At 67.1% G+C, this 109,404-nt stretch carries 120 protein-coding genes, 1 tRNA gene, 1 other RNA gene and 1 pseudogene (1 of these 123 only partly in view); 38 read left to right on the top strand and 85 right to left on the bottom strand.

The features are described from left to right. Positions 1-72: 72 nt before the first annotated feature. Positions 73-1,356: a guanine deaminase gene (gene guaD / locus I6N89_RS10185; RefSeq protein ID WP_207018351.1), complete on the top strand. Its 1,284-nt coding sequence runs from the start codon at positions 73-75 to the stop codon at positions 1,354-1,356. Positions 1,357-1,622: 266 nt separating this feature from the next. Here the strand turns inward: guaD and I6N89_RS10190 are convergent, their stop codons facing one another. The 5 genes from I6N89_RS10190 to I6N89_RS10210 all read right to left on the bottom strand — a co-directional run bounded on the left by I6N89_RS10190 (position 1,623) and on the right by I6N89_RS10210 (position 5,389). After that, on the bottom strand, positions 1,623-2,162 hold the full coding sequence (locus tag I6N89_RS10190) for a CAP domain-containing protein (protein WP_328805870.1): 540 nt from the start codon (positions 2,160-2,162) through the stop codon (positions 1,623-1,625). Then, a complete protein-coding gene (locus tag I6N89_RS10195; RefSeq protein WP_236016541.1) occupies positions 2,159-2,623 on the bottom strand; it encodes a CAP domain-containing protein in 465 nt (154 codons plus the stop codon). The genes I6N89_RS10190 and I6N89_RS10195 overlap by 4 nt, the downstream gene beginning before the upstream one ends. 28 nt (positions 2,624-2,651) lie before the next feature. Beyond that, entirely contained in the window at positions 2,652-3,986 is a 1,335-nt protein-coding gene (locus I6N89_RS10200; protein WP_207018353.1) for an 8-oxoguanine deaminase, read from the bottom strand. 154 nt (positions 3,987-4,140) lie between these two features. Continuing rightward, positions 4,141-4,944 carry an inositol monophosphatase family protein gene (locus I6N89_RS10205; protein ID WP_207018354.1) on the bottom strand — a complete coding sequence of 268 codons (804 nt, stop codon included), beginning with the start codon at positions 4,942-4,944 and terminating at the stop codon, positions 4,141-4,143. Between the two features lie 55 nt (positions 4,945-4,999). Further along, a complete protein-coding gene (locus I6N89_RS10210) occupies positions 5,000-5,389 on the bottom strand; it encodes a helix-turn-helix domain-containing protein (protein ID WP_207018355.1) in 390 nt (129 codons plus the stop codon). A 300-nt stretch (positions 5,390-5,689) separates the two neighbouring features. Here I6N89_RS10210 and I6N89_RS10215 point away from each other — a divergent pair, with 300 nt between their 5' ends. Next, the gene (locus tag I6N89_RS10215) at positions 5,690-6,655 is read left to right on the top strand and encodes an NADPH:quinone oxidoreductase family protein (protein ID WP_207018356.1); all 966 of its coding nucleotides are present in this window, start codon (positions 5,690-5,692) and stop codon (positions 6,653-6,655) included. 15 nt (positions 6,656-6,670) lie between these two features. On the opposite strand, the gene I6N89_RS10220 is transcribed toward I6N89_RS10215, so the two are convergent. From I6N89_RS10220 to I6N89_RS10245, 6 genes are all read right to left on the bottom strand, one after another. Further along, the gene (locus tag I6N89_RS10220; protein ID WP_207018357.1) at positions 6,671-7,381 is read right to left on the bottom strand and encodes an alpha/beta fold hydrolase; all 711 of its coding nucleotides are present in this window, start codon (positions 7,379-7,381) and stop codon (positions 6,671-6,673) included. A gap of 140 nt (positions 7,382-7,521) precedes the next feature. Beyond that, positions 7,522-8,511 (bottom strand): ester cyclase, encoded by a 990-nt coding sequence (locus I6N89_RS10225; RefSeq protein WP_207018358.1) that lies wholly within the window; start codon positions 8,509-8,511, stop codon positions 7,522-7,524. Positions 8,512-8,579: 68 nt separating this feature from the next. Then, the gene (locus I6N89_RS10230) at positions 8,580-9,017 is read right to left on the bottom strand and encodes a VOC family protein (protein ID WP_207018359.1); all 438 of its coding nucleotides are present in this window, start codon (positions 9,015-9,017) and stop codon (positions 8,580-8,582) included. A 9-nt stretch (positions 9,018-9,026) separates the two neighbouring features. Then, on the bottom strand, positions 9,027-9,617 hold the full coding sequence (locus I6N89_RS10235) for a histidine phosphatase family protein (RefSeq protein ID WP_207018360.1): 591 nt from the start codon (positions 9,615-9,617) through the stop codon (positions 9,027-9,029). Then, on the bottom strand, positions 9,614-10,354 hold the full coding sequence (locus I6N89_RS10240) for an alpha/beta fold hydrolase (protein ID WP_207018361.1): 741 nt from the start codon (positions 10,352-10,354) through the stop codon (positions 9,614-9,616). The genes I6N89_RS10235 and I6N89_RS10240 overlap by 4 nt, the downstream gene beginning before the upstream one ends. A 153-nt stretch (positions 10,355-10,507) precedes the next feature. Continuing rightward, entirely contained in the window at positions 10,508-11,248 is a 741-nt protein-coding gene (locus I6N89_RS10245; RefSeq protein WP_076705403.1) for a YebC/PmpR family DNA-binding transcriptional regulator, read from the bottom strand. A 186-nt stretch (positions 11,249-11,434) separates the two neighbouring features. Here I6N89_RS10245 and I6N89_RS10250 point away from each other — a divergent pair, with 186 nt between their 5' ends. Continuing rightward, complete coding sequence (locus I6N89_RS10250) at positions 11,435-12,169, top strand: glutamine amidotransferase (RefSeq protein ID WP_207018362.1); 735 nt, start codon at positions 11,435-11,437, stop codon at positions 12,167-12,169. Between the two features lie 66 nt (positions 12,170-12,235). Here the strand turns inward: I6N89_RS10250 and I6N89_RS10255 are convergent, their stop codons facing one another. The 4 genes from I6N89_RS10255 to I6N89_RS10270 all read right to left on the bottom strand — a co-directional run bounded on the left by I6N89_RS10255 (position 12,236) and on the right by I6N89_RS10270 (position 16,103). Continuing rightward, positions 12,236-14,014, bottom strand: a complete 1,779-nt coding sequence (locus I6N89_RS10255) for an SLC13 family permease (protein WP_207018363.1) — start codon at positions 14,012-14,014, stop codon at positions 12,236-12,238. 144 nt (positions 14,015-14,158) lie between these two features. After that, positions 14,159-14,971: a TIGR00282 family metallophosphoesterase gene (locus I6N89_RS10260; RefSeq protein ID WP_207018364.1), complete on the bottom strand. Its 813-nt coding sequence runs from the start codon at positions 14,969-14,971 to the stop codon at positions 14,159-14,161. Positions 14,972-15,039: 68 nt separating this feature from the next. Then, positions 15,040-15,618, bottom strand: coding sequence for a VCBS repeat-containing protein (locus I6N89_RS10265; RefSeq protein WP_328805871.1), 579 nt, complete (start codon positions 15,616-15,618; stop codon positions 15,040-15,042). Between the two features lie 161 nt (positions 15,619-15,779). Next, on the bottom strand, positions 15,780-16,103 hold the full coding sequence (locus I6N89_RS10270) for a 2Fe-2S iron-sulfur cluster-binding protein (RefSeq protein WP_207018365.1): 324 nt from the start codon (positions 16,101-16,103) through the stop codon (positions 15,780-15,782). Positions 16,104-16,338: 235 nt separating this feature from the next. Here I6N89_RS10270 and I6N89_RS10275 point away from each other — a divergent pair, with 235 nt between their 5' ends. After that, positions 16,339-16,854 (top strand): peptidoglycan-binding domain-containing protein, encoded by a 516-nt coding sequence (locus tag I6N89_RS10275; RefSeq protein WP_207018366.1) that lies wholly within the window; start codon positions 16,339-16,341, stop codon positions 16,852-16,854. A 104-nt stretch (positions 16,855-16,958) separates the two neighbouring features. Here the strand turns inward: I6N89_RS10275 and I6N89_RS10280 are convergent, their stop codons facing one another. From I6N89_RS10280 to I6N89_RS10330, 11 genes are all read right to left on the bottom strand, one after another. After that, positions 16,959-17,150, bottom strand: coding sequence for a DUF2065 domain-containing protein (locus I6N89_RS10280; protein WP_207018367.1), 192 nt, complete (start codon positions 17,148-17,150; stop codon positions 16,959-16,961). Next, positions 17,147-18,031 carry a protease modulator HflC gene (gene hflC, locus I6N89_RS10285; protein ID WP_207018368.1) on the bottom strand — a complete coding sequence of 295 codons (885 nt, stop codon included), beginning with the start codon at positions 18,029-18,031 and terminating at the stop codon, positions 17,147-17,149. The genes I6N89_RS10280 and hflC overlap by 4 nt, the downstream gene beginning before the upstream one ends. A gap of 1 nt (position 18,032) precedes the next feature. Beyond that, positions 18,033-19,178 carry an FtsH protease activity modulator HflK gene (gene hflK, locus I6N89_RS10290; protein ID WP_207018369.1) on the bottom strand — a complete coding sequence of 382 codons (1,146 nt, stop codon included), beginning with the start codon at positions 19,176-19,178 and terminating at the stop codon, positions 18,033-18,035. Positions 19,179-19,248: 70 nt separating this feature from the next. Beyond that, positions 19,249-20,706, bottom strand: coding sequence for an FAD-dependent oxidoreductase (locus tag I6N89_RS10295; RefSeq protein WP_207018370.1), 1,458 nt, complete (start codon positions 20,704-20,706; stop codon positions 19,249-19,251). Positions 20,707-20,785: 79 nt separating this feature from the next. After that, complete coding sequence (locus I6N89_RS10300; RefSeq protein WP_207018371.1) at positions 20,786-21,265, bottom strand: lectin MOA-related protein; 480 nt, start codon at positions 21,263-21,265, stop codon at positions 20,786-20,788. A gap of 5 nt (positions 21,266-21,270) precedes the next feature. Next, positions 21,271-22,317 (bottom strand): hypothetical protein, encoded by a 1,047-nt coding sequence (locus tag I6N89_RS10305; RefSeq protein ID WP_207018372.1) that lies wholly within the window; start codon positions 22,315-22,317, stop codon positions 21,271-21,273. Between the two features lie 139 nt (positions 22,318-22,456). Then, complete coding sequence (locus I6N89_RS10310; protein WP_207018373.1) at positions 22,457-22,810, bottom strand: hypothetical protein; 354 nt, start codon at positions 22,808-22,810, stop codon at positions 22,457-22,459. Positions 22,811-22,940: 130 nt separating this feature from the next. Continuing rightward, a complete protein-coding gene (gene rpiA / locus I6N89_RS10315) occupies positions 22,941-23,723 on the bottom strand; it encodes a ribose-5-phosphate isomerase RpiA (RefSeq protein WP_207018374.1) in 783 nt (260 codons plus the stop codon). An 85-nt stretch (positions 23,724-23,808) separates the two neighbouring features. Then, a complete protein-coding gene (locus I6N89_RS10320; protein ID WP_207018375.1) occupies positions 23,809-24,246 on the bottom strand; it encodes a hypothetical protein in 438 nt (145 codons plus the stop codon). A 216-nt stretch (positions 24,247-24,462) separates the two neighbouring features. After that, a complete protein-coding gene (locus tag I6N89_RS10325) occupies positions 24,463-24,990 on the bottom strand; it encodes a GNAT family N-acetyltransferase (protein WP_207018376.1) in 528 nt (175 codons plus the stop codon). Continuing rightward, positions 24,987-25,541, bottom strand: coding sequence for a helix-turn-helix domain-containing protein (locus tag I6N89_RS10330; RefSeq protein WP_207018377.1), 555 nt, complete (start codon positions 25,539-25,541; stop codon positions 24,987-24,989). The genes I6N89_RS10325 and I6N89_RS10330 overlap by 4 nt, the downstream gene beginning before the upstream one ends. A 187-nt stretch (positions 25,542-25,728) precedes the next feature. On the opposite strand from I6N89_RS10330, the gene pdhA reads away from it, so the two are divergent. From pdhA to I6N89_RS10355, 5 genes are all read left to right on the top strand, one after another. Beyond that, positions 25,729-26,751, top strand: coding sequence for a pyruvate dehydrogenase (acetyl-transferring) E1 component subunit alpha (gene pdhA, locus I6N89_RS10335; protein WP_076705437.1), 1,023 nt, complete (start codon positions 25,729-25,731; stop codon positions 26,749-26,751). 19 nt (positions 26,752-26,770) lie between these two features. After that, positions 26,771-28,132 (top strand): pyruvate dehydrogenase complex E1 component subunit beta, encoded by a 1,362-nt coding sequence (locus I6N89_RS10340; protein ID WP_207018378.1) that lies wholly within the window; start codon positions 26,771-26,773, stop codon positions 28,130-28,132. Further along, on the top strand, positions 28,129-28,392 hold the full coding sequence (locus I6N89_RS10345) for a hypothetical protein (RefSeq protein ID WP_076705440.1): 264 nt from the start codon (positions 28,129-28,131) through the stop codon (positions 28,390-28,392). The genes I6N89_RS10340 and I6N89_RS10345 overlap by 4 nt, the downstream gene beginning before the upstream one ends. A 4-nt stretch (positions 28,393-28,396) precedes the next feature. After that, positions 28,397-29,737, top strand: a complete 1,341-nt coding sequence (locus I6N89_RS10350) for a pyruvate dehydrogenase complex dihydrolipoamide acetyltransferase (protein WP_207018379.1) — start codon at positions 28,397-28,399, stop codon at positions 29,735-29,737. Between the two features lie 214 nt (positions 29,738-29,951). Further along, positions 29,952-31,139, top strand: coding sequence for an MFS transporter (locus tag I6N89_RS10355; protein WP_207018380.1), 1,188 nt, complete (start codon positions 29,952-29,954; stop codon positions 31,137-31,139). Positions 31,140-31,212: 73 nt separating this feature from the next. Here the strand turns inward: I6N89_RS10355 and cysE are convergent, their stop codons facing one another. The 17 genes from cysE to I6N89_RS10440 all read right to left on the bottom strand — a co-directional run bounded on the left by cysE (position 31,213) and on the right by I6N89_RS10440 (position 44,604). Further along, a complete protein-coding gene (gene cysE, locus I6N89_RS10360) occupies positions 31,213-32,031 on the bottom strand; it encodes a serine O-acetyltransferase (RefSeq protein WP_207018381.1) in 819 nt (272 codons plus the stop codon). A 102-nt stretch (positions 32,032-32,133) separates the two neighbouring features. After that, positions 32,134-32,430, bottom strand: a complete 297-nt coding sequence (locus tag I6N89_RS10365; protein WP_207018382.1) for a hypothetical protein — start codon at positions 32,428-32,430, stop codon at positions 32,134-32,136. Continuing rightward, on the bottom strand, positions 32,427-36,326 hold the full coding sequence (locus tag I6N89_RS10370; RefSeq protein WP_207018383.1) for a baseplate multidomain protein megatron: 3,900 nt from the start codon (positions 36,324-36,326) through the stop codon (positions 32,427-32,429). Before I6N89_RS10370 ends, I6N89_RS10365 begins: the two co-directional genes overlap by 4 nt. Continuing rightward, on the bottom strand, positions 36,326-36,766 hold the full coding sequence (locus tag I6N89_RS10375; RefSeq protein ID WP_207018384.1) for a peptidase: 441 nt from the start codon (positions 36,764-36,766) through the stop codon (positions 36,326-36,328). Before I6N89_RS10375 ends, I6N89_RS10370 begins: the two co-directional genes overlap by 1 nt. Next, the gene (locus tag I6N89_RS10380; RefSeq protein WP_207018385.1) at positions 36,763-37,644 is read right to left on the bottom strand and encodes a DUF2163 domain-containing protein; all 882 of its coding nucleotides are present in this window, start codon (positions 37,642-37,644) and stop codon (positions 36,763-36,765) included. The genes I6N89_RS10375 and I6N89_RS10380 overlap by 4 nt, the downstream gene beginning before the upstream one ends. Next, positions 37,644-38,276 carry a DUF2460 domain-containing protein gene (locus I6N89_RS10385; protein ID WP_207018386.1) on the bottom strand — a complete coding sequence of 211 codons (633 nt, stop codon included), beginning with the start codon at positions 38,274-38,276 and terminating at the stop codon, positions 37,644-37,646. Before I6N89_RS10385 ends, I6N89_RS10380 begins: the two co-directional genes overlap by 1 nt. A 10-nt stretch (positions 38,277-38,286) precedes the next feature. Further along, a complete protein-coding gene (locus tag I6N89_RS10390; protein WP_207018387.1) occupies positions 38,287-38,952 on the bottom strand; it encodes a phage tail tape measure protein in 666 nt (221 codons plus the stop codon). Continuing rightward, complete coding sequence (locus I6N89_RS10395; RefSeq protein ID WP_207018388.1) at positions 38,949-39,152, bottom strand: rcc01693 family protein; 204 nt, start codon at positions 39,150-39,152, stop codon at positions 38,949-38,951. The genes I6N89_RS10390 and I6N89_RS10395 overlap by 4 nt, the downstream gene beginning before the upstream one ends. Beyond that, positions 39,149-39,472, bottom strand: a complete 324-nt coding sequence (locus I6N89_RS10400; RefSeq protein ID WP_207018389.1) for a gene transfer agent family protein — start codon at positions 39,470-39,472, stop codon at positions 39,149-39,151. Before I6N89_RS10400 ends, I6N89_RS10395 begins: the two co-directional genes overlap by 4 nt. Then, positions 39,472-39,894, bottom strand: a complete 423-nt coding sequence (locus I6N89_RS10405) for a phage major tail protein, TP901-1 family (protein WP_076705464.1) — start codon at positions 39,892-39,894, stop codon at positions 39,472-39,474. Before I6N89_RS10405 ends, I6N89_RS10400 begins: the two co-directional genes overlap by 1 nt. Positions 39,895-39,918: 24 nt before the next feature. After that, entirely contained in the window at positions 39,919-40,326 is a 408-nt protein-coding gene (locus tag I6N89_RS10410; RefSeq protein ID WP_207018390.1) for a DUF3168 domain-containing protein, read from the bottom strand. Then, the gene (locus I6N89_RS10415) at positions 40,323-40,661 is read right to left on the bottom strand and encodes a head-tail adaptor protein (protein ID WP_207018391.1); all 339 of its coding nucleotides are present in this window, start codon (positions 40,659-40,661) and stop codon (positions 40,323-40,325) included. Before I6N89_RS10415 ends, I6N89_RS10410 begins: the two co-directional genes overlap by 4 nt. After that, positions 40,658-41,251 carry a head-tail connector protein gene (locus tag I6N89_RS10420; RefSeq protein WP_207018392.1) on the bottom strand — a complete coding sequence of 198 codons (594 nt, stop codon included), beginning with the start codon at positions 41,249-41,251 and terminating at the stop codon, positions 40,658-40,660. The genes I6N89_RS10415 and I6N89_RS10420 overlap by 4 nt, the downstream gene beginning before the upstream one ends. A 161-nt stretch (positions 41,252-41,412) precedes the next feature. Beyond that, on the bottom strand, positions 41,413-42,597 hold the full coding sequence (locus I6N89_RS10425; RefSeq protein ID WP_207018393.1) for a phage major capsid protein: 1,185 nt from the start codon (positions 42,595-42,597) through the stop codon (positions 41,413-41,415). A gap of 30 nt (positions 42,598-42,627) precedes the next feature. Next, entirely contained in the window at positions 42,628-43,170 is a 543-nt protein-coding gene (locus I6N89_RS10430) for an HK97 family phage prohead protease (RefSeq protein ID WP_207018394.1), read from the bottom strand. A gap of 23 nt (positions 43,171-43,193) precedes the next feature. Further along, positions 43,194-43,421, bottom strand: a complete 228-nt coding sequence (locus I6N89_RS10435; protein WP_207018395.1) for a GTA head formation protein, RCAP_rcc01685 family — start codon at positions 43,419-43,421, stop codon at positions 43,194-43,196. Then, a complete protein-coding gene (locus I6N89_RS10440) occupies positions 43,414-44,604 on the bottom strand; it encodes a phage portal protein (protein WP_207018396.1) in 1,191 nt (396 codons plus the stop codon). The genes I6N89_RS10435 and I6N89_RS10440 overlap by 8 nt, the downstream gene beginning before the upstream one ends. Before the next feature lie 235 nt (positions 44,605-44,839). On the opposite strand from I6N89_RS10440, the gene I6N89_RS10445 reads away from it, so the two are divergent. Then, complete coding sequence (locus I6N89_RS10445) at positions 44,840-45,319, top strand: GNAT family N-acetyltransferase (RefSeq protein ID WP_207018397.1); 480 nt, start codon at positions 44,840-44,842, stop codon at positions 45,317-45,319. Between the two features lie 62 nt (positions 45,320-45,381). On the opposite strand, the pseudogene I6N89_RS10450 reads toward I6N89_RS10445, so the two are convergent. From I6N89_RS10450 to I6N89_RS10475, 6 genes and pseudogenes are all read right to left on the bottom strand, one after another. Next, a pseudogene (locus tag I6N89_RS10450) lies at positions 45,382-46,741 on the bottom strand (DNA-packaging protein). After that, complete coding sequence (locus tag I6N89_RS10455; RefSeq protein ID WP_236016542.1) at positions 46,677-46,991, bottom strand: hypothetical protein; 315 nt, start codon at positions 46,989-46,991, stop codon at positions 46,677-46,679. Before I6N89_RS10455 ends, I6N89_RS10450 begins: the two are co-directional and overlap by 65 nt. A 411-nt stretch (positions 46,992-47,402) precedes the next feature. Continuing rightward, positions 47,403-48,836 carry an NAD(P)(+) transhydrogenase (Re/Si-specific) subunit beta gene (locus I6N89_RS10460; RefSeq protein ID WP_207018398.1) on the bottom strand — a complete coding sequence of 478 codons (1,434 nt, stop codon included), beginning with the start codon at positions 48,834-48,836 and terminating at the stop codon, positions 47,403-47,405. A gap of 16 nt (positions 48,837-48,852) precedes the next feature. After that, a complete protein-coding gene (locus I6N89_RS10465) occupies positions 48,853-50,427 on the bottom strand; it encodes a Re/Si-specific NAD(P)(+) transhydrogenase subunit alpha (protein ID WP_207018399.1) in 1,575 nt (524 codons plus the stop codon). 134 nt (positions 50,428-50,561) lie between these two features. Further along, entirely contained in the window at positions 50,562-51,017 is a 456-nt protein-coding gene (locus I6N89_RS10470; RefSeq protein WP_207018400.1) for a methyltransferase family protein, read from the bottom strand. 75 nt (positions 51,018-51,092) lie between these two features. Continuing rightward, entirely contained in the window at positions 51,093-52,040 is a 948-nt protein-coding gene (locus I6N89_RS10475) for an MBL fold metallo-hydrolase (protein WP_207018401.1), read from the bottom strand. A gap of 134 nt (positions 52,041-52,174) precedes the next feature. Here I6N89_RS10475 and kynU point away from each other — a divergent pair, with 134 nt between their 5' ends. After that, the gene (gene kynU, locus I6N89_RS10480) at positions 52,175-53,368 is read left to right on the top strand and encodes a kynureninase (RefSeq protein ID WP_207018402.1); all 1,194 of its coding nucleotides are present in this window, start codon (positions 52,175-52,177) and stop codon (positions 53,366-53,368) included. Positions 53,369-53,396: 28 nt separating this feature from the next. Here kynU and I6N89_RS10485 read toward each other — a convergent pair whose 3' ends face one another. Then, the gene (locus I6N89_RS10485) at positions 53,397-54,722 is read right to left on the bottom strand and encodes a CoA transferase (protein ID WP_207018403.1); all 1,326 of its coding nucleotides are present in this window, start codon (positions 54,720-54,722) and stop codon (positions 53,397-53,399) included. A 57-nt stretch (positions 54,723-54,779) separates the two neighbouring features. Here I6N89_RS10485 and I6N89_RS10490 point away from each other — a divergent pair, with 57 nt between their 5' ends. The 4 genes from I6N89_RS10490 to I6N89_RS10505 all read left to right on the top strand — a co-directional run bounded on the left by I6N89_RS10490 (position 54,780) and on the right by I6N89_RS10505 (position 59,741). Continuing rightward, on the top strand, positions 54,780-55,931 hold the full coding sequence (locus I6N89_RS10490) for a citrate/2-methylcitrate synthase (protein ID WP_207018404.1): 1,152 nt from the start codon (positions 54,780-54,782) through the stop codon (positions 55,929-55,931). A gap of 167 nt (positions 55,932-56,098) precedes the next feature. Next, complete coding sequence (locus I6N89_RS10495) at positions 56,099-57,460, top strand: M16 family metallopeptidase (protein WP_207018405.1); 1,362 nt, start codon at positions 56,099-56,101, stop codon at positions 57,458-57,460. Then, entirely contained in the window at positions 57,457-58,770 is a 1,314-nt protein-coding gene (locus tag I6N89_RS10500; RefSeq protein ID WP_207018406.1) for a M16 family metallopeptidase, read from the top strand. Before I6N89_RS10495 ends, I6N89_RS10500 begins: the two co-directional genes overlap by 4 nt. Before the next feature lie 257 nt (positions 58,771-59,027). Continuing rightward, the gene (locus tag I6N89_RS10505) at positions 59,028-59,741 is read left to right on the top strand and encodes a DNA helicase (RefSeq protein ID WP_207018407.1); all 714 of its coding nucleotides are present in this window, start codon (positions 59,028-59,030) and stop codon (positions 59,739-59,741) included. A 97-nt stretch (positions 59,742-59,838) separates the two neighbouring features. Here I6N89_RS10505 and I6N89_RS10510 read toward each other — a convergent pair whose 3' ends face one another. Then, complete coding sequence (locus I6N89_RS10510; RefSeq protein ID WP_207018408.1) at positions 59,839-60,501, bottom strand: TetR/AcrR family transcriptional regulator; 663 nt, start codon at positions 60,499-60,501, stop codon at positions 59,839-59,841. Positions 60,502-60,639: 138 nt separating this feature from the next. Here I6N89_RS10510 and I6N89_RS10515 point away from each other — a divergent pair, with 138 nt between their 5' ends. From I6N89_RS10515 to I6N89_RS10535, 5 genes are all read left to right on the top strand, one after another. Continuing rightward, on the top strand, positions 60,640-61,536 hold the full coding sequence (locus tag I6N89_RS10515; protein ID WP_236016544.1) for a shikimate dehydrogenase: 897 nt from the start codon (positions 60,640-60,642) through the stop codon (positions 61,534-61,536). Positions 61,537-61,568: 32 nt separating this feature from the next. Further along, positions 61,569-62,579 carry a DctP family TRAP transporter solute-binding subunit gene (locus tag I6N89_RS10520; protein WP_207018410.1) on the top strand — a complete coding sequence of 337 codons (1,011 nt, stop codon included), beginning with the start codon at positions 61,569-61,571 and terminating at the stop codon, positions 62,577-62,579. 68 nt (positions 62,580-62,647) lie between these two features. Further along, the gene (locus I6N89_RS10525) at positions 62,648-63,175 is read left to right on the top strand and encodes a TRAP transporter small permease (protein WP_207018411.1); all 528 of its coding nucleotides are present in this window, start codon (positions 62,648-62,650) and stop codon (positions 63,173-63,175) included. Between the two features lie 3 nt (positions 63,176-63,178). Then, positions 63,179-64,453: a TRAP transporter large permease gene (locus tag I6N89_RS10530; protein WP_207018412.1), complete on the top strand. Its 1,275-nt coding sequence runs from the start codon at positions 63,179-63,181 to the stop codon at positions 64,451-64,453. A 10-nt stretch (positions 64,454-64,463) separates the two neighbouring features. Continuing rightward, the gene (locus tag I6N89_RS10535; protein ID WP_207018413.1) at positions 64,464-66,350 is read left to right on the top strand and encodes a bifunctional sugar phosphate isomerase/epimerase/4-hydroxyphenylpyruvate dioxygenase family protein; all 1,887 of its coding nucleotides are present in this window, start codon (positions 64,464-64,466) and stop codon (positions 66,348-66,350) included. 20 nt (positions 66,351-66,370) lie between these two features. On the opposite strand, the gene I6N89_RS10540 is transcribed toward I6N89_RS10535, so the two are convergent. The 3 genes from I6N89_RS10540 to I6N89_RS10550 form a co-directional block, all read right to left on the bottom strand. Next, positions 66,371-68,461: a hypothetical protein gene (locus tag I6N89_RS10540; protein ID WP_207018414.1), complete on the bottom strand. Its 2,091-nt coding sequence runs from the start codon at positions 68,459-68,461 to the stop codon at positions 66,371-66,373. A 343-nt stretch (positions 68,462-68,804) separates the two neighbouring features. Beyond that, a tRNA-Leu gene (locus I6N89_RS10545) sits at positions 68,805-68,889 on the bottom strand. A 148-nt stretch (positions 68,890-69,037) separates the two neighbouring features. Beyond that, positions 69,038-69,529 (bottom strand): Lrp/AsnC family transcriptional regulator, encoded by a 492-nt coding sequence (locus tag I6N89_RS10550; protein WP_207018415.1) that lies wholly within the window; start codon positions 69,527-69,529, stop codon positions 69,038-69,040. Positions 69,530-69,634: 105 nt separating this feature from the next. Here I6N89_RS10550 and putA point away from each other — a divergent pair, with 105 nt between their 5' ends. The 3 genes from putA to I6N89_RS10565 all read left to right on the top strand — a co-directional run bounded on the left by putA (position 69,635) and on the right by I6N89_RS10565 (position 74,255). Next, positions 69,635-73,069 (top strand): bifunctional proline dehydrogenase/L-glutamate gamma-semialdehyde dehydrogenase PutA, encoded by a 3,435-nt coding sequence (gene putA, locus I6N89_RS10555; protein ID WP_207018416.1) that lies wholly within the window; start codon positions 69,635-69,637, stop codon positions 73,067-73,069. A gap of 77 nt (positions 73,070-73,146) precedes the next feature. Continuing rightward, a complete protein-coding gene (locus I6N89_RS10560; protein ID WP_207018417.1) occupies positions 73,147-73,890 on the top strand; it encodes a rhomboid family intramembrane serine protease in 744 nt (247 codons plus the stop codon). Beyond that, positions 73,887-74,255, top strand: coding sequence for a GFA family protein (locus tag I6N89_RS10565; RefSeq protein ID WP_207018418.1), 369 nt, complete (start codon positions 73,887-73,889; stop codon positions 74,253-74,255). Before I6N89_RS10560 ends, I6N89_RS10565 begins: the two co-directional genes overlap by 4 nt. 133 nt (positions 74,256-74,388) lie before the next feature. Here the strand turns inward: I6N89_RS10565 and I6N89_RS10570 are convergent, their stop codons facing one another. From I6N89_RS10570 to I6N89_RS10585, 4 genes are all read right to left on the bottom strand, one after another. Continuing rightward, on the bottom strand, positions 74,389-75,180 hold the full coding sequence (locus I6N89_RS10570; protein ID WP_076702494.1) for an inositol monophosphatase family protein: 792 nt from the start codon (positions 75,178-75,180) through the stop codon (positions 74,389-74,391). Between the two features lie 79 nt (positions 75,181-75,259). Further along, positions 75,260-75,589, bottom strand: a complete 330-nt coding sequence (locus tag I6N89_RS10575; protein ID WP_207018419.1) for a hypothetical protein — start codon at positions 75,587-75,589, stop codon at positions 75,260-75,262. Positions 75,590-75,752: 163 nt separating this feature from the next. Beyond that, on the bottom strand, positions 75,753-76,154 hold the full coding sequence (locus I6N89_RS10580; RefSeq protein WP_207018420.1) for a hypothetical protein: 402 nt from the start codon (positions 76,152-76,154) through the stop codon (positions 75,753-75,755). 30 nt (positions 76,155-76,184) lie between these two features. Beyond that, on the bottom strand, positions 76,185-77,387 hold the full coding sequence (locus I6N89_RS10585; RefSeq protein ID WP_207018421.1) for a pyridoxal phosphate-dependent aminotransferase: 1,203 nt from the start codon (positions 77,385-77,387) through the stop codon (positions 76,185-76,187). Positions 77,388-77,495: 108 nt separating this feature from the next. Between I6N89_RS10585 and I6N89_RS10590 the strand changes: the two genes are divergently transcribed. The 3 genes from I6N89_RS10590 to I6N89_RS10600 all read left to right on the top strand — a co-directional run bounded on the left by I6N89_RS10590 (position 77,496) and on the right by I6N89_RS10600 (position 78,748). Then, on the top strand, positions 77,496-77,891 hold the full coding sequence (locus tag I6N89_RS10590; protein WP_076702480.1) for a helix-turn-helix domain-containing protein: 396 nt from the start codon (positions 77,496-77,498) through the stop codon (positions 77,889-77,891). Continuing rightward, positions 77,888-78,148 (top strand): succinate dehydrogenase assembly factor 2, encoded by a 261-nt coding sequence (locus I6N89_RS10595; RefSeq protein ID WP_207018422.1) that lies wholly within the window; start codon positions 77,888-77,890, stop codon positions 78,146-78,148. Before I6N89_RS10590 ends, I6N89_RS10595 begins: the two co-directional genes overlap by 4 nt. Positions 78,149-78,250: 102 nt before the next feature. Then, on the top strand, positions 78,251-78,748 hold the full coding sequence (locus I6N89_RS10600; protein ID WP_076702473.1) for a MarR family winged helix-turn-helix transcriptional regulator: 498 nt from the start codon (positions 78,251-78,253) through the stop codon (positions 78,746-78,748). 56 nt (positions 78,749-78,804) lie between these two features. On the opposite strand, the gene I6N89_RS10605 is transcribed toward I6N89_RS10600, so the two are convergent. The 10 genes from I6N89_RS10605 to ureC form a co-directional block, all read right to left on the bottom strand. After that, positions 78,805-78,963, bottom strand: a complete 159-nt coding sequence (locus tag I6N89_RS10605) for a hypothetical protein (protein WP_207018423.1) — start codon at positions 78,961-78,963, stop codon at positions 78,805-78,807. 130 nt (positions 78,964-79,093) lie between these two features. Further along, positions 79,094-79,744, bottom strand: a complete 651-nt coding sequence (locus I6N89_RS10610; RefSeq protein WP_207018510.1) for a DUF1194 domain-containing protein — start codon at positions 79,742-79,744, stop codon at positions 79,094-79,096. 44 nt (positions 79,745-79,788) lie between these two features. Continuing rightward, positions 79,789-80,223: a VOC family protein gene (locus I6N89_RS10615; protein ID WP_076702466.1), complete on the bottom strand. Its 435-nt coding sequence runs from the start codon at positions 80,221-80,223 to the stop codon at positions 79,789-79,791. A 116-nt stretch (positions 80,224-80,339) separates the two neighbouring features. Beyond that, complete coding sequence (gene thyX / locus I6N89_RS10620) at positions 80,340-81,254, bottom strand: FAD-dependent thymidylate synthase (RefSeq protein WP_076702462.1); 915 nt, start codon at positions 81,252-81,254, stop codon at positions 80,340-80,342. Positions 81,255-81,371: 117 nt separating this feature from the next. After that, on the bottom strand, positions 81,372-82,004 hold the full coding sequence (gene ureG / locus I6N89_RS10625) for an urease accessory protein UreG (RefSeq protein ID WP_207018424.1): 633 nt from the start codon (positions 82,002-82,004) through the stop codon (positions 81,372-81,374). Between the two features lie 19 nt (positions 82,005-82,023). Beyond that, positions 82,024-82,659 carry an urease accessory protein UreF gene (locus tag I6N89_RS10630; RefSeq protein ID WP_207018425.1) on the bottom strand — a complete coding sequence of 212 codons (636 nt, stop codon included), beginning with the start codon at positions 82,657-82,659 and terminating at the stop codon, positions 82,024-82,026. Continuing rightward, on the bottom strand, positions 82,649-83,203 hold the full coding sequence (locus I6N89_RS10635) for an urease accessory protein UreE (protein ID WP_207018426.1): 555 nt from the start codon (positions 83,201-83,203) through the stop codon (positions 82,649-82,651). Before I6N89_RS10635 ends, I6N89_RS10630 begins: the two co-directional genes overlap by 11 nt. A gap of 139 nt (positions 83,204-83,342) precedes the next feature. Next, positions 83,343-83,558, bottom strand: a complete 216-nt coding sequence (locus I6N89_RS10640) for a DUF1127 domain-containing protein (RefSeq protein WP_207018427.1) — start codon at positions 83,556-83,558, stop codon at positions 83,343-83,345. Between the two features lie 147 nt (positions 83,559-83,705). Continuing rightward, on the bottom strand, positions 83,706-84,293 hold the full coding sequence (locus I6N89_RS10645; protein ID WP_207018428.1) for a hypothetical protein: 588 nt from the start codon (positions 84,291-84,293) through the stop codon (positions 83,706-83,708). A 19-nt stretch (positions 84,294-84,312) separates the two neighbouring features. After that, positions 84,313-86,061, bottom strand: a complete 1,749-nt coding sequence (gene ureC / locus I6N89_RS10650; RefSeq protein ID WP_207018429.1) for an urease subunit alpha — start codon at positions 86,059-86,061, stop codon at positions 84,313-84,315. A gap of 150 nt (positions 86,062-86,211) precedes the next feature. On the opposite strand from ureC, the gene I6N89_RS25405 reads away from it, so the two are divergent. Together I6N89_RS25405 and I6N89_RS25410 are read left to right on the top strand one after the other, a co-directional pair. After that, entirely contained in the window at positions 86,212-86,679 is a 468-nt protein-coding gene (locus I6N89_RS25405) for a c-type cytochrome (protein WP_236016545.1), read from the top strand. Positions 86,680-86,682: 3 nt separating this feature from the next. Then, entirely contained in the window at positions 86,683-87,057 is a 375-nt protein-coding gene (locus I6N89_RS25410) for a c-type cytochrome (RefSeq protein WP_328805873.1), read from the top strand. A gap of 72 nt (positions 87,058-87,129) precedes the next feature. Here I6N89_RS25410 and I6N89_RS10660 read toward each other — a convergent pair whose 3' ends face one another. The 9 genes from I6N89_RS10660 to I6N89_RS10700 all read right to left on the bottom strand — a co-directional run bounded on the left by I6N89_RS10660 (position 87,130) and on the right by I6N89_RS10700 (position 91,868). Then, entirely contained in the window at positions 87,130-87,525 is a 396-nt protein-coding gene (locus tag I6N89_RS10660; protein WP_207018430.1) for a carboxymuconolactone decarboxylase family protein, read from the bottom strand. Between the two features lie 10 nt (positions 87,526-87,535). Beyond that, positions 87,536-87,871: a hypothetical protein gene (locus tag I6N89_RS10665; protein WP_207018431.1), complete on the bottom strand. Its 336-nt coding sequence runs from the start codon at positions 87,869-87,871 to the stop codon at positions 87,536-87,538. 19 nt (positions 87,872-87,890) lie between these two features. Beyond that, entirely contained in the window at positions 87,891-88,220 is a 330-nt protein-coding gene (locus tag I6N89_RS10670; protein ID WP_207018432.1) for an antifreeze protein, read from the bottom strand. A 54-nt stretch (positions 88,221-88,274) separates the two neighbouring features. Then, the gene (locus I6N89_RS10675) at positions 88,275-88,580 is read right to left on the bottom strand and encodes an urease subunit beta (protein WP_207018433.1); all 306 of its coding nucleotides are present in this window, start codon (positions 88,578-88,580) and stop codon (positions 88,275-88,277) included. A gap of 12 nt (positions 88,581-88,592) precedes the next feature. Further along, positions 88,593-89,165, bottom strand: coding sequence for a HupE/UreJ family protein (locus tag I6N89_RS10680; protein WP_207018434.1), 573 nt, complete (start codon positions 89,163-89,165; stop codon positions 88,593-88,595). 19 nt (positions 89,166-89,184) lie between these two features. Continuing rightward, positions 89,185-89,487 carry an urease subunit gamma gene (locus I6N89_RS10685; RefSeq protein ID WP_076702413.1) on the bottom strand — a complete coding sequence of 101 codons (303 nt, stop codon included), beginning with the start codon at positions 89,485-89,487 and terminating at the stop codon, positions 89,185-89,187. A 3-nt stretch (positions 89,488-89,490) separates the two neighbouring features. Continuing rightward, on the bottom strand, positions 89,491-90,306 hold the full coding sequence (locus I6N89_RS10690) for an urease accessory protein UreD (RefSeq protein ID WP_207018435.1): 816 nt from the start codon (positions 90,304-90,306) through the stop codon (positions 89,491-89,493). A 177-nt stretch (positions 90,307-90,483) separates the two neighbouring features. Then, positions 90,484-90,969 (bottom strand): tRNA (N6-threonylcarbamoyladenosine(37)-N6)-methyltransferase TrmO, encoded by a 486-nt coding sequence (gene tsaA / locus I6N89_RS10695; RefSeq protein ID WP_207018436.1) that lies wholly within the window; start codon positions 90,967-90,969, stop codon positions 90,484-90,486. Positions 90,970-91,043: 74 nt separating this feature from the next. Beyond that, complete coding sequence (locus tag I6N89_RS10700; protein WP_207018437.1) at positions 91,044-91,868, bottom strand: 2-dehydro-3-deoxygalactonokinase; 825 nt, start codon at positions 91,866-91,868, stop codon at positions 91,044-91,046. Between the two features lie 317 nt (positions 91,869-92,185). Between I6N89_RS10700 and ugpB the strand changes: the two genes are divergently transcribed. The 4 genes from ugpB (at position 92,186) to I6N89_RS10720 (ending at position 96,412) form a co-directional block, all read left to right on the top strand. Then, the gene (gene ugpB / locus I6N89_RS10705; protein ID WP_207018438.1) at positions 92,186-93,493 is read left to right on the top strand and encodes a sn-glycerol-3-phosphate ABC transporter substrate-binding protein UgpB; all 1,308 of its coding nucleotides are present in this window, start codon (positions 92,186-92,188) and stop codon (positions 93,491-93,493) included. Between the two features lie 119 nt (positions 93,494-93,612). Next, positions 93,613-94,494, top strand: a complete 882-nt coding sequence (ugpA, locus tag I6N89_RS10710; protein WP_076702395.1) for a sn-glycerol-3-phosphate ABC transporter permease UgpA — start codon at positions 93,613-93,615, stop codon at positions 94,492-94,494. A gap of 20 nt (positions 94,495-94,514) precedes the next feature. Next, positions 94,515-95,351 (top strand): sn-glycerol-3-phosphate ABC transporter permease UgpE, encoded by an 837-nt coding sequence (ugpE, locus tag I6N89_RS10715; RefSeq protein ID WP_207018511.1) that lies wholly within the window; start codon positions 94,515-94,517, stop codon positions 95,349-95,351. Between the two features lie 47 nt (positions 95,352-95,398). Beyond that, positions 95,399-96,412, top strand: a complete 1,014-nt coding sequence (locus I6N89_RS10720) for an ABC transporter ATP-binding protein (RefSeq protein ID WP_207018439.1) — start codon at positions 95,399-95,401, stop codon at positions 96,410-96,412. Positions 96,413-96,497: 85 nt separating this feature from the next. Here I6N89_RS10720 and I6N89_RS10725 read toward each other — a convergent pair whose 3' ends face one another. The 3 genes from I6N89_RS10725 to I6N89_RS25425 form a co-directional block, all read right to left on the bottom strand. Next, positions 96,498-97,262 carry a sulfite exporter TauE/SafE family protein gene (locus I6N89_RS10725; protein ID WP_207018440.1) on the bottom strand — a complete coding sequence of 255 codons (765 nt, stop codon included), beginning with the start codon at positions 97,260-97,262 and terminating at the stop codon, positions 96,498-96,500. A 63-nt stretch (positions 97,263-97,325) separates the two neighbouring features. After that, positions 97,326-97,721, bottom strand: coding sequence for a hypothetical protein (locus I6N89_RS25420; RefSeq protein ID WP_236016546.1), 396 nt, complete (start codon positions 97,719-97,721; stop codon positions 97,326-97,328). A 17-nt stretch (positions 97,722-97,738) separates the two neighbouring features. Continuing rightward, the gene (locus tag I6N89_RS25425) at positions 97,739-98,314 is read right to left on the bottom strand and encodes a hypothetical protein (protein WP_236016547.1); all 576 of its coding nucleotides are present in this window, start codon (positions 98,312-98,314) and stop codon (positions 97,739-97,741) included. Positions 98,315-98,457: 143 nt separating this feature from the next. On the opposite strand from I6N89_RS25425, the gene rnpB reads away from it, so the two are divergent. The 5 genes from rnpB to I6N89_RS10755 all read left to right on the top strand — a co-directional run bounded on the left by rnpB (position 98,458) and on the right by I6N89_RS10755 (position 101,513). Further along, positions 98,458-98,866: RNase P RNA component class A (rnpB, locus tag I6N89_RS10735), an RNA gene on the top strand. 103 nt (positions 98,867-98,969) lie between these two features. After that, positions 98,970-99,137: a 50S ribosomal protein L33 gene (rpmG, locus tag I6N89_RS10740; RefSeq protein WP_023852153.1), complete on the top strand. Its 168-nt coding sequence runs from the start codon at positions 98,970-98,972 to the stop codon at positions 99,135-99,137. A gap of 109 nt (positions 99,138-99,246) precedes the next feature. After that, complete coding sequence (locus tag I6N89_RS10745; protein ID WP_207018441.1) at positions 99,247-99,696, top strand: HIT family protein; 450 nt, start codon at positions 99,247-99,249, stop codon at positions 99,694-99,696. Positions 99,697-99,759: 63 nt separating this feature from the next. Further along, on the top strand, positions 99,760-100,914 hold the full coding sequence (locus tag I6N89_RS10750) for an aminodeoxychorismate synthase component I (RefSeq protein WP_207018442.1): 1,155 nt from the start codon (positions 99,760-99,762) through the stop codon (positions 100,912-100,914). A gap of 8 nt (positions 100,915-100,922) precedes the next feature. Beyond that, positions 100,923-101,513: an aminotransferase class IV gene (locus I6N89_RS10755; RefSeq protein WP_207018443.1), complete on the top strand. Its 591-nt coding sequence runs from the start codon at positions 100,923-100,925 to the stop codon at positions 101,511-101,513. Between the two features lie 333 nt (positions 101,514-101,846). On the opposite strand, the gene I6N89_RS10760 is transcribed toward I6N89_RS10755, so the two are convergent. Together I6N89_RS10760 and I6N89_RS10765 are read right to left on the bottom strand one after the other, a co-directional pair. After that, positions 101,847-102,584: a Bax inhibitor-1 family protein gene (locus I6N89_RS10760; RefSeq protein ID WP_207018444.1), complete on the bottom strand. Its 738-nt coding sequence runs from the start codon at positions 102,582-102,584 to the stop codon at positions 101,847-101,849. A gap of 131 nt (positions 102,585-102,715) precedes the next feature. After that, a complete protein-coding gene (locus I6N89_RS10765; protein ID WP_207018445.1) occupies positions 102,716-102,934 on the bottom strand; it encodes a DUF1127 domain-containing protein in 219 nt (72 codons plus the stop codon). 125 nt (positions 102,935-103,059) lie between these two features. Here I6N89_RS10765 and I6N89_RS10770 point away from each other — a divergent pair, with 125 nt between their 5' ends. Next, positions 103,060-103,932 (top strand): LysR family transcriptional regulator, encoded by an 873-nt coding sequence (locus I6N89_RS10770; protein ID WP_207018446.1) that lies wholly within the window; start codon positions 103,060-103,062, stop codon positions 103,930-103,932. Positions 103,933-103,951: 19 nt separating this feature from the next. Here the strand turns inward: I6N89_RS10770 and I6N89_RS10775 are convergent, their stop codons facing one another. The 3 genes in view from I6N89_RS10775 to I6N89_RS10785 are tightly spaced (at most 7 nt apart) and all read right to left on the bottom strand, a layout consistent with a single transcriptional unit that may run on beyond the window. Further along, complete coding sequence (locus I6N89_RS10775; protein ID WP_207018447.1) at positions 103,952-104,830, bottom strand: transglutaminase family protein; 879 nt, start codon at positions 104,828-104,830, stop codon at positions 103,952-103,954. A gap of 4 nt (positions 104,831-104,834) precedes the next feature. Next, the gene (locus I6N89_RS10780) at positions 104,835-107,240 is read right to left on the bottom strand and encodes a circularly permuted type 2 ATP-grasp protein (protein ID WP_236016548.1); all 2,406 of its coding nucleotides are present in this window, start codon (positions 107,238-107,240) and stop codon (positions 104,835-104,837) included. Between the two features lie 7 nt (positions 107,241-107,247). Beyond that, positions 107,248-109,404, bottom strand: the 3' portion of a protein-coding gene (locus I6N89_RS10785) for a DUF2126 domain-containing protein (RefSeq protein WP_207018448.1). The gene runs 1,263 nt beyond the window's last position; 2,157 of the gene's 3,420 nt are visible here — the last part of the coding sequence; its start codon lies off the right edge, out of view; it ends in the stop codon at positions 107,248-107,250.

Here is a 109,404-nt window from a genome sequence, read left to right on the forward strand (position 1 = left end):
GCCGAGCAACAGGGCGCATTGCGCTCGAGCGCAGCGCCCGCCACAGTGTCTTGCGCCGCATAAGGGGGACGCATGGCAACGCTGCATCTGGGACAGATCCTGAGCTTCGACGGCTCGCCCTTCGAAGACGGCCACGATGCCGTCTGGCACGAGCGCCATGGCGGCATGGTGGTCGAGGGCGGCAGGATCCTCGCGCTCGGGCCGGCGGAGGCGATGCGCGCCGCCCATCCCGGCGCCACGGTGGTGGATCATGGCGCGGGGCTGCTGCTGCCCGGCTTTGTCGATGCGCATGCGCATTACCCGCAGACCGGCATGATCGCGAGCTGGGGCAAGCGGCTGATCGACTGGCTGAACCATTACACCTTCCCCGAAGAGATGCGCTTTGCCGATCCCGCCTATGCGCGCGAGGTGGCGGGGCGCTATCTCGACCTGCTGCTGGCGCATGGCACCACCTCGGTCTGTTCCTATTGCACGATCCATCCCGGCTCGGTCGATGCGCTGTTCGAGGCCGCTGAGACGCGCGGCATGCGGGTCTTTGCCGGCAAGACCTGCATGGACCGCGACACCGCGCCCGAGGGGCTGCGCGACACGGCGCAATCGGCCTATGACGACAGCAAGGCGCTGCTTGCACGCTGGCACGGGGTTGGCCGCGCGTCATACGTGATCACGCCGCGGTTTTCGCCGACCTCCACCGTGGCGCAGCTCGAAGCGCTGGGGGCGCTCTGGGCGGAGCATCCGGATTGCCTGATGCAGACGCATCTCAGCGAGCAGACCGACGAAATCGCCTGGGTGAAATCGCTCTACCCGGAGGCGCGCGATTATCTCGACACCTATGAACGCTACGGGCTGCTGGGCGCCCGCGGGCTCTACGGCCACGCGATCCATCTGGAGCCGCGCGAGCGCGACCGGCTGCGCGAGACGGGCGCGGCGCTGGTGCATTGCCCGACCTCGAACACCTTCATCGGCTCGGGGCTCTTCGACATGGAGGGGCTGACGCGCGAGGGCCAGGTGGTGGGGCTCGCCACGGATACCGGCGGCGGGTCGAGCTTTTCCATGCTGCGCACCATGGCGGCGGCCTATGAGATCGCGCAGCTCCGCCACCGGCCTTTGCACGCCTCGGAACTCCTCTGGCTGGCCACGCAGGGCTCGGCCCGGGCGCTGCATGTCGCGGACCGGATCGGCAATCTGGCGCCCGGGATGGAGGCGGATTTCATCGTGCTCGATCTGGCGTCGACCCCGGCCATCGCGCAGCGCAGCGCCCGGGCCGGGGATATCTGGGAGGCGCTGTTTCCCACCATCATGATGGGCGACGACCGCGCCATCGCCGAGACCTGGGTGGCGGGAACGCGGGTGTGAATGCCGGGTTTTGACGGTGCGGTGGGCAGATTTGCCCTCTTTGCGGTAAGCCGCGCCATCGCCGGCCCGTGGGTTGGCGACCTGGCCGATGAGCCTCTCGATTTATCCCGGCCAAATCCGAAAGACCTCGACATGCGGCGTTGACGTCACCAAATCGCCAGCCCGGGGGACGGGCCGGCGATGGCGCGGCGGCGCGGTGCGCCTTGATTCCGCGCCGGCGCAACGCTCAACCGTAGGGTGGACAATCTGCCCACCGCATCCGCGCCCTATTTCCGGCGCGCCACCAGCAATACCCAATATTGCCCGGAGCGCCCGATGCCGTATTCGGTGACCTCGCGCAGGCGCAGCGTCTTGCGATGCGAAGGCGACTCGTCCCAGCCCTCCAGCACCGTGGCAAAGCCGCGCGCCGTCCAGCCGGCGTTTTCGGCCACCCGCGCCGCGTCATAGCCCTGCGCGCGCACCCGATCCAGGATCGAGCTGCCGTCGGAGCCGACATGCCCCACCGTGCCGCTCCGCGCCATGTCGCTTGCATGGGCTTTGGCAGCGGCAACAAGGCGCGGCGACCGCGACAGGCGCGGCAGCCCATGCGCCGCGCGATAGTCGTTGACCGCGCGGTCCGGATCGACCGGCGCGTCGGGCGTTCCGTCCGACATTCCGTATTTGTAATACAGCGGCGTGTCCGCCGTGGCGGCGGATGCCGCCGCCGGCGCCGCGCTTGCCTGCCCATCGTTGCGTACGTCGATCCCGGCACAGCCCGCGAGCCCCAAGCAGATCAGCGGCAGCAGGCACTTTCCCTCTGCCCTCACCGTGGCCGCCCCACGACCAGCGCCCAGTAATCACCAGACTGCGCCAGCCCGTATTGCGTCACATCCGGCAGCAGCATGTTCTTGCGGTGCGGTGCCGAAGCGATCCACAGCTCCATCACCCGGTCGGCGCCGCGCCCGGTCTCGGCGATATTCTCCGCCACCCGGCGAAAGCGGTAGCCCTGCTGCTTGACCCGATCGCCGACGCTGCTGCCGTCCGAGCCCGTATGGGTCATGTCGCCCATGCGCTCCATATCCCGCGCGTGTGACTCCGCCGCGCGCTGCAAGGCCGCAGACCGGCTCAGCCCGGACAGCCCGTTGGCGGCGCGATACGCGTTCAGCGACGGTGTCGCGGCCTGCGCGGCCGCACCCTGGCTCGCCACCGCCGGTGTCGGCGCCTGCTCCGGCACCGCCGACGCACAACCCGAGGCCAGCAGCGCGAGCCCGATCAATAGTCCTCGCATGGCTCTCATCCTCTTCACCATGTTCCCTTCAAACCACAAGCGCACGGGCCAGCGCCTCCTGCCGCGCCAGCGTCGCGCCCATATCAATCGCTGTAAGCTGCCCGTCGCGCACCACCTGCCGCCCCTCGACAAAGAGATGCCGCACCCTTTGCGGGCCGGCCAGCAGCAGCGCCGCCTTGTCCCAGCTGCCCGCACTCTCGACACCGGTCACGTCCCAGAGCGCCAGATCGGCGCGCTTGCCAAGCGCGATCTGGCCGCAATCGTGCCGGCCCAGCACCTCGGCGCCGCCCCGCGTCGCAAGCCGCAGCGCCTCGCGCGCACTCATCGCATCGGCGCCGCGCGTGACCCGCTGCAACAGCATCGCCTGCCGCGCCTCGGCCATCAGGTTCGAACTGTCATTGCTGGCAGAACCGTCGACACCCAGCCCCACCGGAACACCCGCATCCACCATCGCCCGAACCGGCGCGATGCCCGATCCGAGCCGGCAGTTCGAGCAGGGGCAATGCGCCACTCCGGTGCGGGATTTTGCAAAGAGATCAATCTCCTGTCCATCGAGCTTCACGCAGTGCGCGTGCCAGACATCGGGGCCGGTCCAGCCCAGCTCCTCGGCATATTGCCCGGGCCGGCAGCCGAACTGCGCCTGACTATAGGCGATATCCTCGTCGTTCTCAGCCAGATGGGTGTGCAGCATCACCCCCTTGTCGCGCGCCAGAAGCGCCGAGTCGCGCATCAGCTCGCGGCTCACGGAGAAGGGCGAACAGGGCGCGACGCCGACGCGGATCATGGCGCCCTCGGACGGGTCGTGAAAGGCGTCTATGACGCGGATACAATCCTCCAGGATCGCCGCCTCACCCTCCACCAGCGCGTCCGGCGGCAGGCCTCCGTCGCTCTCGCCAATGCTCATCGCACCGCGCGTGGCGTGAAAACGCAACCCGATCTCCAGCGCCGCGTCGATGGTGTCGTCGAGCCGCGCGCCGTTGGGGTAGAGGTAGAGATGATCCGAGGTCAGCGTACAGCCGCTGAGCGCCAGTTCCGCCAGCCCGGTCAGCGCCGAGATCCGCATCTCCTCCGGCCCGAACCGCGCCCAGATCGGATAGAGCGTCTGGAGCCAGCCGAAGAGCAGCGCATCCTGCCCGCCGGGCACCGCGCGGGTCAGGGTCTGGTAAAGATGGTGATGGGTGTTCACCAGCCCCGGCGTCACGACGCAGCCGCCCGCCTCGACGATCTCGCCCTGCGTCGTCAGCCCCTGCCCGATCTCGGCGATAACCCCGTCGCGCAGCCGCAGATCGGCGCCGACCAGTTCGTGGCCCGCATCGTCCATCGTCAGGATGCTATGAGCGTTGCGGATCAGCGTTTCCGTCATGGCGAAGGCTCCAAGGGTAACGACGTCAGCGTGACCGGTCGCGCAGCGAAAGAAAAGACCCGGCCAATGCGCGCGCCGGCGAAAATCCTCCCATTGCCCGGCAGGCGGCAATACCAGCGTAGGGTGGGCAATCCTGCCCACCGCCCGCTGCGCCTCAGGCGCCTGCCAGCACCGCCAGCGCATCTGCGTGTAGCTCGGCATTCGCCGCCGCCACTGCGCGCCCGCCCGCATGGACCGGGCCGCCCTCCCAATTGGTGACGATGCCGCCCGCCGCCTCGATCACCGCAATCGGCGCCTGGATGTCATAGGGGTGCAGCCCGGCCTCGATCACCAGATCGATCTGCCCCGCCGCGAGCAGCGCATAGGCATAGCAATCCATGCCGTAGCGCGTGAGCCGCGCGCGGTCTTTCACGCGCTCGAAGGCGAGCCGGTCGGCCTCGGTGCCGACCTCGGGAAAGGTGGTGAAAAGGATCGCCTGATCGAGCCCGCGCGGTGGGCGCGTGGCGAGCGCAGACGCGCCCAGCGGGCCCGTCATCTCGGCGCGCCCGAGCCCGCCGCAAAAGCGCTCGCCGGTATAGGGCTGGTCGATGATGCCGAGGCGCGGGCCGGTCTCGTCCGATAGCGCCGCCAGCACGCCCCAGGTGGGCGTACCGCTGAGAAAGCCACGGGTGCCGTCAATGGGATCGAGCACCCAGGTCAGCCCGGTGCTGCCGCTGCTGCTGCCGAGCTCTTCGCCAAGAATACCGTCCTGCGGCCGGCGCTCTGCAAGCACCGCGCGCATGGCAGCCTCGGCGGCGCGGTCGGCAACGGTGACCGGATCGAACCCGTCTTCTAGCTTGTTTTCAGCGTTCAGGGTGCGGGACCGGAAATGCGGCAGAATCGCCGCGCGCGCCGCATCCGTCAGCGCGTGCGCCGTGTCCCAAAGTTCGTTTGCCAGCCCCGTCGAAATCTCGGCCATTGCGCCCCCTCCACCTGTCGGTCCTGCGACCGCCTAGCGCAGCAGGGGCAAAGGCTCAAGCGACGTCGGAAAGAACCCGCGCCAGCTCGAACAGGCGGCGGCGCTGATTTTCGGGGATCGCGTAGTAGGAGCGCACCAGGTCGAGCGCCTCCTTGTCGCCGAGAATGTCGGCGGGCATCGCGGCGGCGGGTGCGGCGGGCGCATCCTCGACCGCGGCATCCTGCTCGTTTTCGAGCCCTTCGAAGAAGAAACTCACCGGCACGTCGAGCGCGTCGGCGATATCCCAGAGCCGGGAGGCGCTGACGCGGTTCGCGCCGGTTTCGTATTTCTGGATTTGCTGGAACTTGATCCCGACATGTTCGGCAAGCTGCTGCTGGGTCATGCCCACCAGCCATCGGCGGTGGCGGATGCGTTTGCCCACATGGACGTCGACGGGATGCGTCATCGGATGTTCCTTCTACCACACCCCGCGCAGGGGGCGACTATTTCTCCACGCGCCACGAAGCGCACCTTCTCCGAACGCGCGACCCACACGATCGAGAACCCGTTTTCCCGGCTGACGCGACGCTACATCGGGTTAACGAGCAAAATCAAGTATTTTGCGCCCCTAGCGATAAACAGGGTTAATTACATGCACCCCGCGGTTGCAAAGGTTAACAAATCGTTAGAAAATTTTGCCTTGACCGTGGGAATTGGTTCCATGCCGGAATAAAACCCAGCCGCTGCCGATTGCCGAGGAATAATGATGCGCGCCCTTCATCTAACATCGCATGAGTCGCCCCCCGCCTTCACAGATCTGCCGGAGGAAACGCCCGGGCCGGGTCAGATCGGCCTGCGCATTTCCGCCTGCGGACTGAACTTCGCCGACCTGCTGATGATGACGGGAAAGTACCAGGACACGCCCGCCCTGCCGTTCACGCTCGGACTGGAGGTGGCCGGCACGGTCGAAGTGCTCGGCGACGGCGTCACCGGGCTCGCGCCGGGCGACCGGGTGGCGGTCTATGGCGGTCATGGCGGGATCGCGGAATATGGGGTTTTCGACGCCACGCGCGCGGTCAGGATGCCCGCCAGCATGACGCCAGAGGACGCGGCGGCCTTTCAGATCGCCTATGGCACCAGCCATCTGGCACTCGGTCACCGGGCGCGGCTGCAACCGGGCGAGACGCTGCTGGTACTGGGTGCCGCCGGCGGGGTCGGGCTGACGGCGGTGGAGATCGGCAAGCTCATGGGCGCCACGGTGATCGCCTGCGCGCGCGGGCCGGAAAAGCTCGAGATCGCGCGGCAGGCCGGGGCCGATCATCTGATCGACGCCAAGACCGACGATATCCGCGCGGCGGTGAAGGCGCTCGGCGGCGCGGATGTGGTCTATGACGCGGTGGGCGGCGCGCAGTTCGAAGCCGCCTTCCGCGCCTGCAAGCCCGAGGCGCGGCTGCTGAGCATCGGCTTTGCCAGCGGCGATGTGCCGCAGATCAAGGCCAACCACCTGATGGTCAAGAACCTCACGGTGATGGGGCTTTACTGGGGCGGCTACCTGACCTTCGCCCCCGAGCTGCTGACAGGCTCGCTGGCAGAGCTCTTTACCTGGTACGAAGAGGGGCGGATCAAGCCCCATATCAGCCATGTGCTGCCGCTCGCGCGCGCCGAAGAGGGGCTGGAGCTGCTGCGCAGCCGCAAATCCACCGGCAAGGTGGTGATCCGCATTCCCGAATAGCCCGGCGCGCGCCGCTCAGCGCAGCAGAAGCGGCTCGGCCATCCAGGTCCGGATCGCGGCGCTCACCGCGTCCGGCGCCTCCAGCGGCGGTAGGTGCCCCGCCTCCTCGATCACAGCGAGCCGGGCGCCGGGGATGAGCTCGGCGAGAAAGGCCTGGCGCTTGACCGGGTAGAGCTGGTCATGGGCACCGCAGAGCACCGTCACCGGCACGCGCATTTTGCGCAGCGCGCTCTGCTGGTCGCGGCGTCGTTGCAGCACGCGGATCTGCCGCACGAACACCTCCAGCCCGAGCCCGTCGGCCATATCCGAGAGCATGGCGAGGATCTCGCCCCGGTAGGGCCCGGGCGCGAGGCTGTCGGATGGAAAGAGCGCGCGCACCGCCTCGTCGAGCCGCCCGGCCCGTGCCTTGATGATCAGCGGATCGCGCTCCGCCGCCTGCTGCGGCGTCTCGGCCAGTGGCGTGGTGTTCATCAGCATCAGCCGCAACACCCGATCCGGCGCCCGCCGTTGCAGCTCCATCGCGACGATGCCGCCAAGCCCCAGCCCGGCCAGCGCAAAACGCTGCGGCAGCACATCGAGCAGCCCCGAGGCCACTTCCTCGACCCGTTCGCCGCCGGAGACCGGCGCCACCATCACCGCCATCTCGCGCGACAGATCGGCGATCTGCGGGCCAAAAACCCGCGCGTCGCACATCAGATCGGGCAGCAGGACGAGCGGTTCAGCCATGCCGCCCCGCGATACCGTCTTCCCGCCCCAGTAAGGCGCCCGACATGTCCTGCCCCGTTTTTCTGCTCTGCCTTGCGCGGAATCCTATCAGAGCGCACGGCGAGGAAAAGCGGGAAAGCGCCGAGGGCTGTGGAGCGGCGTTACTCCGCCGCGACGGCCCGCGCGAGCGGGGCGGCGTGGCGCGGATCGTGGATCTGCATCCAGACCGCCGCCTCGTCATAGAGTGTCCATTCCCGGCGCAGGCCGGAGGGGCCGAATTCCGCGTGGCTGATCCCCATCACATGCACCTCCGCCCCTGTCGGGCGGCCAAAGGCGCCCCAGCCGCTGTGCCGCCCGCTCAGCGACCAGCGCAGCGCGGCGCGTGGCGGCAGAAGCCGGTCCTCGCGCCCGATGCGGTGATGGATGACGAAGCGCGCATCGGGAAAAGCCGCGCGCAGCCCGAACCAGAAGCGCTCCGCCCCGGCCGGCCCCTGCGCCGCCACGCCGCCGGGATAGGCAAGCCGCGCCGCCGGATCGTATTGCGCCGGGATCTCGGAGAAGCCAGCCGCCATGATCCGCTCGAGCAGCGCGGCAAAGGCCATGCCCCAGTGATTGCCGTTGCCCTGACCGGTATAGGGGCCGGGCTGGTCGATACCGGGATGGAACGGCCCGCCCTCGGGATCCAGCCAGGCGGCGCGCTCGCGCGCCCAGTCGGAGACGCGCAGCCCGAGCTGGCGCAGGATCGCGCCGCTGTCGCGCAATGCCCAGATCTCGCTGATCCGCCCATCCTTGGCATAGATATCGGCCATGGCGCGAAACCGCAGCCGCCGCCCGCTCGGCGCCCCGAAGGCGCCGGCACCGTCATGGCTGCCCTGCATCAGCAGCCGCTGCGATCCCAGCAAACCAATCCGCGGCGCGCCGGAGCAGATCGCATCCTCCGCCCGCACCGCGAGATCGGGCAGCGCCGCCAGCAGCTCCACCGCCTCGGCGCGGATCGCGCCGGCGCCAAAGCCCATGGCCTGTGCCTGCCGGTGAATGAGCTGCGGATGGCAGATGCCTACCAGCCCGGCATCGAGCGCCCGCTCGGTCCAGAGCGTCTCTGCCATGGCGCGCAGAAACGCCGGGTAGTCCTCACCGTGCTGTCCCTGCATCGCGCCCTCCTCCATGACTGGCGCGGTCAGTGTCATCCGGGAATGGTTAGCAAAGCGTTTCCGGCGCTCTAGGCCTCGCCGTAGCCGTTCCAGCGAAACGCTCCGTCCTCCTCGCGCAGCGGCGAAAACGGATTGTGGGCGATTTCCCAGATATGGCCCTCGGGATCGGCGAAATAACCGTGATAGCCGCCCCAGAAGACCTCCTGCGCCGGCTTCAGGATGCGCGCTCCCGCCGCCTCGGCGCGGCTCAGCAGCGCGTCGACCTCCTCGCGGCTGCGCAGATTGTGTGCCAGCGTCAGCGCGCCGTGGCCGAGCTCTTCGACTGGCACACCGATATCCTCCGCCAGCGCATGCAGCGGGTAGAGCCCCAGCGTCTGGCCCAGCAGGTCAAAGGCGATCACCCCGTCGGGGCTGTCAGCGCGGACCCAGCCCAGCGCCTCGTAAAACGCCGTCGCGCGCGCCATGTCGCGCGCGCCCAGCGTGATCAGGCTTACTCTCGGCTCCATTGCATCCTCCTAGCGTTCGTCCCACGCCACCTGTTCCATCGGCACCCAGCCCTCGACCAGCCGCCAGCCCGGCAGCGCAATACGCAGCACATTGCCGCCGCGCGCCCGCTGATCGTGAATGCGCGAGATTTCCGCCCCCAACAGATGTGCCCGCAGCAGCGCGCCGACCCCGCCATGGGCGATCACAGCGACATCGCCCTCGCGGTCCCGCTCGCGCGCCTCGATCTCGTGCAGCGCCGCAACTATGCGCGCTTGCGCATCCACCGCGCGCTCCCAGCCGCGCACACTTTCCTGCGGTCGGGCAAAGAACGCATCCGCCATCGCTTCGAATTCCGGCCCGGGTAGATAACCCGTGGCGGATCGGTCGTTTTCATGCAAAATTTCAATAACCTGCGGGGTGACTTCGATGCATTTCTCTAGAATATCGGCGCCGTCGCGCGCCTTGCGCTCGCCGCTGCAATAGATCGCCGTCACGCCCGTGCAACGCTCCGAAAACGCCTCGTGTCGCGCTCGGCCCTTGTCGGAGAGGCCCCAGTCCGGCACCGGCACGCCCGGGTCGATCTGCACCTCCGCATGGGAGATAAAAAGCAGCTCCTTCATCCGCCGATCTCCGCAATCGCCGCCTCGATCATCGCCAGATTGTCGGGCTCGGAAAAGCGGTGATCGGCGCCCTTCACGAAGCTCAGCCGCAGATCCGGGCTGTCGATATGATCGAAAAGCCGCAGCGCGGTCTCGCGGGTCACCGCCTCGTCGGCGCTGCCCTGCATCAGACGCACCGGGAAGGGCATGGGCAGCGGCGCGCGCAGCACCAGATTTTCACGCCCGTCCTCGATCAGCCGCCGCGTCACCGCATAGGGATCGCCATAGGCGGAGGGCAGATAGGTCACGCCCTCCTCCATCACCTTGCGGCGCTCCTCGTCCGAGAAGCCGGCCCAGAACCCGTCCTCGGTGAAATCCGGCGCCGCGGCAATGCCGACAAAGCCCGCGACGCGCCCGGCCAGCCGCTGCGTCAGCAGGCTGCCGATCCAGCCGCCCATGGAAGAGCCCACCAGCAGCAGCGGCCCCTCGGTCGCCGCCTCGATCACCGCCTGCGCATCCGCCGCCCAGTCGCCGATGCAGCCCTCTTCGAACACTCCGCCCGATTGCCCGTGGCCGGAATAATCCAGCCGCAGATAGGCCCGCGCGCGCGCCTTCGCCCAAGCTTCCAGATGCACCGCTTTGGTGCCCTCCATGTCGGATTTGTAGCCCGAGAGGAACACTACGGTCGGACCGTCTCCGGGCGTGTGGGCATAGGCGAGGCGGGCATTCGGCCCGTCGAGATAGGCGGTGTCGGCCATGGCGGAGGGCTCCTTCGTCGCTTGGCGCGACTGTGCCCCCGCACCGCCTAAAGATGCAACCGGGTTTCGCCGCCCCCCGCCACCGGCGACGCAAAACGGCCCGGGAGCGCGCGTCTCCCGGGCCGTCATGTCCGTGTCGTCACAAGCGCCCGCTCAGAGCTGCGCCATGACCTCGTCGGAGGCTTCGAAATTGGTGGTGACGCGCTGTACGTCATCGTCGTCCTCGAGCGCATCGACCAGTTTCATCAGCGTCTGCATGGCGTCGAGATCGAGCTCGGTGGTGGTACCCGGCTTCCAGATCAGCTTGGTGCTTTCGGATTCGCCGAGTTCGGCCTCGAGCGCGTTGGAGACCTCGTTCAGATCGGTATCGGCGCAATAGATGACATGGCCGTCCTCGGAGCTTTCCACATCCTCGGCACCGGCCTCGATCGCCGCCATCATGACGGTGTCGGCATCGCCCGCATCCGCCGGGTAGACGATCTCGCCCTTGCGCTCGAACATGAAGGCCACCGAGCCGGTCTCGCCGAGATTGCCGCCGTTCTTGGTGAAGGTCGAGCGCACGTTGGAGGCGGTGCGGTTGCGGTTGTCGGTCATCGCCTCGACGATCACCGCCACGCCATTGGGGCCATACCCCTCATAGCGGATCTCTTCGTAATTGTCGCCCTCGCCGCCGGACGCCTTCTTGATGGCGCGCTCGATATTGTCCTTGGGCATGGACTGGCTCTTGGCTTCCTTGATGGCAAGCCGCAGACGCGGGTTCTTGTCGGGATCGGGGTCGCCCATTTTGGCGGCGACGGTGATCTCCTTGGAGAATTTCGAGAAGAGCTTCGCCCGGACCGCGTCCTGACGGCCCTTGCGGTGCTGGATGTTTGCCCATTTGGAATGGCCGGCCATGGTGCCTCTTGCCTCGTCGGAAAACTTCGGAATATCGCACCGCGCTATAGCCCAGAGCGTGGCTCTGCCGCAAGCCCGTCCGGCCCCGCCGCGCCCGGCCTTTCATCTTTCCGGCAAATACTCCTGCCTGCGCGCGCCACGAGCGCCCCCTTCCCCGAGGCGCGCAACCGGGGTAAAGCCGCCTGCATGAGCCGTTTCCTGATCCTCCAGCTGCGCCCCGAGACCGAGGCCAGCGACGACGAATTCGCCGCCTTCCTGCGCAAGGGCGGGCTGAGCGCGGCACAGGTGCACCGCATCCGCCTCGATTGCGAGCCGCTGCCCAAAGGGCTCGACCCGCGCGATTATGCGGGCGTGATCGTCGGCGGCGGGCCAGGCTGCGTCTCGGACCCGCCGGAACGCAAATCCCCCGAAGAGGCGCGGATCGAGGCCGCCTGCCTGTCGCTGATGCCGGCGATCACCGGCGCGGATGTTCCCTTCCTTGGCTGCTGCTATGGCATCGGCATCCTCGCGCACCATCTCGGCGCCGAGGTCAGCAAGGCGCGCTATGGCGAGCCGGTGGGGCCGGTGCGCTGCGACAAGACCGAGGCGGGCGGGCGCGATCCGCTGCTCGACGGGCTGCCCGACGGGTTTGACGCCTTTGTCGGGCACAAGGAGGCGGTCCAGCACCTGCCCGCCGGCGCGGTGCATCTGTTGCGCTCGGCGCCCTGCCCCTTCCAGATGATCCGCCACGGGCAGAACGTCTATGCCACGCAGTTTCACCCCGAGGCAGACGCGGCTGGCTTTGAAACGCGCATCCGCATCTACCGGCACAAGGGCTATTTCGACCCGTCCGAAGCCGATGACCTGATCGCCATGTGCCGCGCCTCCGAGGTCACCTGGCCCGAGCGGATCCTGTGGAATTTCGTCCAGCGCTATGGCTGAGCCGCAAAAATTTTCATCCGAAAATTTTTCTCCCAAGATTTTTCGTACGAAAAATCTTGGGGCAGCTCACAAAGGCCAGATCAGCGGGATTACCAGCGCGGATAGCACCCCCACGCTCAGGTTCAGCGGCACGCCGACCTTCAGAAAATCCGAGAACCGATAGCCGCCCGGACCATAGACCAGCGTGTTCGTCTGATACCCGATTGGCGTCGCGAAACTGCAAGAGGCCGCCACCATCACCGCCACCACCAGCGGGCGCGGGTCGATCCCCAGCGCCTGCGCCAGCGAGATCGCGATGGGCGTGACCACCACCGCCACCGCATTGTTGCTCACCGCCTCGGTCAGCACAGAGGTCAGCAGGAACACCGCCCAGACCAGCAGCGGCGCCGGCAGCACCTCCATCAGCGGCGCCACGGCATTGACGATCAGCGCGACCGCGCCGGAGGCGTCCAGCGCCGCGCCGATGGCCAGCATGGCGAAGATCAGCGCCAGAAGCTGCCCCTCGACAAAGGAAAACGCCTCGTCCGCGTCGATGCAGCGCGCCAGCAGCACCACCGCCACCGCGACCACCGCCAGCGCCAGGATCGGCGCCACGCCGAGCGCCGCCAGCACCACGATCCCCGCCATGGCGCCGATGGCGATGGGCGCGTGTCCGCGACGGAAGGCCCGCGCCGAGGGATGCGACACATCCACCAGCTCCAGCTCGTCGGCGAGGCGCTTGATGTCCTCGGGCGAGCCCTCCAGCAGCAACGTATCGCCCACGCGCACCACCAGATCGTCGAGCTTGCGGCCGATATTCTGGTTCCGCCGATGCACCGCCAGCGGGTAGACCCCGTAGCGCCGGCGCAGGCGCAGCGCGCCGAGACTGCGCCCCACCATCTTGCAGCCGGGCGTGATCAGCACCTCGACCGTGGTGGTCTCGCGCGCCGAGATCTGGTCCACCCGCTTCAGCGACTTGTTGCGCTGAAGGCTGAGCAACTCGGTCATCTGCGTGCGCAACACCACCCGGTCGCCGACCTCGAGCACCACGTCCTGCAATTCGCGGCGCAGCGATTCATCGCCGCGCACCACATCGACCAGCCGAACCCCCTCGCGCTTGAAGAGCTGCACCCCCAGCACGTCGCGGCCGATGAGGTTCGATTCGGGCGGAATCACCGCCTCGGTGAAGAACTTCATCCGCGAACGATCCGAGAGCATGCCTGCCATGGAATGCCGCTCGGGCAGCAGGAACCGCCCCGCGACGACCAGATAGAACATCCCCCAGGCCACGAGGATCAGCGCCAGCGGCGTGACCTCGAAGATGGTGAATGGCTCCAGCCCCTGGCTGCGCGCCACGCCGTCGACAAGCAGGTTCGTCGAAGTGCCGATCAGCGTGGTGGTGCCGCCGAGGATCGCGGCATAAGAGAGAGGGATCAGCAGTTTCGAGGGCTGCACCCCCAACACCTGAGAGATCTGCACGAAGATCGGCAGCATCATCACCACGACGGGGGTGTTGTTCATAAAGGCCGAGGCGATCAGAACCACCACCATGATCACCGCGATGGCCCGTCGCGGACGCCGCGCCACCTCGCTCTGGGCAAAGGTCGCAAAGGCGTCGAGCGCCCCGGTGCGCACCAGCGCCCCCATCACGATGAACATTGCCGCGATGGTCCAGGGCGCCGGATTCGACAGCACATCGAGCGCAGCGTCGTAGGGCAGCGCCCCCAGCGCCAACAGCACCGCCACCCCGCCGATCGCCACAACCTCCGTTGGATAGCGCTCGCGGACGAATAGCACGAACATCGCGATCACGGTCGCAATGGTCACCCAGGCCTGCGCGGTCTGGCTCAATGCAATGAACTGCATATAGGAATAGCCTGTTTCTGCCCAACCCGGCGCATTCTGGCGACGCACCGCCGTTCTTGCAAGCGCGGCGAGGACGCAGGCCCGCGCCGCAAGCCCCTGAGCGATTTCGCGAGACGATCCGTGCAGATGCTCAGGAAACCGGCGTCAGGGCCCCGCCTGCTCCAGCCGACCGCCCTGGCGCACCATCTTCACGGTGACCGCCTTGCCGGTGCGGTCGTCGGTCTCGACGAAAACGCCGCAGAGCGTGGCCTCTCCCAGCGCCGGCTGATAGCGCCCCTTGCTCATGCCGGTGACGAACCGGCGCATCGGTTCGACCTTGTCCATGCCGATGACCGAATCGTAGTCGCCGCACATGCCCGCATCCGAGAGCAGCCCGGTGCCCCCGGGCAGGATCTGCGCGTCGCCGGTGGGCACATGGGTATGCGTACCGACGACAAAGCTCGCCCGGCCGTCGCAGAAATGGCCCATCGCCATCTTTTCCGAGGTCGCTTCGCAATGCATGTCGACGATGATCGCCTGCGCCATGCCGCCCAGCGGGTGACGGCGCAGCACATCGTCCATGGCCGAGAACGGATCGTCGAAGGGGCGCTTCATAAACACCTGTCCCAGCACCTGGGTCACCAGCACCTTGCGCCCGCGCCGGTCGGCGAAGAGCCCCAGCCCGCGCCCCGGCGCCTGTTTGGCATAGTTCACCGGGCGGATCACCCGGGGCTCGCTTTCGATGAAGCCCATCATGTCCTTCTGGTCGAAGGCATGATCGCCGAGTGTCACCACATCGGCGCCCGCCGCAAGCAGCAGCTTGGCATGCTCGCCGGTCAGTCCGGCGCCGTTCGAGGCGTTCTCGCCATTGACCACGACGAAATCGAGCTTCCACGCGTCACGCAGCCCCGGCAGCCTGTCTGAAATGGCGGCGCGCCCGGCGCGACCCACCACATCTCCTAGAAATAACAATCTCATGGATCAATCCGTAAGCGCGCGGGCGGCGAAAGCAAAGCCCGATTTGCGCGCGTCCCGTCCGGGCGGCCTTAGCGACAGTCCATCGCGGCGCGCAAAGCCACCGCGCCATAGGGGCCTATTGCGCGGGTCTCGACCTTTCCGCCGCTGAGGCGCGAGGCCATGAGCCGACGCCAGTCCGCATCCGCCGTGATCATCTCCGGCCCCTGCCCGCAATCGCGCAGACCGCCTTCGATATAGTCCCAGCCGATGCGGTGATTGGTCAGCCCCGGTCGTTCGGCAACGGCGCGCAGCGCGGCGTCGCCGGGAACATAGCGCCAGATGCGCAGGGTCTTGGCGAGGTGCGGCCGGTCGATATAGGCGAGCTCGATCCGCCCGTCACCATCCAGATCGCCCGCCCCCACCGGCGCCAGCCAGCGGTTGCGCCGGCCGATGAAGGGCGCGGCCGCAAGCAGCCCTTCCCCGGTATAGAGTGCCAGACGCGCGCCGCGCGAGAGATCGCTCTCGACCACCATCGCCGCCATGCTGCCGCCGAGATCGACAAGCCGGGGCGACACATCCTCGAAGACCCGGGTATGCGGCAGGCGGATCACCACATCGCGCCGCGTGCCATCCTCGGACAGCCGCAGCCGCAGCGCGCCCCATTCCACCGCATCGCCAAGAACGCCGTGATCGTAGCGCGTCGTGGGCTCCAGATACTCCGCCGCGATCAGCTGCGGCGCGGCTTCGGCGCCCTCAAAGGTCAGAAACAGCCCGAGCGCCAGCCCCGCGCCGCGCGCGAGGCCGGAGCGGAGAGACCGGGCAATGCGCCTCAGATCTGTTTCTCCGGCATCTGCACGACCAGACCGTCGAGCGCGTCGCTCACCTTGAGCTGACAGGTCAGGCGCGAGCGCTCGGGATCCGGCTCGAACGCGAAATCCAGCATGTCCTCTTCCATCTCCTCCTTGCCGGGCAGCTTGCCCACCCAGTCAGGATGCACATAGACGTGGCAGGTCGAGCAGGCGCAGGCGCCGCCGCAATCGGCTTCGATGCCCGGAATGCCGTTGTCGCGCGCGCCTTCCATCACGGTCAGCCCCGTGGGCACGTCCACCACATGTTCCGTGCCGTTGTGCTCGATATAGGTGATCTTCGCCATTGCCTCGTCGCTCCGTCGTCTCGTCGTCAGCCACCTACCTATGCAGCAAGAACGCGCCGCGCCAGTCCCTTCGCGGCCACTCGGGCGCCCGGATACGCGCTTTTCGCCAAAAATGCCGCAGACCGGCGCGGGCGGCCGCTCAAATCACGATCGCTTGCGCACATGGCTTTTCCCTCCCCAGCAAAGCCGCTACGCTGCGTCGAAAAGCCCCGCCCGGATACGAAGGCTCGAGCAGATGTACCGCACCCCCTGCCTGATCGCCGCGATGGCGCTCGCCCTTGCCGCGTGCGAGGCTCCGTCCGACGACAGCGCCGACTGGCCCGGCGAGGCGCCGCCGGCGCCGGAACAGCTGGCGGACGGCACCTGCTGGGCGCGTGAAGTGACACCGGCGATCTACGAGCATGTCATGGGCGAGATTCAGGTGGTGCAGGCGGAGATCGCCGAGGACGGCACGGTGATCCGCCCGCCGGTCTATCGCCGGGCGCCGGTGCCGCGCGTCGTCAAGCCGCGCGGAGAGCTGCGCTTCGAGACCCCCTGCCCCGATCAGACCACGCCCGAGCTCATCTCTTCGGTGCAGCGCGCTCTGGCGGCGCGTGGCTATTTCAGCAGCAGCGTCAGCGGGCGGATGGATGCGCCGACGCGGGCGGCGATCCGGAAATATCAGAAGGAGCGCGGGCTCGACAGCGCGCAGCTTTCGCTGGAAACCGCGCGCTCGCTGGGACTGATCGCAACGCCGCTGGACGAGCTTTGACGGACGGGATCCGCGAACGGTGGGCAAATTGCCCACCCTACATCTTCCGACGAACGGATTTCGGCACGCGGTGGGCAAATTGGCCCTAAGCCAGGCCGAACCCGCTAGCCGCGAAAGATCCAGAGCAATAACAGCCCCGTGACGATGGTCAGCAGGCCGAGAGTGCGCCGCGCTTCCAGCGGCATCATGCGCAGCGCCTCCAGCAGACGCTCCACAAGCGAAGGGGCCAGTGCATAGACCAGCCCCTCGATGATGAGGACCAGCGCGATCCCCGTTCCGATATCGGTCAGCGTCAATTCGCCCCCGGCGTGCCCTGGTTCTTGAAGTATTCGAAGAACTCGCTGTCCGGCGTCATCACCAGCGACGAGTTGCTGCCCTCGAGCGCCGTCTCATAGGCCTGAAGCGAGCGGTAGAAGGCAAAGAACTCCGGATCGGCGCCATAGGCCTCGGCAAAGATGCTGTTGCGCTCCGCATCCGCCTCGCCCCGGATCACGTTGGCGTCGCGGTCGGCCTCGGACTGGGTTTCCACCACCGTCCGGTCTGCCAGCGCACGCACCCGCTGCGCCGCCTCGTTGCCGCGCGCGATCTCGTCGGCGGCTTCGCGTTCGCGCTCGGCACGCATCCGGGCGAAGGTGGCTTCGAGGTTCTGCGACGGCAGGTTGGTCTGCTTGAGCCGCACATCTACCACGTCGAGCCCCAGCGACAGCGCCGAGGAGCGGGCATTGTCGCGGATGCGGTTGGAGAACTGCCGGCGGTCGGCCGAGAGGATCACGTCCGAGGTCACCTGATCGGCGCCCAGAACCTCGCGGATCTGCGCGTTCAGGATGCCGGAAAGACGATCCTCGGCGGTGCGCACACCGCCCACGCCGACGGCCTGGCGAAACTGCACCACATCGGCGATGCGGTAACGCGCGAAGGCGTCGACCACCAGGCGGCGGTCATCCGAGGGCGTTACCTCAATGGTCTCGGTGTCGAGCGACAGGATGCGGTCGTCGTATTTGACCACCTCCTGAATGAAGGGGATCTTGAAGGCGAGCCCCGGCTCTTCCTTGACCGATTTGATCTGGCCGAATTGCAGCACCAGCGCCTTTTCGCGCTCATCCACCACGAAGACGGAGGAGAGCACGATCACCAGCGCAATCACCAGCGCCGGGACGATAAAGGTTGTCTTGCGCATATCAGTTATCCCCCGTCGTCGTGCGGCTGCGGTTCAGCTCGTTGAGCGGCAGATAGGGCACAACACCGCCCTCGCCGCCGGTCAGGCTTTCGTCGAGGATGGTCTTGTCGACGCTGCCCAGCACGCGCTCCATAGTCTCCAGATAGAGACGGCGGCGGGTAACCTCGGGCGCCTTGGAATATTCCTCGCGCACGGCAGAGAAACGGCTGGCCTCACCGACCGCTTCGTTGACCACGCGGGCGCGGTAGCCCTCGGCCTCTTCGCGGATCTGCGCCGCCTGGCCGCGCGCCTCGGCCACCACACGGTTGGCATAGGCATCGGCCTGACGTTCCAGCCGGTCGCGCTCCTGCTCGGCGGCCTGCACCTCGCGGAAGGCGTCGATCACCTCGCGCGGCGGGTCGGCGGTATCGAGGTTGATCCGCACCACGCTGATGCCCGACTCGTATTCGTCGAGCGTCGCCTGGATCTGCTCCATCGCGGTATCGGCGATAATGCCCCGGTCGCGGTTGAGGATCGGCGCCAGGTTGCTGGCTGCGATGATCTCGCGCATGACCGCCTCGGACACCGCCTGAACCGTCAGCTGCGGATCGCGGATGTTAAACAGCAGCTTGGCCGGATCGTTGATGTTCCAGACCACCTGAAACTCGATATCGACGATATTGGCGTCGGTGGTCAGCATCAGCCCATCGGCGGAATTGCCGCGCCCGGCGCCGATGGTCTCGGTGCGCTCGGAGGTCACGTTCACTACCTCGGCGCTGACCAGCGGCCAGGGTGCAAAGTTCAGGCCCGGGTTGCCCGTCGCGCTGTACTTGCCGAGGAACAGTTCGACTGACTGCTCTTCGGGCTTCACGGTATAAAAGCTCATGTAGCCCCAGAGACCCAGCGCAACCAGCGCGGCGATGCCGATGGTGCCCTTGCTGAAGCCGGGCCCGCCCGAGCCGCCGCCCGAATTCGAGCCGCCGCCATTTTTGCCGCCGCGCCCGCCCATGAGCACGCGCAGACGCTCCTGGCCTTTTTTCACCAGCTCGTCGATCTCGGGGATCTGCGGTTCGTCGGGCCGGCGCCCACCGCCGCCGCCGCCATTGGGCGGCCGCTCGCCGCCCCTGTTACCACCGCCGCCCCAGGGGCCGCCGCTGTTTCCTGCCATGAAGCCTTTTCCCTTCCCGTAAAACGCTGTCGTCCTGTCCCGCTTTTACCTGTGCATTTTGCGCAGGGATTCAAGCGCTCCGAACCGGTTTGCGCATGGTCACGATCTCTTCCGACATGGTCGGATGCACCGCGACCGTGCGGTCGAAATCTTCCTTCGTGGCGCCCATCTTCACCGCGATGCCGGCAAGCTGGATCATCTCGCCCGCCCCCGGCGCGACGATATGACAGCCCAGCACCTTGCGCGTCTCCTTCGACACCACGAGCTTCATCATCACACGGTCCGAGCGTCCGGCAAAGGCCGTCTGCATCGGGCGGAAGGAGGTGGAGTAGATCTCCACCGGTTCCTGTTCGCGCGCCTCTTCCTCGCTGAGCCCCACCGTGCCGAATTCCGGCTGGGTGAAGACGGCGGAGGGGATCAGCTCGTGATCGACCGGCGTCGGGTTGCCCTTGAAGACGGTCTCGACAAAGGCCATGCCCTCGCGGATCGCCACGGGGGTGAGGTTCACCCGGTCGGTCACGTCGCCGATGGCATAGATCGACGGCACCGTGGTCTGGCTGTACTTGTCGACCTCGACCTCGCCCTTGCGGCCGAGCTTCACGCCGATCTCTTCCAGCCCCATATCCACGGTGTTGGGCGCCCGCCCGGTGGCAAAGAACACCGCGTCGAAGACCCGAGCACGGCCATTGGTGGCCTTGACCCAGATCGGCCCGCCGCGCTCGCCGCCCTCTGGGTGCATCGCGGGATCCTCGTGCATCGGGGTGCCCATGGGAATGCGCCCGTCCGGATGCCCTTCAAGATCCTCTTCGGTTGCGCAGCGCATCTCGACGATATCGGTGCCCAGATGCAGATCGATGCCGCGATCCTTCATGCTATCGGCGATCAGGCCGCGCGCCTCCTCGTCGAAACCGCGCAGGATCTGTGCGCCGCGATAGATCTGCGTCACCTCGACGCCCAGCCCGTTGAGAATACAGGCGAATTCGCAGGCGATATAGCCGCCGCCGACGATCAGAATGCTTTTCGGCAGCTCCGGCAGGTGGAAGATATCGTCGCTGACGATCCCCAGATCGGCATTCGGCAGATCGGGCCGCACCGGGCGCCCGCCGGTGGCCAAGAGGATATGCTTTGCGGTGAAGGTCTCGCCGGTCGAAAGCTCCACCGTGTGCGGATCCTTGACCGTGGCGCGGGCATCGAAACTGTCGACGCCGGAGTTTTTCAGCAGCGAGCGATAGACGCCTTCCAGCCGGTCGAGCTCGGTATTGAGACTGTCCTTGAAGCCCTTCCAGTCGAAGGCGCCTTCCTTGAGATCCCAGCCGTAATTGCGCGCGTCCTGCACCACCTCGCCATATTCACTGGCAAAGACCATCAGCTTCTTGGGCACGCAGCCGCGGATCACACAGGTGCCGCCATAGCGGTCTTCCTCGGCCAGCCCCACCTTGGCATCGGCCTCGCCCGCCGCGACCCGCGCCGCGCGCACGCCGCCGGAGCCGCCGCCGATGACGAAGAGATCGTAGTCGAAATCGCTCATAGCTCTTACCTCGCAATCATCGAGCGAGGTATTTCACATCGAAAAAAGGATGGCCAGCCGATCCGGGTCTGCGGCGCGCTCAAACCATGAGCAGATTGACCCGGTCGCCGCTCTTGGAATAGCGCCGCATGGCGTCGTCCAGCGGCTTGTCCCGCAGATCCTGCGGCTCGACCCAGTAGAGCTTTTCGTCATCGGCCAGGATCACCCAATTCAATGCATGATAGAGGTTCTGCCCGAAGGCCGCGAACCGCCCCCAGCCCAGCCCGAGCGCAAGCGGCAGATCGCGGCGACGCTCTGCGCGATACCAGTCGCAGACCAGCCCCTTGAAGATAAACGCGTAATCGTCGCAATCGAAGCGCCCGTCTTGACTGTACTCGTCGCCCCCCGGCATCCGGGGGCGCAGAAGATCGACGATCTCGGTGAACCTCTTCGCAGTCGGAAGCTCCATTTTGGGGTCGGAGGCCTGGACCAGCGTCTGCGCGAAGGGCGCGCCCGGCATCGGCCGCATGTGCAGCCGCGCATAGCGCGCCAGGTTGTCGCTGGTGATCGTCAGGGCCATGACGCTCAGCCCTCCTCCCGCGCACCCAAACCCGGGCTGTCGTCCTCCTCATCCGTGCCGTCGGCACCGGTCCGGCCGCCCACGGTGGTGAAGCCCGACAGATCCGGATCCGCGCTGACACCTTCCGCCTCGGCCTGCGCGCTGTCATAGGTGCTTCGGTATTCGGCCAGCGCGGTCAGAAAGGCGGTCTGCGCCTTGAGCAGCTCGGTCGAGGCGGTCAGCTCGTTCTTGCGCAGCCCCAGCAGCGCCTTGGTCGCATCGTTCACCCCGGTGAACACGGCGGTGACCACCGCCAGCGGCAGAAGCGCCGCAGCGGCCAGCTCCGAGGGTTTCTTTACATTGATCGATTGCGGCTGGCCATCGGAGAAGGTGATGATCGTGTCGCGCTTCACGAAGCTGGAGCGCTCGATATCGACGCCCGAGATCTGATGCGGATCGGGCACCTGCACCACGAATTCCGTCACATTGCCGCTGGTCCGGTCGCGAAAGCTGATCGTCGCCGTGGTCAGCGGGCGGTAGCAGAAGGTGTGGTTGCAGGCGTGAATGACGCCGACCGCGCGCGGCGCCGGCGATACGGAAAGATCCATGCGCCTGCCCAGCAGCCGCTGCGCCCGCGCCACGCTCTGCGGGTCGGTGGGATCGAGCCGCAGCGTGCTGACCACTGTGGTGGCGGTTTCCGCGCGTCCGCTGGCTCCCGGCGTGCCAAGAATGCCGGTGCCGCGCAGCCGGCCGATATGCCCCAGCGCCTGGGCGAGATCGATCAGCGCCTGGCCGCTCTGATCGTCGGTATTGACGGTGATCTGGCCGAGCAACTGATTGGCGACATTGATATCGACCGTATCGTTGGAAAAGCGCGACGGGACGTAATTCACCTCATAGCGGAATCCGGGATTGGGGTCGGGCATCAGAATCGCGCTATTGGCCTTCTGCTGAACGGCCAGAACCGACGAGCTGTTCATTGTGCTGCCTGAACCCAGAATTTCAAATCCGAGATACTTGCGCGGCAGCGAATAGCTGGCAACGATCTGTGTCACCTTGGGTTTGCCGTTCATATCCAAAAACGGCGCTCCCGCCCGATTGGACTCCAATACCGTACAGGCGGCCGCGCCAAATACAGTGCACAGCACCGCAAGCCGGACGGGTCTGGAAATGGCTTTGATCATGTTTCGTCCTCCTCCCCCGAAACGGAAATCATACATTGGAAATGGGTGGGCAATCCGGGTCGTCCCCGTCATCGTTCACCGCTCTGCGGCGCTTCTGCTCTTCGCCACCGATCAGATTGTCCTGCTGTGCCTCGCCCGCGGCGCCCGGCGCATCGTGAGGAAAGCCCTCGCCCCGGCTGCCGAACCAGAAACCGGCAATCCCGGCGGAAAGCGTCGCGAGCCCGTTGAAGATGCCGAGCGCCAGCTCGTATTCGCCACGGATAAAAAGAAGGGTCGAAAATCCGACCGCGCTGAGGCTGTAAACGAATACGACGAAATAGGTTACAACGATACGCACATTACTTTTGCGCATGCGCTGCAAGCTCTCGGGAGATTGATCCATGATCTTGCCGCAGGCTCTAAAAACTGAGGGAGCCTAACATGCATGACGGGCGCGACGTCGCTCAGCGCGAATAATTTCAGGGCTGTCGCAATTTGGTCACAAGCGAACCGGGCGCAATTGCGCCCGCCAGTCAGATATCCTGAAACAGGTTGTCGCTTTCGATGAAATCCACACGATCTTCGGAAACGGTGCCGGCGTTGATGTCACGGGTTTCCACCCGACCGTCGCCATAACCAATCACCACCTGATCGCAGATGTCGATAAAGAGACCGTTCTCGACCACGCCGGGGATCTGATTCAGCACCAGTGCCAGCTGGCGGGCATTGCCGATACGCGTGAGATGCAGATCGAGGATGTAATTGCCCTCATCGGTGATAAAGGCGCGGTCGCCGTTCATGCGCAGTGTGGTCTTGCGCCCCATCACATCCATCGAAACCAGCGCCTCTTCGAGCAGCGCCTGGCTGGCGGTCCAGCCGAAGGGAATGACCTCCACCGGCAGCGGGAAGGCGCCCAGCGTTTCCACCTCTTTCGCGGCGTCCGCGATCACCACCATCTGGTCGGAAGCGGTCGCCACGATCTTTTCCTGAAGCAGGGCGCCACCGCCGCCCTTGATGAGATTGAGCTCGCCGTCGAACTCGTCGGCACCGTCGATGGTGAGGTCGAGCCAGCGCGCCTCGTCGAGCGAGATCACCTCGATACCGACCTCGCGGGCAAGCTCGGCAGTGCGGGTGGAGGTCGGCACGCCCTGAAAGCGCAGCCCCTCCTCGCGCACCTTCTCGCCGAGGCAGCGCACCAGCCAGGCGGCGGTAGAGCCGGTGCCGAGCCCGACGCGCATGCCGCTTTCGACGAATTCGGCGGCGCGTTTGGCGGCCACGAACTTGGCCTTGTCGATCGGCGAAAGCTCTCCGGTCATAGCGGGCGACTCCTCTGCTGCTGCGGCGGGCTTATAAAGGCAATGCGCCGGCGGTGCGAGAGGCAAAACCGGCGTAGTGGAGCCATCAGGGACGAATCGAGATCCGGTCGAAACCAAGCTCGTAAGGCGCGCGTGCCGACGCCGGAAGCGGCGCGCAGCCAGCAGCCGCGCCGTCGAGGGGGTCGCCCTCCTTAAAAACGCCGGCTTCCTCGAAGAAGGACAGATCCCGAAGGATCTTCTTGCCACCAGCCTTCAGCCAGCCCTTGCGCAGAACCTTCCGACGAAAGCGCAGCGTTTGCGGCTTTTCATGCATGGTCACGCCGCACAGGACGGTCTGCCCGCCCAGTTCGCGCACCGAATAGACCATCAATACCGTCCCGTAGGCCTGCCCGAACGTGACCCCGGTGACCTCGAACCTGTTGTCGACCAGCACCGTGGGGGTATCGGCGGTTGCGGCCTGCGCACCGAGAGCCAGCGCACCGGCCAGAGAGAGCGCGGCGATCTTGCTGAAAAGAGACTTCATTTCTTACCTTTAGAGACACTTAGGGGTGACCACCATATTCGCCGAGAGCGGCGGTGCAAGCACGATCAAAGCGGCGCGGCGAAGGCGCCGCACAGGGTCGTCTCGCCCGCCGGGGCGGGCTCGGGCCTCTGGCACAGGTGACGCCCTGCTGCCGGTATCCCGCCCTCGGGGTTTCGTGGTTCTGGCGTATTTGGAAAGAGAAGAAGACGCAGGCAGCTACGACACCCGGTACATAATGGTCGTGGGATCGCTATGGGGGCTGCCGTCGGGGGCAAGCGCGTAGCCGGGGATTTCGCCGGCGACCGCGAAGCCGCAGGCGGCATAGAGCGGCTGGGCGGCATCGCCGCTGCGGGTGTCGAGCGTGATGAGACTGCGGCCCTCCTCTGCGGCGCGGGCGAGCAGCGCCTGCATCAGCGCGCGGGCGATGCCGCGACGGCGATGAGACGGAGCGACCAGCATCTTGGAGACCTCGGCGCGGTGGCGCTGGTTGGGCATCGCGGCAAGATCGAGCTGCACCGTGCCGACAAGCGCCTCGCCCGCGAATGCGGCCCAGAGGATGCGATGGCCGCCGCGTAGTGCCGGCAGCACAGAGCCCGCCCAGAACGCCTCCGCCTCCTGCTGCGGAAAGGGCATGACGAAGCCGACGCTGGCGCCGTCCTCGACGCAATGGCGCAGCAGCGTGCCGAGCGCCGGGATCTGCGGCTCGGCCTCGGTGGCGGAAAGCTCACGGATCACAACGCTCATGGCGTCACCAGCACGAGCACGTATTTGGCGCCCTTCTCCTTCGGCGTCTCGAAGACCGAGGCGCCGGTCAGCCGGTAGCGCAGCGTGTCGCCGGGGCGCAGGTTGTATGTCTCGCCCTCCAGCGTTACCTGAAGGCGGCCCGAGACCAGCAGCAAATGGTGTTCCAGCCCCGGCACCGGAGCCGCGTCATAGGCGATGCGGCTGGCCGGTTCGAGCCGGCAGTCCAGCACCTCTGCCGCCAGCGCCGCCCCGCCCGGCGAGGCCACGCGCCGGGTGAAGCCGCCGTCGCGCCAGACCGCCTGATCGTCGCGGCGCAGGAGTGGCGTGAAGCCCTCCTCCACCATGGCCAGCAGCCGCGACATGGTCATGCCATAGGCGGCGCAGAGCTTGCCCAGCACCTCGGCGGTGGGGCTGACCTCCCCCTTTTCCAACCGCGACAGGGCGGCGCGGCTCACCCCGCTCTGCTCGGCGAGCTGATCGAGCGTCAGCCCGCGCTCGGCGCGCAGCCGGGCGAGGCGCTGCGACAGGCGGTCGGTCAGGGTGTCGGGCACGAGACATCTCCGGGAATCTTTCTCATATACGGGATATTACCGCGCCCTCGGGACCGCGCAAGAAAAACTGCATGCGCCCGCCCGCGCGGTTTTTTCGGCACCCGTGGCTTGAGCCCTTTGACACTCGCGCTAGCTCTGGATAGTGTACGAGAAAGTTTAACACTAAACTAGTTGGGGAGGAATCGCCATGGCCGCCCGGAAACCCGCTGCCAAGCCGAACGTCTCGCCCGATGAGCTGCGGCAATATTACCGCGACATGCTGCTGATCCGGCGCTTCGAAGAGAAGGCAGGCCAGCTTTACGGCATGGGACTCATCGGTGGGTTCTGTCACCTTTACATCGGTCAGGAAGCCGTGGTGGTCGGGCTCGAAGCCGCCGCCGAGGAGGGCGACAAGCGCGTCACCTCCTATCGCGACCACGGCCACATGCTGGCCTGCGGCATGGACCCCAACGGGGTGATGGCCGAGCTCACCGGCCGCGAGGGCGGCTATTCCAAGGGCAAGGGCGGCTCGATGCACATGTTCAGCCGCGAGAAGCATTTCTACGGCGGCCACGGCATCGTCGGCGCGCAGGTGCCGCTGGGCGCGGGGCTCGCCTTTGCCGACCAGTATCTCGACAACAAGCGCGTCACCTTCACCTATTTCGGCGACGGCGCGGCCAACCAGGGCCAGGTCTACGAGACCTTCAACATGGCCTCGATCTGGAAGCTGCCGGTGGTCTTCGTGATCGAGAACAACCAGTACGCCATGGGCACCTCGCAGAAGCGCTCGACCTCGACCGAGGACATCTACACCCGTGGCGCGCCCTTCGGCATCCCCGGCGAGCTGGTCGACGGCATGGACGTGCTGGCGGTCAAGGCCGCCGGCGAAAAGGCCGTGGCGCATTGCCGCGAGGGCAAGGGTCCGTATATCCTCGAGATCAAGACCTATCGCTATCGCGGTCACTCGATGTCGGACCCGGCGAAATACCGCACCCGCGAAGAGGTCCAGAAGATGCGCGAAGAGCGCGACGCGATCCAGCATGTGCGCGACCTGCTGTTGCAGGGCAAACATGCCACCGAGGACGACCTCAAGGCGATCGACAAGGAAATCAAGGACATCGTGAACGCGTCCGCCGAGTTCGCCAAGGAGAGCCCGGAGCCGGCGCTCGACGAGCTCTGGACCGATATCTACGCCAGCGAAGTGCCGCAGGGCGACGCGATCGACGCCTGAGGCAGGAGGATACCCGACAATGGCAACACAGATTCTCATGCCCGCGCTCTCGCCCACGATGGAAGAGGGCACGCTGGCAAAATGGCTCGTGAAAGAGGGTGACACCGTCACCTCGGGCGACATCCTCGCCGAGATCGAGACCGACAAGGCAACGATGGAATTCGAGGCGGTCGACGAGGGCATCGTCGGCAAGCTGCTGATCGAGGAAGGCACCGAAGGGGTCAAGGTGAACACCCCCATCGCAGTGCTGGTCGAGGAAGGCGAAAGCGTCGAGGATGCCGAGGCCCCTGCCCCGGCGACCGAGGCGCCCGCCGCCGAAGAGGCCCCCGCTCCGGCCAAGGCCGCCGAACCCGAAAGCAAGGTGCCCGCGGCCTCGCCCGACTGGCCCGAGGGCACCGCGATGAAGACCCAGACCGTGCGCGAAGCTCTGCGCGACGCCATGGCCGAAGAGATGCGCGGCGATGCCAATGTGCTCGTCATGGGCGAGGAAGTCGCCGAGTATCAGGGCGCCTACAAGGTCACCCAGGGGCTGCTCGACGAGTTCGGCGCCAAGCGCGTGATCGACACGCCGATCACCGAGCACGGCTTTGCCGGTATCGGCGTGGGCGCGGCCTTTGGTGGGCTGAAACCGATTGTCGAGTTCATGACCTTCAACTTCGCCATGCAGGCGATGGACCAGATCATCAACTCGGCGGCCAAGACGCTTTATATGTCCGGCGGCCAGATGGGCTGTCCCATCGTGTTCCGCGGCCCGAACGGCGCCGCCGCCCGCGTCGGCGCGCAGCACAGCCAGGATTACGCCGCCTGGTACGCGATGATCCCCGGTCTGAAAGTGGCGATGCCCTATTCCGCAGCCGACGCCAAGGGCCTGCTGAAATCCGCCATCCGCGACCCGAACCCGGTGATCTTCCTGGAAAACGAGATCCTCTACGGGCGCAGCTTCGACGTGCCGGACATGGACGATTTCACCGTCCCCTTCGGCAAGGCGAAGATCTGGCGCGAGGGCAAGGACGTCACCATCGTCAGCTTTGGCATCGGCATGCAATACGCGCTGGAAGCGGCTGAAAAGCTTGCCGAAGACGGTGTCGAAGCCGAGGTGATCGACCTGCGCACCCTGCGCCCGCTCGATTACGGCACGGTCATCGAGTCGGTGAAGAAGACCAACCGCTGCGTCACCGTAGAGGAAGGTTTCCCGGTGGGCGCCATCGGCAACCATCTGGGCGCCTATATCATGCAGAACGCCTTCGATTATCTCGATGCGCCGGTGATCAACTGCACCGGCAAGGACGTTCCCATGCCCTATGCCGCCAATCTCGAGAAACACGCGCTGGTGACCACCGCCGAGGTGCTCGAGGCGGTCAAGCAGGTGACCTACCGGTGAGCCCGGTCGAGGTGATCGGGCGCGACGTGGCGCGCGAGGCCTATCGGGTCCGGGTGGATGCCGAGGGCCTCGCCCGCACCGCGCTGGTGCCCGAATGCCTCATGGAAACGCTGCGCCCGGGCGAGCGCCCGAGCCACCAGGAAGCCTATGAATGGATCGCCGCACATCGCGGCAGGATCGAGAAGGCGGTGATCGCGCGGGCAGCGGCCCGCACGCCGCGCCCGCCCTACGATCTCGTGACCCTCGCCGAGGAGAGCTGAAGACATGCCCACCGAAATCCTGATGCCCGCCCTGTCGCCGACCATGGAGGAAGGCACGCTGGCCAAATGGCTGGTCAAGGAAGGCGACACCGTGAATTCCGGCGACATTCTCGCCGAGATCGAAACCGACAAGGCCACGATGGAGTTCGAGGCGGTGGACGAAGGCACCATCGGCAAGATCCTCATCGAAGAGGGCTCCGAGGGGGTGAAGGTTAACACCCCCATCGCCGTGTTGCTGGAAGAGGGCGAGAGCGCCGACGATATCGAAACGTCCTCCGCCCCTGCGCCGGCAGAGGAAAAACCCGCCCCGGCCCCCGCCGCGGACGAGAAACCCGAGCCGGGGCCGCAGCAGGCGGCCGCGGCGGCGACGCCCGCCACCCCTGCCCCGGCGGCGCCCGAAGCCGCCGATGGCAGCCGCATCTTTGCCACCCCGCTGGCGCGCCGCATCGCCGCCGACAAGGGGCTGGACCTGACGCAGATCAAGGGCTCCGGCCCGCATGGCCGCATCGTCAAGGCGGATGTCGAGGGCGCCAAGGCCGCACCCGCCGAGAAAGCTGCGCCCGCGGCTGCCGAGGCGCCCGCCGCCAAGGCCGATGCGGTTGCCATGCCCGCCAGCCCCGGCGCCGAGCAGGTCAAGAAGATGTACGAGGGCCGCAATTACGAAGAGGTCAAGCTCGACGGCATGCGCAAGACGGTGGCAAGCCGCCTCACCGAGGCCAAGCAGACCATCCCGCATTTCTACCTGCGCCGCGACATCAAGCTCGACGCGCTGCTGAAATTCCGCAGCCAGCTCAACAAGCAGCTCGAAGGCCGCGGCGTGAAGCTCTCGGTCAACGATTTCGTCATCAAGGCCTCTGCGCTTGCCCTGCAATCGGTGCCCGACGCCAATGCGGTCTGGGCCGGCGACCGGATCCTCAAGCTCACCCCCTCCGACGTCGCGGTCGCCGTGGCGATCGAGGGCGGGCTCTTCACCCCGGTGCTGAAGGATGCCGAGATGAAATCGCTCTCGGCACTCTCCGCCGAGATGAAGGATCTCGCGGGCCGCGCCCGCAACAAGAAGCTCGCGCCGCATGAATATGTCGGCGGCAGCTTCGCGATCTCCAACCTCGGCATGTACGGCATCGACAATTTCGACGCGGTCATCAACCCGCCGCATGGCGCCATCCTCGCCGTGGGCGCGGGCGTCAAGAAGCCTGTGGTCGGCGCCGATGGCGAGCTGACCGTGGCGACGGTGATGTCGGTGACGCTCTCCGTGGATCACCGGGTCGTCGACGGCGCGCTTGGGGCGGAACTGCTTCAGGCCATCGTCGAGAACCTGGAGAACCCGATGGTGATGCTGGCCTGACCTGTCTGCCAGGTCGCATCGCTCGAAACGCCCGCCGCCCACCGGCGGGCGTTTCCTTTTCCGGCGTGGCGAATGTATGTTTGGCGCTCATGTCTCCCATGCACGGCGAAGGCTTGCCGGCGCCCCGCCGCGCCGTTAGCGTAGGTCATGCTGCATCGCGGCAGGGTCGGCATGCCCGAACCGCGCGCAGACCCCGACATGCCGGAGACGTTCCATGGTCTATACCGACCGCCAGGCCCGCCTGACGATCCTGTCCCTCGCGCTCGGTGCCTTCGCCATCGGCGTCACCGAATTCGCCGCGATGGGGCTCTTGCCCTATTACGCCGCCGATCTCGGCGTGAGTGAGCCGCGCGCCGGCCACGCGGTCAGCGCCTATGCCATCGGGGTGGTCGTGGGGGCGCCGGTGCTGGCAGTGCTGGGCAGCCTGCTGCCGCGCAAACTGCTGCTGGTACTGCTCATGGCGTTCTTCCTGCTCGCCAACGCGCTCTCTGCCATGGCGCCGGGGATCGACACGCTGGTGGTGGCGCGGGTGCTGGCGGGGCTGCCGCATGGCGCCTTCCTCGGCATCGGCATGCTGTTTGCCGCCGAGATGTCACCCGAGGGGCGCAAGGCGGCGGGCGTGGCGCAGGTGCTGATGGGGCTGACCATCGCAAATGTGATCGGCGTGCCGGCGGCGGGCGCGATCGGCCAGGCCTTCGGCTGGCGCTGGTGCTTCGTCATCGTCTCGGTGATCGCGGCGGGCTCGGCGGCGATGATCGCCCGGGTGGCGCCGCAGCCGCAGGAAGCACCGGCGGCCAACCCTCTGCGCGAGCTCTCGGCGCTGGCCAACCGCGCGGTCTGGCTGACGCTGCTGGTGGGCGCGGTGGGCTTCGGCGCGGTCTTCGCGGTCTATTCCTATTTCTCGGCGGCAATGATCGCAGCGGCCAAGGCGCCGGAATGGGCGATCCCGCTGGCGCTCTCGGGCTTCGGCATCGGCGGCACGGCGGGCAATTACATCGCCGGACGGCTGGCGAGCTGGTCGCGGCTCGGCGGCGCGCTGGTGCTGCTGCTGGGCATGGTCGCCATGTCGCTGCTCTATGCCGCGGTGATGGGCCATTGGGTGGCGATGGCGCTCGTGGTGATGGCGCTGGGAATGACCGCCGGGCTGGTGATCCCGCTTCAGATGCGGCTGATGGATGTCGCGGGCGAGGGCCAGACCCTCGCCGCCGCGCTGAACCACGCCGCCTTCAACGCCGCCAACGCGCTGGGGCCGTGGCTCGCGGGGATGGCGCTGGCGGCGGGCTATGGCTGGCAGGTCACCGGCCATGTCGGCGCCGCGCTGGCGGCGGCGGGGATCGTCGTGCTGGGGCTGGCCTGGCTCGAGGCGAGGCCCCGGCGCCGGGCGCTCGCCGCAGGCTGCTGAGCTCCGAGCCGCGCGCAAGATCCTTCGAAGGATCTTGCAAAACGCTTCGAAGCGTTTTGGCCGCCCGGACCGCTCAGCCCGAGCAGTTGCAGCCGGTGAGCTTCTGATCCATGTTGCGCGACGGCTGATCGCAGCCGGCATCGCCGACGATCTTTGCCGGCACGCCCGCAACGGTCTTGCAGGGCGGTACCTCTTCCAGCACCACCGAGCCCGCCGCGATGCGCGAGCCGCTGCCGATGCGAATATTGCCCAGCACCTTGGCCCCGGCACCGATCAGCACGCCGTCGCCGATCTTGGGGTGACGGTCCTCGTCCTCCTTGCCGGTGCCGCCCAGCGTCACCGAATGCAGGATAGAGACATCGTTGCCCACCACCGCCGTCTCGCCGATGACGATGGAATGGGCGTGGTCGATCATGATGCCCTGCCCGATCTTCGCCGCCGGATGGATATCGACGCCGAAGAGCTCCGAGGCGCGCATCTGGAAGAAGGAGGCGAGATCCTTGCGCCCCTCGTTCCACAGCCAATGCGCCACGCGCTGGCTCTGCACCGCCTGAAAGCCCTTGAAATAGAGCAGCGGCTGGAGAAACCGGTGGCAGGCCGGGTCGCGGTCATGGGTGGCGCGGATATCGGCCCGCGCGGCACGCGCCAGCCACGGGTCCGAGGCATAGGCCTTGTCGCAGATCTCGCGCAGGATCTGTTCCGACATCTCGCCATTGGCGAGCTTCATCGAGATGCGGAAGGCCAACGCCCCCTCTATGCTGGCGTGGTGCAGCACCGAGACATGCACCATCCCGCCCAGCAGCGGCTCGGCGGCGACGGCCTCTTCGGCCTCGCGGGTGATGCGGGCCCAGACCGGGTCCAGCTCGGCGATCCTTGCGCGGGTTTCGGCCATGTTTCCCTCCGTTGCGTCCTGCCCTTATAGCAGATAGCCGCGACGGTCCGAAACGCAAAACCGTGATGGGGGCAATCGCGAAACCGCATGAGCCAAGAACGCTCAGCCCCCGGGCACACCGCGCCGGTGACAACGCAGCGCCTCCAGCACCAGAATCAGACAATCGGCGTAGTCGGGATCGTCGAGCCGCCGCTCGGGCGCAATCGCCTGTGACAGCGCCGCCGACATCAGCGTGCCGTTGCCCCACTCCGCATGTGCCCGGCCGATGCGGCGGCGATAGCGGTCCGCCGCATCGGCCCGCGCCACCAGATCCCGCGCCGCCCGCCAGCGCTGACCCCGCGGCACGCTCAACAGCGCGCAGGCGGCGCAGATCAGGTCGCCATGCAGCACCGGCCTCATGCCGAGAGCGTCACCCTTGCAAACGGCCCCGGCCCGTAACGCGCCGAGATCTGCGCCACCTCGATGGCATAGACGCCCGAAATCCCGTCCTGCGCCGGATCGTAGCTCCACGCGGACTGCGCCACCTGCGCGCTGCGCAGCACCGTCTCGCCCTGCGTCACCCGCAGCTGATAGGCCTCGCTCTCCTCGCCCAGCGGCACCTCGTCGAGCGCCCAGCTGTCGCCGTCGATGCGGGTGCGCCGGATCCAGCTGACATCGACACCGCTGCCGGTCGGCACCGCCCGCAGATGCGCCGGGCGGTAGGGCCGCAACCCGTTGCCGTCAAAGGCATGCACCTCGTGCACATAGCTCGGATCGTCATAGCCGCGCCGCGCCGGACCGATGCGGTAGTGCCGCTGCTGGCGCCGCAGCGCCGCGGCCAGCGCGATCTGCTGCGGCGTGCCGTCGAGCGCCACCACCCAAGAGCCCTCGGGCCAGACCTCCGGCATGAGACCGTCGGTGCCGAACTGCCCGCGCAGCCGGTGGCTCAGCATCCAGACGCCCTCGCCCGCCATCTGCGCATCGCGGAACTGAAAGATCTCCCAGGCGCCGGGCGTACCGTCGCCGATGGCCATCAGATTGCCCCCCGCGAGCAGCGCTTCGTCGCCGATGGATTGCAGCGTGCCCGAGAGCATCCGCAGCTGCAACAGCCCGCCCCGGTCGATCCGCCCGGCGGGCGCCGCCGCCAGCGGCGTCTCGGTCACCCCGATCGCCGAACGCGCGGCGATGATCTCGTTCAGCACGTAATCCGCATCCGACCCAGATTCGTAGACCGCCACCGATCCCGGCCACGGATCGGAGGTCAGCGCCACATGCGGCGCGTGCTCGACCTCGTCACCGCTCATCAGCGGCAGATCCATGAAGAAAGGCAGCACCTGCACCGCCGGGATGAAGGCGCGCAGGCTCGGCGCGTCGTCGGGGAAATCCGACGGCAGGTAGACATCCGGCTCGATCCGTACCGCATCCAACAGCTGATGCGTGCCGATCTCGACCCGGTCGACCCGCGCCAGCACCCGCCCCGCCTCGGCGGGCAGCGAGACCACATCCCCCGCCGCGACCGGAAGCTGCGAGGGCGGCAGCGCGAAACGCAGGCTCTCGCGCGCCACGCGCCCCTCGGCAAGCCAGCGCTCCACCGTCATCCGCGCCTCGCGCCGGGTCAGCGCCATGGAGAGCTCCGACTCGGCCACCGCATGGGTTTCCTCGTCGGGCAGCACCGTCTCTTCGGCGGCAATGACGTGATCGCCATCCGCCTCGACAAAGCGCAGCCGCACCCGGCCCGCCATCTCCGCCTCGCTGGCGCGGCTGCGCACCAGATCGCCGTCGAGCTCTTCGGACACCGCCAGCCGCTCCGGCGCCAGCTCCACCGCATCGCGCCCGCGCCGCAGCGCAAAGACCAGCGCCCCGTCGCGCTCGATCGCATCCACCCCATGCGCCAGCATCAGCGGTTGCAGCGCGCGGCGGGCGTCGCCCACCTGGTCCACCGCATAGCCCCGCACCCAGCCATGCAACCCGCTCACATCGTAGTCGCGCAGCCCCACGCTGTCGCAGATCTCCGCCACCACCGAGGCCAGCGTGCGCGACGACACGCGCCCGTTGAGCCAGTGCCCGCTCCGGTAATTGCCGCCATCGCTCCAGAGCTCAGAGAGACCCGGAAACCACGGATAGGGCCGCGCATCCCAGGCCCAGACATAGGCGTGATCCATGTCGAGCATCGGCCCGCCATACTCCTCCGAGACCGGGTTATGCGCCGGATCGCCCCAATAGGCATGCATCGCGCGCAGATATTGCCGCTGGATAAGCTCGTCTCGCAAGCCATTGGAATAATACGGCAACCGGCTTTCAGAGCTTTTCGGATCGAGGAACTTGTTGGGCTGGTTGGTGCCCTTGTCGAGCGCAGCACAACCCAGCTCGGTAAAGCGCAGGGGCTTCGATCCCGGCTCCCAGGCGGTGGGGTCGGCCTGCCTTACACCGCCGATGCGCTCGTAATGGGCATTGCCCCACCAGCCGCGCAGATCCTTGTAGCGGAACACCCAGGGCTCGTCATGCGCCCCGTCGGTGATGGGCTCCCGGCGCTGCGCCGCGCGCGCCTCGGCACTGGGGTAATACCAGTCATAGCCCTCACCGCCGGCAACATTGGCCATGAGGTAGTCGGGGTTATAGATCGCGCCCCAATGCGCATCCGCATGGTCGTCGCCGTCGCGCCAGTCCGACAGCGGCATGTAATTGTCGATGCCGATGAAGTCGATCTGATCGTCCGCCCAGAGCGGATCGAGATGGAAATACACATCCCCCGTCCCGTCCTGCGGATGATAGCCGAAATATTCCGACCAGTCGGCGGCATAGCCGAGCTTCACCTCCGGCCCCAGCAGCGCGCGACACTCGGCGGCCAACGCGCGCAGCGCTGCGACCGCCGGAAAGCCGCTGTCCGAGCGGATCTGCGTCAGCGCCCGCATCTCAGACCCGATGCAGAAGGACTCGACCCCGCCCGCCGCCGCGCAGAGCGCCGCCTGATGCAGGATGAACCGGCTATAGGACCATTCCGCCGGCCCGTCATAGCTCACCGTGCCGTCGCCCACGGAGAAATCCGCCGCCGTCACGGTGCCAATGAAATCCGCCACCTCGCTGGCCGCCGCCGCCATGCCGTCGGGTGAGCCATCGCGCCCCGGCGCCGCGCTCAGGGTGATCCGCCCGCGCCAGGGCAGCGGCGGCTGATCTTCCGCGCCGCTCCACGGGTCTTCGAGCCCGTTGCCCTCCAGCTGGTCCATCAGGATGAAGGGATAATACATCACCTCCAGCCCGCGATCCGCCATGCGCCGGATCGCCTGCACCACGGAGGCATCGCAGGGCGTGCCGCCATAGACCGGACGGTCCTCGACGCGGGGCACCAGCTCCGCCGCGCCGCGTGCCAGCCCGGACACCGTCCATTTCATCTTCTTCCCGTCGAACTCGTCCTGTTCGATCTTGGGTTTGATCTCACATTGCCCACAGTGCAGATCGCTGCCGAACCAGCTCACCACCAGCGAGACCGCGCCGCAGCCCGGCATCTCGTCGGTGAGCTGATCCAGCGACGTGTTGAAATCCGGCGCTTCGGAGGGCGAGTTCACGTTCACCACCCCCGAAGATCCCTTGCCGTATTTCATATGCACCGGCTCGGTCGCCAGCGCGTATTCCCCGGTGCCGGGGATCATCGCCACGCCGCGAATGGCACGCGGCACATCCTCGGGGTCGTCCTGCACCGGGCGCGTCACCTCGAAACTGAACTGCGGCACCCGGTTGCCGAAAGGCTCCAGCATCAGATCCTCGATCACCACATAGGCGGTGCCGCGATAGGCCGGCACCAGACCTGCGCCCTCCTCCGCCTCCATGCGCGGATCTGGCGCCTGATCGCGGCTGCCGGGATAGACCCGCATGTTCAGATCGGTGACCGGAATCTCGGCGCCATCCGCCCAGATCCGGTTCACCCCTGAAATCTCGCCCTCGCAAAGCGCCAGCGCCAGGCTCACCGAATAGCTGTAGCTCTTCACCGTCGGCCCCGAAGGCTGGCCCTTGCCGCCGCCGGTTTTCTTCTTCTTCACATGTTCGACGAATTCCGTGGCCCAGATCACATGGCCACCGACCCGCATCCGCCCATAGACCTGCGCGATGGCCACGCCCTCGCCCGCACCGCTCAGACGAAAACGCTCGATACGGCCGGTCTCGACCGTCTCGGCGCCCTTGCCCATCAGCCGCTGATCCAGCGCCCGGCCGAAACTCGCGCCGATAAAGCGGCCCACCGCCGTCATCGACAGCCCCAGAACCGAACCGCCGATTGCGCTGCCTGCCGCCGCGCCGACGGCTGAGAAAAGGATCGTCGCCATTATGTCACCTCTGTTGGAAGGGCAAAGCGCGCCGCGATGCGCCGCCGCCAGGGCTGGCTCAGCGGACTCTCGATCACCCCGTGCCCGTTATAGGCATGCACAAAGCTCGCCGCCGCGCCGATGCCCGCCTGAAGCCCCAGATGTTTCGCCACCGCGCCCTCGCGCATGCGGAAGAGCAGCACATCGCCCGGCGCCTCGTCCTCGCGCGGCTTGCGTGTCATGTAGCGCAGCCCGATGCGCAGCAGCGCCTCGTCGCCCTGCGGCTCGGACCAGTCCATCGTGTAGGGCGGCGCCTGCTCGGGCTCCGGCCCGATCAGCTCGCGCCAGACCCCGCGCAACAGCCCCAGACAGTCGCAGCCCGCGCCCCGGACCGAGGCCTGATGCACATAGGGCGTGCCGATCCAGCCGCGCGCGGCAACGACGATGCGCGCCCCGCTCATCGCCGACTCCCGCCGCTCTGCGACTTCGCCTGCGAAGGGTGCACCATGATCCAGTCCTCTTCGGGAATGTCCGGAAAGCCCTGAAAGTTCAGGATATTGTTGAATTTCAAACGGCAGGTCTCGAACCGCTTGTCGCAGCCCGCGAAGAGCCGGAGTATATCGCCCGCCGCCACCGGCGCGCCCAGCGGCTCCCAGAGTTCGATCAGCCGCTCACCGTTCCAGAAGCGGTCGCGCTTGATGCTGCCGCTCAGCCCCTCGGCGGCGCCGCTCAGCACCTCGAAGCGCCCGCGCTGGAACCAGCCCGCCTCAAACCCGGTGAGATCGCCAAAGCGGAAGGAGCGGTTCTCCTCGACGCCAAGCGCCGGCCCCTCGTGAAAATACCCAGGCTCGCTCAGATCGGCGCCGCAGGCGGCATCGCCCAGAACCGCGCTACAGGGCGCCTGAAACACCCGCCCCACCGGGCGGTTCAGCATCTCGGTCAGCCCGCGCAGCTCGGCGTGAAACGCGCCATTCGCGCGCCGGATCTCGCCGATGCTGCCCCGGAACATCATCCGCCGCTGGTCGGTATCGCGCCAGTTCACCAGCCACGAGACAACTTCGGCCCCGTCAAAGCGCCCGGCCTCGATATCGGCCTCCGACAGCGCATCGTCGCGTAGTGCGCCCATGGCCTCGGTATTGTCCACCGAGAGCCCGGTCGCCTGTTGCAAAGCCATCGCCGTCAACCCGGTATCGGCGCGAAACAAGAGCCCGTCAAAGCTCAGATCGCGGTCGTGATCGGTGAATCCATAGCGCGTGCCGTCGCGCCGCGTCACCGCCCAGCAGCGCGCCACCGTGGTCAGCCCGGTTGCGAGATGCGCGTGAAGCTCCTCCACCCCCATCAGACCCGCACCTCCACCACCGGCACGTCGGGCGCCTGGCCCGCCTTGAAGCTCGCGACGCTGACATTGATCCGGTCGGTGTCGAACCGCACCGGCACGTCGAATTCGAACCCCGCCGAGACCTCGACCCCGGCCAGCGGCGGCTCTTCGAATGTTATCACCCCGGTGGTCAGGTCGATCTCGAAATGCACGCTCTCGCGCATCTCCACATCCTGCACCGCCGCCAGCACCGTCCCCGCCACCGGCTTCGTGATCGGGCGGGCATAGGCGGCGCCGCCCGAGCGGTAATTCTTCACCAGCTGAAAGGCCCGGGTTTCGCCGTCGCCCTCGGCGATCACCTGATCGGTGGGCGTTACCCTGCCGCTGGGTTTGCACGACCGGTAATCCGCCCAGTCCTTCCAGCGGAATCCGTAAAGCTGCCCGTGCCGCGCCTCGAAAAACGCCAGCAGCGCCTCGATATCGTCGAGCCCGCGCAACCCCAGCCCGGCATCGTAGCGCCGCCGCGAATGCGCCCAGGGGCTGTTGCGCTCCTCGAACCCGCTGGTCAGCTCGACCACATCCGTGCGCCGCTCCGGCCCGCCCAGCGCGCCAAAGCTCAGATCCGCCGGAAATCTCACCTCGTGAAAACTCATCGCCCGTTCCTCACCTGTTGCGTGCGCCCTGGCCGAGCGCACGGCTCATCTGCGCCGCGATCTGCGACTGGCTGCGCCGGAAGCTCTGCGCGTCCGGCGTGGTGATGTTCATCACCACCGTGACCGGCTGCGCGCCGCCGCCCTGCGCCCGCACCCCGAGCTTGCCGTCCGGCCCGCGGGTCAGCGGCATGATCGCCTCGGGCCCCGCCTCGCCCATCAGCCCGGTGCCGCCGCGCATCGGAAAGCTCACCGGCCCGTTCACCACGCCGCCGCTGGCAAAGGGCATCACCCGCCCCTGGCTGAAGGAGCCGCCCTTTTCGAACCAGGAAAACCCGCTGAAGAGCCCGGCGAGATTGCCCGCCAGCATCCCGCCCACATGCTGGGTCACCGGCTTCACCGCGGCCTTGTAGGCGGTGTCGATCATTGAGCGCGCCACCTGCTCCAGCGCCTCGCTCAGCTTGGCACCATCCAGCACCACCGCGTCGATGGCGCGTCCCAGCCCCTTGCTCAGCGCACCCTCCAGCTTGGCCACATTGCGCCCCGTCGCGGAAAAGGTCTGGTGGATGCGCTTCATCTCGGCATCGAACCCCGCCGCCATGGCGCTGGCGGAGCCAAGCCGCTCTTCCAGCCCGGCAATCTCTGTTTCCAGATCGTCCAGCGTGTCCAAATCGGTCATCGGGCATCTCCTTTCATCTCGTCGGGGAAGGCCGCGATCAGCTCATCGAGCCGCGCCCGTCCCATCGGTGTGCCGCCGCTCTCTTCCCCCAGCATCAGCCGCAGCTCGGCGGGGGTGAGGGTCCAGAACTGCTCGGGCGTCAGACCCAGCCCGCGCAGACCCGCGCGCAGCAACGACTGCCAGGCAAACCCGTCGCTCATCCGCTTTCCTCCGGCAGCATGAAGGCCCGCGCCAGCAGCTCCGCCGCCGCCTTCGCCGCCACCATCGGCCCGCCGGCGATCTCGGCGCGCAGTAGATCCGCCGCGCTCCCCTCCCAGCCGCCGCCGCGCAGCCCGGCGACGATCAGCGCCAGCACATCGCGCGTGCTGCACCGGCCCTCCTCGAAGCGCTGCACCAGCGCCACCAGAGACCCCTCCTCGAGCCCCGCCTCCAGCTCGGCCAGCGCCCCCAGCGTCAGCCGCATGGCGCGCTCCTCGCCGTCGAGGGTCAGCGCCACCTCTCCCCGCCACGGATTGGCCATTACGCCACCGGCACCGGCACGAATTGCAGCGCCCCCGCCGAAGCGAGCGAAACCTCATAGGTCGCCTCGCCATTATGCGAGCCGGCATATTCGATCGAGGTCAGCTGAAACGCCCCTTCCACCGTGCCGAAATCCGGGATGATCACCTGGAAATCCGGCGTCTCGCCGTCGAAAAAGATCTGCCGGGCGCGCTCGTCCGTGCCGGCGTCGCGGAACACGCCCGAGCCCGAGATATTGGCCGATTTCACCCCGGCCCCCGCCAGCAGCTCGCGCCAGCCACCCTGGCTTTCCAGCGTTGTCACATCGACGCTTTCCGCATTGAAGCTCACCCGCGTGGCGCGCAGCCCCGCCATGGTCTCGAACTGGCCGTCGCCGGTCAGATCCACCTTGATCAAAAGATCCTTGCCGTTCTGGGCACCCATCGTCTTACTCCTTGAATAGAGGGATCAATCGTCTTCGACACGCGCGCGGAAGGTCATGTCGATCCGCCGCAGTCCGCCGCTTTCACGCTTTGCCCGCGCCTTCAGAAACCGCAGACTCACCAGCCGCCCCCGGTCGAGCGCCAGCCCCGCGTCGTTCAGCGCGTCGCAGGCCGCCGCCGCCACCGTCTTGGCCATCTGGAACCCCGCCGCGTCGGTCACCACCGCCACGGTGAGATCGTGCCAGGCCCCCGCGCCGCTTTGGTCCGAGGCGTCCTTGGCCGTCTCCGAGCCCAGCAGCACATACAACCCCGGCAGCGTGCCCGCCGGCAGCGCGTCGTAGATGTCGCTGCCGACCAGCGCGCTCAACGCCTCGTCGCCCGAAAGCTGCTGATACACGGCGCCCTGCAACGCCGCCGACATCGCATAGCTCATGCCGCCACCTCCTCGCGGGTCTCGCAGATCAGATACATCCCGCCCGGCTCGTGCTCGGTCACCGTAAGAATGCGAAAGAGCCGCCCTCCCTGACGCAAGCGCTGCCCGGGCACCGGTCGGTTCGAGTGGCCCTGCGGCGCGGCGCGCACGGTGATGCGGAACCCGCCCACCGCCAGTGCGCCCGCCTCGCCATTGGCCTCGCGCCCCGTGCGCGGCCGAATCTCCGCCCAGAGCGTGCCCAGCACGCTCCAGCTCTCGGTCAGCCCGCCGGCGCCATCCGGCATACGCACCGGCGCTTCCAGCACCAGTTGGCGGTTCAGATGCGGCCCGCTCATGCTCTGAACCCCATGCGCATGGGCCGGTAGCGGGCAATGAGCGAGGTCACCCCGAAGGGCATGCAGCCCTGTCCCAGCGCGGTCTCGTCGCGATATTCGTAGTAATGCGCCGCCAGCAGCAGCACCGCCTGCGCCAGATCGGCGGGCAGATCGTCGAACGCCGCGCCGTAACCGGCGGTAAACCGGATCTCCGCCGCGCCGCCCTCGGGGATCGCCGGCAGCGCGGTGCCCTGCGGGCGCAGCCTCGGCGCCTGCCCGTCCACCTCCAGCCGGTAGCGCGCCGGGTCGATGACCTCTGCCGCTCCGAACCGATCCACGACGGAAAGCTGGCTCACCGCGCTCACCGGCGCCATCGGAAACACCGCAGCTTCCGGGTCGCGCCAGCCGTTCAGCGTCCAGACAAAGCCCCGCGCAATCAGCGCCTTGCCGGTCCGCGCCTCGATGGCCGCCAGCGCCGCCCGCAGGAACGAGCCCAGCACCGCGTCCTGCACGTCGTCCTCGGCAAAGCCGCTGCCCAGACGCAGGTGGCGCTTCAGCGCGTCCACCGGAAGGGCCGCGTCGGGCACCTGTGTTTCTTCGATCAACATCATCTGTATTCTCCGCAATCCTCTCCCGACCTCCGCGACCGGGGCTCAAGGCGGGCGCGTGCCGCCCACGTTGCTCGGACGGAGGGGAGCAGCTGGACAACGCGAGTTCTTCCGGCACGCGCCCCATGAAGGCGGGTCGCCCCGCCCTCATGTCCGCGTCAGTCTCAGGCCAGGGCGCAGCGCAGCAGCTTGATCGCCGCGAAATCGCTCACGTCACCGCCCACGCGCTTGGTGGCGTAGAACAGCACATGCGGCTTGGCGCTGAACGGATCGCGCAGCACCCGCAGATCCGGGCGTTCGGCGATGGTGTAACCGGCGCTGAAATCGCCAAAGGCGATGGCATCGGCATCGGCAGCGATGTCCGGCATGTCCTCGGCGATCAGCACCGGATAGCCCAGCAGCCGCGCCGGCTCGGCGGCGGCCAGACCGTCCGACCACAGATGCCGCCCATCCGCGTCCTTGAGCTTGCGCAGCGCGCCGGCGGTCTTGGAGTTCATCACGAATGCAGCCTTGGCGCGGTATTCCGCCCCCAGCGCATAGACCAGGTCGATGATCGCGTCGCCGCCGCCGATCCCGTCTGCCACACCCGAGGGCACATAGCCGAGATTGCCCCAGGTCCAGACGTCGTTGTCCACCGTGTCGTGGTCGAGGAAACCGCGCGGCTTGTCGTCGCCGTCGCCGCTGACAAAGGCCGCCGCCTCGGCGCGCGAGAACTTGTCGGCGATCCGGCCCGCCAGCCAGGTCTCGATATCGAAGGCACTGTCGTCCAGCAGCCGCTGGCTGGCCTTGGGCATCGCCGAAAGCTCGTGCAGCTTGATCGAGATCCGGTCGATGGTCGGCGTACCGGTCTCCGACGACGCGGTCGTCTCGTCCGCCCAGCCGGCGCCGGTCTCGCCCTGGTCGATCAGCACGTCATAGGAGGTGGCCTCCACCGTCACCACGCTGGCGATGGCCCGGATCGACGCGGTGCTGTCGAGCACCGATTTCACCGTCTCCGAGGTCACCGGGTCAACCAGATAGCCGCCATCGCCCGCCACCGCGGTCGACATCGCCTTGCCCTCCAGCGCCAGCCCGCGCAGCGCGTCGTCGTCGCCGCTGCGCAGATAGGCGTCAAAGGCCTTCTGATGCGGCGCAAAAGTCTCTGCCGTGGTGGCCAGCGCCGGGCGTCCGCGCGGGGTGGTCATTTTTGCGTCAAGCATGGTCAGTCGCTCTTCCTGTTTTTGAAGTTTCACCTGAAAGTCGGCCTGCAAGGCCCTGAAATCGCCGACGAGTCCCGCAACAGCGGCGCTCACCCGGGCGACCGGAGACAGATCTTCCCCGGTCCGAGAACCAGTCTCGGAGTTGCTCATGATCTCGATCCCGTTCGTAAGAGGCGCGCGTCAGCCGCCCGCCAAGTCCAGACGCGCGCCCTCCAGCGCCTGCGCCAATTCACGCAGCATGGCCTCGTCCGGGCTCTCGCCCTTGGCCGCCACCCGCGCACTGGGCAGCATCGGGAAGGTCACCAACGACACCTCCCAAAGCTCCAGTTCCTTGAGGAGCCTGCGCCCCTTCTCATCCTTGCCCGCCTTCAGCGTGCGATACCCGATCGACAGCCCGTCGATGGCGCCCGCCGCGATCAGCGCCGCCGCCTCGCGGCCCTTCTCCACCGTGTCCAGAAGCCGGCCCTTCACATAGAGCCCGCGCGCATCCTCGCGCACCTCCTCCCAGATCCCGATGGGCTGGGCCGGGTCGTGCTGCCAGAGCATCTTGACCGCGCGCCCCTCGGCGCCCAGCCGCCCCAGCGAGACCGCATAGGCCCCCGGCGCCACCACGTCGCCGCCCTGATCGCAGGCCCCGAACAGCGAGGCATAGCCCTCGATCTTCGTGCCCTCGACCAGCACCACCTCCGCGTCGAAGCGGCAGAACTTGTGCTCAAGATCCATTCCCGTTCCTTTCCGAAATCCGCTCACGGGGTCACGCCCGTCAGCCCGACAAAGGCCTGTGCCAGGATCACCCCGGCGACCCCGTAAACCGCCAGCCACAGCCGTTTCTCCAGCCGCTCGATCAGCCCCTCGATCCGGTCGAGCCGCCCGTTCAGCGCCTCAATCTGCAAGCGGCTCACCCGCTCATGCGCCTCCAGCTTCAGCGCCGGCGCGCAGGCAAAGGGCTCGTATTCCAGCTTGCGCTCACTCACCCTCGCCGCCCTCCGGCAGCGCGGGCAGGCCGAGCATCCGGCGCTTCTCGGCGGCGGTGAGGAAATCGGCCCCGGCGACGCGCGCCCATTGCGCGTCGCGCTCGGCGGCCAGAGCCGGCACCTGGTCGAGATCCGGCGACAGCGCCACCTCCTCGCCCAGATGCGCCGACAGCCACCGCCCCACCGCCGCCGTCACCCGTGTCGCCAGCGGCAGCACGGTGAGCCGGTAGAAGGCGCGATGCGCCTCCTGATAATTCGCGAAGGTCGCCTCGCCGGGAATCCCCAGCAGCATCGGCGGCACACCGAAGGCCACCGCAATCTCGCGCGCCGCCGCCTCCTTGGTCTTCTGGAATTCCATATCCGAGGGCGAAAACCCCATCGGCTTCCAGTCGAGCCCGCCCTCCAGCAGCATCGGCCGCCCGGCATTGCGCGCACCCTGATGCAGGCTCTCCATCTCGTCGCGCAGCCGTTCGAACTGATCGTTGCTCATCGCGCCCTGACCGTCGGCGCCCGTCCAGACGATGGCGCCCGAAGGCCGCGCCGCATTGTCGAGCAGCCCCTTCGACCAGCGGCTCGCGGCATTATGCACATCCACCGCCTGCGCCGCCGACTGGATCGGCGAGAGCCCGTAATGATCGTTCTGCGGATGAAACGCCCGGATATGGCAGACCGGCGACACCGCCCCGCCGGCATCGAACCGGTGCCGCCGCCCGTCGACCATGTACTCATAAGCGATGGGCCAGCCATCCGGCCCCGGCACCAGCCGCATCCGGTCCGAGCGCAGCACATGCAGCTCGGCGGGCAGCCCGGCCTCGCCGCTCACCGCCTCGACATAGCCGTCGCCAGACAGCAGCAGGTGGCCATAAAGCGCCTCGAACAGTTCCGCGCGGCCCTGCGCCGGGTTCGGCGCACTCACCAGCGACAGCAGCGGGTGCTCGGCGTAGCGCTGCTCCCGGTCCTGAAGCACCAGCGGCAGCGCCGCGGCGGCCTCGGCGATGAGCTTCACCGCGCGAAACCCCACCGGATTGCCCGCAAAGCCCGCGCGGGTCAGCGAGCCGCTGTCACGCGGGCTCCAGGCCACGCGCCCGGCGCTCGCATAGGCCATGACCGGCCCGGTGGCCGAGGCCTTGACCTCCGGCACCGGCGCCGCCCCGCTGTCCCTGCGCAGAAAATCGAATACCATCGCCTGACGCTCCTTGCTCATGTCCGCTTGGGGCCGTCGCGGGCCCTCATCGCCTTCGAAAACCACCCTAGGAAAAGAAGGTTAAGGCGCTCTGCCGGCAGCGCCCGCTCGCGGCGCAACACCCCGCTCAGCGAAACCCGGCTATGCAGCAGACGCCCTAGCTTGGGGCGCTAACTCCGGGTTAGGCTCCCCGGATACCCGCGCCTGCGCACAAGAAACCTCCGGGACATCCTGAATGACTGCCGAGCCTCCGCCCGATCTCCGCCCCCTGTTGTCCGAGGATGCCGAGATCGCGGCCGAGATCTTTCTCGACGCAGTCCTGAACGGCACCGCGCCGCATTATTCCGAGAAAGAGCGCCGCGCCTGGGCCGGCCCGCGCGCCGATCCCGAACGCTGGCGTGATCGCATCGGCGGCTCGGTCGGGCTTATGGCCGAGCTGCGCGGCGTGCCGGTGGGCTTCATGACGCTGGTGATGCCGGGCCATATCGACCTGGCCTTCGTGCGCCCGGGCGCCGCCGGCCACGGCATCGGCAGCGCGCTGCTTTCGGCGCTCACCACCATCGCCCGCGCCGGCGGCGCCAGCGCACTGACCTCCGATGTCAGCAAGGCGGCGCGTGCCTTCTTCGCCCATCACGGCTTCGAGCTGCTGCGCGAACAAAGCGTCACCCGCCGCGGCGTCGCGCTCACCAACTACGCCATGCGCAAACCCCTGTAGGGAGGGCAATCCTGCCCACCGTTCCAAAGGCAAAGGTGGGCAGGATTGCCCACCCTACAGCGCTACAACACCCGCAGCGCCGGCCGCTTCCAGCCCTGCATCGGCGCGACCACCAGCTCGGTCAGCGCCCAGACCAGCGCGTCCACCCGGTCGGGCGAGCCCTGCCCCTGAAACCCCGCCGCCGTCATCAGCCCCATCTGCTCCTCGAGCGCGGCAAAGCCGCCCGCATGCCCCACACGCCCCTGCTCGTAAAGCGCCGCCACCGGCTCCGCCCGCGCCACCTTGCCCCGCGTCGCATGCACCTGACGCAGCGCGATCTGCGGCGCCACCTGCCGCAGCACCGTCTCCACCATGGCGCCGCCCTGATTGACCTCGGCCACCACCCGGTCCGCCTGCCAGCGCTCATAGGCGGCCACCGCCGCCTCCGCCCAGCCCGTGGGCGAGACGCCCTGCACCGTCGCATCCTCCAGCACGACCGCCCGCCAGCTCTGCGGCGGCCCCTCGCAAAGCACCCCAGCCACCACGATCCCACAGGCATCCGAGGCCTTGCCCGCCCCCGCCGGCGGATCCACCGCCACCACGATTCGGTCAAAGCGTTCGGGCACCGGCATGCCCTGCGCCCGGTCCAGCATCTCCGCCGTCCAGAGCGCCCCGTCCACATCCGAGACTAGCACCCGAGACTAGCACCCCGTCGAGCTCCTGCCGCGCCAGCCGCGTATTGCCGTAGCGCGCCCGCACCTCCTCCAGAAACGACGCCGCCAGGTTGGCCCGGTTCGCCTCGGTCTTCGCCCGCGTCACCACCGTGCTCTCCAGCGCCAAGAGCTCCTTCAGCACGCCGACATTGCGCGGCGTCGTGGTCACGCAGACCTGCGGCCGCTCGCCCAGCCGCAGCGCGAATTGCAGCATGTCCCAGGTCTCGCGCGCCTTCTTCCACTTGGCCAGCTCATCGACCCAGGCGGCATCGAATTGCGGCCCGCGCAGCGCCTCCGGATCATGCGCCGAAAACACCATCGCCTCCGCCCCGTTCGGCCACACGAGACAGCGCCGCGTCGCCTGCCACTCGGGCCTGCGGTCAGGCGGCGAACAGGCCAGCAGCCCGCTCTCGCCGAACACCATCACCTCGCGCACCTGATCCAGCGTCTCGCCCACCAGCGCCACGCGCTTGCAGCGCCCCGGCGACAGCGGCAGCGCGCCCTCGACACAGGCGCGCACCCATTCCGCCCCGGCCCGCGTCTTGCCCGCGCCGCGCCCGCCCATGATCACCCAGGCGCGCCAATCGCCCTCGGGCGGCAACTGATGCTCCATCGCCCAGAACTCGAACAGAAAGGGGAGTGCCAGGCACTCCCCCTCCGTAAGCTCACTCAGAAACGCGTCCCGCACCGCAGCACCGGCGGAGGCGAGCCATGCGGCACCCGATCTCATCGCGCGCCCGTTCGAGATCCAGAGCCCAGTCTCCGGCAATCCCCTTCTGTTTTCGTCTGACATTGGCGATCTGCGCCTCCGTTTCATGCGACGCCCTCATCCAGTAGCGGACATCGCTCATCAGCTTGCCCGCCTCGGTCTTGGACACCTCCTCCCCGTCTTCGATCTGCGCCTTGAGGCGTCTGATTTCCGCGCCGAGCTCCTGAAGAACGCCGACGATCCGGTTGCGCTCGTCTTCGAGTCGCGACATTTCCTCTTCGAGATGGATAAGGATCATGCTCGATACCTTTCTTGCCTGTGGGTCTCCGCCCGAGGCAGCAGGACGACACGCCGTCCTCTTTCGAAGACAACGGAAGAGACACCCGCCGGGGGCCTGTCCCCGGCGCCGTCCACCCAATGCGTCCAGCATGGCAAAACTCTAACCGCGACCGCGCGCCCGGTCAAATTTCCGCACCGAACGGCATCTCCTAAAGCGTTGTTAAAACTTATGAATTCCGCATTAACCACCAACGCCCCGCAGCTTCATCTTTCGTAAAATACTCCCGCCGGAGACCTCCGCCACCGGCCACAAAGCGCCACCCTCAAACAAAAAAAGGGCGCGGCCCCAAAAGGCGCCGCGCCCGCAGGGTGGGTCTTCAACCCACCGCAGCTTTCAGCAAACTCACTCGATGCGGTTGAGCAGCTCGCCCAGCGAGGCTTTCGCATCGCCATAGAACATCCGCGTGTTCTCCTTGTAGAAGAGCGGGTTCTCGATGCCGGAATAGCCGGTGCCCTGGCCGCGCTTCGACACGAACACCTGCTTGGCCTTCCACACTTCCAGAACCGGCATGCCGGCGATGGGCGAGTTCGGGTCTTCCTGCGCCGCCGGGTTCACGATGTCGTTCGAGCCGATGACGATCACCACGTCGGTGTCGGGGAAGTCGTCGTTGATCTCGTCCATCTCCAGCACGATGTCATACGGCACCTTGGCCTCGGCCAGCAGCACGTTCATGTGCCCCGGCAGACGGCCCGCGACGGGGTGGATGGCGAAACGCACCTCCTTGCCCTTGGCGCGCAGGCGCCGGGTCAGTTCGGCCACGTTCTGCTGCGCCTGCGCCACCGCCATGCCATAGCCCGGCACGATGATGATGCTGTCGGCCTCGTCCAGCGCACCGGCCACACCGTCGGCATCGATGGCGATCTGCTCGCCCTCGACCTCCATCGCCGGGCCGCTCGTGCCGCCGAAGCCGCCGAGGATCACCGAGATGAAGCTGCGGTTCATCGCCTTGCACATGATGTAGGACAGGATCGCACCCGACGAGCCCACCAGCGCACCGACCACGATCAGCAGATCGTTGCCGAGCGAGAAGCCGATGGCCGCCGCCGCCCAGCCGGAATAGCTGTTCAGCATCGACACCACCACCGGCATGTCGGCGCCGCCGATGCCCATGATCAGGTGATAGCCGATGAACAGCGCCGCCAGCGTCATGATGAAGAGCGGCAGGAAGCCCCCGGTCGCCACATACCAGATCAGGCAGAGCACCGAGATCACCGCCGCCGTCAGGTTGAGCAGATGCCCGCCCGGCAGCTTTTTCGCCGCGCTCGTCACCTTGCCCGCCAGCTTGCCGAAGGCAATCACCGAGCCGGTGAAGGTCACCGCCCCGATGAAGATGCCCAGGAACAGCTCGACCGACAGGATATTGAGCTCGACCGGCGCCTTATGCGCCACCAGCTCGGCAAAGGTGCCATGCACCTCGGCGCCGGCCTCTTGCGCGCGGGCCACCGCCTTCATGGTGAAATGCGCGTTAAAGCCCACGAACACCGCCGCCAGGCCCACCAGCGAGTGCATCGCCGCGACCAGCTGCGGCATCTCGGTCATCTCGACCTTCTTGGCTACATAGACGCCGATGACGCCGCCCGCCGCCACGAGGATGACCGAAAGCCACCAGAGCCCCGCACCCGGCCCGATCAGCGTGGCGAAGACCGCCAGCGCCATGCCGACGATGCCGTACCAGACGGCGCGCTTGGCGCTTTCCTGGCCCGAGAGCCCGCCGAGGCTCAGGATGAAGAGCACCGCCGCGACCACATAGGCCGCCGTCGTGAAACCGAATTCCATTGTTCTGCCCTCCCCCTTACGACTTCTGGAACATGGCGAGCATGCGCCGCGTCACGAGGAAACCGCCGAAAATGTTGATCCCGGCCATGAACACCGACAGCGCCGCCAGCAGGATCACCAGGAACGAGCCCGAGCCGATCTGCATCAGCGCGCCGAGAATGATGATCGACGAGATCGCGTTGGTCACCGCCATCAGCGGCGTGTGCAGCGAGTGGCTCACGTTCCAGATCACCTGGAAGCCCACGAAGACCGCCAGCACGAAGACGATGAAATGCTGCATGAAGCTCGCGGGCGCCACAAGGCCCACGCCCAAGAGCAGCGCGGCGCCCACCGCCAGCAGCGTCACCTGGCTCCGGGTCTGCGCCTTGAAGGCCGCGACCTCTGCGGCGCGCTTCTCTTCCGGCGTCAGCTCCGGCGCCTTCTCCTTGGGCTTGGCGGCCGCGATCGCCTTGGTCTTGGGCGGCGGTGGCGGCCAGGTCACATCATGCTTGTGCGCGATCGTGGCGCCGCGGATGACGTCGTCTTCCATATTGTGATCGACCGTGCCGTTCTTCTCCGGCGTCAGGTCGGTCATCATGTGACGGATATTGGTGGCGTAGAGGCTCGACGACTGCGTCGCCATGCGGCTCGGGAAATCCGTATAGCCGACGATGGTCACGCCATTGTCGGTGACGATCTTCTCGTCCTTCACGGTCAGCTTGCAGTTGCCGCCACGCTCGGCGGCAAGGTCGATAATGACCGAACCGCGCTTCATGCTCTCGACCATATCCGGGGTCCAGAGCTCGGGCGCCTCGCGGTTGGGGATCAGCGCCGTGGTGATGACGATATCCATTTCCGGAGCCAGCTCGCGGAACTTGGCAAGCTGCGCCTCGCGGAATTCCGGGGAGGAAACAGAGGCATAGCCGCCAGAGCTCGACCCGTCCGCCTGCTCTTCCTCGAAATCGAGATAGACGAATTCCGCGCCCATCGACTCGACCTGCTCGGCCACTTCCGGCCGCACGTCGAAGGCGTAGGTGATCGCGCCCAGCGAGGTCGCGGTGCCGATGGCGGCGAGGCCGGCCACACCGGCGCCGACGATCAGCACCTTGGCGGGCGGCACCTTGCCGGCGGCGGTCACCTGACCGGTGAAGAAGCGGCCGAAATTGTTGCCTGCCTCGATCACCGCGCGGTAGCCCGCGATATTGGCCATCGAGCTCAGCGCGTCCATCTTCTGCGCGCGGGAGATCCGCGGCACCATGTCCATGGCGATGACAGACGCGCCCTTGTCGGCGGCCTCTTTCATCAGCGCCTCGTTGGTGGCCGGCCAGAAGAACGAGATCAGCAGCTGACCCTCGCGCAGCCCGGCTGCCTCCTCATCGGTCGGCGGCTGCACCTTGGCCACGATATCCGCCTGCGCCCAGAGCGACTGCGCGTCGTCGACCAGCATCACCCCCGCCGCTTCATAGGCGGAATCCGCAAACCCGGCCTTCACGCCGGCGCCCCGTTCCAGCAAGCACTCATAGCCCAGCTTTTGCAGCTGGCCCGCCGAATCCGGCGTCATCGCAACGCGATTTTCACCTGCCGCCAGTTCCTTTGGCGTCCCTATCTTCACGTTTGTCGTCCCCCTTAGGATCTCCTGAGACATGTCTCTTGCCGTTGCGGCACATGCCAATTGATGCCGTGTCTACAATCCAGACCGGTCGCTCACAACGTCGTCGCGCCGGTTAATCACATCCGCCCCGGAATTTAAAGCCACCTTCTCGTTTGTTGCGAATATTTCGCATATTTTGCAACAAACTTTCGCCTCAAATGCTGCTCTTCGGGCTCGATAAACCGTTTCTCGATCACCCAGACAAAGATCGGTAGCAATACGAGTGCCAGAACCGCGTCCCAGTAAAGGATAAAGCCGGCCAGAATCATCGCATCGCCCAAGTAGATGGGGTTGCGCGAGCGCTTGAAGACGCCGCTCGTCACCAGCTGCGCCGCCTCGTCATGCGGCATGAAGGTCGTGTGATGCCGCCGCATCTCCGCGAGCGCGAGCGCCAGCAGCAGCGCACCGCCGCCCACCAGCAGCCCGCCCAGCAGATCCGCCCAGACCGGGCCAAAGCTCAGCCCCATCGGAAAGCGATGCGCCTGCACCCAGGCCAGCGCCAGGCAAACGGCCAGCCAGACCGGCGGAATATCGACCCATTTCCGAAACATACCCGGCATCCTTCATGCAGCATTCCGCCACATGTCAAACCAAAGCGAAGCCGCCCGCAAGGGCGAATGGGCCGGTCACTCCCATTCCATCTCCTCATACACCCGGCCCGCATTCTTCGTCGCCAGCTCCTCGAACGTGTCGAGCCCCTCCCAGGTCGACTGATCCACGTAATAGGCGCTCGCCAGATCGCCGCCCTCGTCGATATGCACGCGGATCTTGGCGCGCAGGTCCTTGAGGTAATCCGAGGTAAACCGCGTCACCTGTGCCATATTCGTCGGATGCCCGTGGCCGGGGATCACATAGGTCGCCCCCAGCGCGGTGAACGGCCCGTCAAAGGTCTCGATCCAGCAGCTCGTGCAGGTCTCGGCAAAGATCGGCGGCATGCGCTCGTGAAAGGCGATGTCGCCGGCGATCACGATGCCCCATTGCGGAATCCACACCTGCGTGTCGCCCGGATCATGCGCCGGCCCGAGGTGCAGAACCTCCAGCACCACCTCACCCATCTCCACGGTGTATTTATCGGAAAAGGATAAGTTCGGAACGGCAACCTCCGTGCCTTCAGCTTTGTCACGGTTGTAATTCTGCATACCCTGAAGGATGAAATCACCATCCTTCTCGAACACCTCGATGGCATCCTCATGCGCGAGGATGTCCACCCCCAGCTCCGCCCAGTAGGAATTGCCCAGCATCGCGTGGCCCTGGCCGTTCTCGTTGATCACCAGCTTCACCGGCTGATCGGTCACCACCCTGATCTCCTCATGCAGCGCAGCCGCCAGCCGCGCCGAGGCGCCGCCATTGATCACCACCACCCCATCGCCGGTCACGACAAAGCTCAGATTGTTGTTATGCCCCGAATTCTCATAGGTCGGCGGCGCCGTCGCCCCGATGGCGCTCCAGACATGCGGGATCACCTCCACCGGCTTGTCGTAAAGCTCCGACTGCGGATACTGGTCCGCGATATCCTCATGCGCGGCGGACGCCCCCGCCAGCAATACCGCCCCGATCGTCACACCAGCTCGCATGGTCGCTCCTCCCTCATGGCTACCGCACATGACATTCACAGATGCGAATAGGTATGACAAGTCGCAATCCGGCGACTTGCCCCCGGCGCGAAACGGCGTCAGGGTCTGGCGACGCAGTTTTCCGGAGGAGCGTTTTGACCGATTTCGCCTGGACCCGTAACCAGTTCCATATTCCGCTCGGCCTGATCTATCTCGACGGCAATTCCCTCGGCCCCCTGCCCAAGGCCACGCCCGCGCGGATGGAGCGCATGCTCTCCGAGGAATGGGGCGAACATCTGATCGGCGGCTGGACCGGCTGCGGCTGGATGGACATGCCGCGCCGGCTCGGCAACCGGCTAGGCCGGCTGATCGGCGCCGAGGAGGATCACGTCGTGATCGGCGACACGCTGTCGATCAAGGTGTTCCAGGCGCTCGCCGCCGCGCTCCAGATCTGCCCCGAGCGCCGGGTGATCCTCTCGGACCGGGGCAATTTCCCCTCCGATCTCTACATGGCCGAGGGGCTAATCCGGCTGCTCGGCGACCGCCACGAGCTGCGCCTCGTCGCCCCGCACGAGCTCGAGGACGCGATCACCGAAGAGGTGGCGGCGCTGCTGGTGACCGAGGTCGACTATCGCACCGGCCGGCGCCACGATCTCAAGGCGCTGACCCGCAAGGCGCATGACATGGGGGCGCTGGCGATCTGGGATCTGGCGCATTCAGCCGGCGCCCTGCCCGTCGATGTCGCCGCAGGCGGCGCCGATTTTGCCGTTGGCTGTACCTATAAATACATCAATGCCGGGCCCGGCTCGCCGGCCTTCATCTATGTCTCTCCCGAACATGCCGACCACGCCGACCCGGCGCTGGCCGGCTGGCTCGGCCACGCCGCCCCCTTCGCCTTCGAACAGGGCTACCGTCCCGGCGAAGGCATCGAGCGCATGCGCGTCGGCACGCCGCCGGTGCTGCAAATGGCTGCGCTCGACGCGGCGCTCGACATCTGGGACCGGGTCGACATGACCAGGCTGCGCAAACGCTCGCTCGCCCTCACCGGGCTGATGATCGAAGAGGTCGAGCAACATTGCCCCGGGCTGAAACTCGCCACCCCGCGCGACAACGACGCGCGCGGCAGCCAGGTCTCGTTCCGCTCCGAACACGGCTATGCCATCATGCAGGCGCTGATCGACCTCGGCGTCGTCGGAGATTTCCGCGCCCCGGATGTGCTGCGCTTCGGCATCACGCCGCTCTATATCGGCGAGGACGAGATCCGCGAGGCGGTCGAGGTTCTGGCCCGCGTGCTGCGCGGCGCGCTTTGGGATCATCCGAAATACCAGCGGCGGAAATCGGTGACCTGACGACAGGGGCCCAAAAGGCCAAGCGATCTCACCAGCACGGCGGGTCGACGCGCAGGGGCCCCGCCGGCGCCCCCCAGTTCGGCGCCTCGCCGTCCAGCAGAACCGGAAAGCGCAACCGCCGTGCCGCACCCCATCCCGTTGCTTCGATGGCGGGCGCGAGATCGTCCTCCCGCTCCGCGATCCCTTCGCCACGGAACGCGCGGGCCCCGGCAGCCGTCAGCATGGCCGCCGTCCGGGCGAGCGACAGGCGCGCCGCCAGCGCCACGCCGGTGCGTTGCCGCACGCGCAGGGCGCGCAGCACCGCCGCCGCCATCAGATACCCCGTCGCGTGGTCGAGCGCCTGTACCGGCAGCGGAACCGGCGCCGGCGCCCCGGCCCGGCGCATGCCTTCTGCCGCAATCCCACAGCTCATCTGCACCAGGCTGTCGAACCCGCGCCGCCCCTGCCATGGCCCCCTCCAGCCATAGGCGTTCAGACTGACATCGATCAGCCCGGGGCACAGGCTTTGGCGCCGGGCCTCGTCATACCCCAGCCCGTCGAGCGCGCCAGGGCGATAGCCGTGAACCAGAACGTCCGCGCCGGAAAGCAGCGTCTCGAACACCCTGCGATCCTCAGCCTTGTGCAGATCGAGGCCCGCCCTGCGCTTGCCGACCGTGACCTCGGGCTCGACCCCGGGTTCGGTCCAGCCCGGCGGGTCGATGCGCAATACCTCTGCGCCGAAGCCCGCGAGAAAGCGGGTCGCGACCGGTCCCGCCAGCACCCGGGTCAGATCGAGCACGCGCACCCCTTGCAGGCCGGTGCCGCCCCGGCGCGTTCCGGTCTCGCGCCAGGCGATCAGCAGCTCCTGCGCCACCGCACGCCCCTGCGCATGCGCCGCCCATTCCGCCAGCCCATGCATGGCCGCCGCCGCGCCACCCGCTGCCACAACAGCGGTTTCGAGCGCTTCCCTGTCCCAGCCACGCACCGCCTCGGCCACGCCGGCCCTGTCGGACATCGCGCCCAGAACCCCAAGCGCCGCCTCGCGATGATGCGGCGCGTTGGTGTGGAGCCGGATCCAGCCATCGGCGGCCTGATAGTCGCCGGCAATCGGATCCCAGACGGAGGGCAGCGTCCAGCCGGTCGGGCGCAGGGTCATGCCGAACCACATCAGCGCCAGCCGTCTGGCGACCATGACCTCGCGCGCGCCGGAGAGTGCCGCCAGCTCCCGCGCCGCCGCCCACACCGAGGCGACCGCCAGATCCGACACCGGGAAGCACGAAGGCAAAGCAGCCTCGCCGCAGACCTTGTCTGAAGCGGCGGGATCGAGATCGCGCCCAAGCGCCTCGCCGATCTGCCGGCTGAAATCCTGTTCCATGGGTATGCTCCTGTCGTTGCAGAACCATGAAATGCCTCCGTTGACGGGCTGTAAATCTTGATCAATATAATCAATATGAATTCCTCGGACTGGATCGACGCGAGCTCCGCCTGCGCTCTGCTCGGCGTCAAGCCGCAGACGCTTTACGCCTATGTCAGCCGTGGCCTCGTACGGACCCAGGCCGATCTAGACGATGCACGGCGCTGCCTCTACGCGCGGCTCGATGTCGACGCCCTACTGCAACAAAACCGCCGTCCGAGGGCGCGCAGGGAGGTCGCTGAGCGTGCAATCCGCTGGGGCGATCCGGTTCTGACCACCGCGATATCCGAGGTACGCGACGGCATGCTCTGGCTGCGCGGTCGCTCGGTGGCGGATTGCGCTGATACCCTGACGCTGGAGGAGATGGCCGCGCATCTCTGGGCCGTCGATACGGTGGACACACCGCCCTGCGATGCGCCGGTCTCGCTGCCCGATCCTCTGGGCCGCGCGCTGCAAACGCTGACAGAGCATGCGCCGGGAGCCCGCCCGCTGCACGAGCGCGCCAACTCCGAAATCACCCGGGAAGCGGGGGCGCTGATGTCCGGAGTCGCGAACGCGCTGCTCGGAATATCCGCGACAGGACCAATCCATGGGCGGCTCGCCCGATCCTGGGGCGCGGATCACGCCGGATACGACGATCTGCGCCGGGCGCTGGTTCTGCTGAGCGATCATGAACTAAATCCCTCCACCTTTTCGGTGCGGATCGCGGCCTCCGCAGGCGCGAGCCTGCCAGCGGCTCTACTCTGCGGCATGGCGACGCTCAGCGGCGCACGTCATGGCGGTGTCGCATCGCGGGCTCGCGCGGCGCTGCTGGCGGCGCGCGACGGACAAACGCAGGCGTTTCTGACGGCTCAGTCCGGCCACTCGCCCTATGGCTACGGCTTCGGGCACCCGCTCTATCCCGGCGGCGACCCGCGAGCCCGCCTCATTCTCGAACGCCTCGCCCCGGATAGCGCCGCAATGACGGCCGTCCGGACGCTGTCGCACGCGCTCGATCTGCCGCCGAATGTGGACGCCGCGCTTGCCGCGCTGAGCATGGCGCGCGGCTTCCCCGAGAGCGCCGCCTTCGTGATCTTTGCCACCGGGCGGCTCGCGGGCTGGTGCGCGCATGCGATGGAGCAGGCAGGAAGCGGCGAGATCATTCGCCCCCGCGCCAGATATCTTGGCTGAGGCTCGGGCGGCGCCTTCCTGTCCCGCCCGTACCCCCGGGATACCGGTGGCGGGCAACACTCTCAGGCGCGCGCGGCGCATCACGAAAGCGCAAGCCCCGCTTGAAGTTGCGCGCGGGGTGCGTACCTTGCCCCCAACATTCTGAGTTCAGACCGGAGACTTTGCCGATGAAGACACTCGCCGCGGCCTGTGCCGCCCTGGCTCTCGCAGCGCTCCCCGCGCTGGCCGATGAGCAAGAGCCGGTCACCACCTTCACGCTGGACAACGGCATGGATGTGGTGGTGATCGAGGATCACCGCGCCCCCGTCGTCGTCCAGATGGTCTGGTACCGCGCCGGATCGGCGGATGAGACGCCCGGACGGTCCGGCGTTGCGCATTTCCTCGAACACCTGCTCTTCAAGGGCACTGATACGCTGGCGCCGGGCGAGTTCTCCAAGGTCGTGGCCGAGAACGGCGGCAACGACAACGCCTTCACCTCCTACGACCAGACCGCCTATTTCCAGCGCATCGCCGCCGACCGGCTGGGGCTGATGATGAAGATGGAGGCTGACCGCATGGTCAATCTGCGGCTCGATGAGGAGGACATCCTCACCGAACGCGACGTGATCATCGAAGAGCGCAATATGCGGGTCGAGAACGATCCCGCCGCGCTGATGCGCGAGCAGCTGGGCGCGGCGCTCTATCTCAATCACCGCTACGGTGTGCCGGTGATCGGCTGGCGCGACGAGATGGAAACGCTCGATCTCGACGCGGCCTATGATTTCTATCACCGCTTCTACGCCCCCAACAACGCCATCCTGATCGTCGCCGGCGACGTGACGCCCGACGAAGTTGAAGCCTTGGCGGAAGAGCATTACGGCCCCCTGCCCGCGAACCCGGAAGTCGGCGCGCCGCGCGCGCGCCCGCAGGAGCCGCAACAACTTGCCGAGCGCCGGCTGACCTTCCGTGATCCGCGCGTGGCCCAGCCCTATGTGATGCGCCGCTATCTCGCGCCCGAGCGCGATCCGGGCGACCAGCGCGAGGCGGCGGCGCTGACGCTGCTGAGCGAGATCCTCGGCGGCGGCCAGACCTCGGTTCTGAACCGCGACCTGCAATTCGACAGCAAGGCGGCGCTCTATACCGGCGCCTTCTACGACGGCACCTCCTATGACGATTCGAGCTTTGGCCTCGTCGCCGTACCCGCTCCGGGCGTGACTCTGCCCGAGCTGGAAACGGCACTCGATAAAACGCTCGCCGCCTTCATCGACGAGGGCGTCGACCCAGATCAACTAGAGCGCATCAAGTTCCAGCTCCGCGCCGATCAGATCTACGAGCGCGACGACGTGCAGTCGCTCGCCCGGCGCTACGGCAGCGCCCTGACCTCCGGCCTGACGGTCGAGGATGTGCAGGCCTGGCCCGACATCCTGCAATCGGTCACCGGCGAGGAGATCGTGGCGGCGGCCCGCAAGGTCTTTGACCGCAAGCAATCGGTCACCGGCTATCTGATGCCCGAAGAAACGCAGGACGCCCCCAAGGAGGTGACCCAATGAAACCGGTTCTCGCCTTCGTCGCCAGCCTGTTCCTCGCAGGCCCCGCCCTCGCCGCCGCCGATATCCAGACGGTCGAAACGCCGATGGGCTTCACCGCCTGGCTGGTCGAGGAGCCCTCAATCCCCTTCACCTCGCTGGAGATCCGCTTCGAGGGCGGCACCTCGCTCGACGCGCCCGGCAAGCGCGGCGCAACCAACCTGATGGTCGGCCTGCTCGAAGAGGGCGCCGGCGAGTACGACGCACGCGGCTTTGCCGAGGCGCGCGACGCGCTGGCCGCCAGCTTCCGCTACGATTCCGGGCCCGACACCGTGTCGGTCTCGGCCAAGTTCCTGACCGAGAACCGCGACGAGGCGGTGGCGCTGCTGCGCGAAAGCCTGGTCGATCCGCGCTTTGGCGAGGATGCGGTCGAGCGGGTACGCGCGCAGGTGCTCTCCGGCATCCGCAGCGACCTCAAGGATCCCGACGCCATCGCCAATGCCGAGTTCGACCGTATGGTGTTTGGCGATCACCCCTATGGCTCGCAGCCCGACGGCACGGTGGAGAGCGTCACCGCCCTCACCCGCGACGATCTGGTGGCCGCGCACCGGGCGGCGCTGGCCCGCGACCGGGTCTATATCGCCGCGGCGGGCGACATCTCTCCCGAAGAACTCTCGGCGCTGATCGACCGGCTGCTCGGCGACCTGCCCGCCACCGGCGCGCCACTGCCCGAGGATGTTGACGTCGCCACCCAGGCCGGCACCACGGTCGTACCCTTCGACACGCCGCAATCGGTGGCGCTCTTCGGCCATAAAGGGCTGAAGCGCGACGATCCGGATTTCTTCGCCGCCTATGTGATGAACACGATCCTCGGCGGCGGCGGCTTCGAAGCGCGGCTGATGAAGGAGGTGCGCGAAAAGCGCGGCCTGACCTACGGGGTCTATTCCTATCTGATGCCAATGGATCATGCCGAGCTCTATCTGGGCCGGGTCGCCTCGGCCAATGACCGCATCGGCGAGGCGATCTCGGTGATCCGCGACGAATGGGCCAGGATGGCAAGCGAGGGCGTCACCGATGCCGAGCTGGCGCAGGCCAAGACCTATCTCACCGGCGCCTACCCGCTGCGCTTCGACGGCAACGGCCCCATCGCGCGCATTCTCGTGGGCATGCAGATGGACGGGCTGACCCCGGACTACGTGGTCACCCGCAACGCCGAGGTCGAGGCGGTGACGGCGGAGGATGTCAGGCGCGTGGCAAAGCGCCTGCTGCAACCCGACGCGCTGCGCTTTGTCGTCGTGGGCCAGCCCGAGGGGCTGGAGGACGTACCGGGCTAAAGGCGCCGCTCCTGCGGTTCGCACAGCACAGAGGCCGGGGCATCGCTCCGGCCTTTCTCTTTCGCACCGGTGGCCGGGATTTGCCACTTGAGCCTTCCCGCACCGCCCGGCTAGACTGCCCCCGTGCCTGGCTCGGGCCGCCCCCCTCCATCGGGGAAGCATGGATCATGCGGAGCATCGTCATTCCGGACCTGTCTCGTCCGAGCATATGCATCAGGAGGGGTTGCGTCGGCTGCTCGGAAGAGGAGGACCAGACTATGCATCTCTCCGCCCCCATCTACAGGCTGAAACGCAACGCCAGAGATCTCGCCCGCCAGCAGGGCATTCCCCTGCACCGGGCGCTGGATCGCGTTGCCAACGAAGAAGGCTATCAGAGCTGGAGCCATCTCGCCTCGCAGGCGCCGCAGGCGCGCCCGGCGGCAGCCGTCCTGTCGCGGCTGGCTCCCGGCGACCTGATCCTGATCGGAGCGCGGCCCGGACAGGGCAAGACCCTGCTCGGTCTGGAACTCGCGGCGCGCGCCGGCTCGCTCGGCAGAACCGGGTTCTTCTTCACGCTCGACTACCACGAACGCGACGTCAGGCAGCGGCTTTCAGAGCTCGATCTGCGCCCCTCCGCCGATGCAAGGGCCGTGCATGTGGATACGTCAGACGACATAACGGCGGATCACATCATTCGCTGCCTTGAGAGGTCAGGCGCCCCTGCGCTCGCGGTGATCGACTACCTGCAACTGCTCGATCAGAAGCGCAGCACTCCCGATCTCGAAAGTCAGATCGCGGCATTGCGGCGCTTTGTGAAGGAAACCGGAGCCCTCTGCGCCATCATATCCCAAGTCGACCGGTCCTTCGATCTAAGCGGCAGGACCATGCCCGGGCTTTCGGATATCCGCCTGCCGAACCCGCTCGACCTTTCCGCCTTCGACAGGGTTTGTTTCCTGAACGAGGGGCGGCTGGGAATGGCCGACGCCGCATAGGAAAGCAATGAAACGGGCCGGAACCTCGTCTGGCCCGTCCGCTCTGCCGCGAGGAAAGCCCGCAAGGGTTTGACGCGCGCGCCCGTTCGCGGAAGGGTCAGGGCGTCGCGCAGCCCGGGTTCTTCAGCGCCGACAACACGATGCTGCGCGCCGCCTCTTCGCGCAGCAGCGCCTGCCCCTCTTCGTCGAACAGGCTATCGCCAAAATTCAGCGTAAAGGTCGCGCGGTTGGAGACGTTGAAAAAGCTCATCGCACTGATGCGCCAGTGCAGCGCCAGCGGCGAGATATCCTCGCGGAACACGCCGCTGGCCCGGCCCGCCTCGCAGATCCGCTCCAGCACGCGGATCGCCGCGACGTTCTGCTCCGCCAGCCGCTCGATATTGCGCATATGGCTGCCGTCATGGATGTTTTCGACCATGACCAGCCGGATGAAATCCGGGTTCCGGCGGTGGTGGTCGAACGTGAATTCCACCAGCTTGCGCAGCGCATGATCTGGCGCGAGATCCTCGAGATCGAGCTCCGCCTCGCCCGCGCGCACCTCCGCATAGGCCTCCTCCAGCACCGCCTGATAGAGCGATTCCTTGTCGCCGAAATAGTAAAAGACCATCCGTTTCGAGGTCTTGGTCTTGGCCGCAATGTCGTCGATCCGGGTCCGAGACAGGCCGGTCCGGGCGAATTCCGCCCGCGCCACGCGCAGGATATCCGCTCGCACCGCCTCGGGATTTTGCTTCCAGCTCCTGAGCTTGGCAGGTTTGTCCAACAGTGCTCTCCCCTCCGACCGGCAACGCGCGCCGCGCGGCCATGGTAACATCTTAACCCGCTGGTTCAATTGGATTGACCGAATTAACCCGTTGGTTCATTATTGCGACGAATCGAAGCGCCTATGGAGGAGAAGCTCTTGGATCAGCCCGTCGCCACGGAACGCCCCATGCTGGCCGGTCTCATCGGCCGTGGGATCGCGCTGTCGCGCACCCCGCGCATGCATATGGAGGAAGCCGCGGCGCAGGGGCTGGGGTCGGTCTATCGCATCCTCGACATGGACGAGCCCGCCCGCCGCGAGCTGCCGCTGAAGACGATGCTGGAAAGCGCCGAGGCCTGCGGTTTCGACGGGCTCAACGTCACCTACCCCTACAAGATCGAGGTCATCGGTCTGCTCGACGAGCTTTCCGACAATGCGCGCGCGGTCGGCGCAGTGAACACCGTGGTGCTGCGCGACGGGCGCCGGGTCGGCCATAACACCGATCTCTGGGGTTTTGCCGAAAGCTTCCGGCGCGGACTAGCCGGCGAGGCCGTGGAGCATGTGCTGCTCGCCGGCGCCGGCGGCGCCGGTGTCGCCGTCGCCCATGCGCTCGCCGATTGCGGCGTGCGGCGGCTGTCGATCCTCGACACCGACGCGGCCCGCGCCGCGCAGCTCGCCGAACAGGTGATGACGAACCGCCCCAACACCGTGGCGGGCGCCGTTCCCGCGACCGAGGCGCTGAGCGGCGCCGACCGGCCCGACGGCATCGTCAACGCCACGCCCATGGGCATGGCCAAGCTGCCCGGCATGGCGGTTCCGGCCTCTTTCATCGACCCGGCCATGTGGGTCGCCGATATCGTCTATTTCCCGCTCGAGACCGAGCTTCTCCGGACAGCGCGCGCCAAGGGCTGCCGGGTGCTGCCCGGCACCGGCATGGCGGTATTCCAGGCGGTGCGCGCCTTCGAGCTTTTCACGGGGCGGCCCGCCTGTCCCGACCGCATGAGGGCGACATTCGACGCCTTCGACACCCGCCCGGCCCAGCCGGCGGGAACCTGAGACACGCAAGAACGCAAGAGGGAGGAATTTTCATGCGTTTCCAACCCAAGACCCTTGCCGCCACGGCGGCGCTCTGCGCGGGGCTCTTCGCTGCCGCCGCAAACGCGCAGACGCTGCGCGTTGCCCATGTGGACCCGGACGACTGGACCGGCTCCAAGAAAGGCGCAGCGGCGCAGATCTTCAAGAACATCGTCGAGGGCGAAAGCGACCTGACGGTCGAGCTCTTTCCCGCCGGCGCGCTCGGCAACGAGGACGAGCTGGTGAGCCAGGCGCAGGACGGGCTGACCCAGGTGGTGCTGGTCTCCGGCGCCATGTCCAAGATCTGCCCGGCGGCTTCCGTGCTGGATATCCCCTACACCTTCTCCTCGGCGCCGCTCGCCTGGGAGGTGCTGGACGGCGAGTTCGGCGACGCGCTGGCCGAGCACTGCCTCGAACAGACCGGGCTGCGCACGCTGGCATACGGTGAAACCGGCTTCCGCAACTTCACCAATTCCGAGCGCGAGATCCGCACCCCCGCCGATATGGAAGGTCTGAAATTCCGCGTGCAGCCGATCCCGCTCTATATCGAGATGGTCGGCGCGCTCGGTGGCGAGCCCACCCCCATCGCCTGGACCGAGCTGCCCAACGCGCTTTCCACCGGCGTCGTGGACGGTCAGGAAAACCCGGTCGGCGTGATCTACAACAACGGGCTGCACAAGCTTCAGCAATACATGACGCTCGACGGCCATGTGTATGCCGCCGACTTCCTCCTGATCTCGGACGAGTTCTTCCAGGGGCTTGAGCCGGCGCAGCAGGAAGTGATCCAGAAAGCCGCCATCGTTGCCGGCAATATGGGCCGCTCCATCCAGCAGTGGAACACCGCCGAGGGCGTGACCAAGGTGCAGGACGAGGGCATGCAGGTCTACAGCCCGACGGCAGAAGAGCTTCAGGCCTTTGCCGATGCGGCACAGCCCGCCGTGGTCTCCTACCTGCGCGAAGAGCTGGGCGACGATGCCGAGTGGATCGACCGGCTTCAGGACGCCGTGGCCGCGGCTTCGGAATAATCCCTGATCAAACCTCTTGCCCGGGCCGGCGGATCGCGCCGGTCCGGACCTTTTGAAGGAACTCTCCCGTGGACAGACTGATCAAGCTCGCACGTTGGGTATGCGGCTTCGGAGCCGGAGCGTCGATGGCGCTGGTCTTCGTCGTGATCTTCTTCAACTCGCTGCGCCGCTACACGGTGGGCCGTTCGGTCACCTGGGGAGAGGAGCTGCCGATCTACCTGACGATCTACGGCGTGATGTTCGGCCTGGCGCTCGCCTATCTGACCGACAGCCATATCCGCTTTACCGTGCTGATCGACACGCTGTCTGCACGGGTGCGCCGGATCCTGTTTTTGTTTTCCGATGTGGTCACCGTGATCACCGGCGCGGCGCTGGCCTATGCCGGCCATGTCTTTGCCATGCGCCGGGGCGATGTCACCGCCTCTGGCCTGAAATCGACAGCCGACGCGCTCGCCTCCAGCACCGGGATCGAGGCGCTGGTCTGGCTCGGACGGGTCGGTCCCTATCAATATGCCATCGCCTTCGGTGGCGCGCTGCTGGCGGTCGCCGCCGCCCTGAAACTGGCCGAGCGTCTGACGACGCCGGCGGAGGTGTAAGCCATGGTCTATGCCATTCTCATCGTCGGCCTTCTGGCCGGTGTGCCCATCGCCATCTCCATCGTCGCGGCGCTGCTGGTCTTCATGGGGCTGGGCGATCTGCCCTATACCCTGCGGATCGTGCCGACCGAGATGTTCAAGGGGCTCAACTCCTTCCCGCTGCTGGCCATTCCGCTCTTTGTGCTGGCCGGTGAGGTGATGAACGAATCCGGCATCACCAGCCGCATCATCGGTTTCGCGAGCGTCATCGTGGGCCGCATGCGCGCCGGGCTGGCACTGGTCAATATCTGGGCTTCGGTGATCTTTGCCGGGCTATCGGGCTCGGCCGTGGCCGACACCTCGGCCATCGGGCGCGTCTTCATCCCCGAGATGGAGAAGAAGGGCTATGACCGCAGCTTCGCCGCCGCCCTCACCGCCGCCTCTTCGGTGATCGGGCCGATCATTCCGCCCTCGATCCCGGTGATCATCTACGCGCTGATCGTCTCCGGCGTCTCGGTGCCGGCGCTGTTCATGGCCGGCGTGATCCCCGGCATTCTGCTGGCGCTGTTCCTCTCGGCCTATGTCATGCTGATGGTCAAGGTCGACCACGACGCCGCCGCCGAACACGACAGCGGCCAGAGCGCCGGGCAGGCGCTGCTCGCCGGCATCCTGCCGCTGCTGATGCCGGTCTTTGTGGTGGGCTCCATCCTGCTCGGCGTCGTCACCCCCACCGAAGCGGCAAGCTTCGCCGTGGCCTATGCGCTGATCCTCGGCGTTTTCGTCTATCGCAACATCGCACTCGGCGCCCTGCCCCGGATCTTTGCCAGCGCGATGAAGGACAGCGCGGTGATCCTGATCATCATCGCCGCCGTCTCCGCCGCCAACTGGCTGCTGACCTATAACCGCGTGCCCAACATGCTGACCGACTGGGTACTCGCCAATGTCGACAGCAAGACCACCTTCCTGCTCGCCGTCATCATTCTGTTCCTGCTGGTGGGCCTGTTCCTCGAAGGCATCGCGGCGATGCTGGTGCTGGTGCCGATCATGCATCCCATCGCTGTCTCCATGGGTGTGGACCCGGTGCATTTCGGCATCCTGGTGATCTTCAACCTGATGATCGGGCTGATCACCCCGCCGCTGGGCCTCTGCCTCTTCGTCGCCGAAGGGGTGGCGAATGTGGGCATGGCGCGGCTCATCCGTGCGATCATGCCGTTCTTCTTCGTCGAGGTTCTGGTACTGGTGATCCTCACCTTCGTGCCGGAAACGGTGATCTGGCTGCCGCGCGTTCTGGGATACTAGGAGACCTGCCATGAAGACCTCCATCGCCACCGTGTCCATTTCCGGCTCGCTTCCGGAAAAGCTCGAAGCCATCGCCGGCGCGGGTTACGACGGGATCGAGATCTTCGAGCAGGATTTCATCGCCCATGACGGCGGCCCGCGCGAAGTGGGCCGGATGATCCGCGACCACGGGCTGGAGATCACCCTGTTCCAGCCCTTCCGCGATTTCGAATGCCTGCCCGAGCCGCTGCGCAGCAAAGCCTTCGACCGCGCCCGGCGCAAGTTCGACGTGATGCAGGAGCTTGGCGCCGACCGCATCCTGGTCTGCTCCTCGGTGCATCCGCGCAGCCTTGGCGGCATCGACCGCGCCGCGGGCGACCTCGCCGAGCTGGGCGCCATCGCGCAGGAGCGCGGGATCTATGTGGGCTACGAGGCGCTGGCCTGGGGCCGGCATGTCAACGATCACCGCGACGCCTGGGAAATCGTGCGCCGCGCCGATCATCCGAATATCGGGCTGATCCTCGACAGCTTCCACACGCTGGGGCGCGGGCTCGACAGCGAGTCGATCCGCGCGATCCCCGGCGACAAGATCTTCTTTGTCCAGCTCGCCGATGCGCCGGCCATCGACATGGATCTGCTCTACTGGTCGCGGCATTTCCGCAATATGCCCGGCGAGGGCGATCTGGACATCCGCAGCTTTATGCAAGCGGTCATGGCCACCGGCTATGCCGGGCCGATCAGCCTCGAGATTTTCAACGACCAGTTCCGTGGCAACAACCCGCGCGGCGTGGCCGAGGACGGCTACCGCGCGCTGATCTCGCTGATGGACGATGTGCGCCGGGCCGAGCCCGACACGCCGGTGGACCTGCCCGAGATCCCCGCCCGCGTGAAGGCGCAGGGTGTTTCCTTCATCGAATTCGCCGCACAGGGCGACGAGGTCGACCGGCTTTCGGCCTTCCTCGCCACGCTGGGTTTCCGCCGCACCGGGCGGCATCGCAACAAGGCCATCGACCTCTGGCAGCAGAACGACATCCGCATCGTCGTCAATGCCGAGACCGAGGGCCACGCCGCGCATGCCTGGAACGCGCGCGGCACCTGCATCTGCGATATCGGGCTGAGCGTGACCTCGGCGCAGGACACCGTGGCGCGCGCAACCGCCCTTGGCTCGGCGCCCTTCGGCCAGCCGGTGGCGCCGGGAGAGCTGGATATCCCGGCGATCCGGGGGCTCGGCGGTTCGGTGCTGCATTTCATCGACGCGGAAAGCGGACTGGACCAGGTCTGGGAACTGGAATTCACCCCCGTCGATCAGGACGGCGCGGAGGCCGGGCTGATGCGCGTCGATCATCTGGCACAGACCATGTCCTATGAGGACATGCTGAGCTGGACGCTGTTCTATACCGCGCTCTTCGATATGGAAAAATCCCCGATGGTCGATGTGATCGACCCGGATGGGCTGGTACGTAGCCAGGTGGTCGAGGCGGCAGACGGCGCGCTGCGCATCACCCTGAACGGCGCCGAGACCCACCGCACCCTCGCCGGTCGTTTCCTGGCGGAAAACTTCGGCGCCTCGGTGCAGCATATCGCACTGACCACCGAGGACATCTTCGCCACCGCCGAAGCGCTCGACCGGCAGGGCTTCGAACCGCTGCCGATCCCGCAGAACTATTATGACGACCTTGCCGCGCGCTTCGATCTGAGCGAGGCCTTCCTCGCCCGGCTGCAAGCGGCGAATGTTCTCTACGATCAGGAGAATGGCGCGGAGTTCTTCCAGCTCTATTCACGCGTCTTCGCCGGCGGCATGTTCTTCGAGATCGTGCAGCGCGGCCCCGCCTATACCGGCTTCGGCGGCCCCAACGCGCCGTTCCGGATCGCCGCCCAGAAACGGCTGGGGCGCCACAAGAGCGTGCCTCAGAGCTAGACCTGTCCCGCCGGCGCCGCTCAAAGCGGCGCCACGAAAAGCGCTCCGCATTCGAAATCCGCTCCAAAGATCCTCAGCGGAACCCCGGGGCCGGAGAATACAAGCGCTTCCATGATATTGAGGCCTGTCACCCTCTCCCGCAGCACCGCATCCGGCAGCGTATGATACTGGCGCGCGCGCCCGAACCCCGCCGCCGTACCGTGGTCGACCGCAGCGGAGTCGCCCCCCGCCACAAAGAACCGCATACCCTGCCCCGCTCCCGGCTCACGCGGGCTTCCGGCGAGCACAAGCGGCCCTTCGGTGACCCCGCAAAACCCCGCGCCGGGCATAGCCGGCTGGTCCGTTTCGGCTCCGGCATCGCGCAGAGCCGAGGCCGGAAACACCGGCAGATCCAGGGGCGTGCCGGCAAGATCGACAATGGCGCGGTCACCGGTAAACAACCGGTCGAATACCGGGTCGCCGAAAAAATCCACCAGCCAGTTCCTGCCATAGACAAACGCCATTCCGGGTTCGTTCAGCATACGCAACTGCCCCTCTGTCGGGAGTTCATCTATCGGGCCGATGGCTTTGGGCGCAAAGATCGCCTCCGGCCCGCGAAGCGCTTCCGGCAGCATCGAAAGATCCAGGCGGCGCGGCATTTTCCGCGCTTTGGTAAAGAGGTAGACGCCGCTGAGCGGCGCGCCGTCCGGCGGCAGGACAATGTAGGATTCCGGCGCGGTGCGGGCGCGCCGGTGCCGGTCGGCAAAGCCTTCATCCTGCCCCTCCGGGATTGTCAGCACCGGCTCGCCGGGCGGTCGCCCGACGACGGGACGGATCGGCGTGATGCCGTGCCGGTCGAGGACTGCATATGCGAGCCCGGGAACGGCGCGCACGGCGTCGAATTCCGGGCGCGCAAGCTGCGAGGACAGGATGGCAGGCAGTTTGCCCGTAAGCTGCCCGGCATGAAAAGGCGAGCCGTCGATGATCCGAAACCGGTCGTATGAGCTGAATGCCGGAACATCGCCGCCACGATCGGCGGCGATCCAGGTCAGATAGCGGCGTACCGCCTGTTGCCGCCAGCCATGATCCTCATATGACACGAGGTCGATCTGCGTCGACGTGCCGGCCTCGATGGAGGCGACGCGCGGCACATAGACATAGACCACCTCGTCGAGCGCCGCCCTGTCCTCGGCCAACACCACATAGACCTCCGCAGAGGAGAGGTCGAAATAGGGCCCCGGGTCGCTCGCCGCCACCACCGCCTCTGCCACGGGCCGCTCCTGCGGCTCAGCAGCGGCGACATCGGGCGCCGGTTCCGCCTTGGCCTGCGCGACCGGTGCGGGGTCCGGCGGCGCAAGAACCTCCGGTGCCGCCTCCGGACGGGCCGGCAGAAGACCGAAATTGGTGACCACATAGAATCGCGCGCCGAGCGTCGGCTCGAACACTGGCGCCAATGTCGGGTGCCGCTGGTGCTGCGCCAGAAAGATCACCGCTTCCCCCGGCGCCGCGACCGCGGCCGCGAGCCCCTCTGCACCGATTTCCGACAGCTCCCCGAGTTTCATATCCGCACTCGCCAGCTTCTCGCCCAGCCAGTCGCGCGGGATCGTCATGCCGTAGCGGCGGATATCGAGCGGGCCTGGCACCAGCGGCACAGCGGTCGCCAGCAAGCTCGTCGCACCATCCTCGCCCCCTACGGGCGCCGGCGCGATCTCGGCGAGCGGACCGAGATCCTGAGCCGCCAGAACCTTCCCGTCCGGGCGCGTCACGCTGACCGGCTCCAGCCCGGACGGCGTGGCGACGAAGGCGAAATAGGGATTTTCAAAGAAATGCACCGCGAAGGGTTCGGCGAGCAGCCGCAGCGGCAGCGCCGTCACCATATCCGCATCCAGCAGCATGTCTCGTGCGTTCGCGTTGGAAAGCGTCACATAGCGCTCATAGCCAATGCCGGCATAGCCGAGCTCGGTTTCGAGCCGTGCCCGGTCGCGCCCGCCATCCGACATATAGACCGTGCCGAAAGAGGCGCGCGCCGTACCCGACGCGATGAAGACGGTGGCTTGATCGGAGGTCGTCAATGCGCGTTCCGCCTGCGCAGGCAAACCGCTCAGCGCCAGCGATACGATCAGGGCAATCACACAGCAAATCCAACGCATACCACCCCCATCAGATGAAAAGATCAAAAGAAATTCCCGGCACCCGCCGGAGGAAAGGCTAGCCGACCGCAAATGATGCCGCAACGCGGGCGCGCCGAAAACGCCCAGCCCGGCCCCCGCGCCATCGCTGTTGCCGCACCGTGCCGCTATTTTACAGGCGTCCGCCCTCCCCCGCATCCCCCAGGGGCATTGTGGACGCGATGAGCAGTCAGGAGAGCAGGACGACTTCCGCGCCCGCCCCGACCGTCCGTTCGATGGCTTTCATCACCCTTCGATTGGCTCATGCAGGCCTGGAATCGCGCGACGCACGGCAGGTCCGTCAAATTGGTGCGGGCGGCGGGAGTCGAACCCGCACGGGCCAGGCCCTAGCGATTTTAAGTCGCTTGTGTCTACCATTCCACCACGCCCGCACGACGCGACCGGGGCCGGCTGGCGCCCGGAATTCCCTGTCTCGCCGCAGCACCTGCCCGACGCGGAAACCGGCTCCGCGCCCGACACGCCGTCACGCGGGACTCGGCCCCTCTTGCCGGAAATTCACGCGCTTGACCAGAGCGCTGCTCAGCCCTCGCCGCCGCCCGGCGGCTGCGCCAGCCCGTCTTCCTTGACCGCCTGCATCGCCACATAGGTCGAGGTGGTCGAGACATGCGGCAGGGTGGAGATCTTTTCCGCCAGCACCCGGCGATAGCTGCGCATGTCGGCGGTGCGGACCTTGAGCAGGTAGTCGAAATTGCCCGCGATCAGATGCACCTGCTCGATCTCGGGGATCGCTGCCACCGCCGCGTTGAACTCTCCCAGCGAGGTCTCGCGCGTATCCAGCATGCGCACCTCGACAAAGGCCACATGATCAAGCCCCAGCCGGATCGGGTCGAGAATGGCGCGATAGCCGCGGATCACCACCAGCTCCTCCAGCCGCCGCAGCCGCGCCTGGGTGGGGCTTTTGGACAGACCGATGCGCCGGGCGAGCTCGGTGATGGAGATCCGCCCGTCCCCGGCGAGCGTGGTCAGAATCGCGCGGTCGAACCGGTCGAATTCATCGAAGTCATCTTGCATGGTGTTTCCCGCGTTTTTCAGTCGGTTCGGATCGCACTTTGCCAGCAATAAGGCAAATCGACTTCGGACACCACTGTACATTGGGGAAAATCACCGGAGATCGTCATGCCCAAGGATATCGACCCCGCCCTGCGCGAGCAGATCGACCTCAACACCTATGCCGACGAGGCCGCCACCGTTGCGCGGCTGCGCGAGCAGGCGGCCCTGTCGACCGGGGACCGCGCCGCCATCGGCAACCGCGCGGCCGGGCTCGTGCGCGATATCCGCGGCAGTTCCCGGCCCGGGCTGATGGAGGTCTTCCTCGCCGAATACGGGCTCTCGACCGATGAGGGCATCGCGCTCATGTGTCTGGCCGAGGCGCTGCTGCGCGTGCCCGATGCCGAGACCATCGACGCGCTGATCGAGGACAAGATCGCGCCCTCGGACTGGGGCCGTCACATGGGCCGCTCGACCTCGCCGCTGGTCAACGCCTCGACCTGGGCGCTGATGCTCACCGGCAAGGTGCTTGATCCGGCGCAGCGCCCGGGCCCCGCCGGTCATCTGCGCAACGCCATGAAACGGCTGGGCGAGCCGGTGATCCGCACCGCCGTGGGCCGCGCGATGAAGGAGATGGGCGCGCAGTTCGTGCTGGGCGAGACGATCCAGAAGGCGATGAAGCGCGGCAGCGCCATGGAGGAGAAGGGCTATACCTACAGCTACGACATGCTGGGCGAGGCCGCGCGCACCGAGGCCGATGCGCTGCGCTATCTCGACGCCTATTCCAGGGCCATCGACGCCATCGCGGGTGCCGCCAGGGCCAGCGATATCCGCGACAATCCCGGCATCTCGGTCAAGCTCTCGGCGCTTTTCGCCCGCTACGAGGAAGGCCAGCGCGACGAGGTCATGGCGGTGCTGGTGCCGCGTCTCAGGCAGCTTTGCGAACAGGCAAAGGCCGCCAATATCGGCCTCAATATCGACGCCGAGGAGGCCGACCGCCTGTCGCTGTCACTGGATGTGATCGGCGCCGCCTTCGCCGCCCCCTCGCTGGCGGGCTGGGACGGGTTCGGCGTGGTGGTGCAGGCTTTCGGCCTGCGCGCCGCCGAGACGCTCGACTGGCTCTATGCGCTGGCCGAGGCGCATGACCGACGTATCATGGTGCGGCTGGTCAAGGGCGCCTATTGGGACACCGAGATCAAGCGCGCGCAGGTGATGGGGCTCGAAGGCTTCCCGGTCTTCACCTCCAAGGCGCATAGCGACATCTCCTATATCGCCAATGCCCGCAAGCTGCTGGGCATGACCGACCGTATCTATCCGCAATTCGCCACGCATAACGCCCATACGGTGGCGGCGGTGCTGCATATGGCCGGTGACAAGAGCGCGTTCGAATTCCAGCGCCTGCACGGCATGGGCGAAGTGCTGCACGAGCTGGTGCACAAGGCCGAGGGCACGCGCTGCCGGATCTACGCGCCGGTGGGGGCGCATCGCGATCTGCTGGCCTATCTGGTGCGGCGGCTGCTGGAGAACGGCGCCAACTCCTCCTTCGTCAACCAGATCGTCGACGAGGAGGTGCCGCCGGAGGTGGTCGCCGCCGATCCCTTCGAGACGACCGACACCCGCCCCCTCGCCCGTGGTCCGGAGCTCTTCGCGCCCGAGCGGGTGAATTCCAAGGGGTTCGATCTGACGCACCGCCCGACGCTGGAGGCCATCGACGCGGCGCGCGCGCCGTTCCGCGATCATGTCTGGCGGATCGCGCCGATCACCGCCGAGGAGGCGCCGCACGGGGCCGAGGAGGCGCTGGAGAACCCCGCCGATCCCGCCGACAGCCCGGGCAGCGTGACATGGGCCACGCCCGCAACCGTCGCCATCGCCGCCGCCGCCGCCCGCCCCTGGGAGGCGCCTGCCGCCGAGCGCGCCGCCGCCCTCAACGCCGCCGCCGATCTCTACGAGGCGCATTTCGGCGAGATCTTCGCCATGCTGCACCGCGAGGCCGGCAAGACCCAGCTCGACGCCGTGGCCGAGCTGCGCGAGGCGGTGGATTTCCTGCGCTACTACGCCGCCCGCGCACTCGACAACGACGCGCCGCCGCAGGGTGTCTTTGCCTGCATCTCGCCATGGAACTTCCCGCTGGCGATCTTCACCGGCCAGATCGCCGCGGCGCTCGCCACCGGCAACGCGGTGCTGGCGAAACCCGCCGAGCAGACGCCGCTGATCGCCTGGCGCGCGGTGCAGCTGCTGCACGAGGCCCGTGTGCCGGCCTCCGCGTTGCAACTCCTGCCCGGCGCCGGCGAGGTGGGCGCGGCCCTGACCTCCGAGCCACATGTCACCGGCGTCGCCTTCACCGGCTCCACCGAGACCGCGCAGATCATCCACCGCTCCATCGCCGAACATCTCGCCCCCGGCACGCCGTTTATCGCCGAGACCGGCGGGCTCAACGCGATGATCGTCGACAGCACCGCGCTGCCGGAACAGGCGGTCCGCGCCATCGTCGAATCCGCCTTCCAGTCGGCGGGCCAGCGCTGCTCGGCGCTGCGCTGCCTCTATGTGCAGGAAGATATCGCGCCGCCTTTAATCGAGATGCTGACCGGCGCCATGGAGGCGCTGCGCCCCGGCCGGCCCTGGGATCTCTCCACCGATCTCGGCCCGGTGATCGACGCCGAGGCGCATGCGGGCATCGCCGCCTATGTGCAGGCCGCCCGCGCCGACGGGCGCCTGCTGAAACAGACCGAGGTGCCGGCAGATGGTCATTTCATCGCCCCTGCCCTCGTCAGGGTGAACGGCATCGCCGATCTGGAACGCGAGATCTTCGGCCCGGTGCTGCATATCGCCACCTTCAAATCCGAACAGCTCGACGCCGTGATCGACGCCATCAACGCCACCAGCTACGGGCTGACCTTCGGGCTGCAAACCCGCATCGACGACCGGGTGCAGCATGTGACCGAGCGCGTCGAGGCCGGCAATCTCTACGTCAACCGCAACCAGATCGGCGCCATCGTCGGCAGCCAGCCCTTCGGCGGCGAGGGGCTCTCGGGCACCGGGCCAAAGGCCGGCGGGCCGCTCTATTGCGACCGTTTCCGCAGCCATGCCCATGCCGGGCCGGTGGGCTCCTGGTCGACCCACGACCTGCCCGACCGGCTGAGCGCAGCCCTTGCGGCGGCGGGCCATGCGCCCGGCCCGGTGACGACCGAGCTGCCCGGCCCCACCGGCGAGGCCAACCAATACACCACGCTGGCCCGCCCGCCGGTGCTCTGCCTCGGTCCCGGCTCGGACTGCGCCGCCGCCCAGGCGGAGGCGATCCGCAAGCTCGGCGGCGTCGCCGTGGTCTCGCACGGCAAGGTGGCGCCCGAAGCGCTGGCGACCCTCACCGATATCTCTGCGGCGATCTGGTGGGGCGACGCGGACAGCGCCCGTGCCTATCGCCGCGCGCTCGCCGAGCGCAAGGGGCCGATCCTGACGCTGATCACCGGCACCCCCGACCGCGGCCATGCCCGCGCCGAGCGCCATGTCTGCATCGACACCACCGCCTCGGGCGGCAATGCGGCGCTGCTCGGCGGCAATATGTAAGCGCCCGGGCGCGGCCCCGCGCCGCGCCCGCATCGCCGGCCCTTGACGCCGGACGAAACCGCGCCAAGCTACAGGCGATGTTTCCGATCCGCGATCACAACCCCTCGGGCCGCACGCCCTATGTCACCTACGGGCTGATCGTGGCGAATATTCTCATATTCCTCAGCTACTGGTCGCTGTTCCAGCAACCGCGCGCGCTCAACGCCTTCTTCTACGACTGGGCGCTGATCCCCGCACTGGTGAGCGAGGGCGGCGGGCTGACCGGCATGCTCACCTCGATGTTCCTGCATGGCGGGGTGGCGCATCTGGCGGGCAATATGCTGTTCCTGTTCATCTTCGGCGACAATATCGAGGACGAGATGGGGCATCTGCGTTTCCTCGGCTTCTACCTCGCCTGCGGCCTTTTGGCGGCGCTCACCCACTACCTCGCCGCGCCCTTCTCGCCGGTGCCGACGGTCGGGGCCTCCGGCGCTATCGCCGGCGTGATGGGCGGCTATCTGCTGCTCTTCCCGCGCGCCCGGGTCGATATCCTGGTGATCCTGATCGTCTTCTTCAAGATCCTGCCCATCCCCGCCTGGATCGTGCTAGCGGTGTGGTTCGCGCTTCAGGTCTTCGGCGGGGTCGGCAGCGCCGCCGAGGGCAGCGGCGTCGCCTATTGGGCGCATCTGGGCGGCTTTGTCGCGGGGCTGCTGCTGACCGTGCCGGTCTGGCTGCGGCGCGGCGGCCCGCGCTACTGGAACCGCACGCAAGGCCACCCGCCCCACCCGGCGGCGCGCTATACCGACACCACAACCATCCCCAAGATCGGACGCAGACGATGACCGAGCCTCTGAAAGCCACCTGCCATTGCGGCGCCGTCGAGCTGCGCGTGACGCTCTCGGACGGGCTCAACACCGCCCGGCGCTGCGACTGCTCCTATTGCCGCCGCCGCGGCGCCGCCGTGGTCTCGGCCCCGCTGGACGGGCTGGAGGTGGTGAAGGGCGCCGAAACGTTGACGCTCTACCAGTTCGGCACAATGACCGCGAAGCACTATTTCTGCTCGGTCTGCGGCAATTACATGTATCACCGGCGCCGCTCGAACCCGAACGAATACGGGGTCAATATGGGCGCCATCGAAGGCGTGAACCCGGCGGAGTACGAACCGATCCGCTGGGAAGACGGCGTCAACCACCCCTCCGACCGCTGAGCGCGCGGCACGCGCCGGACGCCTCCGGCGGGCGTATTTGTCAAAGAGAAGAAGCCCGGGGACCGCGCGGATCCCTGGGCTTCTTCTCTTTTGAAATACGCAAAGAAATCCCGCCGGGCACGACGCGGGGCGGTCAGCTCTCGCGGATCACCTTGGCAAAGCTGTCGAAGATCGCATTGTTGGCGCAGAGGATCGTGCCCGCCTCAAGCGGCGCCTGCCCCTCGCGGACCGCGTCGACCAGCGCGCCGGCCTCCTGCGCGATGAGATAGCCCGCGGCGATGTCCCAGAGGTTCAGCTCGCGCTCCCAGTAGCCATCGTAGCGGCCCGCCGCCACATAGGCGAGATCCAGCGCCGCCGCCCCCCAGCGCCGCACACCGGCGCATTCCGGCATCAGCCGGGCGAGATCCTTCAGCGTCGCCGGCAGGGTCTTTTTCGCGGCAAAGGGCACGCCGGTGGCAAAGATCGCCTCGATCATCCGCGAGCGCCCCGAGACGCGCAGCCGGCGGGAATCGTTGAGCCAGGCGCCATTGCCCTTCTCGGCATAGAACATCTCGTCCTTGGCCGGGTCGAAGACCACACCGGCGACGATCTGGCCCTTGTGCTCCAGCGCGATGGAGATCGCCCAGTGCGGCAGCCCGTGCAGAAAATTGGTGGTGCCGTCGAGCGGATCGACGATCCAGCGGCGCGTCGGATCGGCGCCGTCCTGGCCGCCGCCCTCCTCGCCGAGCCAGCCATAGGTCGGCCGCGCGCCCAGCAGCTCTTCCTTGAGGATCGCCTCGGCGGCGATATCGGCCTTGCTGACGAAATCGCCCGCGCCCTTCATCGAGACCTGAAGGTTCTCGACCTCGCGGAAATCCTTCACCAGCGAGCGGCCCGCCTTGCGCGCCGCCTTGATCATGATGTTGAGATTGGCACTGCCCTGCATGGTCGGATCCCCGGAAATGGTTCAGGCCGCGCGTATACGCGGCCTCTCCGGGTTTGCCAAGGGCCCGAAGGCGCCGGAATTACTTGTAGACGACGCCCTTTTCGCCCTCGGGCGCATAGGCGCGGGGCATGTAGGATTTCGCCGGCGCGCTTTTCTTGATCGTCTTGCGGGCATAGGAGGCCGGGTTGTAATAGGTGCCCGCCGTCGGCACGCCGCAGCAAATCACGCCGCCGATGATCACCGGCTGTTTGCCGGCGGGGCAGTAATTGGCCGACGGATAGGCCTGCACCAGCGGCTGGCGGCTGGGATCGGCGGTGGCATCGCCCATATACATGTCGCCCCAGGCCAGAGCCTGCGAGGCGGAAATCGACAGAGCCGCGGCGGCGGCGAGAAAAACGGATGCGCGCATGGTGTCCCCCGAGAAACCGAAGTGATCGGAAATTATTCTTCGCCGCAGCGTAGCAGTCCCGCCTTTTAAGTCAATGAATTGTCCGGATTCCCGCGTATCGTTTCCATTTCGCGCACAGCGCCCCGGAAATGCCTCTATTGACATGGGAATCCGGTGTCGGCGCTCAGTCTTTCGTCAGCCGATCGGCCTTTTTACGCACCAGCACCGAGCGCAGATCGTGCATTGCCAGCAAAAGCGCATCGGTCACCGCGTCGAGCTGATCGTCGCTGGCGCGCGACTGCGCCCATTGCGCGGTCATGTTGAGATGGTCGATGGCGCGGTGGATATCGTCGATATCGCGCATCGCCAGCAGGGCCTTGCGCTCGCCCATCCAGGATCGGATCGCCGCGAGATCGGCCTCACTCAGCACCCGGTCGCCATGCGGCTTGATCTCGTCGCGGTTGAGGTTAACGACCGCGATCTGGTCCATCTCGATCCGTCGCTGGCGGTTCTCCAGATCAACACGGAACACCAGCGCCCCGTTGTCGCGCACCCGAAAGTAGTAGTCCGGCAATTCGCTCGCCATGCTCGCTCCTGTCGCTTGCGCAACCGCCCCTCAAACCAGCCCTTCGCAGAAGGCCGCGATGCGATTGCAGGCCTCTTCCAGCGCCGCGTCGGAGGTCGCATAGGAGATGCGGAAATTGGGCGAGAGGCCAAAGGCCGCGCCGAACACCACCGCGACACCCGCTTCTTCGAGCAGCGCCTTGGCAAAGGCCTCGTCGTTCTCGATCAGCGTGCCGGCGGCGGAGGTCTTACCCAGCATGCCCTTGATCGACGGATAAACATAAAACGCGCCTTCGGGCGTCGGACAGGTGATGCCGTCAATGGCGCTCAGCTTGCCGACCACCAGATTGCGCCGGCGCTTGAACACCTCAACCCACTCTCCAAGAAACTCCTGCGGCCCGGTCAGCGCCTCGACCGCCGCCCATTGGCTGATTGAACAGGGGTTGGTGGTCGATTGCGACTGGATCTTGCGCATCGCCGCGATGAGCTCTTTCGGCCCGCCTGCGTAACCGATGCGCCAGCCGGTCATGGCATAGGCCTTGGAGACGCCGTTGCAGGTCAGCGTGCGGTCGTAGAGCGCCGGCTCCACCTGCGCGGGGGTGCAGAATTCGAACCCGTCATAGGCCAGGTGTTCGTACATGTCGTCGGTCATCACCCAGACATGCGGGTGACGCATCAGCACATCGGTCAGCGCTTTCAGCTCGGCGCGGGAATAGCCGGCACCGGTGGGGTTCGACGGCGAGTTGAACAGGAACCACTTGGTTTTCGGCGTGATCGCCGCCTCGAGCATCTCCGGCGTGATCTTGTAGCCGAGTTCCGGCTTGCCTTCGACGATCACCGGCTCGCCCTGCCCGAGCTTGACCATGTCGGGATAGCTCACCCAGTAGGGCGCCGGGATGATCACCTCGTCGCCGGGGTTCAGCGTCGCCATGAAGGCATTATAGAGCACCTGCTTGCCGCCGGTCGAGACACTGATCTGCGCGGGCTCGTAGTCGAGCCCGTTCTCGCGCTTGAACTTGGCGCAGATCGCCTGTTTCAGCTCGATGATCCCGTCCGGCGCGGTGTATTTCGTTTTTCCCGCATGGATGGCCGCAATCGCCGCCTCCTTGATATTGTCGGGCGTGTCAAAATCGGGCTCGCCGGCACCGAGTCCGATGACATCCTTGCCCTGCGCCTTCAGCTCGTTGGCAAGCTGGGTGACGGCCACCGTGGGCGAGGGTTTCACACGGGCGAGGGTATCGGAGAGAAAAGCCATGGGGGCACCGTTTGAATTGGGGTCCCGACTGTCATAGGGTGCGCCCAGCACCCGTTCAAGCGGCTTCCACCGCGAGGGAAACGGCCCGGGAGGCCGGAGGAGAGCGAGATGAACGACACAACAGACTGGTACGGCCCCGACGCCGCCACCTTCGGCGACCGCATCGCGGCCTCGCGCGAGGCCGCCGGCATGGGCCAGGAGAAACTGGCGCGGCGGATGGGCATCAAGCTCAAGACGCTTCAGGGCTGGGAAAACGACCTGTCCGAGCCGCGCGCCAACAAGTTGCAGATGCTGGCCGGGCTGCTCAACGTGTCGATGGGCTGGCTGCTCACCGGCGAGGGCGAGGGGCTCGCGGCGCCCGAGGGCGATGGCGGCACCCTGCCTGCGGATATCAACGAGGCGCTGCTGGAGATCCGCGCGCTCAAGACCCAGATCCAGACCGCCGGCGACCGGCTGGGGCGGCTGGAAAAGACCCTGCGCCAGCTGCTGAAGGAAGAGGCATGAGCGAAACTCCGGAACATCGCCTGAAACGGCTGTCGATGCGCTCCATGCGGCGCGGCATCAAGGAGATGGACATCATCCTGATGCGCTACTCCGAAGCGAGGCTGGCGCAGATGGATGCGGCGCAGCTCGACGCCTATGAGGCGCTGCTGGAGGAGAACGACCAGGATCTCTATCAGTGGGTCTCGGGCCAGCGCCCGGCGCCCGACGCGCTGCGTGGGCTGATCGACGATATTGCTGCCACCGCCTGCAACCGCTGACGCGCGGAAATCTGCGGTTTTCCAAGTATCTTAGGCGATTTAACCGATTGTTCGTCTTTTTGCCGCAAACCTGCCTGTCAACGAATACAGGCGGAGACGGTTATGAGCATTCATGCCTCCATGGGAAACAGGCCGCTCAGCGGCTACATGGCCGGGTACCTTGAAACGCTGTCCCTGGTCGAGCGGCTGCACCGGCTGCTGCTCGACGTGATCAAGGACGAGTTCGAGCGCACCGGGGTTATCGAGATCAACGCGGTGCAGGCGCTGCTCCTCTACAATATCGGCGACAACGAGGTGACCGCGGGCGAGCTGAAATCGCGCGGCTACTATCAGGGCAGCAATGTCAGCTACAATCTCAAGAAGCTGGTCGAGATGGGCTATATGCACCACCAGCGCTGCGAGATCGACCGACGCTCGGTACGGGTGCGGCTGACCGCGCAGGGGCGCGAGGTGCGCGATATGGTGCAATCGCTGTTCGAACGCCACTCCGAGGGCCTGGAAGGGCGCAACATGATCGACCTCGATGGGCTCGACGTCATCAACACCTCGCTGCGCCGGCTCGAACGGTTCTGGACCGACCAGATCAGGTATATCTATTGACCGCCGTCGGCGCGCCCCTCCCCCGGGTCGCGCCAGACCAACCGGTCCGCGCAGGCCTATCGCCCCGGCAAATCCACCGTCTTCAGCCGCCAGCGCGGCGCGCTCGGCGCCTGCGTCTCGGCTCTGTGCGTCAGCCGCGCCGCGCACAGCACGATGGCCACCGCCGGCACCATGATCAACAGCCCCAGAAACAGGCCAATGGCAAATTGCAGCATGAAACGTCCTCCCTGAGAGGAGCGTATCACGGAATCGCGGCGACACAATGCCGCAGCTTGCCTGTACGAAAAATCGTCTCCGCAGCGCAGACCACGCCCGCCGGCCAAGCGCGGCGCGGCGCGAAACGGATCAGGGTCGCAGCGCCCCCACAATCATATCGTTGAGCTCGCGAAACAGCTTCAGCGTCATCGCGCGGCGGAAATCCTCATAGCCCTCTGCCACCTCGACAAAGGCACCAGGGCCATGCGCCACCTCACCGCGAAAATAATCCACCACACGCGGGTCAGAGCCCAGCACCGCCAGCCCGTTCACCACCACGCCGTGAAAGGGGAAATGCGCATAGGCCTGCTGCGGACGGAACCCGTCATTGGTGATGCCGTCGCCGGAGACGTCGATCACCTTGCGCGCGCAGGCCGGCGCCTGCTCCAGCAGGCCCGCCCCGTAACCCAGCGCATAGCCCATGGCGGTGGGAAAGCGGTTGTAGCTGCGGGGCGCGGCGAGGATCGTGCCCACCGCCTGGTTCAGCGCATCCTCATCTGAGAGCAGGATCCAGTCGAGCAGCAGGGTCGACTGCCGCCGCCCGCTCCATTCATAGACCGACAACGCCACATCTCCCTCGCCTTCGAGGATCGAGCGCTTGACGTCCGGGTCCGACAGCGCCGCAGCCAGGCCCTGTTTTTGCAGCTGATATTCGCTGTCATCCACCGAGGACGACACATCCAGCGCCAGCAGCAGCGCCAGCCGGCAGCCCTCGGCCCGCGCCGCGCCCGGAAGGAGCATCAGCGCCACAACGGCCAGCGCCGCGAGCCGGAGGGCGGCGGCCCTTACCAATGACCTGTATTTTCCATGCTCGCCCAGGGCTCCTGCGGCGGCAGCGCGTCGCCCTGCTGCAAAAGCTCGATCGACACATTGTCGGGCGAGCGCACAAAGGCCATATGCCCGTCGCGCGGCGGCCGGTTGATGGTGACGCCATTGTCCATAAGCGTCTGACACATCTCGTAGATATCCGGCACGGTATAGGCGAGATGCCCGAAATGACGCGAATCCGAGGGCAGCCCCTCGTCGCCGTCCCAGTTATAGGTCAGCTCCACATCCGCGGTGCCGTCATCCTGTTCCGGCGGGCAGAGGAAAACCAGGGTGAAGCGGCCTTTTTCGCTTTCGCTGCGGCGGCGCTCCTTCAGCCCGAGAAGCTTGTAGAATGCGAGGGATTTTTCCAGGTCCTTCACGCGGACCATGGTGTGCAGATACCGGATGCCCATGTGACACCTCCTTCTTTGCGGTCTTTCCTAGAAACCTAGACAGCCCGGCGCAGATGTCGAGAGCGCCGCGCCGTCAGATCGTCTCGGGATCGCGGAAGGAGGGATGCGGCGCCTCTTCAGGCCTCGCCGTCGAGCACCGCCTTGAACTCGCGCCACTCGCCCTTGGACATGCCGGAGCTTTCCTGCGTGACCTCCTCGCCCTTGAGCATCCGGCGCACACAGTCGAGCGCGCTGCGCGAGAGCTGCGCGCCGCCCATGCGGTAATCCTCGAAGGCGCGATAGGCGAAGGGCACCCAGTCCTTGACCATCTCGCAGATCGCATCCGCATAGACGCGGATCTCGTATTGCGCATGGGCATCGGCGCGCAGGCGCAGGAAATGCAGCAGGTTGTGCAGATCCACCTTCCAGTACCACTGGGTGTAGATATTCGCCGGCAGGTTCATCCGCGCCAACTCGCGCGCCAGCCCCTGCTGCCCTTCGGTCGAGATCATCTCTTCGTAGTGGTCGTAGCTGCGCATCGCGTCGTCGCGCAGATAGCGCAGCACGCGCTCGGCCTCTTCGCCCGAGAGCGCGGCGCCCCGGCCCTGGTTGTTGACCTCGGACTGCGCCGCCAGATGCTCGGGCGCGGGGACATAGAATTCCCGGTCGAGGATCGAATAGCGGGCGGAATATTCGTTCACATTGGCGGTGCGGTGACGGATCCACTGCCGCGCCACAAAGATCGGCAGCTTCACATGCAGCTTGACCTCGCACATCTCGAACGGGGTCGAGTGCCAGTGCCGCATCAGGTAGCGGATCAGCCCCTCGTCGTTGCTGACCGATTTGGTGCCCTTGCCATAGGAAACCCGCGCCGCCTGACAGATCGCCGCATCGTCGCCCATGTAATCGACCACCCGCACGAAACCGTGGTCGAGTACCGGCTGAGCGGTATAGAGATGCGCCTCCATGCCCTCGGACACGGCGCGCAGGGTCGGCTGCGGAGCGGCGCGCTGCGCGTCGATTTCGGCCTGCTGTTCGGGGCTGAGCGGCATGAACGAATCCCTTTCCGGTAACTGAGTCGGCGCGACTATATCTTGTCGCGCCACCGGCAGGAACGCCAAGATGAGGTGGCGCCATATGGCATCACCCGCACCGATAGGCTTGTCGCGCTACTCGGCGGCTTCGACCAGGGGCAGCCCGCCGATCTGCGCCAGCAGCGTGACGATCTCGTCCACCCCCTGCCCCTGCCGCAGCGAGGCAAAGACAAAGGGCCGCCCGGCGCGCATCTTTGTCGCGTCGCGCTCCATCACGTCGAGCGAGGCGCCCACATAAGGCGCGAGATCGGTCTTGTTGATCACCAGGATGTCGGATTTGGTGATCGCCGGCCCGCCCTTGCGCGGGATCTCCTCGCCGGCGGCGGTGTCGATCACATAGATCGTCACGTCGGCCAGTTCCGGCGAGAAGGTCGCCGAGAGATTGTCGCCCCCGGATTCAATCAGGATCAGGTCGAGATCGGGGAAAGCCGCGTTCAGCTCGGCAATGGCGGCGAGGTTGATCGAGGCATCCTCGCGGATCGCGGTATGCGGGCAGCCGCCGGTCTCCACCCCCTTGATGCGATCGAGCGGCAGCACCTGCTGGCGCATCAGTTCCTCGGCATCCTCGCGGGTGTAGATGTCGTTGGTGACCACCGCCATGGACAGCCGGTCGCGCAGCGCCCGGGCGAGCGCCGCGGTCAGCGTGGTCTTGCCGGCGCCCACCGGGCCGCCGAGGCCCACGCGCAAAGGTCCGTTCGGGGATGCCATCTTTACCTCCGTTACGATGTTACGATCTGAAGAGCCGCGAATAGAGCATGTCGTGGCGCTGGCTGGCAATGTCGATCAGCGGCGCGAAGCCGCCGATCTCATCGAGATCCGCCGCTTCCGCCTGTTTTGCCAGCGCCGCGCAGAGCGGCGCCAGCGCCGCCACCACGCGCTGGCCTTCGGTCTGGCCGAGCGGCACCAGACGCACGCCGGCGCCCGCGAGGTTGGATGCAAAGGCCAGAAGGTAAAGCCGCAGCGCCTCCGCCAGCGGCAGCTCCAGCGCCCGCACCGCGAGCCCGACCGCCACCGGGTAGGGGGATGGCGGGATCTCCAGCCCCCAGACCTCCGAAACGGTCGCGGCAAAGGCATTTCCCTGCTGCTCGGTCTCCAGCCGCCGCTCGGCGGAGGGCGAAAGCGCACGGCCCAGCTCGGAGAGCGTTTCCGGATCCGCGCCGCGCGCCGCCTGCGCCATCAGCACCGCGTCCGACCAGCCGGCACCGTGGCGCAGCACCGCCTCCAGCCAGGCCAGCAGGCTGCCGGCATCGCCCACCTGCCCCGCCTGCACCACGGTTTCGAGCCCGTGCGAATAGGCGAAGGCCCCCACCGGGAAGGCCGGGGAGAAAAGCTGGTGCAGGGTCAGCGCCGGGTCAGTGCTCATGCGTATGCGGGTGCGATCCGTGGCTGTGGGAATGGCTGTGACTGTGCCCGTGGCCGTCGTCATGGCTATGTGCCTCGGGTCCGTGGCTGTGCGAATGGTCGTGCCCGTGGGTGCGACCATGGCCATAGGCGCCGCCCTCGGGGGTAAAGGGCTCGTCGACCTCCGCCACCGTGGCGCCGATCTTTTCCAGCATGTCGCGGATCACATGGTCGCGCTGGATGAGCAGCCGGCCCTGTTCGATCTGACAGGGGGTGTGACGGTTGCCGATATGCCAGGCGATGCGCGGCAGATCGGCGCCGGTCACCGCCAGCAGCGGCTCCTCCGCCGCCTCAACCGCCACGGCGCGCCCGTCGGTGAGCCGGAAGGCATCGCCATGATCGAGGCTTTCGGTATGGGCGAGATCGACCAGAAAACCCTGCCCCGACGCCGCCTTCAGCACCTTGCGGCGCAGGAACCGGTCCTCATAGCTCAGCCGGACGGTGTCGGCGGCATCGTCCCAGAGGCCCTTGCGGAGAATCTCGTGGCTGGTGGGCAGCGTGGTCATGTCTCGGCTCCTTTCGCGCGGCGCGGGGGCCGCAAAACAGAGAAGGCCACGCCCCGGATCTCACCGGGTGCGTGGCCTTGGCAGGTTGGAACGGCGCCCGCGTCAGCGCGCGCGGCGATCCGGAAACTCGGACGCAGGATCAGACGTAGAACAGATCCTGGAAAACGTGGCGCACGATGTCTTCGCGGCGCAGGCCTTTTTCGGCCAGCTCGGCGTCGGACAGGCGCTGAAGCGCCTCGACGCGTTTCAGACGCGGATTCGCTTCGCCGATCGAAACGAACATGTGGCCGATTGCGCTCAGAAAGCGCGAGAAGAGCGGTGCTTCGTGATGATGAACGGCGCTTTGAAATGCCATGGGAAACCTTCCTTTCGATGTTTAGGTCCCCTCCCACGAACGATAGGTAAGCGATCCTGCCCGACTCCACAAATGCTGCATCTGCAAAGTCGCGTTTCGCTGAGCGCATAGGTAAATGGTTTACCTTTGAACTACCTTTGACCGCCATCAGTGCACGGCCTCGATGCCGGTGTAGTCGTAGCGGTCCTCGCCCTCCCGGTCGGCGATACGCGACAGATAGGAAATGCCGAGCTCCGGCAGCCAGTTCACGAATTCCACCGTACCAAGCGGATCGGGCCGGTAGGACTGGATGACCGGGATCATATCATAGCTGCAATCGCCGAAGCTGACCCGGCTCAGCGGTCCGAAACTGTAGATCTGCACCTCGTGCTCGCTGCCCCAGGTGGCGGTTACCTCGACATCCGCCGTCCAGCCGCTCTCAGGCTCGGGCAGCGGCATCTCTGCCGGGGTACGCCCGAAATCGTAGTGCATCAGCCCCTCGGGCACCGGCTGGCCGTCCTGCGTCTCGCCATAGGCCAGCACGTACATGCCGCGCCCCAGCAGCACATGGCTCTCGGCGTTCTCCTCCGCGTAATGATAGACCGAGCGCACCGTCTGCGCGTCCTCGCGCCGGAACAGCTCGGTATCGCCGCCCGCGAGATGAAACAGGATTCCCGTGTCGAGATCCGCCGCCGTCGGACAATCGGCCGGCGCCACCGAGGGCAGCGCCAGCAGGCAGAGGAACAGCCGTGTCATGCGAAGCGCGCCGGCCGGGTCAGAACAGGAAATAGCGCTGCGCCATCGGCAGCTCTGTCGCCGGCTCGCAGGTCAGCAGCTCGCCATTGGCGCGCACCTCGTAGGTCTCGGGGTGCACCTCAATCTCCGGCGTGGCATCGTTGAGGATCAGATCCTTCTTGCCGATGCCGCGGGTGTTGCGCACCGCAAGCGTCTGCTTGGCGATGCCCAGCGTCTTGCCGATCCCCTCGGCCTGCGCCGCCTCGGAGACGAAGATCACCGCAGAGTTTTCGACCGAACGGCCATAGGCGCCGAACATGGGGCGCGAATAGACCGGCTGCGGCGTCGGGATCGAAGCGTTGGGGTCGCCCATCTGCGCACAGACGATGGTGCCGCCCATCAGCACCATTTCCGGTTTCACCCCGAAAAACGCCGGGTTCCACAGCACGAGATCGGCGCGCTTGCCCTCTTCGACAGAGCCGATGTGCTGGCTGATGCCATGGGCGATGGCCGGGTTGATGGTGTATTTCGCCACATAGCGGCGAACGCGGAAATTGTCGTTGTCGCCGGTCTCTTCCGCCAGCTTGCCCCGCTGTTTCTTCATCTTGTCGGCGGTCTGCCAGGTGCGGATGATCACCTCGCCCACCCGGCCCATGGCCTGGCTGTCGGACGCGATGATCGAAAACGCGCCCATGTCGTGCAGGATATCCTCGGCGGCAATGGTCTCCTTGCGGATGCGGCTTTCGGCAAAGGCCACATCCTCGGGGATCGACTTGTCGAGATGGTGGCAGACCATGAGCATGTCGAGATGCTCTTCCAGCGTATTGCCGGTATAGGGCCGCGTCGGGTTGGTGGAGCTGGGCAGGACGAACTCCTCACCGCAGATCTTGATGATATCGGGCGCATGGCCGCCGCCGGCGCCTTCGGTGTGGAAGGCGTGGATGGTGCGGCCCTTCATGGCGGCGACGGTGTTCTCGACAAAGCCGCTCTCGTTGAGCGTGTCGGTGTGGATCATCACCTGAACGTCCATGTCGTCGGCGACGCTCAGGCAGGTGTCGATGGCGCCGGGGGTGGTGCCCCAGTCCTCGTGCAGCTTGAGACAGCAGGCGCCGGCCTTGATCTGCTCGGCCAGTGCCAGCGGCAGCGAGGCATTGCCCTTGCCGGCAAAGGCGAGGTTCATCGGGAAGGCATCGGCGGCCTGCATCATCCGCCCGATATGCCAGGCGCCCGGCGTACAGGTGGTGGCCAGCGTGCCATGGGCCGGGCCGGTGCCGCCGCCCAGCATGGTGGTGAGGCCGGAATGCAGCGCGTCCTCGATCTGCTGCGGGCAGATGAAGTGGATATGGCTGTCCATGCCGCCGGCCGTGAGGATTCGCCCCTCTCCGGCGATGGCCTCGGTGCCCGGGCCGACGACGATGTTCACCCCGGGCTGGGTATCGGGGTTGCCGGCCTTGCCGATCTTGTGGATGCGCCCGTCACGCAGGCCGACATCGGCCTTGTAGATGCCGCTATGGTCGACGATCAGCGCGTTGGTGATCACCGTATCGACGGCACCGTCGGCGCGGGTGGTCTGCGACTGGCCCATGCCGTCGCGGATCACCTTGCCGCCGCCGAACTTCACCTCTTCGCCATAGACCGGCCCGTTACCGCCACCGGCGGCGCCCACCAGCTCGGCGGTCAGGTCGCGTTCGACCTCGATGATCAGATCGGTATCGGCGAGCCGCAGCCTGTCCCCGGTGGTGGGACCGAACATGGCGGCATAATCGGCGCGAGAGATCGTGGCTGGCATATCGTCGTCTTTCCTCGGCTGTCAGCTCCAGCGCCCGCCGCTTGACCCTGCGTCAATTTTTGTCGCCAGACGGGACGGAGCTGATAAGGTGAGTTTCGCGTATCTGTTTTGTTTTACACTTTTAATTGCATCTCTCGGGGGAGACACATCATGAAGTTGAAGGCGTTCGCGACGTCGGTCGCCAGCCTCGGCAGCCTTGCCGTGGCAGCCACCGCAGAGCCGGATCTGGCGCGCGGCGAATATCTCGTTCGGGGGCCGGCGGGCTGCGGCAATTGCCACACGCCGCTGGGCCCGGACGGGCCGGTGCCGGGCATGGAGCTGGCCGGACGGCTGGTCGACAAGAACCCGGGCTTCACGGCCTATGCGCCCAATATCACCCCCGCGAGCCGCATCGCCGACTGGAGCGACGCCGAGCTGGCGCGCGCGATCCGTGAGGGGCTGCGGCCCGACGGCTCGCTCATCGGGCCGCCGATGCCCTTTGCCATGTATCGCGGGCTGGGCGACGACGATCTTGCCGCGATCGTAGCCTTCCTGCGTACGCTGACGCCAGTGGATAACGAGGTTCCGCCTTCCGAATACAACATCCCCCTGCCCCCGGCTTACGGCCCGCCGGTCTAGACCGTGACCACCCCGCCGCAGGGTGTCACCGTGGCATACGGCGCCTATCTCGCCGGGCCGGTCGCGCATTGCATGGAATGCCATTCGCCGATGGGCCCGCAAGGCCCGATGACCGACCCAGAGCATCTCGGACAGGGCGGATTCGAATTTCACGGCCCCTGGGGCACCTCCATCGCCGCCAACCTCACCAGCCACGAGGACGGTCTGGCGGGCTACAGCGACGCTGAGCTGAAAGCGATGATCGCGGAGGGCAAGCGGACCGACGGCAGCGAGATGCTGCCGCCCATGCCCTATGGCTATCTCGTCGGAATGACGCCCGAGGATCTCGACGCGGTCATCCTCTACCTGCGCAGCCTGCCGCCGCTGCCCGACGCCTGACATGTGCCCCGTCGCGCCCTTCGGGGCGCGGCGGGAACTCGGCGGCGTGGCAGGGTAAAGGCGCATCTAGGATCAGACCTCGAACATCTCGTCCACCGGCACCTGAAGCGCCGTGGCCATGGCGTTGGTCAAACTGGCCACGCCGATCACCGCCAGCAGCTCGTTGTGCATCGCGTCGGTCATGCCCTTGGCCTTCGCCGCCGCCGTGTGCGAGTGACAGCAATATTCGCAGGCATTGGCGGCGGAGACGGCGATATAGACCATCTCCTTGACCAGCGGATCCAGCGCGCCCGGCCCCATCAGCCCCTTGAGCCGCTCCCAGGTCGCCTTGAGCGTCTCGGGATCATGCGCCAGCGCGCGCCAGAAATTGTTGACGTAGTCGGTGCCGCGCGTGGCGCGGATGTCGTCGAAGACCGCGCGCGCGAGCGGCGAGAGCTGTTCGTCGGTCAGAAGCGGACGGCTGGCCATGACGTTGCCCCTAGATGTCTGCCGAGAGGTCGGCGTCGCCCGAGCGCGCCACCAGCACCGGCACCGGTGCCTTCGATGCTACGCGGCGGCGCGTCCGCGCCCCGGGCACGGCAGGCACGGCCCGAAGCCGGGGCACGGCGCGCGGGTGGACCGCCGCGCAGGCGCCGGTCATCCCGGTCGCGCGCTCCTTGGCGGGAAAGACCGGTCCCCGCAGCCCCCAGAGCCGCTGTTGCTGCTCCATGCCCGCCTCGCACATGACCTGGGCCAGACGGATCTGTGCCCCCATCACCTGCGAGCCGGCCCGCATCATCGCCAGGCTCCAATCCATCGGAGTCATCGGCATCATGTCGTCGTCCTCCTCCTCGTCAGTCCTCGGCCTCTAGACCGAGGGTCACTTTCGGCCCGCGCCGCGCCAGCCTCTGGCGGTTCTCGCGTGCCGCTTCCTCCAGCGGCTCGGCCCAGGCCGCGAGTACCGCCTCGGGCGAGGCGCCACTGCCCCAGGCCTGCGAGGCATCCCACCAACCGGTCAGAAAGGCCGGTGTCTTTTCCGCAACCATGCGGATCGACTCGGACGGCGGCACCGACCAGAGGCCGCTGAAGCCCAGCATCCGGTAAGCCACCACGCTCTGCGCTTCCGTGGCCAGCAGGCCAAGTTTCACCGCGCTTTCATGCCACGCATTGAGCTGACCGAACATCGCACCGTACTCCGTTATTATTATTTCGTTTTATCGGGTTCATCCCGGGCACGCTCAGAGCGCGCCCATGACCTTCTTGTTGAAGCCGTAGATGCGGCGTGCGCCCGAAAACGGGATCAGGTTCACCTCGCGGCGCTGCCCAGGCTCGAACCGCACGGCGGTGCCCGCCGCGATATCGAGCCGCAGCCCCATCGCCGCGTCGCGGTCGAATTCCAGCGCCGGGTTGGTCTCGGCGAAATGGTAGTGCGAGCCGACCTGGACGGGGCGGTCGCCGGTATTGGCGACCATCAGGGTGATCGCCTCCCGCCCCTCGTTCAGCACCAGCTCGCCGTCGGCGGGAAAGAGTTCTCCGGGGATCATCGCAGTTCCCCCTCAGCCCAGTGCCAGCGAGGCGCCGAGCACCGTCACCGCCGCGCCGAGCGCGCGGGTCAGCGCCGGGCTCAGCCAGCGTGTGAGGGCAAGGCCCAGCCCGAGCCCCGCCGCGTGCAGCAGCGCCGTGGCGATGGCGAACCCGCCGAGATAGCTCAGCGCCGTGGCGCCGCCGATCTCGGTGCCATGGGCAAAGCCGTGGAACAGCGCAAAGACCGCGACCACCGCCGCGCCCAGCCCGGCGGGCACCCGCGCCGCCAGCGCCACGGCGACGCCCAGCACCATGACCGAGGCGAGGATTGCGGGCTCGACAAAGGGCAGCGCCAGCCCGGCCAGCGCCATCACGAAGCCCGCGCACATGGCCGCGACGAAAGACGCGGGCAGCATCCAGATCGCCCGCCCCCCGAGCAGCGCCGCCCAGAGCCCGACGCTGACCATCGCCAGAACGTGGTCGGCGCCAAAGACCGGGTGGGTGAAGCCCGCCGCGAAAGAGCCGTGCTCGCCCGGGTTGAGATGCGCCAGCGCCGGGCTCGCGGTCAGGAGAGCGGGGGCGAGGATCAGGGAAAATCGTTTCATCTGGGGCCTTTCTGCGGGATCAGCGGATCGGGTTATGCACGGTGACAAGCTTTGTGCCGTCGGGAAAGGTCGCCTCGACCTGAACCTCGTGGATCATCTCGGGCACGCCCTCCATGCATTGCTCCACGCTGATGACCTTGGCACCCGCCTCCATCATCTCGGCCACAGAGCGGCCGTCGCGGGCGCCCTCGACCACCGCGTCGGTGATCAGCGCCACCGCCTCGGGGTAATTCAGCTTCACGCCGCGGCTCAGGCGTTTACGGGCCACTTCGGCGGCCATGGCGACAAGAAGCTTGTCCTTTTCGCGGGGGGTCAGTTGCATGGGTCAGATCATCCAGGGTCGTGGCAGTTCGCTACCGCTGAGGCGGCGCAGGACAGGAGCAAGGTGACCGCGCAGCGCAAAGCCGTCAACGGAAACCAGACGGATCAGCAGCAGATCCTCGGAGATCGCCGAGACCCCTGCGGTTTCGGGCAGCATCTCGCGCAGCGTGTCGCGGGCGTTGGCGGCACCCGGCGCCGCGTGGATCACCGTTGCCATCGCCCCCGCGCCGCCGGCAATGGCGGGATGGGCAAGCGTCGCGGCAGCATCGCCGCTCAGATGCAGCCGGTCGGCAAAGGCCAGCCTGCCGCCGATGCGCAGGTCGATGCGGTCGCGCAGGCGCAGGTCGTGCAGCACTTCGCCCATGGCGTGGCGGCCAAAGATCAGCGCCTCGCAGGCCAGCAGCCGCGCATCCGGCGCCATCTCGACGGACAGCCTGCGATCGAGCGCGCCGCCCTCGAACAGAATGGTTTCCTGCGGCAGCCAGTCGAGCCGCGCGCCTTCCTCCAGCTCCAGCCGGGTCTCTACCCGTCCGGTTTCCTTCGGCAGCGCACGATAGACGCGCTCGGCGGCCTGGGTGGTCATCGCCAGATGCGCGCCGGCCTCGGCCCGGGCCGCGACTTCGAAGGCGTCGCCGCCGGTGATGCCGCCGGAGCTGTTGAGGTAGACCGCCTGCAAGGCGCCCTGCGCGCGCGGGAACAGCAGCTTGGAGCTGCCCGACATATGCAGATCGGAGATCGCGCTACGCGCGCCGCGCAGCCTCGCGCCGAGGCGGGCGCGCCCACGGGCGCGCTGCGCGGCGGGGGCCGTCCGGGGCGTCATCGCTGTGTGATCGTAGGGAATGGCGCAAACCTCCTGAGCGCGCCACCCTTTCCGCAGCCCCTCGGAACGGCAAGGGCACCGCCTTTGCGCAACGCCTGACAGCCCGGCCCTGGAACGCCCCATGCCCGAACGATAAGCGGAATTTCGGAATTTGCCGAAATTTCAGTCACCCTCAGATCACCCCTGATGTGCTGCCCCCTCCCGCTGTCGCACGGCATGATCGCAGCGCGCCGGCTTGAGGTCGATGAGCGGCGTGCCGTCGAGACAATCGAGCCCGCGCACCACCAGAACCGGCCCCTCGCGGCGGAGCAACGTCACCACCGAGGTGCCGATCGGATTCGGACGGTTGGGCGAGCGCAGGCTGAACGTGCCGCGCAGCTCGCCGCTGCCGCGCGGGCTCTGGGTGAGCAGGTCACGGCGCGAGCGGTCGAGCCAGTAGAGCAGTTCGATCCGGTCGGTGCGTTCGATCCCGTCAAGCGCCGGCTCCAGCAGCGGGTCGATCTCGACACGGCATTCGGGGCCGTCGGCGCCGCCCTGCCGGGGGCACTCGGCGCGGGTCTTGAAGGGCGTACGGATACGACCGATGAAGCGCAGCTGCGCGTCGGCGGCGGGCGGCAGCTCGACGGTGGTTTCGCCGGGGCGCAGGGTGGCGCTGTCGGGCATGGCGGATCTCCTTTGCGGTTTTTGCGCAGAGGCTAGCGCAGCGCGCGGGCGGGTGCCATGACCTCGCGCAAGGCTCAGCCGCGCCAGGCCACCTTGAGCCCCTCCAGCGCCATACGCACGCCATCGGCCTGCACCACCGGCACATGCTGCGCCGCGAGCGCAGCGCGATAGGGCGCCACCAGCGCACCCTCGCCCACCAGCGCGACGCTCTGCCCCAGCCAATAGGGTTTCGCCGCCGCCAGCTCCAGGCCGATGAGCAGGCCCAGCGCCTGCGAAGAGGCGGCCTCCTCCGGCATCCCCTTGAGCCGCATCTCCGCCAGCACCGCCGCCAGATCGCCGGCGATCCCCGCGGGCCGGCCCATGGCCCGGTCCGCCGCCGCCACCAGCGCCGCCTCGTCCCAGCCCGCCTCCGGCGCCGCCAGCCCCGGCAGGCCGGCAAAGAGCGTGCCGGTCAGAAAGCTGCGGAAACTGACGATCTCGCCGGCGCTCACATGCACCCAGCGGTTCTGCGCCCCCGGCAGGCAGACCACCCCGTCGAAGCGCGGGTTCATCGCGAGAAAGCCCGCCACCCGCACCTCTTCGCCGCGTAGCAGGTCGGCGGGGGTCTCCTGCGCCACGCCGGGCAGCAGGCGCAGCCCATCCGCCTCGCGCGCCTGCGCCGCCACCGGCGGCGTGCAGGGCACGGCGGGGCTCGGCAGCAGGCCCGCACCGCTCATCAGCACCGGCACCGAGGCATCGAGATCCGGCAGCAGGCGCCGCAGAGCCGGTCCCGGTGCGTCGGTGTGTTCATAGCCCTCACCGCTCTCCGCCTTGGACAGCACGGTGCCATCGCTGGCCATCTGCCAGATCCGCAAAGCTGCGGCGCCCCATTCGGCGGCGATCCAGTCCGGTTGCGTCATGCCTGACCTCCTGTTCCGCGCGAGAGGTAGCGGCGCGTCAAGCGCCCTGCAACCCCGCAACCTCTTGGCGAACAGCCCCGCGCGTGTTCTAGTACCCGCCGGAGGAGGAGCGCGGCCGCATACCCGCTGGCCGCATTCCTTAACGTCACTGTCAGCGACAGGACCGCCGGAGCCAACCGGCGGCCAATCGCTGTCACGAAACTGTCGCGCTGATCGGGCATGTCGGGGCCATCCCCGCCACCCGTTGGCGGGATTTCCGTTTCGATAACAGGGGGTCCGGCCAAGAGGGCCCGACCCCGGACGACAAGGAGAAACACATGAAACTGCGCATTTCCGCCCTGGCCCTGACCGCCGCGCTTGCCGGCCAGTCCGCCGCGGCCCAGACTGAGATCGAGTTCTGGCATGCCTTCACCGGTCGCCTGGGCGAGCTGGTCGCCGAGCAGGTCGAGACCTTCAACGCCTCGCAAAGCGAGTACACCGTCACCGCCAGCCACAAGGGCAACTATTCCGAGACGCTGAATGCCGGCATCGCCGCCTTTCGCGCCGGCGAGCAGCCCGACATCCTCATGGTCTTCGAGGTCGGCACCGCCACGATGATGGCCGCCAAGGGCGCCGTGAAGCCGGTCTACGAAGTGATGGCCGACGCCGGTGCCGCGTTCGACCCCGACGCCTATATCGGCGCGGTCAAAGGCTATTACACCGACACCGAGGGCAATATGCTGTCGCTGCCCTTCAACTCCTCGACCCCCGTGCTCTGGGTCAACGAGGACGCGCTCGAAGCCGCCGGCATCGCCCGCGATGTCGATCTCTCGACCTGGGAGCAGGTGGGCGAGGTTCTGACCACGCTCAAGGACTCCGGCAATGACTGCCCGCTGACCACCGCCTGGCAGAGCTGGATCCATCTGGAAAACCTCTCCGCCTATCATGACGTGCCCTTCGCCACGCAGGAGAACGGCTTTGCCGGGCTCGACACCGAGCTGGCGCTGAACGGGCCGGTGCAGGTCAAGCATATCGAGACCATGGGCCAGTGGGCACAGGACGGAAAATTCATCTATGCCGGCCGCCGCAACGAGGGCGGGGCGAATTTCCGCGCTGGCGAATGCGCGCTCTTCACCGAAAGCTCGGCGGGCTATGCCGGCATCTCCTCCGAGGCGGAGTTCGATTTCGCCGTGCGTCCGCTGCCCTACTGGTCGGATGCCGAAGGCGCGCCGCAGAACACCATCATCGGCGGCGCCTCGCTCTGGGTCATGGAGGGCCAGTCGGACGAGGAATACAAGGGCGTCGCGGCGTTCCTGAACTTCCTCTCCTCGCCCGAGATCCAGGCCAAGTGGCATCAGGACACCGGCTATCTGCCGATCACCGAAGCCGCCGCCGAGCTGACCCGCGAGCAGGGTTTTTATGACGAGAACCCCGGCACCGATATCGCGGTGATCCAGATGACCTCCAAGGCGCCCACGGCGAATTCCAAGGGCATCCGTCTGGGCAATTTCGATCAGGTGCGCGGCATCATCGACGAAGAGCTCGAGGCCGTCTGGTCGGGCGACAAATCCGCCCAGGAGGCGCTCGACAGTGCCAAGACCCGCGGCGACCAGCTGCTGCGCCGCTTCGAGCAGGCCAACCGCTAAGCCCCCTCGCATCGCGCCCCGGCCTCCGCGCCGGGGCCTCCACGCTGCAATGGCGGCATGAGGCCCCGGACCTGGTCCGGGGCGCGATCATTTCCCCCACGACCCCGAGCTGACCTGCCATGGAAAAACGTGTGATCTTCAAGGGCGTCTGGCTGCCGCTGCTGCTCATCGCGCCGCAGATGCTGATCACGGCGGTGTTCTTCTTCTACCCCGCCGGTCAAGCGGTGTGGCAGTCGCTCTTCATCCCCGACCCGTTCGGGCTGTCGATGCAGTATGTCGGTCTCGGCAATTTCGAATACCTGCTGAGCGATCCCTATTACCGTGCCTCCTTCCTCACCACCGCGATCTTCTCGACGCTGGTCACGCTGGTCTCGATGGGCCTCGCGCTCTATCTCGCCGTGCTCGCCGACCGGCTGATCAAGGGCTCGGGCACCTATCGCACGCTGCTCATCTGGCCCTATGCGGTGGCCCCCGCCGTGGCGGGCGTGCTGTGGATGTTCATGTTCAACACCCGCGTCGGCGTCATCACCTGGTATCTCGGCCAGCTCGGCTATGACTGGAACCATGTGCTGAACGGCACCGAGGCCATGGGCCTCGTCGTCATCGCCTCCGCCTGGGGGCGGATCAGCTACAATTTCCTGTTCTTCCTCGCCGGCCTGCAATCCATCCCGCGCTCGGTGATCGAAGCCGCCGCCATCGACGGCGCCGGCTTCTGGACCCGCTTTCGCACCATCGTCTTTCCGCTGCTCTCGCCCACCACCTTCTTTCTGCTGGTGGTCAATATCGTCTATGCCTTCTTCGAGACCTTCGGGGTGATCCACACCATCACCGCCGGCGGGCCGCAGCAATCGACCACCATCCTGGTCTACAAGGTCTATGCCGACGGCTTCGTCGGGCAGGATCTGGGATCCTCAGCGGCGCAATCGGTGATCCTGCTGCTGGTGGTGGGGGCGCTCACGGTGCTGCAATTCAAATATGTCGAACGGAAGGTGCATTACTGATGGCCGACCGGCACACAGGCATGGTGGAAAAACGCGGCGCGGGGCACTGGCTGACACATGCGGGGCTGATCCTTGGCGTGCTCTTCATCTTCTTCCCGATCTGGCTGGCCTTCGTCGCCTCGACGATCACCCAGCCCGAAATCGTACACCCGCCGATGCCCCTGCTGCCCGGCGATCAGTTCCTGGAGAACTACGCCAAGGCGCTGGTCTCGGGCGTCAACGCGCCGGTGGCGCGGATGCTGGCGAACTCGGCGGTGATGGCGATCGGCATCGCGCTCGGCAAGATCGTGATCTCGATCCTCTCGGCCTTTGCCATCGTCTATTTCCGCTTTCCGGGCCGCAAGCTGTTCTTCTGGCTGATCTTCGTCACCCTGATGCTGCCCGTCGAAGTACGCATCGTGCCGACCTACGAGGTCGCCGCGCGGTTCGACATGCTGAACTCCTATCAGGGGCTGATCCTGCCGCTCATCGCCTCGGCCACGGCCACCTTTCTCTTCCGGCAGTTCTTCATGACCGTGCCCGACGAGCTGGCCGAGGCGGCGCGGGTCGACGGCGCCGGGCCGATGCGGTTCTTTGTCGATATCCTGCTGCCGATGAGCCGCACCAATATGGCGGCGCTCTTCGTCATCCTCTTCATCTACGGCTGGAACCAGTATCTCTGGCCGCTCCTCATCACCACCGACCCGGAGATGAACACCATCGTGATGGGCATCAAGCAGATGTTCCCGTCGGGCGACGATATCGCCGACTGGCCGGTGATCATGGCGACCTCGATCCTCGCCATGATCCCGCCGGTCATCGTCGTGATCTCGATGCAGAAACTGTTCATCCGCGGGCTTGTCGACAGCGAGAAATGAGCATGACCGGCACGCCCTCCAATCCGATCCAACGGGACACGCAGTAAATGGCCACCCTGACGCTTGAGCATGTGAAGAAATCCTTTGGCGAGACCAAGGTCATCCACGGGGTCGATATCGACGTGGCCGAGGGCGAGTTCATCGTGATCGTCGGCCCCTCGGGCTGCGGCAAATCCACCCTGCTGCGCATGGTTGCGGGGCTCGAAGGCGTCTCGGAAGGCGAGATCCGCATCGGCGGCGACAGGGTGAACGAAAAGGAACCGATGGCGCGCGACATCGCCATGGTATTCCAGAATTACGCGCTCTACCCGCATATGTCGGTGGCGGAGAACATGGGTTACGGGCTGAAGATCGCAAAGACGCCGAAGCCCGAGATCGCCACGCGCGTGCAGGAGGCGGCAAAGCTGCTGCAACTGGAGCCCTATCTCAAGCGCCGGCCGCGCGAGCTTTCGGGCGGTCAGCGCCAGCGCGTGGCGATGGGACGCGCCATCGTACGGCGTCCGGCGGTGTTTCTCTTCGACGAGCCGCTGTCGAATCTCGACGCCAAGCTGCGGGTGCAGATGCGGCTGGAGATCAAGCAGCTCCAGCGCAAGCTGGGGGTGACGGCGCTTTATGTGACCCACGATCAGGTCGAGGCGATGACGCTGGCCGACCGGATGATCGTGATGAACGCGGGCGTGGCCGACCAGATCGGCGCGCCGCTCGATGTCTATGCCGACCCCGAGACCGCCTTTGTCGCGGGCTTCATCGGCTCGCCGCCGACGAATTTCCTGCCCGCTTCGCGGTTCGGCGGGACCGAGGGCGAACAGCTCGGCATCCGGCCCGAACACCTGTCGCTGGTCGCGCCCGGTGAGGGGCGGATCGCCGGGCGTGTGATCTCGGTCGAGCCGCTGGGGGCGGAAACGCTGGTGCATCTGCGGCTGGAAGACGGCACGGACGTGACTGTCCGGCAGGAGGGCGGCGCCGAGGCGCCGGGCGAAGGCATGGAGGCCGGACTGAGCTGGGAGAGCGCCGCCGAGATGCGGTTCGATGCGGAGGGCCGGCGGATGCGCGGCACGTAAGCGTCGGGCGCAGCACCCGTGGCGAGGGTTTTCTGGAGTATTTTCAGAAAGATGAAGGGGCTTTCCGGAGCGCTTTGGCGGTCGGTTATGCGCCCGGCCACCAGGCCTGGGCGACCTCGCTCAGCAGCTTCAGGCAGAGCAGGCCGAGCGCGATATTGATCAGGGTGAAGAAGATCCGTTCGGGCAGCCATTTGGTGACACGGTAGCCCGACCAGGCGCCGATCAGCGCCACCGGCGCCAGTACCGAGATCTGTTTCAGGCTCTCCCAGGTGACCTGCTCCGCGAGGATATAGGGCGGCAGCTTCATCCAGTTGATGCAGGCGAAGGTGATCGTGGCGGTGCCGGCAAAGGTCATCTTCGGCAGCTTCTGCGGCAGGGTATAGGCCTGAAACGGCGGCCCGCCCGCATGGCTGATATAGCTGGTGAAGCCGGCCAGCGCGCCCCAGAACAGACCGCGCGGCACATCCGCCGGGCGCGAGCGGAAATCGCCCGAGAGGCGCTTGCGCAGCGCGTCGAGCAAATAACCGAGCCCGATCAGCGCCACCACCAGCTTGCTCGCCTCCACCGGCACGCGCGAGACCAGCAGGAAGGCGGCGAGGATGCCGATGGCGGAGGCCGGGATCAGGATCTTGAGGTTGCGCGCGGAATACTGCCCGCGGAACAGCCAGACCGCATAGAGATCGGCGAGGATATACATCGGCAGCAGCAGCCCCGCCGCGGCGGCGGGCGGGATAAAGACCGACAGGATCGGCACGCCCAGCATGGCCACCATCGGCAGCCCGCCCTTCGACATGCCCACGAAAAACGTGGCCATGCCTGCCGCGATCCAGAATGCTGCCGTCTGCTCCATGCCGCTCCCCCGGGGTTGCGGCACCTTCTGGCACGCAAGCGGCGGAGCGAAAAGGCCAAACCCTCAGGCGGCCTCGGCGGCATGGGCGCGCAGCAGCGGGCTGGTGAGCTCGACATCGTCCTGCAATGCGCGGTTGGGGCTGAGCCCGGCCTGACGCAGATCGGCGTGATAGGCCTTGACCGCCTCGAAGGAGCCGAGCCCCTCGCGGATCACCCGGCGCATGGCGGTGAGCATCAGCACCGGATCCTCGCAGGCAAAGCTCTCGCGGCTGAAGCCGGAGAGCCGCGCACCGTATTTTTCCGCCTGCGCGAGCCGTTCGAGGCAGTCGCGCGTGGTGCCGTTCGGGCAGCCGGTGAGCCCGACCACCAGCCGCGAGGGGTGCCAGCCCGCCAGCTCCTCCATCGCGGCGGGGCCGTGATATTCGGTCTCGATGAAAACCGGGCGCTCGCGCCGCGCCACGCCGGCAAGGCTGCGGATCAGGATATCGTTGCGATAGGCGCCATACTCCGCCCCCCGGTATCGATGGCGAAGGGCGGATCGGTGACCTGGAGGAAATGCCTTATGCCCACGGCGGTGGCGAGGTCGCGGAAATCGGAATAGGCGCAGAGCGTGGCGTGATCCTGCACCGGATCGTTGTAGAAGGTGACGCTGTAGAGCCCGAGATTGGCCGCCGGCTTCACCGCGTCGAGCCGCGCCGAGCGGAAGGGCAGCGCCGGCTGCGCCGGGTAGGCGCCGCCGCGCACGCGCCACATATTGGTGGGATCGTTCAGCCGCACCGCCGGGGTCGCGTTAGAGCGGCCATAGACGCCGTCCTCCGCCAGCATCTCGGCGGTGGAGAGCGAGGTCAGCACGATATCGGCGAGATCGCTTTCGATCACCCGCTTCACATCGGCGCGGTAGGCGGAGAGCGGGCGCGGCCGGCCCTGCGTGTCGCGCCCGGTGGCCGAGCAGCCGCGCAATAGGTCGGCATCCTTGGCAAAGGTGATGATGAAATCGCGCGGGCCGTAATTGCCCGAGCTGATCTTGGCCAGTTTTTCGTCGATCCGTCTCATGCACCCTGCCCTGAACGGCGCCCCGCACGCCGCGCCAGTCTGGCGTCAAGAGATTGAGCTTCGGTAAACGCCGCCCCGGGCGGTACGGGGCCGCGCCGCATCGCCATTGACGGCCCCCCGCCCCGCCCCTATGTCGGGCGCGCGTGGAGGGCCGGGCGGCCGCTGCCGGCGGAGCGATCCGCCGGGGGAGGAAAGTCCGGACTCGCCGAAGCGCCGGTGCCGGGTAACGCCCGGGCAGGGCAACCTGACGGAGAGCGCCACAGAAAACAGACCGCCCCGGACCTGGTCCGGGGTCAGGGTGAAACGGTGGGGTAAGAGCCCACCGGGGGGCTGGCAACAGCGCCCGCATGGCAAGCCCCACCGGGAGCAATGCCAAATAGGGACCTCGCGCGGGCATGATCCTTTCGGGGATATCGCCGCAGGGCGGCTTCGGCCCGAGAGGTCCGGGTTGGCAGCACGAGCCCCCGGGCGACCGGGGGCCTAGAGGAATGGTCGCCGATGGACGGGGCAACCCGTCCGGAACAGAATCCGGCTTACAGGCCCTCCACGCATATATTTCCGCGATGCCCGGTTGACTCGGGCGCGCGCATGGGTAAAAGGCGGGCTTCAAGGATTTCACGGGACGCGAGAGCGGCCCCGTTGCAGGAGAAGAAGAATGGCGAAGCCGACCACCATCAAGATCCGCCTGAACTCGACCGCGGGCACGGGCCATTTCTACGTGACCAAAAAGAACGCCCGTACCATGACCGAGAAGATGAGCATTCGCAAATTCGACCCGGTTGCGCGGAAGCACGTCGAATACAAGGAAGGCAAAATCAAATAAGCCTTACCTCGTCAGGGACAGTGACAGGCCGCGTGGGACACCCCTCGCGGCCTTTTTCTTTTCCGGCCTAGGGGGTGGCGCGCGGCATCAGAACAGGAGCCTCGGGGACATGCAGCCCGACTGCCTCTTTTGCGATATCTCCCGCGGGCGCAGCCTTGCGGATGTGGTGTTCCAGGATCGCCGCTTCATCGCCTTTGCCGACCGCGCGCCGATCCGGCCCGGTCACCTTCAGATCGTGCCGCGCACCCATGTCGCCTGTTTCGACGAGCTGGCGCCGCCGCTGGCCGGCGGGCTGATCCGGCTCGGGCAGCGGCTGGCAAAGGCGCTCAAGGCGGAATACCGCGTCGACCGGGTGGGCTTTGTGCTGACCGGCAACGACGTGCCGCATGTGCATGCACATCTGATCCCGATGCACGAGTCGACCGACATCACCTCGCGCCGCTACATTCCGCTCGACGAGGTGCCGTTTCATCCGCCCGAACCCGTGTCGCGCGAGGCGCTGGCCGAAACGGCGGAGCGGCTGCGCGCGCGTCTGGCCGCGTGTGAAACAGCGGCGTAACCGTCTCGTCAACGGCCTTCGCGGCTGCTAGGAGAGGCCGCGCAATCAACGGGGCGGGACAGAGTGACGACCGATACGCAAACCCTGCTGGTGGAGGCGGGCCCGGACGGGCGCCCTGCCCTGTTCACGCGGCCCGAAGAGGTGATCGCCGCCCATGACGGCGCAGAGGCGCTGGCGGCGCTGGAGCGGCTCGAAGCGGCGCGGCGCGAGGGCTTCTGGATCGCCGGGCTCGCCGCCTATGAGCTGGGCCATGCGCTGGAGCCGGCACTGGCCGGGCTGCCGGGCGTCGGGGACGGTCCGCTGCTCTGCTTCGGCATTTTCCGCGCGCCCGAGGATGCCGCGCCGATGCTGCGCCGCGCCGCCGAGACGGCGGATGAGGCGCGCGTCATCTCCGCCACGCCGCTCTGGGATGCGGCGGATTATGCGGCGCGCTTTCACGAGATCAAGGCGATGATCGCGCGAGGCGATCTCTATCAGGTCAATCTCACCATGCCGGTGGAGCTGCGCTATGAGGGTGCGCCGCTGGCGCTCTGGGGCGCGATGCGGCGCTTTCAGCCGGTGGGCCATGGCGCGTTTCTGGAGCTGGGCGGGCTGCGCGTGTTGTCGCGCTCGCCGGAGCTGTTCTTCCGGCTCGGCGCCGGCGGCGAGGTCACGGTCGCACCGATGAAGGGCACCGCGCCGCGCGGCGAGACCGAGGCGGCCGACCGCGCGCTGCGCGAGGCGCTGGCACGGGACGAGAAGAACCGCGCCGAGAATATCATGATCGTGGATCTGATGCGCAACGACCTGTCGCGAATATCCAGGGTCGGCACGGTGCGGGTGCCCGAGTTGCTTTGCGTCGAGACCTATGAGACCGTGCATCAGATGGTGTCGCGCGTCGAGGCGCAGTTGCAGGAAGCCCCGTCCCTGCCCGCGCTGATGCGGGCGCTGTTTCCCTGCGGCTCGATCACCGGGGCGCCGAAGATCGCCGCCATGCAGGCGATCCACCGGCTGGAGCGCTGGCGGCGCGGCGCCTATTGCGGCGCAATCGGCTGGGCGGCGCCGGACGGGCGGGCGGCGTTCAACGTGGCGATCCGCACCCTGACCGAGACCGCGCCGGGGCGCGCGGTGATGGGGGTCGGCGGCGGCATCGTGCATGACAGCCAGTGCGCGGCAGAATATGAGGAGGCGCTGTGGAAATCCCGCTTCGTGACCGGACTGATCCCGCGCTCCGCGTGATCGAGACGATGCTGTGGCTTCCGGGCTCTGGCATCGTACGCGAAGAGCTGCACCTGGCGCGCGCCGAGCGGAGCTGCGCGGCGCTGGGATTTGCCTGGGACGCGAGCGCGGTAAGCCTGCGGCTCTGGGCGGTGCAGTCCGACGCGCCGCTGCGGCTGCGCATGACCGTCGGGCGCGACGGCGATGTGGAGCTGACGCATCAGCCCTTCGATCTGGGCTCGGCGCCGGAGCTGGCGCATGTGAGGCTGGCGCCCGACGCGCTCGATCCGGACGACCCGTTCCTGCGCCTCAAGACCACGCGCCGTGCGCGCTATGACAGTGCCCTGCGCGACAAGCCCGAGGGCGTCTATGAGGTGTTGTTCTTCAACAACCGGGGCGAGCTTTGCGAGGGCGCCTTCACCAATGTGTTTCTGCGCATCGGCGGGCGCATGCTGACCCCCGCCCTGCCCTGCGGCCTGCTGCCCGGGGTGCTGCGCGAGAGTCTGCTGCTGACCGGCGAGGCCGAGGAAGCGGTGCTGACCCGCGCCGATCTGGAGCGGGCGGAGCGGCTCTGGATCGGCAATTCGCTGCGCGGGCTGATCCCGGCGGCGCTGGTCTGAGCAAAGTCGCGGGTTGCGGGGCGGGCGGTGGGCAGGCTGCCCGCCCTACGGTGAGCCGCGCCATTGCCGGCCCGTGGGGTGGCGAACTGACCGACGAAGCTCTCGATTTATCCCTGCCAAATCCGAAAGATCTCGACACGCAGCGCTGGCGTCACCAAATCGCCAGCCCGCCCGGACGGGCCGGCGATGGCGCGGCGGCTTCGCCTTGTCCCGCGCCCGGGCTGTTCAACCGTAGGGCGGGCAATCTGCCCACCGCCCGCCCCCACCCCCAACAAAAAAAGGCCCCGCGCCGGGCGGGGCCTTGATCTGTGTCTGTGGCGGTTGCCGGCGCGCTTATTCGCGGTTGCCGAGCAGTTGCAGCAGGAACATGAACATGTTGATGAAGTCGAGATAGAGGTTCAGCGCGCCCATGATGGCGGCCTTGCCCATCCACTCGCTGTCGCCATGCGCCGCGTGCTGGAGATAGGTGTTCTTGATGTTCTGCGTGTCATAGGCAGTCAGGCCCGCGAAGATCAGCACACCCAGGATCGAGATCGCGAACATGATCGCCGGCGAGCCCAGGAAGATGTTGATGATCGAGGCGACCACCAGGCCGATCACGCCCATGATCAGGAAAGACCCCCAGCCGGAGATGTCCTTTTTCGTGGTGTAACCCCAGAGCGACAGGCCTGCGAAGGCGATCGAGGTCACCAGGAAGACCTGCGCGATCGAGAAGCCGGTGAAGGCCACGAAGATCCAGCTCAGCGACAGGCCCATCACCGCCGCGAAGGCGAAGAAGAACAGCTGCGCGCCGGCGGCGGAGAGTTTGTTGATCGCCGCGCCGAAGGCGAACACCATGATCAGCGGCGCGAACATCACGATCCAGCCCAGGATATTGGGCTGCAAGGTGGCCGGGTCACGGAAAATCCCGAGAAGCTCCGGGCTGGTGCCGATGGCCCAGGCCACTGCGAAGGTCAGCAGCATCCCGATGGACATGGTCCCGTAGACCTTGTTCATGTGGCTGCGGAGCCCTTCGTCAATCTGGGCCGCGCTGGTTCCGGTGGCGGTCCGGATTGTTCTGTAGTCTGCCATCTAATCCTCCAAGCTGTGCCCCACTACGGGGCGATACAGAGTTCGTTTCGAATATTGGCAGACCCCGGCGCTATTTCAAGGCTTTGGACGCGCGAAACGGCCTGTTTCCGATGCCATCGCGCGCGCCGCCGTCAGCGGCGCCAATGCGCCGGCGCATCCCAGAGCGACCGGCGCGCCTCGTGCAGCGCCTCGGAGTGGGTCAATCCCATGTCGCGCAGTGCGGCCTCGTCGAGCCTGGCGAGCCGCCGGCGCTGGCGCCACAGCGCGTCGAGATCGAGCAGACGGGTCAGCAGCGGGATGCGGCGACGGGAGTTTGCGGGGCAGCTGGTCAGGGCGATGTCACGGGTCATGATGACCTCCTTCACATTATGTGATGCAAGTTTTATCTTCCATGTTTTCGTGTGATGGGTATCCTCTCCGGCGACCCATCTGTAAAACGACTATTCCTGACGCCCCCCATCACGAAATCCGATTCATGCGCAATCTCGACATCACCACGCTCCGCTCTTTCATGGCCGTCGCGGATTCCGGCGGCGTCACCCGCGCCGCGGGCTTTCTCAACCTCACGCAATCGGCGGTGTCGATGCAGCTCAAACGGCTGGAGGAGATGCTGGGCATCGCCCTGCTCGACCGCTCCGGGCGCGGGGTGAGCCTGACCCCCGCCGGCGAGCAGCTGCTGAAATACGCCCGCCGCATGGTCGAGCTGAACGACGAGATCTATGCCCGGCTCACGCTTCAGGACTGGGAGGGCGAGATCGTGCTGGGGGTGCCGCATGACGTGGTCTACCCGGTGATCCCGCGCGTGATGAAGCGCATGCAGCGCGATTTCCCCCGGGTGAAGCTCCAGCTTGTCAGCTCCTATACCGCAGAGCTGAAGGAGCAGTTCGCACGCGGCGCCGTCGATGTGATCCTCACCACCGAGGTCGAGCCGGGCGATGGCGGCGAGTCGCTGCTCGACGTGCCGCTGCGCTGGTACGGCGCGCCCGGCGGCACCGCGTGGAAATCCCGCCCGCTGCGCGTCGCCTTTTCACGGCATTGCGGCTTCCGACCGGTCACCATCGCGCAGATGGAACGCGCCGACACCGAATGGGAGCTGGCGGTGGATTCCGAAAGCGACCGCACCATCGAGGTCACGGTCTCCGCCGATCTGGCGATCACCCCGGTGCTCGAAGGCCATGCGCCCGCGCATTTCGAGATGATCCCGGTCGGCGCGCTGCCGGATCTGGGCATGCAGAAGATCTGCCTCTATTCCTCCGGCGCCCGCCCGCAGATCGTGCAGCCGCTGCTGGAGATGCTGCGCTCGGAATTCTGCTGCCTCGGCAGGCGCGAGGAGATCGCGGCGGAATAGCCCGCCCTCCCCTCGCCGGTCAGACCGGCACCACATCCACCTGATGGGTCGTATCATGCGAGCCCTCGGAGCGCAGCGAGCCCTTGGCCGGCGCCACGTCGGAGTAATCGCGCCCCACCGCCACGGTGACGTGATCGGTGCCGGCGCGGATCGCGTTGGTGGGATCGAACTCCACCCAGCCGGTCTCCCCACCGCACCAGGCGCGCACCCAGGCATGCATGGCATCCGCCCCCGCCAGCCGCTCCTGCCCCTTGGGCGGGATGGTGCGCAGGAAGCCCGAGACATAGCCCGCCGGGATCCCCAGCGCGCGCAGCCCGGTGATCATCACATGGCTGATATCCTGGCACACGCCGCGCCGGGCGCGGAACGCCTCGATGGGCGTGGTGGTGACCTCGGTGGCCTCCGGATCGAAATCGAAGGCCTCGTGCAGCGCCAGGCTCAGCGCCTCCGCCGCCGCCAGCGCCGACATGCCCGGGCGCGCGCAATCGCGGGCGAAGGCCGCGATCTCGGGCTCCGGGCGCAGACGCGGCGACGGGCCGAGGAAGTGGTGCGGGCTCTCCGGCCCGATGCTCTGGATCTGCGCCAGTTCCCGCGGCAGGCTGTCGAGCGCGCAGGAGAGATCCAGCCCCCCGGGCGTGCCGTGGCGCAGCACCCTGCCCCGGAACAGGAATTCGATCTCCGACAGCCGCCGCTCGTGGCTGACCTCCGTGGTCGGGTTGCCGAAGAAGTCGATATCGTCGAGCCGGTAATCTGGCGCCGGGTTGGTCGTCACCACGCCATAAAGCAGCTGCTGTTCCGGCAGGTTGCGCGGCAGCATGCGCAGCAAGGTCCGGCTCGCGGCAGCGGGGCTGTCGTAGAGATAGGCGATCTTCAGCGTGATGTCGTAGCTCTGACTCATGGGTTCAGCTCAGATATTGCGCGGTGAGCGCCTCGGAAATCGCCGCAAGCTCGCGCCGGATACGGCGCAGGCGCCGCGTGCTGATCGCCTCCGGCCCCGACACCGCCAGCGCGGTTTGCAGCATCAGGATCCGGCGCGAGGCCTCGCCCATCTCGGCCATGCCGGAAAGCTCGGCAAGCCGCGCCTCCTCCTCGCGCATGCGGTCGAGCTGGAACAGGATCGAGCGCGGGTTGTCACGGTCGAGCGCCAGCACGTCAATCACCGTATCGCGGTTGGTCTCCACCGAGTAGCGGCGGCGATGGGTCATAACGCTGTCGCCGATCTCGATCGCCGCGTCGAAGCCGCCGCCGACGACATCCGGATCGGCAAAGACCGAGAGCACAGAGGCCATCTGGTCGGCACGCTCCAGCGCCCGCCCCAGCGTCAGGAAACGCCAGCCGAGGAAGCGGAACATATTGTCGTGCACGAGGCCGGAGAACCCGGCGATCTTGCGCAGCAGGACGCTCATGGCGCGGGCGGCATCGTCGCCCGGCAGCACCCGCGTGGCGAGGTCGTGCCCGGTCGCCGAGAGATCGTTGAGCGCGTTCCAGCCATCGGTGGAGAACCGGTCGCGCACCTTGCTGGCGCAGATCACCGAGGCGTCGAACTGGCCCAGAAGCGTGGCCGGTATCGGCTCTTCGGGGTCGATCCCGAACCCGTCGAGGAACTGCCCGAGACCGTTGACCAGCGGCACCGTGCGGCGGCCGTATTCCTCCAGCCGCAGGTGATAGGCGCGCAGCACCCGCACACCGCCCTCGGCGCGCTCCACATAGCGACCAAGCCAAAAGAGATTGTCCGCCGCCCGCGCCGGCAGCAGCCCCGGCAGGCGCCGCAGGAACGGGCCGCTGTCGGTCTTGCTGAGCGTGTCGGGCACCACGGGCTGGTCGGCCATCACCCAGACATCGGCGACCGATCCGCCCGCCTGCATCGCCAGCGCCGCCGGATCGCCGGAACGTCCGATACGGGCATAGCCGCCGGGCATCACTGCCCAGCCCTCGGGCGTGCGGGCGGCAAAGACCCGCACCACCATGGGCCGGGGCGCCAGTTTGCCATCGATCATCGCCGGCGTGGTCGAAAGGGTCACCGCCTCCTGCCCCACCAGCGTCGCGCCCTCACGCTCGATCCAGTCGGCCACCGAGCTGTGCGCGGTGCCCCGGAACTTGCCGCCAAGCGCGGTGGTGGCGTCGATGTCGAAAGGCAGCTTGGTCGACTGCGCCGGCCCGATCATCATGCGTTCGAGATTGTTCAGCACATAGGCGCGCTCGGTGGGCTGGCCGCACCACCAGGTGGCGATATTGGGCAGTTTCAGCGGCGCACCCATCAGGTGCTGGGAGATGCGCGGCAGGAAGGCCATGAGCGCCCGCGCCTCCAGCACGCCGGAGCCCAGGCAGTTGACCATATCCATCGCGCCGGCCCGCAGCGCCGAGACCATGCCCGGCGTGCCAAGCGCCGAGGTCTCGTCGAGCTCCAGCGGATCGGCGAAACGCGAGTCGAGCCGCCGCCACAGCACGCCCACCGGTTCCGGCCCGTTGATCGTGCGCACCGAGAGCCGCCCGTCCTGAACCTTCAGATCCTCGCATTCCAGCAGCGAGAAGCCGAGATAGCGGGCGATATAGGCGTGTTCGTAATAGGTATCCGTATGCTGGCCCGGCGTCAGGATCGCCACCCGCCCGTCATTGTCGCCGCGCAGCCCGTTCATCGCGTCGCGGAAGCTGCGGAAGAACCCGGCCAGCCGCTCGACATTGGCCTTGGGCATGAGATCGTGGAACACCCGGCTTGACGCCATGCGGTTTTCCAGCGCGAACCCCGCCCCCGAGGGCGCCTGGGTGCGGTCGCCCAGCACGAACCAGCTGCCATCCGGCGAGCGGCCGATCTCGAAGGCGAGGAAATGCAGGAAATTGCCCGAACGCGGGCGGATATTGACGATGGGCCGCAGCCATTCGGGGTTCTGCGCCACAAGATCGGCAGGGAGAAAGCCGTCGCGCACCAGATTGCCCGGCCCGTAAAGGTCGGCCATGACCCGTTCCAGCAGCTCGGCGCGCTGCGCGATCCCGTCGGCCAGCGCCGCCCATTCGGCGCCGTCGATCACCACCGGCACATGGCTCAGCGGCCAGTCGCGCACGGTCGAGCCGGTGCCGGTATATTGCCGGAAATAGACGCCAGTATCGTGCAGATACTGATCGCCGCGCGCAAAGGCACGGGCCAGCGTCTCGGCGCTCTGCCCGGCAAGATAGCGCATCAGCGACGCCCAGACCGGACGCAGCGAGCCGTCCGGACGCTTCAGCTCGTCGGCCACCCCCGCAAGCGGCTTGTAGCCTGCGAGAAACCGCGAGAGCGCGTCCGGCGTCATGGTGTCTGCCTCGTCCTGCATTACGGGCTCAAAGCCCCGGCGCCCTGCGCAGGTCGAGCGTCATCGGGAATTCCGGATGCGGCGTCTCGGGCGCGGGCCAGTAAGACCCCGGGTTGTGCCCCAGTTTCTCGAACCGCGCAAGGCGGCGGGCATCGGCCTCGTTGGTGTTGACCGGGAACGTGTCGTAGTTGCGCCCGCCCGGATGCGCGACGTGATAGGTACAGCCTCCAAGCGCGTGGCCGGTCCAGGTGTCGAAGATGTCGAAGACCAGCGGCGCGTTGACCGGCAGCGTCGGATGCAGCGCCTCGGCGGGCTGCCAGGCCTTGAAGCGCACGCCGCCGACCTTGACGCCGCTGGCATCGGTCTGCGCCAGCGGCACCGGGCGCTTGTTGCAGGTGACGATATAGCGGTCGGGGTCCATCGCGGTGAGCTGCACCTGCATGCGCTCGACCGAGCTGTCGGTATAGCGCACGGTGCCGCCGATGGCGCCGCGTTCGCCCAGAACGTGCCAAGGCTCCAGCGCCTGGTTGAGTTGCAGATGCACGCCCTCGTACTCGACCTCGCCGGCGAATGGGAAGCGGAACTCCTTCTGCGCCTCGTACCAGTCGGAGCGGAACTCGAACCCGTGGCCGCGCAGGTCGCGCAGCACTTCGAGGAAATCCTGCCAGACGAAATAGGGCAGCATGAAGCGGTCATGCAGCGCGGTGCCCCAGCGCACCGGACGGCCCTGCACCGGCTCCTTCCAGAACCGCGCCAGCAGCGCCCGGATCAGCACCTGCTGCGCGAGGCTCATCTTGGCATCCGGCGGCATCTCGAAACCGCGGAACTCCACCAGGCCCAGCCGGCCCGTGGGGCCGTCGGGCGAGAACAGCTTGTCGATGCAGATCTCGGCCCGGTGGGTGTTGCCGGTGACGTCGATCAGCATGTTGCGCAAGAGCCGGTCGGTGAGCCAGGGCTGCGGCGGCTCGCCATCCTCGGGCTTGGGGAAATGCGACAGCGCAATCTCCAGCTCGTAGAGGCTGTCATGCCGCGCCTCGTCGATCCGGGGCGCCTGCGAGGTCGGGCCGATGAAGAGGCCGGAGAACAGGTAGCTGAGCGAGGGATGCCGCAGCCAGTAGAGGATCAGCGAGCGCATGAGATCCGGGCGCCGCAGGAACGGGCTGTCGAGCACCGTTTCGCCGCCCACCACCACATGGTTGCCGCCGCCGGTGCCGGTATGCTTGCCGTCGATCATGAACTTATCGGCGCCGAGCCGGCACTGCCGGGCCTCCTCATAGACGCCTTGGGTGATCGCCTTGCAGTCCTCCCAGTCATGCGCCGGGTGGATGTTCACCTCGATCACGCCCGGGTCGGGCGCCACGCGGATCACGTTCATGCGGCTGTCATGCGGCGGCGTGTAGCCTTCGATATGGATCGGCAGGCCCAGCTCTTCGGCGGTCTCCTCCGCCGTGGCGAGCAGTTCGAGATAATCCTCCAGCTCTTCCACCGGCGGCATGAAGAGGCAGAGCCGCCCGTCGCGCGGCTCGATGGCGATGGCGGTGCGCACCTGCCCGCCCTCCGGGTCCACCCCCTGCTCCATGATCCTCTGCCGGCGCCCGGCATCGCGCGAGTCCGACACCGGCTGCTCGCGCCCCTCGGTGACCTCTGGCAGCATCTCGGCCTGTTCCTTCGCGATCCGCGCCTCGTCCTGCGCGATGCGCTCCAGCTCATCCATCAGCGCGCGGCGCTTTTCCTCGCGGTCGGCGTGGAAATCGGGCAGTGCCTCGCGCGGGACGGTGGGATCGGTGGGGTAGACATAGGGATAGGCCGAGGGCGCAATATAGGGCAGCGCGCCCAGCGGCAGGCGGAAGCCCACGGGGCTGTCACCGGGGATCAGGAACAGGTGACCGCGCCGGGTCTTCCAGTGTTCCGAACGCCAGCGGGTCGCGGGCTGCGCCTTGCTCTGCCAGCGCTGGATCGGCAGCACATAGCCCGCCGGATTCTCCAGCCCGCGCGAGAAGACGCGGGCGATGCGGGCGCGGGTCTCGGGATCCTTGAGCTTGCTGTCCTCGGGCGTCACGTTGGCGGGCAGATCAGCTTCCTTCATGATCCACTCGACCGGATCCTCATAGGTCGGATGCACGAAATCGCCGTCGAGCCCGAGATTCTGCGCAAAGCCCGACAGGAAGCGATCGGCATCCTCGGC

The organism is Salipiger abyssi, from assembly GCF_017311415.1.
GTDB lineage: Bacteria > Pseudomonadota > Alphaproteobacteria > Rhodobacterales > Rhodobacteraceae > Salipiger > Salipiger abyssi_A.

Coding starts and splice junctions, on each gene's coding strand:
- I6N89_RS10575 (WP_207018419.1), bottom strand. CDS start 75,589: ATGCGCGCATCCGTTTTTCTCGCCGCCGCCGCGGCTCTGTCGATTTCC.
- I6N89_RS10720 (WP_207018439.1), top strand. CDS start 95,399: ATGGCCACCCTGACGCTTGAGCATGTGAAGAAATCCTTTGGCGAGACC.
- I6N89_RS10220 (WP_207018357.1), bottom strand. CDS start 7,381: ATGGCTGAACCGCTCGTCCTGCTGCCCGATCTGATGTGCGACGCGCGG.
- hflK (WP_207018369.1), bottom strand. CDS start 19,178: ATGGCAGGAAACAGCGGCGGCCCCTGGGGCGGCGGTGGTAACAGGGGC.
- I6N89_RS10560 (WP_207018417.1), top strand. CDS start 73,147: ATGTTTCCGATCCGCGATCACAACCCCTCGGGCCGCACGCCCTATGTC.
- I6N89_RS10375 (WP_207018384.1), bottom strand. CDS start 36,766: ATGAGCGGGGCGCGCATCGTCGTTGCCGCGCGCGGCTGGATCGGCACG.
- I6N89_RS10570 (WP_076702494.1), bottom strand. CDS start 75,180: ATGCAGGGCAGTGCCAATCTCAACATCATGATCAAGGCGGCGCGCAAG.
- I6N89_RS10295 (WP_207018370.1), bottom strand. CDS start 20,706: ATGAGCGATTTCGACTACGATCTCTTCGTCATCGGCGGCGGCTCCGGC.
- I6N89_RS10350 (WP_207018379.1), top strand. CDS start 28,397: ATGCCCACCGAAATCCTGATGCCCGCCCTGTCGCCGACCATGGAGGAA.
- I6N89_RS10660 (WP_207018430.1), bottom strand. CDS start 87,525: ATGGCCAGCCGTCCGCTTCTGACCGACGAACAGCTCTCGCCGCTCGCG.
- I6N89_RS10405 (WP_076705464.1), bottom strand. CDS start 39,894: ATGGGTGCCCAGAACGGCAAGGATCTTTTGATCAAGGTGGATCTGACC.
- I6N89_RS10780 (WP_236016548.1), bottom strand. CDS start 107,240: ATGCAGGACGAGGCAGACACCATGACGCCGGACGCGCTCTCGCGGTTT.
- I6N89_RS10670 (WP_207018432.1), bottom strand. CDS start 88,220: ATGTTCGGTCAGCTCAATGCGTGGCATGAAAGCGCGGTGAAACTTGGC.
- I6N89_RS10760 (WP_207018444.1), bottom strand. CDS start 102,584: ATGGCAGACTACAGAACAATCCGGACCGCCACCGGAACCAGCGCGGCC.
- ugpA (WP_076702395.1), top strand. CDS start 93,613: ATGGAAAAACGTGTGATCTTCAAGGGCGTCTGGCTGCCGCTGCTGCTC.
- I6N89_RS10605 (WP_207018423.1), bottom strand. CDS start 78,963: ATGCTGCAATTTGCCATTGGCCTGTTTCTGGGGCTGTTGATCATGGTG.
- I6N89_RS10590 (WP_076702480.1), top strand. CDS start 77,496: ATGAACGACACAACAGACTGGTACGGCCCCGACGCCGCCACCTTCGGC.
- I6N89_RS10225 (WP_207018358.1), bottom strand. CDS start 8,511: ATGCAGGGACAGCACGGTGAGGACTACCCGGCGTTTCTGCGCGCCATG.
- tsaA (WP_207018436.1), bottom strand. CDS start 90,969: ATGCCCGACAGCGCCACCCTGCGCCCCGGCGAAACCACCGTCGAGCTG.
- I6N89_RS10395 (WP_207018388.1), bottom strand. CDS start 39,152: ATGAGCGACGGGTTTGCCTGGCAGTCGTTGCTGCGCGCGGGTCTGCGC.
- I6N89_RS10755 (WP_207018443.1), top strand. CDS start 100,923: ATGCTGTGGCTTCCGGGCTCTGGCATCGTACGCGAAGAGCTGCACCTG.
- I6N89_RS10765 (WP_207018445.1), bottom strand. CDS start 102,934: ATGACCCGTGACATCGCCCTGACCAGCTGCCCCGCAAACTCCCGTCGC.
- I6N89_RS25425 (WP_236016547.1), bottom strand. CDS start 98,314: ATGAGACGGATCGACGAAAAACTGGCCAAGATCAGCTCGGGCAATTAC.
- pdhA (WP_076705437.1), top strand. CDS start 25,729: ATGGCCGCCCGGAAACCCGCTGCCAAGCCGAACGTCTCGCCCGATGAG.
- I6N89_RS10340 (WP_207018378.1), top strand. CDS start 26,771: ATGGCAACACAGATTCTCATGCCCGCGCTCTCGCCCACGATGGAAGAG.
- I6N89_RS10775 (WP_207018447.1), bottom strand. CDS start 104,830: ATGAGTCAGAGCTACGACATCACGCTGAAGATCGCCTATCTCTACGAC.
- I6N89_RS10400 (WP_207018389.1), bottom strand. CDS start 39,472: ATGGCCAATCCGTGGCGGGGAGAGGTGGCGCTGACCCTCGACGGCGAG.
- I6N89_RS10585 (WP_207018421.1), bottom strand. CDS start 77,387: ATGGCTTTTCTCTCCGATACCCTCGCCCGTGTGAAACCCTCGCCCACG.
- I6N89_RS10200 (WP_207018353.1), bottom strand. CDS start 3,986: ATGACGGAAACGCTGATCCGCAACGCTCATAGCATCCTGACGATGGAC.
- guaD (WP_207018351.1), top strand. CDS start 73: ATGGCAACGCTGCATCTGGGACAGATCCTGAGCTTCGACGGCTCGCCC.
- I6N89_RS10725 (WP_207018440.1), bottom strand. CDS start 97,262: ATGGAGCAGACGGCAGCATTCTGGATCGCGGCAGGCATGGCCACGTTT.
- I6N89_RS10425 (WP_207018393.1), bottom strand. CDS start 42,597: ATGAGCAACTCCGAGACTGGTTCTCGGACCGGGGAAGATCTGTCTCCG.
- I6N89_RS10410 (WP_207018390.1), bottom strand. CDS start 40,326: ATGAGCTATGCGATGTCGGCGGCGTTGCAGGGCGCCGTGTATCAGCAG.
- I6N89_RS10455 (WP_236016542.1), bottom strand. CDS start 46,991: ATGTCGCGACTCGAAGACGAGCGCAACCGGATCGTCGGCGTTCTTCAG.
- I6N89_RS10250 (WP_207018362.1), top strand. CDS start 11,435: ATGAGCCGTTTCCTGATCCTCCAGCTGCGCCCCGAGACCGAGGCCAGC.
- I6N89_RS10600 (WP_076702473.1), top strand. CDS start 78,251: ATGAGCATTCATGCCTCCATGGGAAACAGGCCGCTCAGCGGCTACATG.
- I6N89_RS10430 (WP_207018394.1), bottom strand. CDS start 43,170: ATGGATCTTGAGCACAAGTTCTGCCGCTTCGACGCGGAGGTGGTGCTG.
- I6N89_RS10580 (WP_207018420.1), bottom strand. CDS start 76,154: ATGGCGAGCGAATTGCCGGACTACTACTTTCGGGTGCGCGACAACGGG.
- I6N89_RS10565 (WP_207018418.1), top strand. CDS start 73,887: ATGACCGAGCCTCTGAAAGCCACCTGCCATTGCGGCGCCGTCGAGCTG.
- I6N89_RS10255 (WP_207018363.1), bottom strand. CDS start 14,014: ATGCAGTTCATTGCATTGAGCCAGACCGCGCAGGCCTGGGTGACCATT.
- thyX (WP_076702462.1), bottom strand. CDS start 81,254: ATGCCGCTCAGCCCCGAACAGCAGGCCGAAATCGACGCGCAGCGCGCC.
- I6N89_RS10380 (WP_207018385.1), bottom strand. CDS start 37,644: ATGGGGGTGGAGGAGCTTCACGCGCATCTCGCAACCGGGCTGACCACG.
- I6N89_RS10195 (WP_236016541.1), bottom strand. CDS start 2,623: ATGCGAGGACTATTGATCGGGCTCGCGCTGCTGGCCTCGGGTTGTGCG.
- I6N89_RS10215 (WP_207018356.1), top strand. CDS start 5,690: ATGCGCGCCCTTCATCTAACATCGCATGAGTCGCCCCCCGCCTTCACA.
- I6N89_RS10355 (WP_207018380.1), top strand. CDS start 29,952: ATGGTCTATACCGACCGCCAGGCCCGCCTGACGATCCTGTCCCTCGCG.
- I6N89_RS10745 (WP_207018441.1), top strand. CDS start 99,247: ATGCAGCCCGACTGCCTCTTTTGCGATATCTCCCGCGGGCGCAGCCTT.
- I6N89_RS10230 (WP_207018359.1), bottom strand. CDS start 9,017: ATGGAGCCGAGAGTAAGCCTGATCACGCTGGGCGCGCGCGACATGGCG.
- I6N89_RS10415 (WP_207018391.1), bottom strand. CDS start 40,661: ATGAGCGGGCCGCATCTGAACCGCCAACTGGTGCTGGAAGCGCCGGTG.
- I6N89_RS10270 (WP_207018365.1), bottom strand. CDS start 16,103: ATGGCGAAGATCACCTATATCGAGCACAACGGCACGGAACATGTGGTG.
- I6N89_RS10690 (WP_207018435.1), bottom strand. CDS start 90,306: ATGACGCCCCGGACGGCCCCCGCCGCGCAGCGCGCCCGTGGGCGCGCC.
- I6N89_RS10470 (WP_207018400.1), bottom strand. CDS start 51,017: ATGTTTCGGAAATGGGTCGATATTCCGCCGGTCTGGCTGGCCGTTTGC.
- I6N89_RS10210 (WP_207018355.1), bottom strand. CDS start 5,389: ATGACGCATCCCGTCGACGTCCATGTGGGCAAACGCATCCGCCACCGC.
- I6N89_RS10325 (WP_207018376.1), bottom strand. CDS start 24,990: ATGAGCGTTGTGATCCGTGAGCTTTCCGCCACCGAGGCCGAGCCGCAG.
- rpmG (WP_023852153.1), top strand. CDS start 98,970: ATGGCGAAGCCGACCACCATCAAGATCCGCCTGAACTCGACCGCGGGC.
- I6N89_RS10445 (WP_207018397.1), top strand. CDS start 44,840: ATGACTGCCGAGCCTCCGCCCGATCTCCGCCCCCTGTTGTCCGAGGAT.
- I6N89_RS10630 (WP_207018425.1), bottom strand. CDS start 82,659: ATGAGCACTGACCCGGCGCTGACCCTGCACCAGCTTTTCTCCCCGGCC.
- I6N89_RS10495 (WP_207018405.1), top strand. CDS start 56,099: ATGAAGACACTCGCCGCGGCCTGTGCCGCCCTGGCTCTCGCAGCGCTC.
- I6N89_RS25405 (WP_236016545.1), top strand. CDS start 86,212: ATGAAGTTGAAGGCGTTCGCGACGTCGGTCGCCAGCCTCGGCAGCCTT.
- I6N89_RS10535 (WP_207018413.1), top strand. CDS start 64,464: ATGAAGACCTCCATCGCCACCGTGTCCATTTCCGGCTCGCTTCCGGAA.
- I6N89_RS10685 (WP_076702413.1), bottom strand. CDS start 89,487: ATGCAACTGACCCCCCGCGAAAAGGACAAGCTTCTTGTCGCCATGGCC.
- I6N89_RS10365 (WP_207018382.1), bottom strand. CDS start 32,430: ATGAGGCCGGTGCTGCATGGCGACCTGATCTGCGCCGCCTGCGCGCTG.
- I6N89_RS10385 (WP_207018386.1), bottom strand. CDS start 38,276: ATGAGTTTTCACGAGGTGAGATTTCCGGCGGATCTGAGCTTTGGCGCG.
- I6N89_RS10505 (WP_207018407.1), top strand. CDS start 59,028: ATGCATCTCTCCGCCCCCATCTACAGGCTGAAACGCAACGCCAGAGAT.
- I6N89_RS10460 (WP_207018398.1), bottom strand. CDS start 48,836: ATGGAATTCGGTTTCACGACGGCGGCCTATGTGGTCGCGGCGGTGCTC.
- I6N89_RS10275 (WP_207018366.1), top strand. CDS start 16,339: ATGTACCGCACCCCCTGCCTGATCGCCGCGATGGCGCTCGCCCTTGCC.
- I6N89_RS10420 (WP_207018392.1), bottom strand. CDS start 41,251: ATGATGTTGATCGAAGAAACACAGGTGCCCGACGCGGCCCTTCCGGTG.
- ugpE (WP_207018511.1), top strand. CDS start 94,515: ATGGTGGAAAAACGCGGCGCGGGGCACTGGCTGACACATGCGGGGCTG.
- I6N89_RS10640 (WP_207018427.1), bottom strand. CDS start 83,558: ATGGCATTTCAAAGCGCCGTTCATCATCACGAAGCACCGCTCTTCTCG.
- I6N89_RS10530 (WP_207018412.1), top strand. CDS start 63,179: ATGGTCTATGCCATTCTCATCGTCGGCCTTCTGGCCGGTGTGCCCATC.
- I6N89_RS10300 (WP_207018371.1), bottom strand. CDS start 21,265: ATGGCCCTGACGATCACCAGCGACAACCTGGCGCGCTATGCGCGGCTG.
- I6N89_RS10310 (WP_207018373.1), bottom strand. CDS start 22,810: ATGGATCAATCTCCCGAGAGCTTGCAGCGCATGCGCAAAAGTAATGTG.
- I6N89_RS10595 (WP_207018422.1), top strand. CDS start 77,888: ATGAGCGAAACTCCGGAACATCGCCTGAAACGGCTGTCGATGCGCTCC.
- I6N89_RS10680 (WP_207018434.1), bottom strand. CDS start 89,165: ATGAAACGATTTTCCCTGATCCTCGCCCCCGCTCTCCTGACCGCGAGC.
- I6N89_RS10235 (WP_207018360.1), bottom strand. CDS start 9,617: ATGAAGGAGCTGCTTTTTATCTCCCATGCGGAGGTGCAGATCGACCCG.
- I6N89_RS10245 (WP_076705403.1), bottom strand. CDS start 11,248: ATGGCCGGCCATTCCAAATGGGCAAACATCCAGCACCGCAAGGGCCGT.
- ureC (WP_207018429.1), bottom strand. CDS start 86,061: ATGCCAGCCACGATCTCTCGCGCCGATTATGCCGCCATGTTCGGTCCC.
- I6N89_RS10770 (WP_207018446.1), top strand. CDS start 103,060: ATGCGCAATCTCGACATCACCACGCTCCGCTCTTTCATGGCCGTCGCG.
- I6N89_RS10500 (WP_207018406.1), top strand. CDS start 57,457: ATGAAACCGGTTCTCGCCTTCGTCGCCAGCCTGTTCCTCGCAGGCCCC.
- I6N89_RS10635 (WP_207018426.1), bottom strand. CDS start 83,203: ATGACCACGCTGCCCACCAGCCACGAGATTCTCCGCAAGGGCCTCTGG.
- ugpB (WP_207018438.1), top strand. CDS start 92,186: ATGAAACTGCGCATTTCCGCCCTGGCCCTGACCGCCGCGCTTGCCGGC.
- I6N89_RS10370 (WP_207018383.1), bottom strand. CDS start 36,326: ATGGCGACGATCCTTTTCTCAGCCGTCGGCGCGGCGGCAGGCAGCGCA.
- I6N89_RS10440 (WP_207018396.1), bottom strand. CDS start 44,604: ATGGTATTCGATTTTCTGCGCAGGGACAGCGGGGCGGCGCCGGTGCCG.
- I6N89_RS10205 (WP_207018354.1), bottom strand. CDS start 4,944: ATGGCCGAGATTTCGACGGGGCTGGCAAACGAACTTTGGGACACGGCG.
- I6N89_RS10645 (WP_207018428.1), bottom strand. CDS start 84,293: ATGACACGGCTGTTCCTCTGCCTGCTGGCGCTGCCCTCGGTGGCGCCG.
- I6N89_RS10550 (WP_207018415.1), bottom strand. CDS start 69,529: ATGCAAGATGACTTCGATGAATTCGACCGGTTCGACCGCGCGATTCTG.
- I6N89_RS10665 (WP_207018431.1), bottom strand. CDS start 87,871: ATGATGCCGATGACTCCGATGGATTGGAGCCTGGCGATGATGCGGGCC.
- I6N89_RS10240 (WP_207018361.1), bottom strand. CDS start 10,354: ATGGCCGACACCGCCTATCTCGACGGGCCGAATGCCCGCCTCGCCTAT.
- I6N89_RS10610 (WP_207018510.1), bottom strand. CDS start 79,744: ATGCTCCTTCCGGGCGCGGCGCGGGCCGAGGGCTGCCGGCTGGCGCTG.
- I6N89_RS10475 (WP_207018401.1), bottom strand. CDS start 52,040: ATGCGAGCTGGTGTGACGATCGGGGCGGTATTGCTGGCGGGGGCGTCC.
- I6N89_RS10520 (WP_207018410.1), top strand. CDS start 61,569: ATGCGTTTCCAACCCAAGACCCTTGCCGCCACGGCGGCGCTCTGCGCG.
- I6N89_RS10615 (WP_076702466.1), bottom strand. CDS start 80,223: ATGGGCATCCGGTATCTGCACACCATGGTCCGCGTGAAGGACCTGGAA.
- I6N89_RS10390 (WP_207018387.1), bottom strand. CDS start 38,952: ATGACCGATTTGGACACGCTGGACGATCTGGAAACAGAGATTGCCGGG.
- I6N89_RS10320 (WP_207018375.1), bottom strand. CDS start 24,246: ATGAAGTCTCTTTTCAGCAAGATCGCCGCGCTCTCTCTGGCCGGTGCG.
- I6N89_RS10700 (WP_207018437.1), bottom strand. CDS start 91,868: ATGACGCAACCGGACTGGATCGCCGCCGAATGGGGCGCCGCAGCTTTG.
- I6N89_RS10260 (WP_207018364.1), bottom strand. CDS start 14,971: ATGAGATTGTTATTTCTAGGAGATGTGGTGGGTCGCGCCGGGCGCGCC.
- I6N89_RS10305 (WP_207018372.1), bottom strand. CDS start 22,317: ATGAACGGCAAACCCAAGGTGACACAGATCGTTGCCAGCTATTCGCTG.
- cysE (WP_207018381.1), bottom strand. CDS start 32,031: ATGGCCGAAACCCGCGCAAGGATCGCCGAGCTGGACCCGGTCTGGGCC.
- I6N89_RS10485 (WP_207018403.1), bottom strand. CDS start 54,722: ATGGAACAGGATTTCAGCCGGCAGATCGGCGAGGCGCTTGGGCGCGAT.
- putA (WP_207018416.1), top strand. CDS start 69,635: ATGCCCAAGGATATCGACCCCGCCCTGCGCGAGCAGATCGACCTCAAC.
- ureG (WP_207018424.1), bottom strand. CDS start 82,004: ATGGCATCCCCGAACGGACCTTTGCGCGTGGGCCTCGGCGGCCCGGTG.
- I6N89_RS10675 (WP_207018433.1), bottom strand. CDS start 88,580: ATGATCCCCGGAGAACTCTTTCCCGCCGACGGCGAGCTGGTGCTGAAC.
- hflC (WP_207018368.1), bottom strand. CDS start 18,031: ATGCGCAAGACAACCTTTATCGTCCCGGCGCTGGTGATTGCGCTGGTG.
- rpiA (WP_207018374.1), bottom strand. CDS start 23,723: ATGACCGGAGAGCTTTCGCCGATCGACAAGGCCAAGTTCGTGGCCGCC.